At 65.3% G+C, this 110,673-nt stretch carries 110 protein-coding genes, 1 tRNA gene, 1 other RNA gene and 2 pseudogenes (2 of these 114 only partly in view); 47 read left to right on the forward strand and 67 right to left on the reverse strand.

The window, feature by feature from the left end:
- The 3 genes from QA639_RS03290 to QA639_RS03300 form a co-directional block, all read left to right on the forward strand.
- On the forward strand, positions 1–686 hold the 3' portion of the coding sequence (locus tag QA639_RS03290; protein WP_157343414.1) for a FecCD family ABC transporter permease. 358 nt of this gene lie to the left of the window's left edge; 686 of the gene's 1,044 nt are visible here — the last part of the coding sequence; the start codon falls outside the window, past its left edge; its stop codon occupies positions 684–686.
- On the forward strand, positions 683–1,456 hold the full coding sequence (locus QA639_RS03295) for an ABC transporter ATP-binding protein (protein ID WP_157343416.1): 774 nt from the start codon (positions 683–685) through the stop codon (positions 1,454–1,456). The genes QA639_RS03290 and QA639_RS03295 overlap by 4 nt, the downstream gene beginning before the upstream one ends.
- 101 nt (positions 1,457–1,557) lie before the next feature.
- Entirely contained in the window at positions 1,558–2,373 is an 816-nt protein-coding gene (locus tag QA639_RS03300; protein ID WP_283089160.1) for an ABC transporter substrate-binding protein, read from the forward strand.
- A 90-nt stretch (positions 2,374–2,463) separates the two neighbouring features.
- Here the strand turns inward: QA639_RS03300 and QA639_RS03305 are convergent, their stop codons facing one another.
- The 8 genes from QA639_RS03305 to soxX form a co-directional block, all read right to left on the reverse strand.
- Positions 2,464–3,504, reverse strand: a complete 1,041-nt coding sequence (locus tag QA639_RS03305) for an MBL fold metallo-hydrolase (RefSeq protein WP_028335322.1) — start codon at positions 3,502–3,504, stop codon at positions 2,464–2,466.
- Between the two features lie 361 nt (positions 3,505–3,865).
- A complete protein-coding gene (locus tag QA639_RS03310) occupies positions 3,866–4,321 on the reverse strand; it encodes a DsrE family protein (protein WP_050385063.1) in 456 nt (151 codons plus the stop codon).
- The gene (soxB, locus tag QA639_RS03315; RefSeq protein ID WP_283089162.1) at positions 4,318–6,066 is read right to left on the reverse strand and encodes a thiosulfohydrolase SoxB; all 1,749 of its coding nucleotides are present in this window, start codon (positions 6,064–6,066) and stop codon (positions 4,318–4,320) included. The genes QA639_RS03310 and soxB overlap by 4 nt, the downstream gene beginning before the upstream one ends.
- A gap of 34 nt (positions 6,067–6,100) precedes the next feature.
- Positions 6,101–6,415: a hypothetical protein gene (locus tag QA639_RS03320; protein WP_152977645.1), complete on the reverse strand. Its 315-nt coding sequence runs from the start codon at positions 6,413–6,415 to the stop codon at positions 6,101–6,103.
- On the reverse strand, positions 6,412–7,269 hold the full coding sequence (gene soxA / locus QA639_RS03325) for a sulfur oxidation c-type cytochrome SoxA (protein ID WP_157343423.1): 858 nt from the start codon (positions 7,267–7,269) through the stop codon (positions 6,412–6,414). The genes QA639_RS03320 and soxA overlap by 4 nt, the downstream gene beginning before the upstream one ends.
- The gene (gene soxZ, locus QA639_RS03330) at positions 7,266–7,577 is read right to left on the reverse strand and encodes a thiosulfate oxidation carrier complex protein SoxZ (RefSeq protein ID WP_028335327.1); all 312 of its coding nucleotides are present in this window, start codon (positions 7,575–7,577) and stop codon (positions 7,266–7,268) included. The genes soxA and soxZ overlap by 4 nt, the downstream gene beginning before the upstream one ends.
- A gap of 21 nt (positions 7,578–7,598) precedes the next feature.
- Complete coding sequence (gene soxY / locus QA639_RS03335) at positions 7,599–8,093, reverse strand: thiosulfate oxidation carrier protein SoxY (protein WP_283089163.1); 495 nt, start codon at positions 8,091–8,093, stop codon at positions 7,599–7,601.
- 33 nt (positions 8,094–8,126) lie between these two features.
- Complete coding sequence (gene soxX / locus QA639_RS03340; protein ID WP_051448082.1) at positions 8,127–8,417, reverse strand: sulfur oxidation c-type cytochrome SoxX; 291 nt, start codon at positions 8,415–8,417, stop codon at positions 8,127–8,129.
- A gap of 266 nt (positions 8,418–8,683) precedes the next feature.
- Here soxX and QA639_RS03345 point away from each other — a divergent pair, with 266 nt between their 5' ends.
- Complete coding sequence (locus QA639_RS03345) at positions 8,684–9,358, forward strand: DUF938 domain-containing protein (protein ID WP_283089164.1); 675 nt, start codon at positions 8,684–8,686, stop codon at positions 9,356–9,358.
- A gap of 6 nt (positions 9,359–9,364) precedes the next feature.
- On the opposite strand, the gene QA639_RS03350 is transcribed toward QA639_RS03345, so the two are convergent.
- Positions 9,365–10,237 carry a protein-L-isoaspartate O-methyltransferase family protein gene (locus QA639_RS03350; protein ID WP_283089165.1) on the reverse strand — a complete coding sequence of 291 codons (873 nt, stop codon included), beginning with the start codon at positions 10,235–10,237 and terminating at the stop codon, positions 9,365–9,367.
- Between the two features lie 86 nt (positions 10,238–10,323).
- Here QA639_RS03350 and QA639_RS03355 point away from each other — a divergent pair, with 86 nt between their 5' ends.
- The 4 genes and pseudogenes from QA639_RS03355 (at position 10,324) to QA639_RS03370 (ending at position 14,730) form a co-directional block, all read left to right on the forward strand.
- Entirely contained in the window at positions 10,324–10,821 is a 498-nt protein-coding gene (locus QA639_RS03355; protein ID WP_283089166.1) for a type II toxin-antitoxin system HicB family antitoxin, read from the forward strand.
- Between the two features lie 174 nt (positions 10,822–10,995).
- Positions 10,996–11,982 (forward strand): annotated as a pseudogene (locus QA639_RS03360) (IS30 family transposase); the annotation flags it as partial.
- 168 nt (positions 11,983–12,150) lie between these two features.
- A complete protein-coding gene (locus QA639_RS03365; RefSeq protein ID WP_283090540.1) occupies positions 12,151–13,395 on the forward strand; it encodes an MFS transporter in 1,245 nt (414 codons plus the stop codon).
- Positions 13,396–13,512: 117 nt separating this feature from the next.
- A complete protein-coding gene (locus QA639_RS03370) occupies positions 13,513–14,730 on the forward strand; it encodes an MFS transporter (RefSeq protein WP_283089167.1) in 1,218 nt (405 codons plus the stop codon).
- A gap of 285 nt (positions 14,731–15,015) precedes the next feature.
- Here the strand turns inward: QA639_RS03370 and QA639_RS03375 are convergent, their stop codons facing one another.
- Positions 15,016–15,456 (reverse strand): helix-turn-helix domain-containing protein, encoded by a 441-nt coding sequence (locus tag QA639_RS03375; protein WP_283089168.1) that lies wholly within the window; start codon positions 15,454–15,456, stop codon positions 15,016–15,018.
- A gap of 82 nt (positions 15,457–15,538) precedes the next feature.
- Here QA639_RS03375 and QA639_RS03380 point away from each other — a divergent pair, with 82 nt between their 5' ends.
- On the forward strand, positions 15,539–16,405 hold the full coding sequence (locus tag QA639_RS03380) for a class I SAM-dependent methyltransferase (protein ID WP_283089169.1): 867 nt from the start codon (positions 15,539–15,541) through the stop codon (positions 16,403–16,405).
- Positions 16,406–16,474: 69 nt separating this feature from the next.
- Positions 16,475–16,899: pseudogene (locus QA639_RS03385) on the forward strand (DUF2938 domain-containing protein).
- 137 nt (positions 16,900–17,036) lie between these two features.
- On the opposite strand, the gene QA639_RS03390 reads toward QA639_RS03385, so the two are convergent.
- Both QA639_RS03390 and QA639_RS03395 read right to left on the reverse strand, forming a co-directional pair.
- Positions 17,037–17,531, reverse strand: coding sequence for a VOC family protein (locus QA639_RS03390; protein WP_283089170.1), 495 nt, complete (start codon positions 17,529–17,531; stop codon positions 17,037–17,039).
- A gap of 135 nt (positions 17,532–17,666) precedes the next feature.
- Entirely contained in the window at positions 17,667–18,212 is a 546-nt protein-coding gene (locus tag QA639_RS03395) for a carboxymuconolactone decarboxylase family protein (protein WP_028335965.1), read from the reverse strand.
- A gap of 170 nt (positions 18,213–18,382) precedes the next feature.
- Here QA639_RS03395 and QA639_RS03400 point away from each other — a divergent pair, with 170 nt between their 5' ends.
- Together QA639_RS03400 and QA639_RS03405 are read left to right on the forward strand one after the other, a co-directional pair.
- Entirely contained in the window at positions 18,383–19,567 is a 1,185-nt protein-coding gene (locus tag QA639_RS03400) for an acyl-CoA dehydrogenase family protein (RefSeq protein ID WP_028335964.1), read from the forward strand.
- Between the two features lie 150 nt (positions 19,568–19,717).
- Entirely contained in the window at positions 19,718–20,857 is a 1,140-nt protein-coding gene (locus tag QA639_RS03405; protein ID WP_283089171.1) for an acyl-CoA dehydrogenase family protein, read from the forward strand.
- Positions 20,858–20,954: 97 nt separating this feature from the next.
- Here QA639_RS03405 and QA639_RS03410 read toward each other — a convergent pair whose 3' ends face one another.
- The 9 genes from QA639_RS03410 to QA639_RS03450 form a co-directional block, all read right to left on the reverse strand.
- Positions 20,955–21,992 (reverse strand): amino acid ABC transporter substrate-binding protein, encoded by a 1,038-nt coding sequence (locus tag QA639_RS03410; RefSeq protein ID WP_028335962.1) that lies wholly within the window; start codon positions 21,990–21,992, stop codon positions 20,955–20,957.
- Positions 21,993–22,051: 59 nt separating this feature from the next.
- A complete protein-coding gene (locus tag QA639_RS03415) occupies positions 22,052–22,645 on the reverse strand; it encodes a L,D-transpeptidase (protein ID WP_028335961.1) in 594 nt (197 codons plus the stop codon).
- A 269-nt stretch (positions 22,646–22,914) separates the two neighbouring features.
- Positions 22,915–23,043, reverse strand: a complete 129-nt coding sequence (locus tag QA639_RS03420) for a DUF2474 domain-containing protein (protein WP_283089172.1) — start codon at positions 23,041–23,043, stop codon at positions 22,915–22,917.
- Positions 23,044–23,144: 101 nt separating this feature from the next.
- Positions 23,145–24,146, reverse strand: a complete 1,002-nt coding sequence (cydB, locus tag QA639_RS03425; RefSeq protein ID WP_283089173.1) for a cytochrome d ubiquinol oxidase subunit II — start codon at positions 24,144–24,146, stop codon at positions 23,145–23,147.
- Entirely contained in the window at positions 24,143–25,549 is a 1,407-nt protein-coding gene (locus QA639_RS03430) for a cytochrome ubiquinol oxidase subunit I (RefSeq protein WP_157343447.1), read from the reverse strand. The genes cydB and QA639_RS03430 overlap by 4 nt, the downstream gene beginning before the upstream one ends.
- Before the next feature lie 190 nt (positions 25,550–25,739).
- Positions 25,740–26,318: a thioredoxin family protein gene (locus QA639_RS03435; RefSeq protein WP_212054287.1), complete on the reverse strand. Its 579-nt coding sequence runs from the start codon at positions 26,316–26,318 to the stop codon at positions 25,740–25,742.
- A gap of 17 nt (positions 26,319–26,335) precedes the next feature.
- Entirely contained in the window at positions 26,336–27,091 is a 756-nt protein-coding gene (locus QA639_RS03440; protein ID WP_346283738.1) for a cytochrome c biogenesis CcdA family protein, read from the reverse strand.
- A gap of 405 nt (positions 27,092–27,496) precedes the next feature.
- Positions 27,497–28,108 (reverse strand): sigma-70 family RNA polymerase sigma factor, encoded by a 612-nt coding sequence (locus QA639_RS03445; RefSeq protein ID WP_028335956.1) that lies wholly within the window; start codon positions 28,106–28,108, stop codon positions 27,497–27,499.
- Between the two features lie 246 nt (positions 28,109–28,354).
- The gene (locus QA639_RS03450; RefSeq protein ID WP_283089175.1) at positions 28,355–29,422 is read right to left on the reverse strand and encodes an acyltransferase family protein; all 1,068 of its coding nucleotides are present in this window, start codon (positions 29,420–29,422) and stop codon (positions 28,355–28,357) included.
- A gap of 214 nt (positions 29,423–29,636) precedes the next feature.
- Between QA639_RS03450 and hrpB the strand changes: the two genes are divergently transcribed.
- From hrpB to QA639_RS03465, 3 genes are all read left to right on the forward strand, one after another.
- The gene (hrpB, locus tag QA639_RS03455; protein ID WP_283089176.1) at positions 29,637–32,105 is read left to right on the forward strand and encodes an ATP-dependent helicase HrpB; all 2,469 of its coding nucleotides are present in this window, start codon (positions 29,637–29,639) and stop codon (positions 32,103–32,105) included.
- Positions 32,106–32,300: 195 nt separating this feature from the next.
- The gene (locus tag QA639_RS03460; protein WP_028335953.1) at positions 32,301–33,752 is read left to right on the forward strand and encodes an NCS1 family nucleobase:cation symporter-1; all 1,452 of its coding nucleotides are present in this window, start codon (positions 32,301–32,303) and stop codon (positions 33,750–33,752) included.
- A 201-nt stretch (positions 33,753–33,953) separates the two neighbouring features.
- Positions 33,954–34,466, forward strand: coding sequence for a TIGR02281 family clan AA aspartic protease (locus QA639_RS03465; RefSeq protein ID WP_028335952.1), 513 nt, complete (start codon positions 33,954–33,956; stop codon positions 34,464–34,466).
- Between the two features lie 30 nt (positions 34,467–34,496).
- On the opposite strand, the gene QA639_RS03470 is transcribed toward QA639_RS03465, so the two are convergent.
- The 3 genes from QA639_RS03470 to QA639_RS03480 form a co-directional block, all read right to left on the reverse strand.
- A complete protein-coding gene (locus tag QA639_RS03470) occupies positions 34,497–34,889 on the reverse strand; it encodes a hypothetical protein (RefSeq protein WP_028335951.1) in 393 nt (130 codons plus the stop codon).
- A 108-nt stretch (positions 34,890–34,997) separates the two neighbouring features.
- A complete protein-coding gene (locus QA639_RS03475; protein ID WP_283089177.1) occupies positions 34,998–35,483 on the reverse strand; it encodes a hypothetical protein in 486 nt (161 codons plus the stop codon).
- Positions 35,484–35,492: 9 nt separating this feature from the next.
- Positions 35,493–36,218: a hypothetical protein gene (locus tag QA639_RS03480; RefSeq protein WP_283089178.1), complete on the reverse strand. Its 726-nt coding sequence runs from the start codon at positions 36,216–36,218 to the stop codon at positions 35,493–35,495.
- A gap of 84 nt (positions 36,219–36,302) precedes the next feature.
- On the opposite strand from QA639_RS03480, the gene QA639_RS03485 reads away from it, so the two are divergent.
- Together QA639_RS03485 and QA639_RS03490 are read left to right on the forward strand one after the other, a co-directional pair.
- Complete coding sequence (locus QA639_RS03485) at positions 36,303–36,566, forward strand: hypothetical protein (protein ID WP_283089179.1); 264 nt, start codon at positions 36,303–36,305, stop codon at positions 36,564–36,566.
- 330 nt (positions 36,567–36,896) lie between these two features.
- Positions 36,897–38,396, forward strand: a complete 1,500-nt coding sequence (locus QA639_RS03490; protein WP_028335949.1) for a phosphomannomutase/phosphoglucomutase — start codon at positions 36,897–36,899, stop codon at positions 38,394–38,396.
- A 342-nt stretch (positions 38,397–38,738) separates the two neighbouring features.
- Here QA639_RS03490 and QA639_RS03495 read toward each other — a convergent pair whose 3' ends face one another.
- From QA639_RS03495 to QA639_RS03520, 6 genes are all read right to left on the reverse strand, one after another.
- On the reverse strand, positions 38,739–40,205 hold the full coding sequence (locus QA639_RS03495; RefSeq protein WP_283089180.1) for a methyl-accepting chemotaxis protein: 1,467 nt from the start codon (positions 40,203–40,205) through the stop codon (positions 38,739–38,741).
- Positions 40,186–40,497, reverse strand: a complete 312-nt coding sequence (locus QA639_RS03500; protein ID WP_283089181.1) for a hypothetical protein — start codon at positions 40,495–40,497, stop codon at positions 40,186–40,188. Before QA639_RS03500 ends, QA639_RS03495 begins: the two co-directional genes overlap by 20 nt.
- A gap of 153 nt (positions 40,498–40,650) precedes the next feature.
- Positions 40,651–41,151: an Lrp/AsnC family transcriptional regulator gene (locus tag QA639_RS03505; RefSeq protein ID WP_016848075.1), complete on the reverse strand. Its 501-nt coding sequence runs from the start codon at positions 41,149–41,151 to the stop codon at positions 40,651–40,653.
- A 76-nt stretch (positions 41,152–41,227) separates the two neighbouring features.
- The gene (locus QA639_RS03510; protein ID WP_038385636.1) at positions 41,228–42,175 is read right to left on the reverse strand and encodes a sugar kinase; all 948 of its coding nucleotides are present in this window, start codon (positions 42,173–42,175) and stop codon (positions 41,228–41,230) included.
- Between the two features lie 77 nt (positions 42,176–42,252).
- Positions 42,253–43,203, reverse strand: a complete 951-nt coding sequence (nudC, locus tag QA639_RS03515) for an NAD(+) diphosphatase (RefSeq protein WP_283089182.1) — start codon at positions 43,201–43,203, stop codon at positions 42,253–42,255.
- Between the two features lie 7 nt (positions 43,204–43,210).
- On the reverse strand, positions 43,211–43,630 hold the full coding sequence (locus tag QA639_RS03520; protein ID WP_050419929.1) for an HIT domain-containing protein: 420 nt from the start codon (positions 43,628–43,630) through the stop codon (positions 43,211–43,213).
- A 111-nt stretch (positions 43,631–43,741) separates the two neighbouring features.
- Here QA639_RS03520 and ffs point away from each other — a divergent pair.
- The 5 genes from ffs (at position 43,742) to QA639_RS03545 (ending at position 47,425) form a co-directional block, all read left to right on the forward strand.
- Positions 43,742–43,838, forward strand: an RNA gene (gene ffs / locus QA639_RS03525) — signal recognition particle sRNA small type.
- A 109-nt stretch (positions 43,839–43,947) separates the two neighbouring features.
- On the forward strand, positions 43,948–45,801 hold the full coding sequence (locus QA639_RS03530; protein WP_283089183.1) for a DNA polymerase III subunit gamma/tau: 1,854 nt from the start codon (positions 43,948–43,950) through the stop codon (positions 45,799–45,801).
- Positions 45,802–45,824: 23 nt separating this feature from the next.
- Positions 45,825–46,145: a YbaB/EbfC family nucleoid-associated protein gene (locus QA639_RS03535; protein WP_028335943.1), complete on the forward strand. Its 321-nt coding sequence runs from the start codon at positions 45,825–45,827 to the stop codon at positions 46,143–46,145.
- A gap of 97 nt (positions 46,146–46,242) precedes the next feature.
- Complete coding sequence (gene recR, locus QA639_RS03540; RefSeq protein ID WP_028335942.1) at positions 46,243–46,848, forward strand: recombination mediator RecR; 606 nt, start codon at positions 46,243–46,245, stop codon at positions 46,846–46,848.
- A 148-nt stretch (positions 46,849–46,996) separates the two neighbouring features.
- Positions 46,997–47,425 carry a hypothetical protein gene (locus tag QA639_RS03545; RefSeq protein WP_198400150.1) on the forward strand — a complete coding sequence of 143 codons (429 nt, stop codon included), beginning with the start codon at positions 46,997–46,999 and terminating at the stop codon, positions 47,423–47,425.
- Between the two features lie 292 nt (positions 47,426–47,717).
- Here the strand turns inward: QA639_RS03545 and QA639_RS03550 are convergent, their stop codons facing one another.
- From QA639_RS03550 to QA639_RS03560, 3 genes are all read right to left on the reverse strand, one after another.
- Positions 47,718–49,094: an AmpG family muropeptide MFS transporter gene (locus QA639_RS03550; protein ID WP_157343477.1), complete on the reverse strand. Its 1,377-nt coding sequence runs from the start codon at positions 49,092–49,094 to the stop codon at positions 47,718–47,720.
- A 78-nt stretch (positions 49,095–49,172) separates the two neighbouring features.
- Positions 49,173–49,478 carry a GIY-YIG nuclease family protein gene (locus tag QA639_RS03555; RefSeq protein WP_038385630.1) on the reverse strand — a complete coding sequence of 102 codons (306 nt, stop codon included), beginning with the start codon at positions 49,476–49,478 and terminating at the stop codon, positions 49,173–49,175.
- Positions 49,479–49,744: 266 nt separating this feature from the next.
- Positions 49,745–50,950 carry a DNA recombination protein RmuC gene (locus tag QA639_RS03560; RefSeq protein WP_283089184.1) on the reverse strand — a complete coding sequence of 402 codons (1,206 nt, stop codon included), beginning with the start codon at positions 50,948–50,950 and terminating at the stop codon, positions 49,745–49,747.
- 170 nt (positions 50,951–51,120) lie between these two features.
- Between QA639_RS03560 and def the strand changes: the two genes are divergently transcribed.
- From def to truA, 3 genes are all read left to right on the forward strand, one after another.
- Entirely contained in the window at positions 51,121–51,648 is a 528-nt protein-coding gene (gene def / locus QA639_RS03565; RefSeq protein WP_157343479.1) for a peptide deformylase, read from the forward strand.
- Positions 51,649–51,816: 168 nt separating this feature from the next.
- Positions 51,817–52,752: a methionyl-tRNA formyltransferase gene (fmt, locus tag QA639_RS03570; RefSeq protein ID WP_157343481.1), complete on the forward strand. Its 936-nt coding sequence runs from the start codon at positions 51,817–51,819 to the stop codon at positions 52,750–52,752.
- The gene (gene truA, locus QA639_RS03575; RefSeq protein ID WP_157343483.1) at positions 52,752–53,489 is read left to right on the forward strand and encodes a tRNA pseudouridine(38-40) synthase TruA; all 738 of its coding nucleotides are present in this window, start codon (positions 52,752–52,754) and stop codon (positions 53,487–53,489) included. The genes fmt and truA overlap by 1 nt, the downstream gene beginning before the upstream one ends.
- A gap of 135 nt (positions 53,490–53,624) precedes the next feature.
- Here truA and dapE read toward each other — a convergent pair whose 3' ends face one another.
- The 11 genes from dapE to rpmH all read right to left on the reverse strand — a co-directional run bounded on the left by dapE (position 53,625) and on the right by rpmH (position 63,257).
- Positions 53,625–54,779: a succinyl-diaminopimelate desuccinylase gene (dapE, locus tag QA639_RS03580; protein ID WP_157343485.1), complete on the reverse strand. Its 1,155-nt coding sequence runs from the start codon at positions 54,777–54,779 to the stop codon at positions 53,625–53,627.
- A gap of 17 nt (positions 54,780–54,796) precedes the next feature.
- The gene (locus tag QA639_RS03585) at positions 54,797–55,408 is read right to left on the reverse strand and encodes a DUF805 domain-containing protein (protein ID WP_283089185.1); all 612 of its coding nucleotides are present in this window, start codon (positions 55,406–55,408) and stop codon (positions 54,797–54,799) included.
- Positions 55,409–55,481: 73 nt separating this feature from the next.
- Complete coding sequence (dapD, locus tag QA639_RS03590; protein ID WP_050385037.1) at positions 55,482–56,327, reverse strand: 2,3,4,5-tetrahydropyridine-2,6-dicarboxylate N-succinyltransferase; 846 nt, start codon at positions 56,325–56,327, stop codon at positions 55,482–55,484.
- Between the two features lie 129 nt (positions 56,328–56,456).
- Entirely contained in the window at positions 56,457–57,146 is a 690-nt protein-coding gene (locus QA639_RS03595; RefSeq protein WP_157343489.1) for a pyrimidine 5'-nucleotidase, read from the reverse strand.
- A gap of 190 nt (positions 57,147–57,336) precedes the next feature.
- Positions 57,337–58,323, reverse strand: coding sequence for a DUF1036 domain-containing protein (locus QA639_RS03600; protein WP_028335930.1), 987 nt, complete (start codon positions 58,321–58,323; stop codon positions 57,337–57,339).
- Positions 58,324–58,481: 158 nt separating this feature from the next.
- Positions 58,482–59,375 carry an acetylglutamate kinase gene (gene argB, locus QA639_RS03605; protein WP_016848093.1) on the reverse strand — a complete coding sequence of 298 codons (894 nt, stop codon included), beginning with the start codon at positions 59,373–59,375 and terminating at the stop codon, positions 58,482–58,484.
- Between the two features lie 212 nt (positions 59,376–59,587).
- Positions 59,588–59,956 (reverse strand): DUF423 domain-containing protein, encoded by a 369-nt coding sequence (locus QA639_RS03610; protein ID WP_157343491.1) that lies wholly within the window; start codon positions 59,954–59,956, stop codon positions 59,588–59,590.
- Positions 59,953–60,606 carry a ribosome biogenesis GTP-binding protein YihA/YsxC gene (gene yihA / locus QA639_RS03615; RefSeq protein ID WP_157343492.1) on the reverse strand — a complete coding sequence of 218 codons (654 nt, stop codon included), beginning with the start codon at positions 60,604–60,606 and terminating at the stop codon, positions 59,953–59,955. Before yihA ends, QA639_RS03610 begins: the two co-directional genes overlap by 4 nt.
- A gap of 174 nt (positions 60,607–60,780) precedes the next feature.
- Positions 60,781–62,676: a membrane protein insertase YidC gene (yidC, locus tag QA639_RS03620; protein WP_283089186.1), complete on the reverse strand. Its 1,896-nt coding sequence runs from the start codon at positions 62,674–62,676 to the stop codon at positions 60,781–60,783.
- Between the two features lie 3 nt (positions 62,677–62,679).
- On the reverse strand, positions 62,680–63,090 hold the full coding sequence (rnpA, locus tag QA639_RS03625) for a ribonuclease P protein component (protein ID WP_028335926.1): 411 nt from the start codon (positions 63,088–63,090) through the stop codon (positions 62,680–62,682).
- Positions 63,091–63,122: 32 nt separating this feature from the next.
- A complete protein-coding gene (rpmH, locus tag QA639_RS03630) occupies positions 63,123–63,257 on the reverse strand; it encodes a 50S ribosomal protein L34 (RefSeq protein WP_008542748.1) in 135 nt (44 codons plus the stop codon).
- A gap of 365 nt (positions 63,258–63,622) precedes the next feature.
- On the opposite strand from rpmH, the gene QA639_RS03635 reads away from it, so the two are divergent.
- Together QA639_RS03635 and QA639_RS03640 are read left to right on the forward strand one after the other, a co-directional pair.
- The gene (locus QA639_RS03635; RefSeq protein ID WP_028335925.1) at positions 63,623–65,101 is read left to right on the forward strand and encodes a sensor histidine kinase; all 1,479 of its coding nucleotides are present in this window, start codon (positions 63,623–63,625) and stop codon (positions 65,099–65,101) included.
- Between the two features lie 152 nt (positions 65,102–65,253).
- Positions 65,254–65,330: transfer RNA gene (locus tag QA639_RS03640), tRNA-Arg, on the forward strand.
- Positions 65,331–65,484: 154 nt separating this feature from the next.
- Here the strand turns inward: QA639_RS03640 and QA639_RS03645 are convergent.
- Positions 65,485–65,859, reverse strand: a complete 375-nt coding sequence (locus tag QA639_RS03645) for a recombinase family protein (RefSeq protein WP_346283739.1) — start codon at positions 65,857–65,859, stop codon at positions 65,485–65,487.
- Between the two features lie 162 nt (positions 65,860–66,021).
- On the opposite strand from QA639_RS03645, the gene QA639_RS03650 reads away from it, so the two are divergent.
- From QA639_RS03650 to QA639_RS03660, 3 genes are all read left to right on the forward strand, one after another.
- Positions 66,022–66,831, forward strand: coding sequence for a sterol desaturase family protein (locus tag QA639_RS03650; RefSeq protein ID WP_028335924.1), 810 nt, complete (start codon positions 66,022–66,024; stop codon positions 66,829–66,831).
- Positions 66,818–67,105 (forward strand): DUF5658 family protein, encoded by a 288-nt coding sequence (locus QA639_RS03655; RefSeq protein WP_225161514.1) that lies wholly within the window; start codon positions 66,818–66,820, stop codon positions 67,103–67,105. The genes QA639_RS03650 and QA639_RS03655 overlap by 14 nt, the downstream gene beginning before the upstream one ends.
- A gap of 227 nt (positions 67,106–67,332) precedes the next feature.
- Positions 67,333–67,707, forward strand: coding sequence for a hypothetical protein (locus tag QA639_RS03660; protein WP_283089187.1), 375 nt, complete (start codon positions 67,333–67,335; stop codon positions 67,705–67,707).
- A gap of 133 nt (positions 67,708–67,840) precedes the next feature.
- Here the strand turns inward: QA639_RS03660 and QA639_RS03665 are convergent, their stop codons facing one another.
- The 6 genes from QA639_RS03665 to QA639_RS03690 all read right to left on the reverse strand — a co-directional run bounded on the left by QA639_RS03665 (position 67,841) and on the right by QA639_RS03690 (position 75,387).
- Positions 67,841–69,337 (reverse strand): sugar ABC transporter ATP-binding protein, encoded by a 1,497-nt coding sequence (locus tag QA639_RS03665; protein WP_028335922.1) that lies wholly within the window; start codon positions 69,335–69,337, stop codon positions 67,841–67,843.
- Positions 69,334–70,431, reverse strand: a complete 1,098-nt coding sequence (locus QA639_RS03670) for an SMP-30/gluconolactonase/LRE family protein (protein ID WP_028335921.1) — start codon at positions 70,429–70,431, stop codon at positions 69,334–69,336. The genes QA639_RS03665 and QA639_RS03670 overlap by 4 nt, the downstream gene beginning before the upstream one ends.
- The gene (locus tag QA639_RS03675; RefSeq protein WP_069279183.1) at positions 70,428–72,551 is read right to left on the reverse strand and encodes an ABC transporter permease; all 2,124 of its coding nucleotides are present in this window, start codon (positions 72,549–72,551) and stop codon (positions 70,428–70,430) included. Before QA639_RS03675 ends, QA639_RS03670 begins: the two co-directional genes overlap by 4 nt.
- A gap of 76 nt (positions 72,552–72,627) precedes the next feature.
- The gene (locus QA639_RS03680; protein ID WP_028335919.1) at positions 72,628–73,644 is read right to left on the reverse strand and encodes a sugar ABC transporter substrate-binding protein; all 1,017 of its coding nucleotides are present in this window, start codon (positions 73,642–73,644) and stop codon (positions 72,628–72,630) included.
- Between the two features lie 43 nt (positions 73,645–73,687).
- Positions 73,688–74,659: an ABC transporter permease gene (locus QA639_RS03685; protein WP_283089188.1), complete on the reverse strand. Its 972-nt coding sequence runs from the start codon at positions 74,657–74,659 to the stop codon at positions 73,688–73,690.
- 20 nt (positions 74,660–74,679) lie between these two features.
- Entirely contained in the window at positions 74,680–75,387 is a 708-nt protein-coding gene (locus QA639_RS03690; RefSeq protein WP_283090541.1) for a TetR/AcrR family transcriptional regulator, read from the reverse strand.
- A gap of 393 nt (positions 75,388–75,780) precedes the next feature.
- Here QA639_RS03690 and QA639_RS03695 point away from each other — a divergent pair, with 393 nt between their 5' ends.
- Positions 75,781–75,957, forward strand: a complete 177-nt coding sequence (locus tag QA639_RS03695; RefSeq protein ID WP_346283717.1) for a hypothetical protein — start codon at positions 75,781–75,783, stop codon at positions 75,955–75,957.
- A gap of 108 nt (positions 75,958–76,065) precedes the next feature.
- Here QA639_RS03695 and QA639_RS03700 read toward each other — a convergent pair whose 3' ends face one another.
- The 5 genes from QA639_RS03700 to QA639_RS03720 form a co-directional block, all read right to left on the reverse strand.
- A complete protein-coding gene (locus tag QA639_RS03700; RefSeq protein WP_157343499.1) occupies positions 76,066–77,328 on the reverse strand; it encodes an MFS transporter in 1,263 nt (420 codons plus the stop codon).
- On the reverse strand, positions 77,325–77,654 hold the full coding sequence (locus tag QA639_RS03705) for a hypothetical protein (protein ID WP_283089189.1): 330 nt from the start codon (positions 77,652–77,654) through the stop codon (positions 77,325–77,327). The genes QA639_RS03700 and QA639_RS03705 overlap by 4 nt, the downstream gene beginning before the upstream one ends.
- On the reverse strand, positions 77,641–78,231 hold the full coding sequence (locus QA639_RS03710; RefSeq protein WP_283089190.1) for an isochorismatase family protein: 591 nt from the start codon (positions 78,229–78,231) through the stop codon (positions 77,641–77,643). Before QA639_RS03710 ends, QA639_RS03705 begins: the two co-directional genes overlap by 14 nt.
- A gap of 41 nt (positions 78,232–78,272) precedes the next feature.
- Positions 78,273–78,725, reverse strand: coding sequence for a MarR family winged helix-turn-helix transcriptional regulator (locus QA639_RS03715; protein WP_157343505.1), 453 nt, complete (start codon positions 78,723–78,725; stop codon positions 78,273–78,275).
- A 220-nt stretch (positions 78,726–78,945) separates the two neighbouring features.
- The gene (locus QA639_RS03720; RefSeq protein ID WP_244978514.1) at positions 78,946–79,260 is read right to left on the reverse strand and encodes a hypothetical protein; all 315 of its coding nucleotides are present in this window, start codon (positions 79,258–79,260) and stop codon (positions 78,946–78,948) included.
- Positions 79,261–79,508: 248 nt separating this feature from the next.
- On the opposite strand from QA639_RS03720, the gene QA639_RS03725 reads away from it, so the two are divergent.
- The 9 genes from QA639_RS03725 (at position 79,509) to QA639_RS03765 (ending at position 86,014) form a co-directional block, all read left to right on the forward strand.
- Positions 79,509–80,579 (forward strand): sensor histidine kinase, encoded by a 1,071-nt coding sequence (locus tag QA639_RS03725; RefSeq protein WP_050384643.1) that lies wholly within the window; start codon positions 79,509–79,511, stop codon positions 80,577–80,579.
- Positions 80,580–80,628: 49 nt separating this feature from the next.
- Positions 80,629–81,285 carry a response regulator transcription factor gene (locus tag QA639_RS03730; protein WP_283089191.1) on the forward strand — a complete coding sequence of 219 codons (657 nt, stop codon included), beginning with the start codon at positions 80,629–80,631 and terminating at the stop codon, positions 81,283–81,285.
- 160 nt (positions 81,286–81,445) lie between these two features.
- Entirely contained in the window at positions 81,446–81,799 is a 354-nt protein-coding gene (locus tag QA639_RS03735) for a hypothetical protein (protein ID WP_244482029.1), read from the forward strand.
- Position 81,800: 1 nt separating this feature from the next.
- Positions 81,801–83,552, forward strand: coding sequence for an OmpA family protein (locus tag QA639_RS03740; protein WP_283089192.1), 1,752 nt, complete (start codon positions 81,801–81,803; stop codon positions 83,550–83,552).
- On the forward strand, positions 83,552–84,052 hold the full coding sequence (locus tag QA639_RS03745) for a Rab family GTPase (protein WP_157343509.1): 501 nt from the start codon (positions 83,552–83,554) through the stop codon (positions 84,050–84,052). Before QA639_RS03740 ends, QA639_RS03745 begins: the two co-directional genes overlap by 1 nt.
- A gap of 475 nt (positions 84,053–84,527) precedes the next feature.
- A complete protein-coding gene (locus QA639_RS03750; protein WP_198400151.1) occupies positions 84,528–84,932 on the forward strand; it encodes a DUF3597 domain-containing protein in 405 nt (134 codons plus the stop codon).
- Between the two features lie 77 nt (positions 84,933–85,009).
- Complete coding sequence (locus QA639_RS03755; protein ID WP_157343511.1) at positions 85,010–85,294, forward strand: hypothetical protein; 285 nt, start codon at positions 85,010–85,012, stop codon at positions 85,292–85,294.
- Positions 85,295–85,376: 82 nt separating this feature from the next.
- Complete coding sequence (gene mscL / locus QA639_RS03760) at positions 85,377–85,796, forward strand: large conductance mechanosensitive channel protein MscL (RefSeq protein ID WP_028335905.1); 420 nt, start codon at positions 85,377–85,379, stop codon at positions 85,794–85,796.
- A gap of 50 nt (positions 85,797–85,846) precedes the next feature.
- Positions 85,847–86,014 (forward strand): hypothetical protein, encoded by a 168-nt coding sequence (locus tag QA639_RS03765; protein WP_168857300.1) that lies wholly within the window; start codon positions 85,847–85,849, stop codon positions 86,012–86,014.
- Positions 86,015–86,054: 40 nt separating this feature from the next.
- Here the strand turns inward: QA639_RS03765 and QA639_RS03770 are convergent, their stop codons facing one another.
- Both QA639_RS03770 and QA639_RS03775 read right to left on the reverse strand, forming a co-directional pair.
- A complete protein-coding gene (locus tag QA639_RS03770; protein WP_057018929.1) occupies positions 86,055–86,873 on the reverse strand; it encodes a class I SAM-dependent methyltransferase in 819 nt (272 codons plus the stop codon).
- The gene (locus QA639_RS03775; RefSeq protein ID WP_157343513.1) at positions 86,860–87,324 is read right to left on the reverse strand and encodes an Rrf2 family transcriptional regulator; all 465 of its coding nucleotides are present in this window, start codon (positions 87,322–87,324) and stop codon (positions 86,860–86,862) included. The genes QA639_RS03770 and QA639_RS03775 overlap by 14 nt, the downstream gene beginning before the upstream one ends.
- Before the next feature lie 341 nt (positions 87,325–87,665).
- On the opposite strand from QA639_RS03775, the gene QA639_RS03780 reads away from it, so the two are divergent.
- Positions 87,666–89,756, forward strand: a complete 2,091-nt coding sequence (locus QA639_RS03780) for a tetratricopeptide repeat protein (protein ID WP_283090542.1) — start codon at positions 87,666–87,668, stop codon at positions 89,754–89,756.
- A 7-nt stretch (positions 89,757–89,763) separates the two neighbouring features.
- On the opposite strand, the gene QA639_RS03785 is transcribed toward QA639_RS03780, so the two are convergent.
- Positions 89,764–91,494, reverse strand: coding sequence for an ATP-dependent Clp protease adaptor ClpS (locus tag QA639_RS03785; RefSeq protein ID WP_283089193.1), 1,731 nt, complete (start codon positions 91,492–91,494; stop codon positions 89,764–89,766).
- A gap of 313 nt (positions 91,495–91,807) precedes the next feature.
- Here QA639_RS03785 and QA639_RS03790 point away from each other — a divergent pair, with 313 nt between their 5' ends.
- The 3 genes from QA639_RS03790 (at position 91,808) to QA639_RS03800 (ending at position 96,314) form a co-directional block, all read left to right on the forward strand.
- Positions 91,808–94,153, forward strand: a complete 2,346-nt coding sequence (locus QA639_RS03790; protein ID WP_283089194.1) for a mechanosensitive ion channel family protein — start codon at positions 91,808–91,810, stop codon at positions 94,151–94,153.
- A 349-nt stretch (positions 94,154–94,502) separates the two neighbouring features.
- Positions 94,503–95,603, forward strand: a complete 1,101-nt coding sequence (locus tag QA639_RS03795; RefSeq protein WP_018269514.1) for an LLM class flavin-dependent oxidoreductase — start codon at positions 94,503–94,505, stop codon at positions 95,601–95,603.
- A gap of 156 nt (positions 95,604–95,759) precedes the next feature.
- Positions 95,760–96,314 (forward strand): flavin reductase family protein, encoded by a 555-nt coding sequence (locus QA639_RS03800; RefSeq protein WP_016847112.1) that lies wholly within the window; start codon positions 95,760–95,762, stop codon positions 96,312–96,314.
- Positions 96,315–96,527: 213 nt separating this feature from the next.
- Here the strand turns inward: QA639_RS03800 and QA639_RS03805 are convergent, their stop codons facing one another.
- Positions 96,528–97,004 (reverse strand): hypothetical protein, encoded by a 477-nt coding sequence (locus QA639_RS03805; protein WP_028335900.1) that lies wholly within the window; start codon positions 97,002–97,004, stop codon positions 96,528–96,530.
- A 380-nt stretch (positions 97,005–97,384) separates the two neighbouring features.
- On the opposite strand from QA639_RS03805, the gene QA639_RS03810 reads away from it, so the two are divergent.
- Entirely contained in the window at positions 97,385–98,140 is a 756-nt protein-coding gene (locus tag QA639_RS03810; RefSeq protein ID WP_283089195.1) for an SDR family oxidoreductase, read from the forward strand.
- Between the two features lie 23 nt (positions 98,141–98,163).
- Here QA639_RS03810 and QA639_RS03815 read toward each other — a convergent pair whose 3' ends face one another.
- The 5 genes from QA639_RS03815 to radC all read right to left on the reverse strand — a co-directional run bounded on the left by QA639_RS03815 (position 98,164) and on the right by radC (position 105,542).
- Complete coding sequence (locus QA639_RS03815) at positions 98,164–98,568, reverse strand: hypothetical protein (RefSeq protein ID WP_028335898.1); 405 nt, start codon at positions 98,566–98,568, stop codon at positions 98,164–98,166.
- A complete protein-coding gene (locus tag QA639_RS03820) occupies positions 98,568–100,151 on the reverse strand; it encodes a tetratricopeptide repeat protein (protein WP_283089196.1) in 1,584 nt (527 codons plus the stop codon). Before QA639_RS03820 ends, QA639_RS03815 begins: the two co-directional genes overlap by 1 nt.
- 81 nt (positions 100,152–100,232) lie before the next feature.
- Positions 100,233–102,098 (reverse strand): sigma-54-dependent Fis family transcriptional regulator, encoded by a 1,866-nt coding sequence (locus QA639_RS03825; protein WP_283089197.1) that lies wholly within the window; start codon positions 102,096–102,098, stop codon positions 100,233–100,235.
- A gap of 245 nt (positions 102,099–102,343) precedes the next feature.
- Entirely contained in the window at positions 102,344–104,467 is a 2,124-nt protein-coding gene (glgX, locus tag QA639_RS03830; RefSeq protein WP_283089198.1) for a glycogen debranching protein GlgX, read from the reverse strand.
- 361 nt (positions 104,468–104,828) lie between these two features.
- The gene (gene radC / locus QA639_RS03835) at positions 104,829–105,542 is read right to left on the reverse strand and encodes a RadC family protein (RefSeq protein ID WP_283089199.1); all 714 of its coding nucleotides are present in this window, start codon (positions 105,540–105,542) and stop codon (positions 104,829–104,831) included.
- A gap of 124 nt (positions 105,543–105,666) precedes the next feature.
- Here radC and QA639_RS03840 point away from each other — a divergent pair, with 124 nt between their 5' ends.
- Positions 105,667–106,386 (forward strand): DNA-3-methyladenine glycosylase I, encoded by a 720-nt coding sequence (locus tag QA639_RS03840; protein ID WP_028335893.1) that lies wholly within the window; start codon positions 105,667–105,669, stop codon positions 106,384–106,386.
- Between the two features lie 26 nt (positions 106,387–106,412).
- On the opposite strand, the gene map is transcribed toward QA639_RS03840, so the two are convergent.
- Together map and QA639_RS03850 are read right to left on the reverse strand one after the other, a co-directional pair.
- The gene (gene map, locus QA639_RS03845; protein ID WP_016844429.1) at positions 106,413–107,237 is read right to left on the reverse strand and encodes a type I methionyl aminopeptidase; all 825 of its coding nucleotides are present in this window, start codon (positions 107,235–107,237) and stop codon (positions 106,413–106,415) included.
- 168 nt (positions 107,238–107,405) lie between these two features.
- Entirely contained in the window at positions 107,406–108,722 is a 1,317-nt protein-coding gene (locus tag QA639_RS03850; protein ID WP_028335892.1) for a mechanosensitive ion channel family protein, read from the reverse strand.
- Positions 108,723–108,943: 221 nt separating this feature from the next.
- On the opposite strand from QA639_RS03850, the gene QA639_RS03855 reads away from it, so the two are divergent.
- Positions 108,944–110,673 carry the 5' portion of a potassium/proton antiporter gene (locus tag QA639_RS03855; RefSeq protein WP_157343687.1) on the forward strand. The gene runs 64 nt beyond the window's last position, so 1,730 of the gene's 1,794 nt are visible here — the first part of the coding sequence; the start codon lies at positions 108,944–108,946; the stop codon falls past the right edge of the window.

The following is a 110,673-nucleotide window of genomic DNA, read 5'->3' on the forward strand; positions in this document are numbered from 1 at the left end:
GCCTCGCCGATGTGCGTTCCTACGCGCTGCCGGTGGTGGCGATCATCGCCGCGTTCGGCTCGGTGTTCGCGCTGCTTGCGATCGCCGGCCGCAACGCCGGACTGCTGATCCTGATCCTCGCCGGGCTCGCGATCTCGAGCTTTGCGGGAGCGGCGACGGCGCTGGTGATGAACCTCTCCAGCAATCCCTTCGTGGTGCTGGAGATCGCGTTCTGGCTGCTCGGCTCGCTGGAAGACCGGAGCTTCCAGCACGTCGCGCTGGCGCTGCCCTTCATCGTCGCAGGCGCCGCCATCCTGCTCAGCCAGGCGAGCGCGTTCCGCGCGCTGACGCTCGGCGAGGAGGCGGCGCAGAGCCTCGGCGTCGATGTCGGGCGGTTGCGGCTTTTCGTGATCACGGGCGTGGCGCTCGGCGTCGGCGGCGCAGTTGCCGTGACAGGCACGATCGGTTTCATCGGCCTCGTTGCGCCGCATCTGATGCGTCCCGTGATCGGTCACGATCCGGCGCGGCTCTTGGTGCCGAGCGCGCTCACCGGCTCGGCGTTGCTGCTCGCCGCCGACATCGCGGTGCGCATCATCCCTTCGACCTCGGACATCAAGGTCGGCGTGCTGACCTCGATCATCGGCGTGCCGTTCTTCCTCTATCTGATCATGCGCGAACGCCGCGCGCTCGGCGGAGGCGTGGCATGACGCTGCTCTCCGCTACCGCGCTCAATGCTTCGCTCGGCAGCCGCGAGGTGCTGCACGATGTCTCGCTGTCGCTGCCATCGGGCCATCTCGTCGCGCTGATCGGGCCGAACGGCGCTGGCAAGACCACGCTGCTGCGCGCGCTGGCCGGGCTGATTCCGTCGGGCGGCGAGATCCGGATCGGCGGCGATGCGCTGGCCTCGCTGCCGCTGCGCGAGCGCGCGAAACGTTTCGCCTATCTGCCGCAGGGGCACATGGTGCACTGGCCGCTGCCGGCGCGCGATATCGTCGCGCTCGGCCGCTATCCGCACGGCGCGACCGATCCGGCGCGGCTGTCGCAGACGGATATGGAGGCGGTGCTGCGCGCGATGCAGGCGGTCGACGTCACTGAATTCAGCGATCGCCGCGTCACCGAACTCTCCGGCGGCGAACGCAGCCGCGTCGCGCTGGCCCGGGTGCTCGCGGTGGAGGCGCCGGTGATCCTCGCCGACGAGCCGACCGCCTCGCTCGATCCGCGCCACCAGATCGACGTGATGCAGAAGCTGCGCAACGTCGCCGATACCGGTGTGCTGGTGATCGTGGTGACGCATGACCTGGGACTCGCCGCGCGCTTCGCCGATCATGTTCTGGTGCTGTCGGAGGGACGGCTGGCCGCGCAGGGCGCGCCTGTCGACGCATTGTCGGAGGCGGTCCTCGCCAGCGTGTTCCGGGTCAGCGCCTATCGCGCCGAATTTCAGCGCGAGGCGGTCATCGTGCCGTGGGCGGACGTGTGATGAGGATGCGGCGTCTCCACGAGTTCAGTTCACCTCTCCCGCTTGCGGGGGAGGGGGCGCTGTTTTCGCGCGGACGCTATCTTGCGTCGTGCCTTGCCCTGATGCTTTCGCTCCTCGTGTGGCTCGCGTCAGCCGCTCCCTCGTTCGCTGCTGGACCGCGCATCGTCTCGATGAATGTCTGCAGCGACCAGCTCGTGCTGTCGCTGGCCGACCCGGACCAGATTATCGGCCTCAGCCGCTTTTCGCGCGATGCCTGGCAATCCTGGGCCGCGGAGAAGGCACGAAACTTTCCGCGCCTGTCCGGCGAGGCCGAGGATGTGCTGCTGCTGGGGCCCGACCTCGTCGTGGTCAGCCTGTTCGACAAGCGCGCGACCCGCGATCTCTTGAAGGCCCACGGGCTGCACCTCGTCGAATTCACGGTGCCGCGGACGCTGGACGAGGTGAAGGACCAGATCCGCGCGATGGGCGATCTGGTGCAGCATCCCGATCGCGCAGAGGCCGAGATCGCGCGCCTCGATGCGGCGATCGCGCAAGCGCGGGCGGCGGCAAGCACGCATCATTACCGCGTGCTGCCGCTGGAGCGGCGCGGCTTTGTGGCTGGTGACGGCAGCCTCGTCAGCTCGCTGCTCGCCATAACCGGCCTCTCCAACGCCGCCGGCGAACTTGGCGTCGGAGCAGGCGGATTCGCCTCGCTGGAGGCGATCGTAAAGCTGCGGCCAGACTTCATCCTGGTGTCGGAGGCCGGCGACCGTGCCGAGGATGACGGTCGCGCCTTCCTGCTGCATCCGGCGCTGGAGCGCTTCTATCCGCAAAGCAAGCGCATCGTGCTGCCGGAGCGGCTCACCGTGTGCGGCGGCGTGATGCTGGCGGATGCGCTGGATCGGCTGACGGAGGAGTTGCAGCGCGTGATGCAGTGACTATGCCCGTCATTCCGGGATGGTCCAAAGGACCAGACCCGGAATCTCGAGGTTCCGGGTTCGATGCTTCGCATCGCCCCGGAACGACTATCATCCCATCACCACGGGTCCGCCGGCCTTCTTCCAGGCGTCGATGCCGCCTTCGATATGGGCGGTGTTCGCCAAGCCCGCCTTCTTCGCGGCGGCCACCGCCATCGCGGAACGCTCGCCGAAGGCGCAGAAGAACACGACGCGGCGGCCGGTTGCGGCGGCGACCTCGCGCAGCATGCCGCCGGGCTGCAGGGTGGCGCAAATCCCCGGATAGGGCGCGTGCAGCGCGCCCGCGAGCGTGCCGTGCTTGGCCCGCTCGCCGCTCTCGCGCAAATCGACCAGGAGGATATCGGGGCGGCCGAGGCTCGCGATGGCGTCGCCCGCGCTGAGGGAGAGGCCTTCCTTGGCGAGTTCGTCCTGGTGCAGGCCGACATGCATGTTGGCGGGCACCACGACGTCCATCAGCTTCGGGTTCGGCAAATTGAGGTTGTTCATCAGCTCGACATAGTCGTCGATCGATTTGACCTGCAGCCGCGGATTGTAGCGCTTCTCCTCGCCGATGGTGGAGACGGTGTCGCCCTTGTAGTCATGCGCGGGGAACACCATGGTCTCCTCGGGCAGCTTCAGCAGGCGGTTGAAGATCGAATCGTACTGCGCGCGCGCGCTGCCGTTCTGGAAGTCGGTGCGGCCGGTGCCGCGGATCAGCAGCGTGTCGCCGGTGAAGACACGGTCGCCCATCAGATAGCTGTAGGAATCGTCGGTGTGGCCGGGCGTGTACAGCGCCTCGAGGCAAAGGCCCTCGATCGTCACCTTGTCGCCGTCGGAGACGCGCATCGACACCACGTCGGCCTTGCTCTGCTCGCCCATGATGGTGATGCACTGGGTGCGGTCGCGCAGCTCGCCGAGGCCGGTGACGTGATCGGCGTGCAGGTGCGTATCGACGGCCTTGACCAGCCTGAGGTCGAGTTCCTGCAGCAGCTTGCAGTAGCGATCGGCCTTCTCCAGCACCGGATCGAGGATCAGTGCCTCGCCGCCGGCGCGGCTCGCGAGAAGATAGCTGTAGGTTCCGGATACGCTGTCGAAGAGCTGGCGAAAGATCATGACGGCTTCCCTATTCTCCGGGCCGAGTCACATGGAGGATATTATTCCATAGATGGGGTCTATTCAAAGCAAATCCATCCCCGCCCCAGCCGGATCCCGCCACCCTGAGGAGCGCGCTTCTGTGCGCGTCTCGAAGGGTGGAGGGCCCGGGTCTTTCCACGAATGGGACAAGGCATCTGGGCCGTGCATCCTTCGAGGCTCGCCCAGCAGCGCAAGTGCGCCGCAAGGCTCGCGCCTTGGGATGACGGGATATGCATCGAGGTCGTGGAAGAGACGAAGTTACGGCCGCACGTAACGCCAGCCCTGCTCCTGCGGGCGGCGCGTTCGCGCGACCCGTCGGCTCGCGATGATGACGGGGCCGTTACGGCCGGACCAGCGTGTATCCGTTCTCGGTGAGCAGCAAAATCTGTGCGACGCCGACCTGCACGGGGGTGGCGGCGGCGATGTAGTCCGGCCGCTTGCCGCTGTCGCGCTCGATCGTGTCGACGGTGTTGAGGCAGATGTCGACCCGCGCGCCCTGCGCGACCAGGCTCTCGACCAGCTTGCGATTCGGGTTGTCGGGCTTGAGCAGGCCGATGCCCGGGCCGAAGGCGACGATCTCGACCGCGACCTTGTCGGGATCGTAATGCTTCATCAGATTGTTGGCGACGCTGATGACGAGGCCCTGCTTCCTCGGATCGTTGTCGGAGAGCTGCAGCACGACCTTGTGCTCGGCGAACGGCTTGTCCTGCAACGGCGCCAGCTGCGCGCGGGCGAGCGGCGTCGCCAGCGCGATCGCCGCAAGGCCGAGCGCCGCGATCAGCGCGCGGCGCGTCATCCGTGCCTCGCGATGCCCGGGTTATCCTCGACGCCTTTCAGCGTCACCCCGGGTTCGTCACGGTTCGGCGGCCGGCCGGAGCGCAGATGCCTGGCGACGACATCCCAGATCGGCGCGCCGCTCTGCTGGTTGACCGAGGCCCAGCCCGCGACCTTGTAGTGCTTGCCGACTTCGAGATGCCTGCCGTTGCCAAGCTTCAGCTCGGAAATGCGCTTGCCGACGGTCTCGGCCGGCGTGCAGGTGTAGGCGAGGCCGCCGACGCGGACCATGTCGCCGCCCTGCTGATAATAGGGGTCGACGTTGAACAGATTGTCGCAGACGTCTTCCAGCACATCCTTGATCTGGCTGCCGGTCATTTTGGCGACGTAGGTCTCCGGATAGGTGATCGCGGTTTCCGACAGCACGTCTTCCATGGTCAGCGGCTGGCCGGCGAGCGTGGTGATGCCCCAGCGGAAGCCCGGCGACAGCGCGATCTCGGCGTCGAGCTCGTTCAGCAGCGCATCGCAGATCAACTGGTCGACGGTGCCGGAGAAATTGCCGCGGCGGTAGAGCAGCCGGTCGGCCGAGGCCAGCTTGTTGTTCCATTCGTCGACATGCGGATCGCGCATCTTGTCGATCAGCGTCTGCATCGCAGGATCGGGCTTCAGCAGTTCGGCGAACACCGGCAGCAGCCGGTAGCGGACATTGGCGACCTTGCCCTTGGCAAGATCGAGATCGAGCACGCCGATGAACTTGCCGTTGGAGCCGGCATTGGTCACCAGCGTGACGCCGCCGGCATTGGTCACCGTGATCGGGATCGGGATCGCGTCGTGGGTGTGCCCGCCGAGGATGACGTCGATGCCGGTGACGCGGCTGGCGAGCTTGAGGTCGACATCCATGCCGTTATGCGACAGCAGGATCACCGCCTCGACCTTGTCGTTGTTGCGATGGCCGTCGACGAGCTTCTGCAGCTCCTCGTCGCGGATGCCGAACTTCCAGTCCGGCGTGAAGCGCTTCGGATGCGCGATCGGCACGTAGGGGAAAGCCTGGCCGATGATCGCGACGCGATGGCCGCCGATCTCCTTGATGAAGGACGGCTTGAACACCCGCCCCGAAGCCGGGTCGAACGCCTTGGCGTCGTTGAACGCGGCTTCCTCGGTCAGGAACACGTTCTGCGCCAGGAACTCGCCCTTGAAGCGCGAGAGGTTGTCGCGCAGCACCTGCTCGCCATAGGTGAATTCCCAGTGCCCGGTCATCGCCTCGATGCCGAGCAGATTGGCGGCCTCCACCATGTCGGCGCCGTTCATGGCGTTGGCGAGCGCCGAGCCCTGCCAGAGGTCGCCGCCGTCGAGCAGGATCGAGCGCTTTTCGCCGACATCGGCGCGCAGCTTGTCGATCAGCGTCTTCAGGTGGGCGAAGCCGCCGAGCCGGCCGAAGCGGCCGGCGGCCTTCTCGAATTCGACGCAGGTGAAGGCGTAGGCGTCGGCGCTGTCGGGCCGGATGCCGAAGCGGTCGAGGAACGCCTTGCCGACGAGGTGCGGCGGCTGGCCGGCCATCGCGCCGACGCCGAGATTGACGCCGGGCTCGCGGAAGAACACCGGCTTCAGCTGCGCATGCGTGTCGGTCATGTGCAGGATGCGGGCGTTGCCGAACCGCTCGAGGTCGTAGACGCTGGCGGTGTCGGCGCTGCGCGCAAGGCGGGGCAGGCCGGCCGTCAGCGTTGCGGCGGCCGCAGCTTTCAGGAATTCCCGGCGGCGGATGATCATCATTCTCTCCGCGCGGCCCCTGGCCTGCGCGCTCTTAACGAACTTCCATGTCCTTCCAGCGTTCCTTTTCGCTGGTGGCCTGGAAGATCGAAGCCTTTGCCAGTGCCTCGGCCTCCTTGGCCTTGGCGACTGCGGCGTCGAAATCACCAGCCTCAGCGGCCTTTTTTGCGGCAGACAGTGTCGAGGCGGTGGTGGTCCACTGGTTGCGCAGGCTGCCTGCCTCCTTGTTGGCGGCTTCGGCGGCGGCGTAGGCGGCCTTGTAGTCGGCCTCGGAGGCGGCGAGGGCACAGGTCGCGGTCGCGATCAGCAGGGCTGATGCTGCGAGGACAGCTTTGATGGCCGCGCTCATGGCCGTGCTCCCGGACCCGAAATCGGCAGGCCGTTGCTGACATAGGACAAATAATATTCGAGGTTGCGGTACTCGTCGTCCTGCGGATTGAGCGGCACGCCGCGGATCTGACTGTTGCAGGTGGTGAAGCGGCGGCTGGTCGTGCCCATGCCGCTCCATTCCGAGCGGTAGATCGGCATCGCGTTCAGGATGCCGAGCGCCGGCGCCAGCACCTCGGCGCGGATCCGCTCGCCCGGGCTCTGGATGTGGCAGGTGGCGCAGGAGAAATTGAGCTGGCCGCGGCGGGTGTAGAAATATTCCTTGCCCTTCTGATAGGCCTCCAGCGCGCGCGGATCGTTCGGGATCTTGATGTCCATCGGCTTGCCGCGCGAGGTGAAGGCCATGTAGGCGGTGAGCGCCGCCATGTCGTCCTTCACATAGGAGAACGGCGCCTCGCCATTGGCTTCGCGGCAACGGTTGAGCGCGAGCTCGAGCGTAACGACCTTGCCTTCCTTCTCGTCGAAATAGGGATAGTTCTGGCGGATGCCGATGCCCTTGTTCGGGAAGCAGTCGGCGTAGGTCTTGCCGTTCTTGAACGGCGTTGCGAACATCTCCTTGCCGGCTTCGAGCGAGAACTCGTAGGGCGGAAACTGTTCCTTCTCCTCCCATTGCCTGTGCAGGTCCTCATTCATCGAATAGGGCCCGTTGACGAAGTCCTCGAGCTTCAGCTTGGGGAATTTGCCGGTGAAGAATTTCTGGAACGCCGCCTTGTCGGCGGCGGGATCGACGGTGTCGGCCGCCTGCGCTGGTGCGCACGCCAGCAAGCCGAGCGCGAGCGTGGCTATTGTTGCGCGGATTGCGAGGCACCGCGTCATTGAATCTTCGCCGTGGTGGTGTCGGTCGCGCCCTTGTTGTCGACCCAGCTGACCTTCAGATCGTCGCCCTTCTTGCCGCCCTTGAAGGCGAACTTGACATAGGGGTCCTTGGAGACGCCGCCGCCCCAGTCGGCGACGAACACCGGCTTGCCGTCATATTCGAAGCTGAGCTGCTGGATGAAATGCGGCGGAATGATCTCGCCCTTGGCGTCCTTGACGAAGCCGGAATCCATCGGATGCTGGATCAGCGCCTGCACCTCGGTGGTGTCGCCGTTTGACGTGGCGCGCACGCGAATGCTCGATGCCATCTGATTATCCCTTGATTGAACTCAGCCGCCGCAGCCGCCGACGGTGACCTTGATTTCCTTTTTGGCGCTGTAGAGCTTGCCGCCGGCCTCGACGATCACGGTGACGTTGCTGGTCTTGGCCATCTTGATGCGGTTGGAGACGGTCGGCAGCGTGCCCGCCGGAATCCTGTATGAGGCGACCAGCGAGATCGGATTCTCGCTCACCAGAAACGAGATCGAGGTGACGTCGGCCAGCGTCGTGGTGGCCGAGATCGGCACCACCGCACCGTTCTCGGCGATCTCCGGCGCATCCATCTTGACCTTGTCCGACGGCTCGGCGGTCTTGCCATAGAGCGCCTTGATCGCGTCGGCCTCGTTCTTCTGCTTGAATGCGTCTTCGGGATATTTGTCGTTGGCGGCGGCGAGCGCCTGCGGCACGTCGAACGGAATGACCCCGAGGCCGATCAGCGCGGCGACGCCGGCGCCCTTCAGCACCATGCGGCGCGCTTTGAAAAATTCGCTGGTCGTGATGTTCATCGAAAAAAATCTCCTCAAGCGACGGTCGCGGCGTCACAGCGTCTGCAGGAAGTCCACCACTGCGTCGATTTCCTTCTCGCTCAAAATCCGGTTTCGGCCGAACGGCGGCATCACCGTCTGCGGATTGCGCTTGGTTTCGTCGGTCACGATCGCGATCAGCTCGTCACGGCTGTATTTGGCCTTCAGGCCGCTCAGCTCGGGGCCGATCGTGCCGGGCAGGTCGCCGCCCTTGATGACGTGGCAGGTCAGGCAATTGCCCTTGCCGCGGTCGAAGGCGAGCTTCTGTCCCTCGGCGGCGGATTGGGCCTGCGCGGGCGCGGCCATGGCGGTGCCTGCCAGCAGCGCCAGAACGAAGGCTGGCTTGGAGAAAGTGGCGATCAAGGACGTTTCCCGGGCTTCAATCTCGATGATCCCATCGCAATATAATAGAGTGGAAAGCACAAAGGCCATCGGCTGGCAACACGGAGAATAGGCGCGTTGTGATGGGGTTAATGCCACAGGGGCAGTCCGGAACTGGAGCGCATGTCCTGCGCCTTCCGCCTGTCATGTTTGTGCGGTTGAGATGCGGTTGAGGCGTAGGGAGAAGCGCGGTGGCGGAATTCGTGGCGGAGTTCGGCAAGGATGGCCGGCCGGTCGAGGCGGACGGGCGGCTCGATGCGCCGGCGTTCCATCGCAACCATCAGCCGATCTGGACCGTCCTGAAAGACTACCTCACCGGCCAATCCGGCGACGTGCTGGAAGCCGGCAGCGGCACCGGCCAGCATGTCGTCTATTTCGCCGGTCAGACGCCCGACATCACCTGGTGGCCGAGCGATCTCCATGCGGCGCACCTGCGCAGCATCGAGGCCTGGCGCGCGCATGCCGCCCTTGCCAACATCCGGCCGCCGCAGCCGATCGATCTGTCCGACCCGGCCTGGTCGCCGGCGCTGCCGGACGGCAAAGGTCCGGACGAACTGCTCGCGATCTTCTGCGCCAATGTGATCCACATCGCGCCGTGGCGCGTCGCCGAGGGCCTGTTCGCCGGCGCCGCGCGGCACCTGCGCGCCGACGGCCGGCTATTGCTCTACGGCCCGTTCAAGCGCGGCGGCAAGCATACCGCGCTCAGCAATGCCGTGTTCGACACGTCGCTGCGCGAGCGCGACGCCGAGTGGGGGGTGCGCGATATCGCTGATCTCGAGACGCTTGCGGAGCGCGTCGGGCTCAAGCTCGCCGGCAACTCCGAGATGCCGGCCAACAACATGATTTTGGTCTTTGCCCGCAAGTAGCCGCGCTCAATCGTAAGCCAGGCACCAGCCTGGCCCACGCAGCCAGCAACGTTCATCGGGGATCCCGGCGTCGCGATAGAGCCGCGTCACCTTCTGCCAGCCGCCGCGGGCGAAGGCTTCGGCCAAGGCCTTTTCCGACGCCTCGTCGCGGCCGCCGTCGCAGGGAATGATCGCGACCGGCGATATCCAGTCCGCTTGGTACTCTGCGTCCTCGCGCCGGATCCGGAACACGGCGCCGGATCGCGCCACCTGCTCCGGCGCGCCACCCTTGAATCCGTCATCCGATGTCAGCGGCAGGATCAGGCGGCCGCCGGCGGCGAGCCCGTCGAGCCACCGCGCGGCAGGCCGGGTGCAGCCGGCGTTGACATAGATCACGTCGGCGGACGCGAACGCGACCTGTGTGCCGTCGCCCTGGATGATCTCGACATTTGCGTAAGCGGCGAGATTGGCGCGGGCATCTGCCGCAAGGTCCGGATCGTATTCGATGCCGGTCACGCGGCCGGACGGTCCGACCAGATGCGCGAGGATCGCGGTGTAGTACCCCGTGCCGGTGCCGATATGCACCACGTGCTCGCCGGCGTCGGGTGCGGCCTGGTGCATGAGATACGCATGCAGCGACGGCTGGCCGTTGTTGAGACGCCGCTCGGGGCGCAAGGCGACAAGATCGTTGGTGTAGAGATAGACCGGGTCGGCGTCGGGCGTCGGCGCATAGTCGCGGCTCCACCAGCGCAGCATCATCCATGGTCCTGGGCCGACGAAGTGCTCGCGGGGAATGGCGGCGAAGGCCTCCGTCAGCCGCGGATTGATGGTGTTGGCGGCGGCCAGGATCTGCTTGGCATAGCCCGCGCGGACGATGCGGAGTTCGGCTTGCGGGTCCATTGCCGCGCGCTCCCGTGATGTCGCGTTTTGTGTGATTTGACACACCGAGGTGTGTGAAATAGCATACTGCGACGACGGAGGCCAGAATGAAGAGACGGCTTTATCCGGCCGTGCTGGAGCGCGGTCCGCGCGGCGCGTTCGGCGCCTGGTTTCCGGATTTTCCCGGCTGCGTCGCCGGCGGCAAATCGCAGGAAGAGGCGATCGAGCGCGCCGAGCACGCGCTGGCGCAGACCGTCGACGGCTGGGTCGAGCACGGCAAGCCATTGCCGGAGCCGACCCCGATCGAGCGCATCGTGGCGCCGAAGGGCTCCGACGTCGCCGCCTTCTTCATGGTGGGCGTCGATCCGCCCGACCCGTCCGAGCGCGTCAACGTCTATTTGCCGAAAAGCCTCATCGCACGGATCGACAAGCGCGCCGCCGAGCTCGGCATGAGCCGTTCGAGCTTTTTCGGCTTTGCCAGCTCGCTCGCGCTCGAATGGCCGGGCGGCTATCCACGCGGCGCCCCGATCGCGCCGCGCTCCAGGGTCCACAAGACCGGCGCGCTGCGCGCCGAGAAGCGGCCGGGCAAGAAGCCTGCGCGGTAAGTGACACGCGACGTAATACATGTGGCGTCGTCCTGGCGAAAGCCAGGACCCATTACCCCAAATGCTGGTTGTTGCGCTTAGCTGGGGCCGCGATCCCTCTCACAAAAGACTCGGTGGTTATGGGTCCCCTGAGTTCACAAACGAAGTGCAACACTTCCTTGAGGAGGTGTTGCCATGGGGCGGAGTTACAAGCAGCTCTCTCTGGACGACCGATGCGAGATTGCCTGCCTATCGGCCAATGGCAGCTCGGTCCGGCAAATCGCGGCAGCTCTGGATCGCTCGCCATCAACGGTCTCTCGGGAATTAAGGCGCAATCGGGGGAGCCAGGTCGGCTACAAGCCAAACTATGCCCAGCACCAGATGCGAGCGCGGCGCTGGACGGGCGGACGCCTCGAACGGGAGCCCGGCCTGCGCCGCGCGGTGTTGCAACGCCTTCGCCGGGGCTGGTCGCCCGAGCAGGTCGCCGGCCGGCTGGCCCGCGAGTCCGGGCGCAAGGTGATCTCGCACGAGACCATCTACCGCTTCATCTATGCCCAACTCAGGCGCACCACGGATTTCAACTGGCGGCGCTATCTGCCGCGCGCCAAGAGCAAGCGCGGCCGCCGCGGCAAGAGGGGCGGCAGCCCCGCAAGCTTCATCGAAGGCCGTGTTTCCTTGGCAAATCGGCCGATCGAAGTGGCCGACCGCAGCGTGCCCGGACACTGGGAGGCCGACCTGATGATGTTCTCGAAATACGGTCAGGCCGTGCTGACCGTGCACGAGCGCACCTCGCGTCTGCTGCTCGGCATCCGCCTTGCCAGCAAGGTCGCGCGCGGTGTCGCCCGCCATCTCGTGGGCTTCTTCGCGACCCTGCCACAAGAGCTGCGCCAGACCGTGACCTTCGACAACGGCACCGAGTTCGCCGGTCACCTGGCGCTGCACCGCCTCTCGATCGAGACCTTCTTCTGCGATCCCCACGCCCCCTGGCAGAAGGGCGGCATCGAGAACGCCATCGGCAGGATGCGCCGCTTTATTCCCCGCAAGACCGATCTCGTAACCCTCTCGACCGCCAGATTCCGCCAGTTCATCGCCGCCTACAACAACACCCCGCGCAAATGCCTTGACTACCGCACGCCTGCCGAGGCTTTTGCTCAAGTGTTGCACTTCGAATGTGAATCCACCTCCTGGCTTTCGCCAGGACGACGCCGGAGTGTGAGTATTCGACCGGGCCAACCCGCGTGCGCCTCCTGCATGGCGTACGTCCGTTTGCGCCGGTTGATCGGCTTCGACCCGCTCTCCATAGTGCGCCCGATTGGGGGCTCCCGCCGGGGCTTCGGGGCGGGACTGCCGATGATCGACGTGACAGCTGCGGATGAGGCGAGCGACGACGCGCGGGCGCGCAGCAATGTGTGGCGGCTTGCGGCGGCGCAGGCGCTGACCGGCGCCAATTCGGCCGTGATCTTCGCCACCGGCTCGATCGTCGGCGCGACGCTGGCACCCGACGTTTCGCTCGCGACGGTGCCGCTCTCGATGTATGTGCTCGGGCTTGCCGCCGGCACGCTGCCGACCGGCGCGATCTCGCGCGCCTACGGACGACGCGTCGCCTTCATCATCGGCACCTTCTGCGGCACGCTCACCGGCGCGCTCGGCGCCTGGGCGATCCTGCACTCATCGTTCTGGCTGTTCTGCGGCGCGACCTTCCTCGGCGGGCTCTACGGCGCCGTCGCGCAGTCCTACCGATTTGCCGCCGCCGATGGCGCCAGTGTCGCGTTCCGGCCCAAGGCCGTGTCCTGGGTGATGGCCGGCGGCGTGTTCGCCGGCGTGCTCGGGCCGCAGCTCGTGCAATGGACCATGGACATCTGGCCGCCCTATCTGTTCGCGTTCTCCTTCGTGATGCAGGCGCTGGTCGCGCTGGTGGCGATGGCGGTGCTCTCGGGCGTCGACGCGCCGAAGCCTGCGGTTGCGGATTTGCATGGCGGCCGCCCGCTGCTCGAGATCGCAAAGCAGCCGCGCTTCATCGCCGCGGCGCTGTGCGGCGTGATCGCCTATCCGATGATGAATCTGGTGATGACCTCGGCGCCGCTCGCCATGAAGATGTGCGGGCTGTCGGTCAGCGATTCCAATTTCGGCATTCAGTGGCACATCGTGGCGATGTACGGCCCGAGCTTCTTCACGGGCTCCTTGATCGCGCGGTTCGGCGCGCCCGTCATCGTCGCGCTCGGGCTGGCGCTCGAGGCGGTCGCCGCGATGATCGGACTGTCCGGGATCACCGCGCCGCACTTCTGGGCGACGCTGTTCGTGCTGGGGATCGGCTGGAATTTTGCGTTTGTTGGCGCTTCCGCGCTGGTGCTGGAAACGCACCGGCCGCAGGAGCGCAACAAGGTGCAGGCGTTCAACGATTTCCTGGTGTTCGGCATGATGGCGATCGGCTCGTTCTCGTCGGGCCAGCTGCTCGCGCATTACGGATGGAATGCCGTCAACTGGGTGGTGTTCCCACCTGTTCTGCTCGGCCTTGCCGTGCTCTCGTTCGCTTCATTCGCCAAGCGGCGCGCGAAATTGCGCGCGGTGGAAGAAATCCCGGATCCCAGCATCTAATTCCTGCTGCCAATTGCTGACACTTCGATCAGCTTCGAAATGATCCGCTTGCAACGCTGTTCACATCATGGGATCGGATCAGTTCGGCCATGACGATGTGAGAAGCAAGAGCAAGAAATGGACACATCCTCAGCCACGCTGCCTGATGAATCCTCGCTTGGTTATGAGGGCTGGCGCATCGTCGTCGTCTGCTTTCTGCTTGCGACCTTCGGCTGGGGACTGGGTTTCTACGGCCAGAGCGTCTATGTCGCCGAGCTGCAGCGGCTGCACGGCTGGCCGGCGTCGCTGATCTCGTCGGGCACGACCTTCTTCTATCTGTTCGGCGCCGCGCTGGTTGCCTTCGTCAGCGAGGCGATCAAGGCGTTCGGCGCGCGCAGCTGCCTGATCGCCGGCACCTTCGCGATGGCGATCGCGGCCGTTGCGATCGGCGAGGTGCGCGAGCCCTGGCAGCTCTATCTTGCCGATGCGCTGCTGGCGTTCGGCTGGGCCGGCACCAGCCTCGGCATCATCACCAACACGCTCGGCCTGTGGTTCGACAAGAAGCGCGGCATGGCGATCAGCCTGGCGCTGAACGGCGCGAGCTTCGGCGGCATCGTCGGCGTGCCGCTGCTGGTGGCGGGGATCGGCACGTTCGGCTTCTCCGGCGCGATGATCGCGGCCGCGGTGCTGCTGATTGTGGTGATGGTGCCTGTGATCCTGATCTTTGTCGGGCGGCCGCCGGCGCATCTGCACGCGGTCACGGCCGCCGCTGCCGACGCGCCGTCGGCGACGCAGGTGCGCAGCCGGGCGCTGCGCGACATCCGCTTCCTCTCGGTCTCGATTGCCTTCGCGCTGGTGCTGTTCGCCCAGGTCGGCTTCATCGTGCATCTGATCGCCTATCTCGATCAGGTGATCGGCCGCGAGCGCGCGACGGTGGCGATGGCGCTGTTGACTGCGATGGCCGTGGTCGGCCGCGTCTCCTTCTCCTTCGTGATCGACCGGCTCAACCAGCGGCTGGCCTCGGCGCTGTCCTTTGTCAGCCAGGCGGTCGCGCTCGCCGTCATCATCAATGTGCACAATGACGTGGCGCAGATCGCCGCCTGCGCGCTGTTCGGCTTCTCGGTCGGCAATCTGATCACGCTGCCGGCGCTGATCGTGCAGCGCGAGTTCGATCCGCGTTCGTTCGGCGTGCTGGTCAGCCTGATCACCGCGATCAACCAGATCACCTACGCCTTCGGCCCCGGCGTGGTCGGGCTGCTGCACGACCTCTCCGGCAGCTATTCGCTGCCGTTCTACGGCTGCATTGGCCTGGAGCTGATCGCGGCGGCGACGATCATGATCGGCCGAAAAACGTAGCCCGGATGAGCGAAACGATATCCGATCTACCTTTCACCTCCCCTTGAAAAGGGGAGGTCGCTTTGCTCACAGAGCAAAGCGGGTGGGGATCTGCTCTCTCCACTTGGAGCGGAGCCTGCGGCCGACCCCCATCCCGACCTTCCCCCTTTCAGGGGGAAGGAGACGCACCCGTAGCCCGGATGGAGCGCAGCGCAATCCGGGGCCGGTATCCGCGGCGAAAGCGGCCCCGGATTTCGCGGAGCCTGTCATCGGGCGCGCGTTCGCGCGACCCGTGGCTCGTCCGGGCTACGATCTCTTTCGCTGTGCCTTCTTCGCCTTCCTCGGCTCGCTGATCTTGCCGGCCGCTGCGACCCGCAGCAGGCGGCGGAAGGTCGGGCATTCCATGTGGCTCGGCGCCGGGCAGACGGCGGCGTGGCGCAGGCCGTCGCGCATCGCATTGAGCCTGTGGATGGTGCGGTCGAGCTCGTCGGCCTTGGCAGAAAGCATTTTCCGGTCGATGCGCGGTCTTCCATCGGGCGCGAACATCCTCGCGATCTCGTCGAGCGAGAAGCCGGAGGCGCGCCCGAGCGCGATCAGCGCCAGCCGGTCGAGCACCGCCGGATCGAACAGGCGGCGCAGCCCGCGCCGGCCATGCGAGGCAATCAGCCCTTTTTCCTCGTAGAAGCGCAAGGTCGAGGCGCGCACGCCCGACAGTGCCGCCACCTCCGCGATATCGATGTCCCGCATGGCCCTTGACCTCAAGTTCACTTGAACTGGCAGTATTCAGCCTACCGCTTGCCCGAGGCAGGCATCAAGAAGGACGAGAATCATGGGTGTCGCACCGCAAGCCGACGACGAGCAGGTCAAACTCTGGAACGGCGCCGCCGGACGCGCCTGGGTCGAGACGCGCGAGGTGCTCGAAGGGATGTTCAGGCCGCTTGAAGAGCTGCTCGTTGAGGCGGTGTCCGATGCCGCGGCCAGCCGCGTGCTCGATATCGGTTGCGGCACCGGCGCCACGACTTTCGCTGTGGCCCACGTGCTCGGCGGCCGGCAAGTGCATTGCACCGGCATCGACATTTCCGAGCCGATGATCGCGGCGGCGCGCGCCCGCGCGGAGCGGGAAGGGCGGCCGGTCAGCTTCATCTGCGCCGACGCGCAGACCCATCCGTTCGCGCCCGCGAGCTTCGACATGATCATCTCGCGCCTCGGCGTGATGTTCTTTGCCGATCCGGTGCAGGCTTTCGCCAATCTGCGCCGCGCAGCGCGGCCGGGTGCTGCGCTCCGCTTCATCGCGTGGCGCGGCGCCGCCGAGAACCCGTTCATGACGACGGCGGAACAGGCAGCGAAGCCGTTGCTGCCGGATCTTCCGGCGCGGCGCCCCGATGCGCCGGGGCAGTTCGGCTTTGCCGACCGGAAGCGGGTCGGAAATATCCTGGAGGATAGCGGCTGGGACGCGATCGCGATCGAACCGGTCGATGTCGCCCTCGGCTTTCCGGCATCGGAGTTGGCCCGCTATGTGAGCTGGCTCGGCCCGGTCGGGACGATGCTGCAGGCGATGGAGGAGCCGCACCGCACGCAAGTGATCGAGACCGTGTGCGGTGCCTTCGATCGTTACATCCACGGCAACGACATTCGCTTCACCGCGGCGTGCTGGATGGTCGCGGCACGGGCGCCGGCGGCGGCCGCGCATGGTTGACGCCGTGGAGTTCGTGGCGAGCGCGGTGCTGATCGGGGCCGGCGCGACCGTCGTGATGGACATCTGGGGATGGTCCGCAAGCGCCTGCTTGGCGTTCCGTCGCTGGACTATGCTTTGGTCGGACGCTGGCTCGGCCATCTCGCATCCGGGCGCCTGCGCCACGACCGCATCACCGCGTCACCGCAGGTCGCGGGCGAACGGGTCATCGGATGGGCCGCGCATTATCTGATCGGGATCGGCTTTGCCGGCGTGCTGCTTGTGATGTTCGGCCTCGATTGGGCGCGGCAGCCACTATGGCTCCGGCTCTGACGGTCGGGATCGGCAGCATAGCCGCGCCGTTCCTGGTGATGCAGCCCGCGATGGGCGCCGGCATCGCCGCGAGCCGCACGCCCCATCCATGGGCGGCGCGGCTGCAGGGCCTCGTGACGCACACGGTGTTTGGGGGTGGGCTCTATGTGGTCGGCTGGCTCGCGCACCTGCTCCTGAACCCGTAGCCCGGATGAAGCGAAGCGCAATCCGGGAACAGTATCACCATGGAGCGAACCCGGACTTCGCGGAGCCTGTCATCGGGCGCGCGTTCGCGCGACCCGTTGGCTTCAGTCGGGCTACAAGCTCCTTCCGGGTTACGGAATTACCCCGCTCGCTGCTTCAGCAAATCCTCAACGTCCAGCCGTCGCGTGAACATCGCGAGCTCGCCGTCCGCGCTGCGCGGCCATTCGGCCTCGGGTCGATCCCAATAGAGCTCGACGCCGTTCTCGTCGGGATCGCGCAGGTACAGCGCCTGGCTGACGCCGTGGTCGCTGGCGCCGTCGAGCTGGATGCCGGCCGACAGTACCCGGTGCAGCGCATCGGCGAGCGCCGGGCGGGTGGGATAGAGGATGGCGGTGTGGAACAGGCCCGTGGTGCCCGGCGGCGGCGGATGGCCGCCCTTGCTTTCCCAGGTGTTGAGGCCGATGTGGTGGTGATAGCCGCCGGCCGAGATGAAGGCCGCGTCCGCGCCCAGCCGCTGCTGCAGCTCGAAGCCGAGCACGCCGCAATAGAAGCCGAGCGCGCGCTCGAGATCGGCCACCTTGAGATGGACATGCCCGATCCGCGTGCCGGCGATGATGGGGGGATTCTCTGGCATGAGCGGACTCCGTTGACGTCAATGCCCCCGCCATCAGGGGCGAGGTTTCGCCGCCTGATATAGTCCGGATTTGCCGACGCCGGAGCGATCGATCCGGAAACGCAGCGTTTCCGAAAGGCGCCACGGTCGGCCGGCCTAGCAGAGTTCCGACAACTCGCCGCCGGGCAGCTGGAACTCGAACGTGTTCAGCGTCATCGACACCATGGTGTAATAGCCGCAGAGGCCGATCACCTCGACCAGGCCGCGTTGGCTCAGCACCTCGACCGCCTCGTCATACAGTGCCTTCGGCAGGCCGTGACCTTCGTGCAGCGCCTTGGCGACGTCGTAGATCACCCTGGCCTTGGGCTCGTCGAAGGTCGGCGTCCGGCGCACGCGAATGTCCTCGATGATCTTCGGGTCGAGGCCGCCCTTCAGCGCCAGGCGCTTGTGGGCATACCACTCGTAATGCGCGGTCCAGTGCCGCGCAGTGACGAGGATCGCGATCTCCGACAGTTTTGGCGGGAAGATCGTGTCGAAGCGCAGCACCTCGCCGAGCCGCGTGGCATGGCGTGCCATCTCCGGGCTGTTCAGCCAGGCCATCATCGGCGCGGGTGGCGCACCGCGCTTGCCGGCAATCGACTCGTCGTAGGTTTCTTTCTGGGCGGCGTTCATTTCGCTAGGCGAAAGCAGCTTCAGCCGCATGTCCGTTTCCTCTTGTTTTTCAAGCGTTACCCCATCTCGGCGATACACCCGATCGCGCGCAGTGAGTAGCGACGCCAGAGCATGGCGCGGCCGCGAGGCATATTGAATTCGGCGGCTGCGTAGGTCTAAGGTCGAATCCAATTCGACGATTTTTTGACTGGAAACGCACCATGGCCGACCTCGAGAAATTCCGCGCGGAGACCCGCGCCTGGCTGGAGCAGAACTGCCCGACGGAGATGCGCAAACCGATGACCTCGGATGGCGACACCTTCTGGGGTGGCCGCAACACGAAATTCTCGTCCGAAGCGCAGCGCGTCTGGTTCGAGCGGATGCGCGACAAGGGCTGGACCGTGCCGCATTGGCCGAAGGAATATGGCGGCGGAGGCCTCGATGGCGAGGAGGCCAAGATCGTGCGCCAGGAGATGGCCGCGATCGGCGCGCGTCAGCCGCTCACCTCGTTCGGCATCTCGATGCTCGGACCGGCATTGCTGAAATACGGCACCGAGGAGCAGAAGAAGGAGCATTTGCCGAAGATCACGGCGGGCCTGATCCGCTGGTGCCAGGGTTATTCCGAGCCGAATGCCGGCTCCGACCTCGCCTCGCTGCAGACCCGCGCGGTCGGCGACGGCGACGACTACATCATCAACGGCCAGAAGATCTGGACGTCCTACGCCAACTACGCCGACTGGATCTTCTGCCTGGTGCGCACCGATCCGGCGGCGAAGAAGCATGATGGCATCAGTTTTATTCTCTTCGACATGACGTCGAAGGGCGTGTCCACAAAACCGATCCTCCTGATCTCGGGCTACTCGCCGTTCTGCGAAACCTTCTTCGACAATGTCCGCGTACCAAAGTCGCATGTCGTCGGCACCGTCAATCGCGGCTGGGATGTCGCGAAATATCTGCTGCAACACGAGCGCGCGATGATCTCCGGCATGGGCGAGCGCGGCGTCGGCCGTCCGCTCGGCCAGATCGCCGCCGACTCGGTCGGCGCGGACGCGCAAGGCAAGCTCGATGACGCGCAGCTGCGCAGCCAGATCGCGAGCTTCGAGGTCGACGAGGCCGCGCTCGCTGCCGCCGCCGAGCGCGCGGTCGATCTCGCCAAGGCCGGGCAATCGCATCCGGCGTTCTCCTCGGCGATGAAATATTACGGCACCGAGCTCAACAAGCGCCGCTACGAGATCCTGATGTCGGCCGGCGGCATCGACGCGCTGGAATGGGAGAGCGACCGCTCCAAAGGCGGCGCCCGCCCGCGCGCCTGGCTGCGCACCAAGGCCAATTCGATCGAGGGCGGTACCTCGGAGGTGATGCTCGGCATCGTCGCCAAGCGTATCCTCGATTTGCCGGGCGCGTGATTGTAATCCCTCATCCTGAGGAGCGCGGAACGCGCGTCTCGAAGGATGAGGCCACGACATCGGCCCCATGGTTCGAGACGGCGCTGGCGCGCCTCCTCACCATGAGGGTCAACAGTTAACTCGATGAGATAATGTAACGGAATCCATCCAATGGCCCTCGTCCTCACCGAAGAACAATCCATGCTGCGCGACAGTGCGCGCGGTCTCATCAGCGACAAGGCGCCGGTGGCGCATCTGCGCGGCCTGCGCGATGCCAAGGATGCCACCGGCTTCTCGCGCGATCTCTGGAAGACCTTTGCGGAGATGGGTTTCTCCGGCCTGCTGGTGCCGGACCAGTTCGGCGGCAGCGGGCTCGGCTGCGTCGAGGCCGGCATCGTCATGGAGGAAATCGGCCGCACCTTGATGCCGTCGCCGTTCCTCGCGACCTCGGTGCTCGCCGCCTCGGCGCTGTCGCGCGGCGGCAGCGGGGCGCAGAAGGCGCAGCATCTGCCGAAAATCGCCGACGGCTCGCTGCTGGCGGCGCTCGCGATCGATGAGGGCGCCAAGCATCGCCCGCTGCAGACGAAGTTGCAGGCCACGCGCTCCGGCAACGGCTTCAAGCTGTCGGGCGACAAGGCCTTCGTGGTCGACGGCCACACCGCCGATCTTCTGATCGTGGCGGCGCGCACGGCCGGCAGCGCCGGCGACAAGAACGGGCTGACGCTGTTCCTGGTCGATCCGAAGGCGAAGAGGCTCGCGGTCGAGCGGACCGCGATGGTCGATTCGCACAACGCGGCGCGCATCGTGTTCGACAATGTCGAGGTCAACGCCGACAGTGTGCTCGGCGAGGTCGATCAGGGCTTCGGGCTGCTCGAGGGCGTGCTCAATATCGGCCGCGGCGCGGTGGCGTCCGAAATGGTCGGCCTCTCCGACGAGGTGTTCGGCCGCACCGTGGCCTATCTGAAGGAGCGCAAGCAGTTCGGCAAGGCGATCGGCGAATTCCAGGCGCTGCAGCACCGTGCCGCCCAGCTCTACATCGATATCGAGATCACCCGCGCCGCTGTGTTGAAGGCGTTGCAGGCGATCGATACGGACATCGACAAGGCCGCAACCGCGGTCGCGGTGGCAAAAGCCCGCGCCGGCACCACTGCGACGCTGGCCGTGCAGGAGGGCGTGCAGATGCATGGCGGCATGGGCATGACCGACCAGTTCGACATCGGCTTCTTCATGAAGCGCGCGCGCGTCTGCCAGGAGCTGTTCGGCGACAGCAACTTCCACACCGACCAGCTGGCGAGCGGCAAGGGGTATTGATCTCAGTGCGTCATTCCGGGATGGTCCGAAAGGACCAGACCCGGAATCTCGAGATTCCGGGTTCGCTTCGCGCCCCTGAATGACGGTCTGATTGCCGTTACCGGATCGGCGGCGCGTACTGGACGCCACCGGCGTTCCAGAGCTGGTTCATGCCGCGCGGGATCTTCAGCTTGGAGTCGGCGCCGACGTTGCGGTCGTAGACCTCGCCGTAATTGCCGACATGGCGGATGATGCGCACCGCCCAGTCCTTGGTCAGGCCGAGATCCTCGCCATAGGTGCCCTCGGTGCCGACCAGCCGCATCACTTCCGGCTTCTTCGACTTCAGCGCCTCGTCGATGTTCTTCGAGGTGATGCCGAGTTCTTCGGCGTTGATCATGGCGTACAGCGTCCACTTCACGATCATCATCCAGTCGTCGTCGCGCAAGCGCACCACCGGCGCCAGCGGCTCCTTGGAGATGATGTCGGCGAGGATCGTGTGGTCGCTCGGCTTGGCGAGGTTGAGCCGCAGCGCATAGAGCTGCGAGGCGTCCGATGTCAGCGTGTCGCACTGGCCGGAGTTATAGGCCTTCACGACGTCGTCCAGCTTGTCGAACTTCATCTCCGTGTACTTCATGTTGTTGGCACGGAAATAGTCGGCGAGATTGAGCTGTGTCGTGGTGTTGGCCTGCACGCAGACCTTGCTGCCGTTCAGGTCGAGCGCGGAGTCGATGTTGCGCGAGCGCGGCAGCATGAAGCCCTGGCCGTCATAATAGGCGACCGCAGGGAAATAGAGGTCGTAATTGGTCTCGCGCGACATGCTCCAGGTGGAGTTGCGCGAGAGGATATCGACCTTGCGGTTCTGCAGCTCCTTGAAGCGTTCGCTGGCGTCGAGCGGCACGAACTTCGCCTTCGACGGATCGTCGAAGATCGCCGACGCGACCGCGCGGCAGAAGTCGACGTCGAAGCCGCTCCAGTTGCCCTTGTCGTCCGGGATCGAGAAGCCCGGCAAGCCCTTGTTGACACCGCACAGCACATCGCCGCGACGGACGGTGCGCTTCAGCGTGCGGGTGTCGTAACGCTCATAGGTGATGGCGGCGGCCGCAACCAGTGCGGCGATCGCGAGCCCGATCGTCAGGCCGCCTCGAAATGTACGCATGGGTTCTCTCTCGGGAAGGATCGGGGAAAATCAGGGCGGATATCGAAGGCGGGTAGAGATCAGAGTTCGGGCTTTTGCCGGATGATCACCTTGGTGCCGACCGGAACGCGGTTGTAGAGATCGGCGACGTCGTTGTTGACCAGGCGGAAGCAGCCGGAGGAAACGGCGGTGCCGATGGTGTCGGGCCGGTTGGTGCCGTGGATGCGGTAGACCGTGGTACCGAGATACATCGCGCGTGCGCCGAGCGGATTGCCCGGGCCGCCCGCCATGAAGCGCGGCAGATAGGGCTGGCGCGCGATCATTTCCGGCGGCGGCACCCAGTCCGGCCACTCGGCCTTGCGGGTGATGCTCACGAGGCCCTGCCATTGAAAGCCTTCGCGGCCGACGCCGATACCGTAGCGGAGCGCGCGGCCATTGCCCTGCACCAAATAAAGGTGGCGCTCGGCCGTCGCGACGATGATGGTGCCCGGCGCCTCATTGGTCCGGTAATACACGACCTGCTTCTGCCATTCCGGGTCGAGCTCGTAGCCGTCGTCGGCAACAAGGCCGGGCTCGTCGGCGTCCGGGCGGTTCTGGGCGAAGCCCTGCGACGTCGACAGCACGAGCGCGCCCGTCGCGATCAACATCCAGACCAGGTGACGAAACTTCGTCATTGAAAGCTCTCCTTGTTGGCACGCGGCCAAATGGTTGCTCCACCCAAAATGCGCATGATCCGCCAAAGTGTGTTTGGCGATCAGATCATGCGCCACCTTAACTTGAGCGAGATCGGACGCAAAACCGGTCCACGCTTTTGCTGATCTCGCTCGCGAACATCAAATCTCAGTGACAGCTTGATGGCAAGTTTAGGGCGAGCCTTGATCTAGATCACTGTAATGCTTCTGTTTTTTATCGCGATGAATAGTCGGCGGACGGGCCGGCCGCCTCATTTCGGCGCGATCCAGAGTCGCAAGGCGAACGAGATCAGCGTCACGGTGCCGACGCCGCCGAGCCAGAGCACCGCGAACCACAGCAGGCGCCGGCCGAGCGGCCGCTGATTCGGCACCAGAGCCATTTCCGTTCCGATGGAATCGGAACGGGGCTCTGGATTCTCGTTTTGACGCGTTTTCTTGACGCGAACCGGAATCCACTTCGCTGGAAAACGCTCTAGCGGCATCAGTGGTATCCGTGGCCGGGGCGCACCTTGCCGCGGAACACCCAATAGGCCCAGGCGGTGTAGCCGAGGATCAGCGGCACCAGGATCGAGACGCCGACCAGCATGAAGACCTGGCTGTTCGTCGGTGCCGCCGCCTGCCAGATGGTGATGCTCTGCGGCACGATGTACGGATACATGCTGATGCCGAGTCCGGCATAGGACAGCGCGAACAGCCCGAGCGTCAGGAAGAACGGCTGGTGGTCGTTCTTGTCGCTCAGCGCGCGCAGCAGCAGCGCGGTGACGGCGGCGACCGCGATCGGCACCGGCGCGGTGAGGATGATGTTTGGCCAGGCGAACCAGCGCTGGGTGTATTGCACGCTGAGGAACGGCGTCGCGATGCTGACGGCGCCGATCGCGCAGAGCATCGCGATCAACAACATCCAGCTCAGATGATAGGCGCGGTCGCGCAGCTCGCCCTCGGTCTTCATCACCAGCCAGGTCGCGCCGAGCAGCGCGTAGCCGATCACCAGCGCGACGCCGGTCAGGACGCTGAACGGCGTCAGCCAATCCCACCAGCCGCCGGCGTATTGGCGTCCCTCGACATGGATGCCCTGCAGGATGGCGCCGAGCGCGATCCCCTGCGCCAGTGTCGCAAGCAGCGAGCCGCCGGCGAAAGCGATATCCCATTTGTTGCGCGCCTTCTGGGTCCGCCAGCGGAATTCGAAGGCGACGCCGCGGAACACGAGGCCGAGCAGCATCGCGATCATCGGCGTGTAGAGCGCCGGCATCAGCACCGCGTAGGCGAGCGGAAACGCCGCCATCATGCCGCCGCCGCCGAGCACCAGCCAGGTCTCGTTGCCGTCCCACACCGGCGCCACCGTGTTCATGATGACGTCGCGGTCGGTCTTTTGCGGAAACAGCGGAAACAGGATGCCGAGGCCGAGATCGAAGCCGTCCATCACGACATAGACGAACACGGCAAAGGCGATGATGAAGGCCCAGATCGTGGCGAGATCGATCATCGCGCGCCCTCCACGGCAGTGCCGGCCGCCGGCGTGATGCCGGCGGCGCGGGCGGGAAGATCCTTCGTCGGGCCTTGCTCGCCGGGATGCGGCGGCTGCGCCATCAGCCGCAGGATGTAGATCACGCCCGCCGTGAACACGGCGAAATAGACGATGATGAAGGCAATCAGCGACGAGCCCACCGCTGGCGCTGCCAGCGGCGACGCCGAATCGACGGTGCGCAGCAGCCCGTAGACCGTGAACGGTTGCCGCCCGGTCTCCGTGGTGATCCAGCCCGCGAGCACCGCGATGAAGCCGGCGGGGCCCATGAGGACCGCGAAGCGATGCAGCAGCGGCGACTGGTACATCATCCCCCGCCAGCGCATCAAAAGGCTGAGCAGGCCGAGCCCCATGATCAGGAAGCCGAGTCCAACCATGATGCGGAACGACCAGAAGGTGATCGGCACCGGCGGCCAGTTCTCGCGCGGCACGGTGTCGAGGCCGGCCAGCGGCGCGTCGAGCGAATGCTTCAGGATCAGCGACGACAGTTTCGGCACCTCGATGGCATACTTGACCTTCGCTTCACGCTGGTCGGGCCAGCCGAACAGGATCAGCGGCGCGCCGTCCTTGTGGCTCTGGTAATGGCCTTCCATCGCCATCACCTTGGCGGGCTGGTGCTCCAGCGTGTTGAGGCCGTGCTGGTCGCCGGCGAGGATCTGGATCGGCGCCACCAGCGTCGCCATCCACATCGCCATCGAGAACATGACGCGCGCTCCGGCCAGATGCTGGTCGCGCAGCAGATGCCAGGCGCCGACCGCGCCGACCACGAGCGAGGTGGTGAGGTACGCCGCCAGCACCATGTGCACGAGGCGATAGGGGAACGACGGATTGAAGATCACCTTGAGCCAGTCGGCGGCGACGAACTGGCCGTCGGCGTTGACGGCGTGGCCGGTCGGTGTCTGCATCCAGGAATTGGCCGACAGAATCCAGAACGCCGAGATCAGCGTGCCGATCGCGACCATCAACGTCGCCACGAAGTGCAGCCTGGGGCCGACGCGTTCGAGCCCGAACAGCATCACGCCGAGGAAGCCGGCTTCCAGGAAGAATGCGGTCAGCACCTCATAGGCCATCATCGGGCCGATCACCGGCCCGGTCTTGTCGGCAAAGGACGACCAGTTGGTGCCGAACTGGTAGGACATCACGATGCCCGAGACCACGCCCATGCCGAACGCGACCGCGAAGATCTTCAGCCAGTAATTGAACAGGTTGATGTAGACCTCGCGCCTGGTGGCAAGCCACAGCGCTTCCAGCACCGCGAGATAGCTCGCAAGCCCGATCGAGAATGCGGGAAACACGATGTGGAACGACATCGTGAAAGCGAATTGCGCGCGGGCGAGTACGACCGCATCCCAGCCTTCGAACATCACGCACCATCCGTCGTCGACCTGGCGTGGACCTTAGCACGTCAGCTGTGACGACAAAGAGGGCGGATTGTCCGACTGAAGCGGGTTGAGTTTTGGCTGGATCGGCTTGGTGCGGTCCCGGTTCACCTCTCCCCGTCGGGGAGAGGTGAGGTTGCGACGCCGTTCCAGCTCAACCTGATCTCATCAGGTTTTAGCTGTTGGCGTTGAGCAGCCGCGCGACGGTGCGGTCGATCTCGTCGTATTGTCCCTCGCCGGCGTGCTGGAACACGATCTTGCCGTTCTGGTCGATCACGTATTGTGCCGGCCAATACTGGTTGCGGTAGGCGTTCCAGGTCTGCGAATTGTTGTCCTGCGCCACCGGATAGAGGATGCCGTGCCGCTTCAGCGCCGCCTGCACGTTGGAGGCCGAATGCTCGAACGGGAATTCCGGCGTGTGGACACCGATCACGACGAGGCCGCGATCCCGGTACTTGGAATAGAGCTGGGTGACGTGCGGCAGCGTGTTGACGCAGTTGACGCAGCCATAGGTCCAGAAATCCACCAGCACGACCTTGCCGCGCAGGTCGGCAAGCCTGAGCGGCTGCGAATTGAACCAGTTGCTGATGCCGACGAATTCGGGCGCGGTCTGGCTCTGTTCGGCGGTCATGGCGATCGCCCGCGGCACCGGCTGCGCCGGCGCATCTGACTCGGTGCAGAGGCCGGGAATGACGGCGCCGCCGAGGCCAAGGCCCGCAACCAGAGTGGATACGGCGATCAAGCGCAGGGACATCGATATCTCCTTTGGGCTTACAGGCCGATCTGGCCGTTGGGATAGAACTGGGTCAGCCACGCCACGATCAGCGTGTCGTATTGCAGGTAGGACAGCGCGGCGAATGCGACGATCACGACGCCGAAGCCTTGCTGCAGGCGCGGCGCGATCCGCGCCATGCTGCGCACGCGCGTGGTAACGGCCTGTCCGCCATAGGCAATCGCAAGCATCGGGATCGCGGCGCCGATCGCGTAAGTGACGAGCTGCAGACTCGCCCACGCGGTGTCCTTCGAGGTCGCGACGATGGTCAGGATCGAGCCGAGCACGGGGCCGGCGCACGGCGTCCACACCAGGCCGAGCGTAGAGCCGAGCACGAAGCCGCCGAACAGGCTTTGCGACGGCGCGGCCTGACCGAGGCTGCCCTCTTGTTTGGACGCGCTTTCTTGACGCGAACCGGCATCCGCTGCGCTCGAAAACGCTTTGGTAGCGCCGGTGAGCCGGATCGACAGCCATTCGAACGGCGCCGGCCAGATCATCAGGAGACCGAAGCCCGCGAGCAGGACGGCCGCGCCGGTCCGCAGCACGTTCGGATCGAAATCGAAGGCGCGGGTGATCGCGCTCAGCAGCAATGCCACCGCAGAAAATGACATCACGAAGCCGAGCGCGATCATCGCGGGCCGCGCCTTGCCGGTCTGGCCTATCGATACCCCGAGCAGGATCGGCAGCATCGGCAGGGTGCAAGGGGCGGCGACGGTGGCGACACCGGCAAGCAGGGCAAGGGCAAGGCTGAGCATCGTCATCCGTCCATCAGAGTCCCGGCGCGCCAGAGGGCCGTGCCGGGTACGCCTGATGTTCTTCGCGAGGACGGTTGGGCCGTTACGGCGGGCCGGTCGCGAGCCGCGTCACGTCTGTGTGAGGCGAGGCGCACTCGGCTTCACGACGTCGCGCCAAATACAGAGCGACCCGGCTGGGGGGCATCCCGGCCGGGTCGTTGGAGGCTACTTGGGAGGTTAGAACGAAGAGGTATCGAAACCGGTTCAGTGAATTGGGGTTGCGTCGTTGGATATGGGTATAGAGGTCGCGTTTTTCCGGGTGATGTCGTCGATTGTTTCAATTGTTTCGTCGCCTGAATTTTTCGGCTTCGTGGACAATTGCCCGGTTCGCGTGATCTCCCTTTAAGATATTGAATTTGCAATATTTTATGCGGCGACGCTATCCACGCCGGCACCCCGCAGGAGGTCGGCGAGCTGCTTGCGGGCATAGAACATGCGGGTCTTCACCGTGCTCTGCGGGATCCCGATGATCTGGCCGGCCTCCTCGACCGACTTCTCATGGTAGTAGACCAGATTGATGATCTCGCGGTGGGCCGGCGACAGCTTGGCCACGCAGGCGCGCAGGATCTCGCTGGTGGTGGCGCGATCGAGCGAGGTTTCCGGCGTGTCGGCGCCGTCGGCGATCTCCAGCACGTCGTCCTGGTCGATGTCCTCGTGCTTGCGCTGGCGCAGCGCGGTCAGCGCCTTGAAGCGGGCGATCGAGAGCAGCCAGGTCGAGACCTGCGAGCGGCCCTCGAATTGGGCCGCGGTGCGCCAGACGTCCAGGAACACCTGGCTCACCAGGTCCTCGGCCATGGTGGTGTCGCGCACCATGCGGAGCACGAAGCGGTAAACCCGGACGTTATGACGGGCATAGAGCGTGTGCATCGAGGTGCGGTTATTCTTGGCGATACGCGCGAGCAGCGTTTCATCCGAGGTCGCGCGAGCAGCGTCGATATGCTTCGCGGCTGCAGCGTTGATGGCGATGACGTTCGGCATGACAGGCTCCCAGTTCGCCGTTGGGCGGCGGTTCGTTGGGAGAATTGTTAGTTACGGCCCGTTTCCGGATGTCTGCGCGAAAAGGGGAAAATGGTTTCGTGAACGGGAGAATTGTTTCGTCGCCGGCCGGACGACGAAACATTCAGGACCAAAAAGCCAATAATTTCAATGTGTGGAAAATTCGAACGGCCGGATTCCAGCCGTCGGAACGAATCCGGCTGTTATGACTTCTGGCACTGTCGGCGCTTATTCGGCCGCCTGCAGCGAGGGCGCCGCCTTTTTCGGGGCAATCCAGAACGCATCGGGCCGCTCGAACAGGAAATTGGCCCGCGCCGCCAGTGCCAGCCGCCAGATCACGAGCGAGCCGGCGACGCCGACCGCGGTCACGATCAGCGAGATCAGGCCGATGTCGTGGATGACGCCGACGCGCAGCAGAAGGATGCGTGACGCAGCCATCGGCAGGAAGAAGGCGAGATAGATCACGATCGAATGCTCGCCACTGAAGCGCAGGAAGCCAAGCCAGTGCGCGCGCGCCAGCAGCGTGCCGGTCACGATGATCGCGCAGGCGCCGGCAAAGCCGAGCGCCAGCGAGACGACCGGCCATTCGCTCACCTCGAGCGCAACCAGGCCGCCATTGATCAGCGCCCAGAACCCAAGCCCGAGCAGGGCAAGCGCAGGCCGTGCCCGCGCGCGGTCCGACAGCGCAAACACGTAATTGGCGAGGACATAGCCGGTGTAGAAGTAGACGAAGCGGGAGCAGAATTCGTCGATCACGGTCCAGCCGGTCGCGACATGCGCGGTCTCCAGCGCTGCCGCGATCAGCCAGATCACGAGCGGGTGGACGTTGCGCGCGAGCTTGGTGACGACGAAGAAGATCGGCAGCAGATAGATGAACCACAGCGTGCCGAACGGCTCGATGAAGGACTCGAGATATTGCAGCCCAACCTGGGCCCAGCCGGTCTCGGCGGCCAGCGACGGCGCCTTGAAGCCGAACTGGATCGTCACCCAGAGCACGTAGAAATAGGCGAAGTGCATCACCTTGCGGTCGAGATAGGTGCGCCAGTCGCGATCGATCACGACCGACAGGAACAGGCCCGAGATCAGGAAGAAGTCCGGCATCCGGAACGGTTTGGCGAACATCACGACATAATGCATGAAGCCGGTCTGCTCGGCGGCCTTCTCGACCCCCAGCACCGAATGCATCATCACGACCATGATGATGCAGATGCCCTTGGCATAGTCGACCCAGTCGACGCGTCCGCTCGCGCCTGGGGCGGAACGATCTGTCGCAGCGGCTGTGCCGTTTGTGGTCATCTTTGTCCTGTTCCGGCGTGATCGTGCCTATCATCGGCCCGATCGGTTGCTTTCTCCTTTATCCATACAAATGGTGTGCCGGCGAACCCGGACCTTTTCAGCGGGTTTCCCGTAGCCGGCGAATGGTCTAAGAGGCCGAGGAATCCAAGAGAAGAGACCGTTTGTTAACCATAGGACGCACCGGCGCGAGCGCCGCTGCGGTGATGAAAAGTCCTTGCCGCGCCAATTCGATAGCCCGCTGCCGATCGACGCCGTGCTCGATGAGCTCGATCGCACGCTCGATGGTCACAACGCCGCGGTGCTGGTGGCGCCGCCGGGCGCCGGCAAGACCACGCGCGTGCCGCTCGCGTTGCTCGATGCGCCCTGGGCGAGGGGCAAGAAGATCATCGTGCTGGAGCCGCGCCGCATCGCTGCGCGCGCCAGCGCCGAGCGGATGGCGAAGACACTCGGCGAGCGTGCCGGCGAGACCATCGGCTATCGCGTGCGCTTCGGCTCGAAGGTGTCGCGCGCGACGCGGATCGAGGTCGTCACCGAAGGCATCTTCTCGCGCCAGATCCTCGACGATCCCGAGCTCAACGGCGTCGCCGCGGTGCTGTTCGACGAATTTCACGAGCGCTCGCTCGATGCCGATCTCGGGCTGGCGCTGGCGCGCGACGCGCAGACCGGCCTGCGCGAGGACCTGCGGATCCTCGTGATGTCGGCAACGCTCGACGGCGCACGCGTCGGAAAACTGCTCGGCGACGCGCCGGTGGTCGAAAGCGAGGGGCGCGCCTTTCCGGTCGAGACCCGCTATGTCGGCCGCAAGGTCGACGCGCCGCTGGAGCGGCAGATGGCCGAGACGATCGCGGCCGCGCTGCGTGCCGATGCCGGCTCGGTGCTTGCCTTCCTGCCGGGCGCCGCCGAGATCCGCCGCACCCAGACTTTTTTGGCCGAGCGCGTGCACGACGCCGCGGTCGAGATCGTGCCGCTGTTCGGCGCGCTCGATGCCGCCGTGCAGGATCGCGCCATCGCGCCGGCGCCGAAGGGCGCCCGCAAGGTGGTGCTGGCGACCTCGATCGCCGAGACCTCGCTGACCATCGAGGGCGTCCGCATTGTGGTGGACTCTGGCCTCGCGCGGGTGCCGCGCTACGAGCCTGATATTGCGCTGACCCGGCTCGAGACCGTGCGGGCCTCGCGTGCCGCGGTGGATCAGCGGCGCGGCCGTGCCGGCCGTATCGAGCCCGGCATCTGCTACCGGCTCTGGGACGAGCCGCAGACCGCGTCGCTGCCGGCTTACACTGCGCCCGAGATCCTGTCCGCCGATCTGTCCTCGCTGGTGCTCGACCTCGCGCAATGGGGCGTCAGCGATCCCGCGGGCCTTGCCTTCCTCGATCCACCGCCGGGACCGGCGCTGAAGGAGGCCCGATCGCTGCTGTCGGAGCTCGGTGCGCTCGACGGCGACGGCCGCATTACAGAGGAAGGGCAGAGCCTGCGCGCGCTGGCGCTGCCGCCGCGGCTGGCGCGCATGATCGTGGATTCCGCCCGCTTCGGTGCTGGCGAGGAAGCGGCCGAGATCGCCGCTGTTCTGACTGAACGCGGGCTCGGCGGCGACAGCGTCGATCTCGACGTCAGGCTCGACCAGTTCCGCCGCGATCGCTCGCAGCGCGCATCGAGCGCCCGCAGCATGGCGGCGCGCTGGGCCGCGCAGGCGAGGTCGGCGGTGGGCGAGCAGAAGGATCTCTCCACCGGCGTCATGCTGGCCTTCGCATTTCCGGATCGCGTCGCCAGGAACCGCGGCAATGGCAGCTTCGTGCTGGCTAACGGCCGCGGCGCCGCCGTCGAGCAGACCGCGGCGCTGGCGCGGCTGCCTTATATTGCGGTCGCCGAGCTGACCGGCACGGCGGCGAGCGGCCGCATCCTGCTGGCGGCGCCGATCACCCAGGAAGAGATCGAGCAGCGCTTCGCCGACCAGATCGAGAATGTGGAAGAGGTGACGTTCGACCGCGGCGCGATGGCGCTGCGCGCCCGCCGCAGGCGTTCGCTGCACGCGATCACGCTGTCGGAAGCACCGATGTCGCTGTCGCCCTCGGCCGAGACCGCGCGCATCTTCGCCGATGGCCTGATCGCGGCCGGGCTCGACCGGTTGCCGTGGTCGAAACACTCCAAGCAATGGCGCGACCGCGTCATGTTCCTGCGCAAGGCTGAGGACGAGAGTTGGCCCGATTTGTCGGACGCAGCGCTCGCCGCGCGTGCCGACGACTGGCTGGTGCCGGCGCTCTACGACAAGACCGCGCTGAGGGATCTGTCCGCCGGCGATCTGTCGGATGCGCTGATGGCGCTGCTGCCGTGGGAATTGCGCGCGCGGCTCGATCGCGAGGCGCCGACGCATTTCGAGGCGCCGACCGGAACGCAGCTCGCGATCGACTACGAGGCCGAGCAGGGCCCGACCATCGCGGTGCGGCTGCAGGAGCTGTTCGGGCTCAACACCCATCCCTCGATCGCCAAGGGCGCGGTGCCGCTGGTGCTGGAACTGCTGTCGCCGGCACAGCGGCCGGTACAGGTGACGCGCGATCTGCCAGGCTTCTGGCGCGGCAGTTACGCTGCCGTCCGGTCCGACCTGCGCGGCCGCTATCCGCGCCATCCCTGGCCGGAAGATCCCGCCAGCGCGATGCCGACCAGGCGCGTGAAACCGCGCGGGACTTAAGGTCGTTCTTCGTCATGGCCGGGCTTGTCCCGGCCATCCACGTCTTGCCTGCGTTGGTGGTCCAAAGACGTGGATGCCCGGCACAAGGCCGGGCATGACGAGAGGATTGAGTTCGGCGCTGGCGAGCGTCCGCAAACGGTGGTTAGATTTGCACGCTGGGATGGGATCACGGGCTCGCAGTTTGGGGAGGCCACCGTGGAGATCAAGAACGCATCGCCGTCGCTGTACAACGAAGACCTGGCGCCGGCCAAAGAACGCAACTGGGGCGCCTTCAGCATCTTCAACGTCTGGACCTCGGACGTGCACAGCCTCTGGGGCTATTATCTCGCCGCCAGCCTGTTCCTGCTCTGCGGCAGCTTCGTCAACTTCATCCTCGCGATCGGCGTCGGCTCGCTGGTGATCTTCGTGCTGATGAGCCTGATCGGCAATGCCGGCGTGAGGACCGGCGTGCCCTATCCGGTGCTGGCGCGCGCCTCGTTCGGGGTCTGGGGCGCCAACATTCCGGCGCTGGTCCGCGCCATCGTCGCCTGCTTCTGGTACGGCGCGCAGACCGCCGCGGCCTCGGGCGCGATCGTCGCGCTGCTGACCCGGATGGACAGCTTCAAGGCATTCCACCAATCCAGCCATATGCTCGGCCATTCCACGCTCGAGGTGATCTGCTTCGTCGTGATCTGGGCCTTGCAGCTCCTGATCATCCAGCGCGGCATGGAAACCGTCCGCCGCTTCCAGGACTGGGCGGGACCTGCGGTGTGGCTGATGATGCTGATCCTTGCGATCTATCTCTGCATCGCGGCCGGCGGCATCTCGCTCACCGCGCCGATCCCGCAGGACGTGCTGCTGGAGAAGACCAAGGAAGCCGGGGTGCCCGGCGTGCCCGGCTCTTTCCCGGCGCTCTGCGCCGTCGCCGCGACCTGGATCACCTATTTCGCCGCGCTCTATCTCAACTTCTGCGACTTCTCGCGTTATGCGCCTGACGTGCAGGCGCTGCGCAAGGGCAATATCTGGGGCCTGCCGGTCAATCTGGTCCTGTTTTCGCTGGTCGCCGGTGTCACCACGATCGCGGCGTTCAACGTCTACCACGAGGTGCTGCTGCATCCCGACCAGATCTCGGCCAAGTTCGACAGCTGGTTCCTGGCGCTGCTCGCCGCGGTCACCTTCGCGGTGGCGACGCTCGGCATCAACGTCGTCGCCAATTTCGTCTCGCCGGCGTTCGATTTCTCGAACGTGTTTCCGCGGCATATCGACTTCAAGAAGGGCGGCTACATCGCGGCGCTGATCGCGCTGGCGCTGTATCCGTTCGCGCCCTGGGAGGGCAGTGCCGCCTCGTTCGTCGGGCTGATCGGCGCGACCATGGGGCCGATCTTCGGCGTCATGATGGTCGACTATTATCTGATCGCCAAAGGCCGCGTGAACGTGCCGGCGCTGTATCAGGAGAACGGCGAATATCGCTTCCAGAACGGCTGGAACGTCAGCGCGCTGATCGCGGCCGGCGTCGGGGCGCTGTTCTCGTCGGTGCTGCCGAACTTCACCTCGATCCTGCCTGCGTGGTGGGCGGTCTATGGCTGGTTCTTCGGTGTCGGAATCGCGGGCGCGGTCTATTACGCGCTTCGCGTTGCGATGCCGAGCCCGGTCGCCAGAACGGCCTGAGAGACGGCCTTAGAATCCGCCCTGGGGCCGAAAAATTACGGCCCTCGCGGGCGACCGACGTCATTCGGCCGCCCCTCGGGGCTCGTATTAACTCTTCGCTCATCCTTTTCGCCAAAATGGCAGGCTCGTGCCGCCGCCCTCGCTCGCGGCGGGGCGGGCGGCGTGGTGAAATTGCGTGTTCGGTTTTCCGAGTATGGTGTCATGCGTAACCTGATGATTTTCGCGGCCATCCTGATCGGGCTGGGCACCTTCATGGCTCAGATGGCCAGCAAGATGTCGCCCGCCGCCGCGACCACCACAAAGCAGACCATGGCCCCAGCCGTCACGGTGGCGCAGGCCAGCGCCCGCACGGTCAGCATTGCGCCCGATCCTCGCGGTCATTTCGCGACCGACGGCCGGATCGACGGCCAGCGCATCAACTTCATGGTCGACACCGGCGCCTCCGTGGTGGCCCTGAACGAGACCTCGGCCGCGCGCTTCGGCCTGCGTCCGGTGCCGGGCGACTACACCTCGCGCGTCACCACCGCGAACGGCACCATCAAGGCGGCGCGCGCCCGCATCGCCATGATCGAGATCGGCGGCCTTACCGTACGCGACGTCGACGCGCTGGTGCTGCCGGACGAAGCGCTGTCGGAGAACCTGCTCGGGCTGTCCTTCCTGTCCAAGCTGAAGCGCTTTGAATACGCCAACGGCAAATTGTTGCTGGAGCAGTAAGGCCGATTGGCATCAAAGCCCTGTCCAAGTCTATTGCGGAGTTACCTCCACGCACTGAGCAGGGTCTGAAATACAGAACTCAGTTTTCCCGGTAGTCTGATCGATTTTCCAAGAGCCTAACACTGGCCATCCGCCAAAAATGTTTGAAATCCCTCCCTGTACGTTAAGTCCTTTGCCGATCGGTTTCTCCGGAAAGCCGGGCCTCTCGGCGCATTGACCGGTTAATTGCTTGGTCTCGGCGTCGAGGACTGCGGTGCAGTGATGAAGCTTCTCGTTCTTGTGGTCGAGGCGTTCGACAGCATAATGGTTTACCCCAGTCTCCACAGTCGCAAACTCAGCGAAAATTTCGTAATCCGCAGCCAGCCCAACGGTCGCCGTCACGGTTAGCGAAAGTGCGAGTATCCCGGTCCTCAGAAGCCTCATAAGACCTCTCCATGTCTTCCCCTGTGATGCGGACCAGGTCCCCATTTCGGCAGAAATTCGGGCCACTGAGGCGGTTTCGGAGAGTGTCGAGCCGGTCTCCCGGCGTGCTCACCGCAAATCCCTACTGCACTCTCTAATATAGTCGGGCGGATCGTCGAGATTCGAGCAGCGCACGACCTGAGAGCAAAAGACTTCGTCACCGTGTTTGAATATCGAGACTTTTAAACTCTCGTCTCTCTCCGTCGGTTTCCCAATAATAGCTATGCCTAGACCGCGATCGTCACCTGATAGCGACACCTCATCTACGCCAAAAGCAAAAACGGATAGACACTCTTTCGGCACATCGGTCCATTGTCCATTGTGTTCAATGCGCATCGACCGTTCGAGGCCTACCCCAAACCCTTTTTTTTCCGGGTTTCGGTCGCAAACTGCCTTGAGGGTGCGAAGTTCGATCCTCGCAAGATCCCCGCCTTGTTGATTTTTGAAAGTCAAAGTCACGACATCCGGCTTACACCAGGGGCCGGAGTTTGCCTTGCATACCGTTGAACTGGTGAGCAGAAGGCATAAGGCTCCCGCGAGCGCGAACATTTTCATCGGCATGACTCAATATTTGTATCGATTCCAATCAGGCATTCTCGACCCCGTCGGCTTGCCGTGAAGCCAATACAAATAGCTCCCATCCCAAGATCCAACCCACGCTCGATAATCCGGAGTTTTCTGGGAGTAGGCTTTCGCATTGTTTAGATCTCCATCACTCTCGTGCTGATTATCCCAGTGCATGTGCCCACGTGCCACCGCACCGCTATCGCCAAACCCCACACCACCGCCGAGCGCTCCGTCTTGGAATCCGCGCGCTATCTGATCGTAGTAATATAGTCCGTTGCGCTTATGAATTTCCACGCCCAACTCCGGGATGAAACCCCTGCTCTTGGTCTCTTCCGGGTAATGTTGGGTACCAAGGTCTATCATTTCCTTGCGGGCAGCGTCCCATGCGCGTTCCGCGCTCTCGAAACCGATCCCCGCATTGCGGCTCGGATAGTCACCACCTTCGTCGCCGCCGAAGCGCTTGATGCCGACGATGCCATCCGATCCGCTGGGGCTGTTGCCAGTCGCTGGCCCATTGACGCCAGGCTGACCGGCTCCTGTCGCGGGCTGTTGCCGCTGGGTTTGCGGCTGTGGCTGCGCTGGTTGAGTTGGTGTCGGCGGCTGTTGAATCTGCGCCTGTTGAGCAAGGCGATCCGCGGCGAACGGATCGTGGTCAACGGGAACGAGCGAGTAGTCATCGAAGTCCGGCTGATGATCCACCGGCACCAGAGAGTAATCAGGCATGATCATTACCTACAGATATTGCGGACAGTTTCGGGCGAGCCCGTGCGTGACCGCACCTCGCGGAGAGGGCTGGGTTGGCTTTAGATGTTTGAAGGCAAGTGCTTAAAGGATGGCTTGCGCAATGGCGCGGAAGTGTCGCTTCCGGTTCGGCTTGCCCATCGTCTTCGCCGGGGCGCCCGTCTGTCGGTGGGGGCGGCCCTGGCTATCAGCCAGTTCGGCTCGCTGCGGTGGCCAATTTCGGCGCGCTCGGCAGTGTACTGGCTGACAGCGGCCTGTCCGATTCAAAAAGCCCGCAGCGGATTTTCCGGTGCGGGCTTAATTGTTGCGACGATGAAAATATATCGGTGAGTTGCCCGACGTGTCAATTATTCGATGCGCAGATTGCAGAGCGCCGGGAGCGGCTGAAATAACAACCGCACGGCAATGCCTGTCCTTCCCTGCCCCCCCCCTGCAGAAACCATGCTGGGTCGGAGCGATTGGCGGTCAACCAACTCGTAGGGCGCGACAGCGTGCATATTGCGCTGCCGGGCAAGTTTGGGTGGATGACGACAGTATTTCGCCGACGCCAAATCTGCCGCAATTATTAGCCACAAGCCGTCAATCCTGCCTTCCGCTGCGGCGATGCATTCGCTAAAGGCTGCGACGAAGTTTTTCTGCATACGACCATAAGGCCGACCCATGTTTCCCAAGCCGAAATCCGTGCTGGTTCCGAACACCTATGCCTTCGAATCCGAGCCGATGGTGAAGCCGACCGGGTTTCGCGAGTACGACGCGCGCTGGCTGTTCAACAAGGAAATCAACTTGATGGGCGTGCAGGCGCTGGGCATGGGGCTCGGCGCGCTGATCGCGGAGCTCGGCGTCCGCCAGGAGATCGTCACCGGTCACGACTTCCGCGGCTATTCCGCCTCGATCAAATACGCGCTGATCTCGGGCCTGATGGCGGCGGGCTGCAAGGTGCATGACATCGGGCTCGCGGTGACGCCGATGGCTTACTTCGCGCAGTTCGATCTCGATGTGCCCTGCGTCGCCATGGTCACCGCCTCGCATAACGACAATGGCTGGACCGGCGTCAAGATGGGCGCCAACCGTCCGCTCACCTTCGGTCCCGACGAGATGTCGCGGCTGAAGGCAATCGTGCTCAACGCCGAATTCAACAACAAGGCCGGCGGCTCCTATCAATTCCACGAGAATTATCCGGCGCGCTACATCGCCGACCTCACCAGCCGGCCGAAGCTGAAGCGCAGGCTGAAGGTCGTCGCGGCCTGCGGCAACGGCACCGCGGGCGCGTTCGCGCCGCAGGTGCTGGAGGCGATCGGCTGCGATGTGATCCCGCTCGACACCGAGCTCGATCACACCTTCCCGAAATACAATCCGAATCCGGAAGACATGGAGATGCTGCACGCGATCCGCGATGCGGTGCTGGCGCACAAGGCCGATGTCGGCCTCGGATTCGACGGCGACGGCGACCGCTGCGGCGTGGTCGACAACACCGGCGAGGAGATCTTTGCCGACAAGGTCGGCGTCATGCTGGCGCGCGACATGTCGGCGATCAACGCCAACGCGCAGTTCGTCGTCGACGTGAAGTCGACCGGGCTGTTCGTGACCGACCCCGTCTTGCAGAAGCAGGGCGCGAAGACGGTCTACTGGAAGACCGGCCATTCCTACATGAAGCGGCGCACCAATGAGCTCGGCGCGCTCGCCGGCTTCGAGAAGTCCGGCCACTTCTTCTTCAACAAGCCGTTCGGCCGCGGCTATGACGACGGCCTGGTGTCGGCGATCGCGATCTGCGAGATGCTCGACCGCGCCCCCGGCAAGTCGATGGCCGACCTGAAGGACGCGCTGCCGAAGACCTGGTCGTCGCCGACCATGTCGCCGCATTGCGCCGACGAGGCGAAGTACGGCGTCGTCGATGCTGTCGTGAAGCACTTCGAAGCGTTGCAGCAGAACGGCGGGAAGGTCGCGGGCCAGAACATCCGCGACCTCGTCACCGTCAATGGCGTGCGCGTCACGGTCGCCGACGGCAGCTGGGGCCTGGTGCGCGCGTCCTCGAACAAGCCGGAGCTCGTGGTCGTGGTGGAAAGCCCGGTCAGCGAGCGGCGCATGCACGACATGTTCGAGGCGATGGATACCGTGCTGCGCACGCATCCCGAGGTCGGCGAGTACAATCAGAAGATTTGAGGCGGGCTTTCCGCGAATCAACTCGTCATCGCCCGCTTTCGCGGGCGACTACACCGCGTTGCTTGGCCGGCGATGCCAAATCAAATTCGATCTCGTCCCTGCGAAAGCAGGGACCCATAACCACCGAAGTTCATTGTTGCGCGACGCCGGAACGACGGGTCCCATCCATCGCATCCGCCGCGGCGTATGGGTCCCTGCTTTCGCAGGGACGACAAGCGGAAGGAGTCTTAGTCCCCCACACCTGTCATCACCCGGATTGCCGCCTCCGCTAAGCTTCGGCGCGCTGCGCACTCGTGGCGTCGTCGAAGTCTCGGCGTAGACGGGACCAGCCGATGACAGTCCTCACGCCGCCCGCAGCGAAGCCAGGAAGCGGTCCAGCTCGGTCTTCAGCCACTCCGACTGCGACGACAGGCCGTTCGCCGCATTTAGCAGTTGTGCGGTCGCGCTGCCGGCCTGTTCGGAGGCGCGGTTGACGTTGAGGATGCCCTTGTTGACGTCCCGCGTGCGATCGGCGGCCTGCTGCAAATTGCTGGAGATCTCGCGGGTCGCCGCGCCCTGCTGATCGACGGCAGCCGCGATCTCGCCGGAGACCTGGTCGATCTCCGCGATCGTGGTGCCGATGCTCCCGATCGCGCTGACGGCCGCGCCGGTCGCGCTCTGGATATCCTGGATCTGCGCCGAGATCTCCTCGGTCGCCTTGGCGGTCTGGTTGGCCAGTGCCTTGACCTCGCTCGCGACCACGGCGAATCCGCGGCCATGCTCGCCGGCGCGCGCCGCTTCGATGGTTGCGTTCAGGGCGAGCAGATTGGTCTGGCTGGCAATGCTCTGGATCAACGTCACCACCTCGCCGATCTTCTGCGTGCCGGCGGCAAGGCCTTCGACGACGCCGTTGGTGCGGCGTGCCTCGTCGGCGGCCTTGGCGGCGATCCGCGCCGAGCGCGTCACCTGCTCGGCGATGTTGTTGATCGAGGCCGTCAGCTCCTCGGTCGCGGACGCGACGGTTTCCACATTGCTGGAGGCCAGCGTCGATGCGGAGGCGGCGGCGGTGGCCTGGCGGATGGTTTCCGCGTTGCTGCCGTTCATCGTCGCCGACAGGTCCTGCATCGCGCCCGCCGCCACCGCGACGGCCTCGACGACTTCGCCGATCTTGCGCTCGAAGCCGGCGGCGAGCTCGCGCCGCGCGGCATCGCGATCGTGCTTGGCGCGTTCGGCCTCGATGCGCTCGGCATTGGCGCGCGCCTCGGCGGCACCGGCGGCCTCGGCCTCCGCCGCCTTCAGCGCCGACGTCCTGAACAGTTCGGCAAGCGTGTGCGCGAGCCAGATCAACACGCCGGCCTCGATCAGCAGGATCACGGCGTGGAGAACGACGCGACCGAAATCGGCGCCGCCGGGATAGATCGCAGCCGGCAGGATGAAATTCAGCGTCAGGTGGTGCAGGGCAACCGCCAAAGTGCCGGCGACAATCGGCCGATAGTCGCAATAGGCGACGAGGCACGCCAGCGCGGCGAAGAAATACATGTGCATGTCGACCTGCCAGCGGTGCCCGGCAAATTGGTAGACCAGCATCGACACGCCGGCCATCAGGGCCACGGCAACGATCAGGCGAGTTGAAACGCCGTTCCCCGAGACGCGCCACGACACCGTCGCGGCCAGCGCCATCGCGACCATGAAGCCGGCCGGCATCAGCCAGTCGGTGTGCAGCGTCATGCCGACGATGATCGCGATCGGAACGTGCAGCCACAGCACCACGAGCAGGATCTTGCTGGCCGTCTCGCGCAGGGCCGCCATTTCATCGCCTTCGAAGGTCATCCCCAACCCCCAGATCGTCATACGCCCTGAAGCAGCCGGCGATCGCCTGCGGATCCATGGTCAGCAAGGCGCCGGCCTCGTACAGCCGGCCCAGCCCGCCATTGCGGTCAGGCCGCACCACCAGCAGGGCCGGGATCGCGGTCATCCGAACGATCGACGCATCGGCGGATGCGGCGGCCTGCAGCACGCGCTCGGCGCGCCACCATGGCGGAAAGGCCACGGCCACCACATCGCTGCCCGCACGCACCTGCAACGACAGCGTTGCGACCGCGATCCAGCTCGCGATCAGCAATGCGGCCGCGCCCAGCCAGGCGGGCCGTCGTTTCGCTGGGATGATGTCCCCCGGCTCCATCGCAGCAGAATACCGCTGCGGCCGCTAACTTCAGGTAAATGCCGAACGGGTGAACTACCTGGGAGCGTATCGTGTGGGATTGTGCGGCGGCGCTTACGCCGCGGGCACCGGCAGCGCCGTCACCGACTTGATCTTCTCCATCGCGAAGCGCGAGGTGACGTTCTTCAGCGGCACGGCGCTGATCAGCTTCTTGTAGAACACGTCGTAGGCCTGCATGTCCGCGACCACGACGCGCAGCATGTAGTCGACGTCGCCGGCCATCCGGTAGAACTCCATCACCTCGGGCATGGCGCTGACGGCATCAGCGAATTTGCGCAGCCAGGCTTCCGAATGGTCGGCGCTCTCGACCGAGACGAACACCGAAATCCCGAGGCCGATCTTGTTCTGGTCGACCAGCGCCACGCGGCGCAGGATCACGCCGTCGGCCTCCAGCCGCTGGATGCGCTTCCAGCACGGCGTCGACGACAGGCCGACCCGGTCGCCGATCTCGGCGACGGAGAGCGACGCATCCTCCTGCAGCACGGTCAGAATCTTGCGATCGATCGCGTCGAGGCGGCGGCTGTTGTCATGAAGCTGAATGGCGACATCGGTCATAGAAGAAAGTTCCATATGAAGGTTCAATATCCCTCATATAGAGAAGAATCTTCCAAATCAAGCGATTCGTGGCGGCTCAGGCCGGCTTGGCGTCGGCGTGCTGACCCAAAAACTCTTCAACTTCAGTACGTTGCGGTGCGGCATAAGCACCCCCGAAGCGGGTGCATTTCAGCGCTGCAGCGGCCGAGGCGAAGCGGAGCGCGTCCCGCAACGGCTGCTTCTCCGTGATGGCGAGGGCGAATGCCCCGTGGAAGACGTCGCCGGCCCCGAGCGTGTCGACGGTATGGACCGGGAAGGCCGGGGTTTCCTCGAGCTCGCCGTTCTCGTTGAGCCAGATCGTGCCCATCGGCCCGCGGGTGCCGGCCAGGAAGGAGGGGGTGAGCTTGGCGAGCTTGTGCAGCGCCTGGCCATCGTCGGTGACGTCGGCGGTCTCCTGCAGCGGCTCGCTGGAGAACACCAGATGGGAGGAGGCGGTGAGCAGTCCCTCCCGCATCGACATCGCGCGGTCGACGTCGACCACCACGGGGATGCCGCGCTTGACCGCCTCGGCGCAAAGCTCGGTGCAGAACGGCGCGCAGCGGCTCTCGGTCAGGATCGCCGCGCAATCCTCCAGCAGCAGCTCGGTCGGCGGCAGCTTGACCTTCCAGAGCTCCGGATCGCGGAAGGTGACGATGGTGCGCTCGCCGCTGTCGTCGATCATGATCGCCGAGATCGGGGTGACCAGGTTCGGCATGTGGATCAGATGATTGGTCTCGATGCCTTCCTGGGCGAGCTTGTCGAAGATGTAGCGGCTCGAGGTCTCCTGCGAATCGCCCATCGGGCCGCAGATCGAAGCGCGCCCGCCCAGCCGGACGATGCCGATGGCGGCGTTCAGCGCATTGCCGCCGCAGATCTCGTCGAAATGCGTCGCGTTCTCCTTGGAGCCGCGCGCCGGAACGCTGACGCGAAAGGTCAGGTCGCGCACCGGCAGGCCGATGCAGAGGATGCGGGGCGGGACTTTCGGGGCGCCGTTCTGAAAATTCATGCGGGGATCCGTCGCAATGGTTCCGTTACTGCCAGAACTGTGTCCAGCTTAATCGGCAGAACGATGTCCGGTTCCCGCTATTTGTCCAACGGGTTCTGGTGGTGCACCCAGCGGCCGAGCAGATGATGGGCAATCGCGAACGGATGCGGGCCGGCGAGCCCGTCGGGGTGCTGGCGCTTCAGCATCAGCGCCGCCTCGGCATGGTCGAACCAGCGCGCATCTTCCAGCTCGGTGCGGTCGACCACGATGTTCTCGTTGGTCGCGCGCGCGGTGCAGCCGATCATCAGCGATGACGGATAGGGCCAGGGCTGCGTCATGTAGTAATTGACGTCGGTGCAGCGGATGCCGGACTCTTCGAAAATCTCGCGCCGCACGGCGTCCTCGATGGTCTCGGCGGCTTCCACGAACCCGGCGAGGCAGGAATACATGCCGGGCATGAACTGCTTCTGCCGTCCCAGCAGCACCTTGTCGCCATACGTGACCAGCATGATCACGACCGGATCGGTGCGCGGAAAGTGCTCGGCCTTGCAGCTCGGGCATTCGCGCTTCCAGCCGCCGTCCTTCATTGCGGTGCGGGTGCCGCAGTTCGGACAGAAGCCGTGGCGCTGATGCCAGGTCACCATCGATTTCGCCATCGCGATGGCCGAGAGCTGCTCGGGCGGCACCACGCCCTGCATCGCCATGCCGCGCAATTCGGTGATCGCGACGTCGCTGCGTCCGACCAGCTTCTCGGCCGCCTGCGGCGCGATCCCCATGCCGAAGATCGGCGCGGCATCGCGCAGCCCGAGAAAGATCGTGCCGGGATTGGCGCCGTAACTGCGGGCTTCCTCCAGCGAGAGCAGCGCGCGGGCGCCGCCGTCCTCCTGCTTCACGACCAGCGAGTCGCGATAGATCACGTAGGCTCTAGCTTCGCGGTGGCCTTCCAGCGCGAACAGTTTTTCGTCGTTGGTGCGCAGATGCGCGGCGCGGTCCAGCACGTGGGTGACAAAGGCCGGCTGGCCGAGCGGAAAGGAATCGAATGCAGACATTGAATGTTCAACCCAACCAGATCTTGCGGCGAAGCGCGCTGATGAAATTCTGCACTTCCTCGGCGTCATGCGCCAGCGGCGGCATCACGCCCCAAACGGGACGCGGCCATGCAGCGTCGCTGGTGCGGCGCGCGATGATGTGGACGTGGAGTTGCGGCACGAGGTTGCCGAGCGCGGCGACATTCAGCTTGTCGCACTTGGTGACCTCTTTCAGGGCCCGCGAGACGCGAGTGATTTCGGTCATCAGCTGCGCCTGCTCGACCTCGTCGAGGTCGATGATCTCGACCGCGCCGTCGCGCCGCGGCACCAGCAGCAGCCACGGATAATGCGCATCCTTGATGACGAGCACCTTGCACAGCGGCAGGTCGCCGATGTCGATGGTGTCTTTCTTGAGCTGCGAGTGCAGCGACCAATTGGAGGCGGGCATGGGAGGCAAATAATGCCTTTCCGTGTTCCCAGACAAGTCCCACAAAGCCAGCCTTACAAAGCCGGGTCAGGCCGCTTGCTTTCCGGCGGTTTTGGCCCCAAATAGGGACCGGGAGATTGGCGGTGGACGAGCCACTCGCCAACCGGGTCAGGTCCGGAAGGAAGCAGCCCTAACGAGGTCCGGATCGGGTCGCTCGTCAGTCTCCTACCTGTTTTTCCGAGCGAATCGCGCTGGAATGGCGGTCTCCGCGCCCGGCGCTCGATTTTGGCTCCTATCCGCACGCCGGCTGAAGAGACACCCAAGTTGCGGATCGACGCATGAATGACGCTGGCGACCCCTCACAACCGTCCGACGGCGCCGGCAAAGGAAGCTCTGACGGCGGTTTCGATCTCGGCGGCGCGCCGGGCGCCGCAAAACCCTACCGCGTTCTTGCCCGCAAATACCGCCCCTCCAGCTTCGAGGATTTGATCGGCCAGGAGGCCATGGTGCGCACCGTCTCGAACGCGTTCGAGACCGGGCGGATTCCGCAGGCCTGGATCCTCACCGGCGTCCGCGGGGTCGGCAAGACCACCACCGCACGCATCCTCGCCCGCGCCTTGAACTACGCCAAGGCGGACGGTTCGGTGCAGGGGCCGACCATCCACATGCCCGACCTCGGCGTGCACTGCCAGGCGATCATGGAAAGCCGGCACATGGACGTGCTGGAGATGGACGCCGCCTCCCACACCGGCGTCGACGATGTCCGCCAGATCAATGACAGCGTGCGCTACGCGCCGGCGAGCGCGCGCTACAAGGTCTACATCATCGACGAAGTCCACATGCTGTCGACGGCGGCGTTCAACGCCTTCCTGAAGACGCTGGAGGAGCCGCCGGAGCACGCCAAGTTCGTGTTCGCCACCACCGAAATCCGCAAGGTTCCGATCACGGTGCTGTCGCGCTGCCAGCGCTTCGATCTGCGCCGCGTCGAAGCCGACGTGCTGATGAAGCATCTCGGCAACATCGCGGCCAAGGAAGGCGTCGAGGTCGAGCCCGAGGCGCTCGGCATCATCGCGCGCGCGGCCGAGGGATCGGTGCGCGACTCGCTGTCGCTGTTCGACCAGGCGATCGCGCATGCCGCGGGCAACGTGAAGGCCGACGCGGTCAGGCAGATGCTCGGCCTCGCCGACCGCACCCGCGTGATCGATCTGTTCGAACAGCTGGCGCGCGGCGATATCGCCGCCGCCTTCGCCGAGTTCCGCGCGCAATATGACGTCGGCGCCGATCCGGTCGTGGTGCTGTCCGACCTTGCCGAGTTCGTCAATTTCGTCACCCGCGTGAAGTTCGTGCCGGGGACGGCCGACAATGTCGCGTTCGGCGAGACCGAGCGGGTGCGGGCGCGCGAGTTCGCCGCCAAGCTGTCGATGCGGGTGCTGTCGCGGATGTGGCAGATGCTGCTCAAGGGCATCGCCGAGGTGCAGACCGCGACGCGTCCGGCCGCTGCCGCCGAGATGGTGCTGGTGCGGATTGCCTATGTCGCCGATCTGCCGACGCCGGATGAGGCGATCCGGATGATCGAGCAGAACGGCGGCGGCGCGGCGCCCGCGACGTCGGGTTCCGCCACGTCGTCACCGTCACGCGGCGCACCGAGCTCGGCGATGTCGGCCATGCCGTCGGCGCCGGTGCGCGCGCCGCAGGCCGCGCCGCGCGCCGATCTCGCCGCGCGTCCGCAGATGGCCGCGCCGGTCGCCGATGCCGCGCCGGCGCTGCGGATATCAAGCTTTCCGCAATTGATCGCGCTCGCCGGCGAGAAGCGCGACATCATGATGAAGAGTGCGCTGGAGGCCGATGTGCGGCTGGTGCGCATCGAGGACGGCCAGCTCGAGATCGCCCTCGAGCCGAAGGCGCAGCGCGCGCTCGTCACCGATCTGTCGCGCAAGCTCGAACTGTGGACCGGGCGGCGCTGGACCGTGATCATCTCCAACGAGGCCGGCCAGCCTACGGTGCGCTCGCAGAACGAATTGGCGCGCAGCGAGCATCAGCGCGCCGCCGAGGCCGATCCGCGCGTGCAGGAGGTGCTGGCGCGCTTCCCCGGCACCAAGGTGGTCGAGGTCCGCCGCCTTGCCGCCGAGGTTCCGGTTTCGGATGCGACCGGCGAAGACCTGATTGAAACTTCCGACAGCGACGACGATTGATATTTGGCTACAGGGACGCACGCATGGCTGATTTTCTCGGCATGATGAAGCAGGCAGCGCAGCTGCAATCCAAGATGCAGGAGATGCAGGAACAGCTCGGCAATGTCGAGGTCGAAGGCATCTCCGGCGGCGGCCTGGTCACGGTGCGCATGACCGCCAAGATGGAAGTGAAGGGCATCAAGATCGATCCGTCGCTGATGAAGCCGGAGGAACGCGAGGTGCTCGAGGATCTCCTGGTCACCGCCCATGGCGATGCCCGCCGCAAGGCCGAGACCGCGATGCAGGAGAAGATGATGGCGCTGACCGGCGGGCTCGGCCTGCCGCCGGGATTTGGTCCGACTTAGAGCGCAGCGAGATCGAGATGAATCATCGTGCTTTGGCTCTTTGTTTGAGCATGGCCTTTTCGGAAAACCGCTTCGCACTTTTCCGGGTCATGCTCTAATGGCCGCGAGCGTTGCCGGCCCCGAGATTGAACGCCTGATCCAGTTGCTGGCGCGGCTGCCGGGCCTCGGGCCCCGTTCGGCGCGGCGCGCGGCGCTGCATCTGATCAAGAAGCGCGAAGCCCTGATGACGCCGCTGACCGCGGCGCTGCAGGTCGCGATCGACAAGATCCAGGTCTGCAAGACCTGCGGAAACATCGATACACAAAACCCCTGCACGGTGTGCACCGATCCGCGCCGCGATCCCTCGATCATCGTCGTGGTCGCGGACGTCGCCGACCTCTGGGCGCTGGAACGCGCCAATGCGACCAATGGCCGCTATCACGTGCTCGGCGCAACGCTGTCGCCGCTCGACGGCGTCGGTCCCCAGGATCTCACCATCGATCAGCTGGTGGCGCGTGCGCATGCGCCCGAGGTCAGCGAGATCATTTTGGCGCTCAATGCGACCGTCGATGGCCAGACCACGGCGCATTACATCACTGACCTCTTGTCGGAGGCCAATGTGCGGGTGACGCGGCTGGCGCATGGCGTGCCGGTCGGCGGAGAGCTTGATTACCTCGATGAAGGTACGCTATCTGCCGCCATGCGGCAGCGGACGCTGTTCTAGCGCGCGATGCCGGCGCCGAGCACGGCGTCAGGCGCCAAGCGATCGGTCACAATCCGAAAAGATCGCAGCGAAACAAAATGGTAGGGTGGATGCCGATTCGGGGACGGTCATTCACGCTCTGACGAATCAAGATACGGAACCACTGACAATGACGGCACACCGATTCGGCGTACGCTTGAGCTTTGCGCTTCTGGCGGCAACGTTCGCCGCGCCTTGCGCCATCGCGCAGCAGGCCGACGCGCCGCAGAAGCCCGGCAAGATGATCCACGCCGGCGACGTGCTGTCGGGCGAACTCAGCGCGATGAAGGTGCGCGACGCCAAGAACCGCGGCAAGCGAGTCGCGACCTACCAGATCACCAGCGAGCCGCGCCGTCTGCCGCCGCCGAACGGTCTGTGCAATCTCGAGACCGGGCCGGAAACCTTCCAGCTGATTCCGACCAACGATGCCCAGGCCGCGCAGCTCAAAAGCCTCTCCGGCAAGGAAATCTCGGTGAAGGTCGACGAAGTCGCCTGCGCCAAGGACGCCGGCGAGATGAGCGAAGCGATCGTCACCAAGTGGAGCGTGGTGGCGAAATAGGGTCGTGCTTTGTCGCCCGGATGGAGCGCAGCGACGTTTCTTCTTCCCCCTGCAAGGGGGAAGGTCGGGATGGGGGTCCGCCGCGCGCGACGCTGCGTGTGGAGAGACAAGATCCCGACCCGCTTTGCTCTGGCGAGCAAAGCGACCTCCCCTTTTCAAGGGGAGGTTTGAGAGACAGGAATCCTGCGGCCGATCCGTAGCCCGGATGGAGCGAAGCGAAATCCGGGACGGTCGTGCCGGTCGAGAGGTTTCCCGGATTGCGCTGCGCTCCATCCGGGCTACGGCGGCTGGGCTAAACCCGCACCGGCCCCAGCTCATCGAAATGCCCGCGCCGCTGCAGCCAGGCGAGCAGGATCAGGCTCGGGATCGCGACCAGCACACAGATCACGAAGAACATCTGCCAGCCGACGGCCTTGGCCACATAGCCCGCGCCCGACGACAGATAGGTGCGGCCGACCGCCGCGAGCGCCGTCAGCAGCGCGTACTGGGTTGCGGTGTGCAGCGGATTGCGGCACAGCGCCGACAAATAGGCGACGAAGATCACGGTGCCGATCGCGCTGGTGAAATTCTCCGCGGTGATCGCAAGCGCGAGCGCCCATTGATCGACGCCGACATGTGCCAGCCACGAGAACGAGAGGTTGGCGATCGCCTGCAGCACGCCGCCGATCCAGAGGCTGGTCGCGAGCGAATAGCGTCGCGCCACGAAGCCGCCGGCAAAGCCGCCGATCAGGGTCGCGGCAAGGCCGACGCCTTTCACGATCGCCGCGTAATCGACCTTGGAAAAGCCGATGTCGATCACGAACGGCGCGGTCATGGTGCCCGAAAACGCGTCGGTGAACTTGAACAGCACCACAAAGGCGAGCGCCGCGAAGGCGTCCTTGCGGCTGAGGAACTCCGAGAACGCGCCGAGCGCCGCGTGCAACACGCGTTCGGCCGCGTTCTGCGCATGCGTCGCCGCCTCCGCGCCTTTCGATTGCGCCGGCTCGGTCGCCGCAAGCGCGGTGATGATGCCGATCACGACCAGCGCGGCCATCACCACATAGCCCCACATCCAGGCCGACGGGCGCGCGAGGCCTGCGGACTCGAACCCGCTGACGATGAACAGCGCACCGGCGGTCGAAACCAGCATGCCGACGCGGTAGGCCGCGACATAGGACGCCATCCCGGCGGCCTGCTCGCTTTCGGGCAGGCTTTCGACGCGGAAGGCATCGACCACGATGTCCTGCGTCGATGAGGCCGTTGCGACCAGCAGCGCGGCAAAGGCCGCGAACCATGGCGATCGCGCCGGATCGGCCATCGCCAGCACCACGATCGCCGCGATCAGCAGCAGCTGCGAGAACAGCAGCCAGCCGCGGCGGCGGCCGAACATCTGCGTGAACAGCGGCACGTGCAGCGCGTCGACCAGCGGCGCCCAGAGGAACTTCAGCGTGTAGGGCGTGCCGATCAGCGCCAGCAGCCCGATGGTGCCGAGATCGACCCCGGCCTCCTTCATCCAGACCTGCAGCGTCGAGCCCGACAGCGCCAGCGGTAGCCCCGAGGAGAAGCCCAGCAGCAGCACGATCAGCACCCGCGGCTGCAGGTACACGGCAAAGCTGTCGCGCCAGGAGGTGGCGGCGGGCTTTGGCTCCGGCTTTGCAGACGCGTCTGACGTCGATTCAGGTGCTGTCATAGAGGAGTTGGTAGCAGATTCGGCCCCAAAAAGACTGTCATCGCCCGGCTTGACCGGGCGATCCAGTATCCCGGAAGCCTATCCGCCACCTGCGGCAATTTCCGGGTAAAGATCGATCCAGTCCGGATTGTCTTTTTCGATTAGGGAAATCTTCCAAGCGCGTCGCCATTTCTTCAGCCGCTTCTCGCGTCGGATCGCGTTCTCAGGATCATCGAACTGCTCGAAATAGACCAGCCTTACGACATCGTACTTTTCCGTGAAGCCTTCGACCAACTTCAACTTGTGCTGGCCGACGCGACGAATGAGGTCGTTTGTCACACCGATGTAGAGCGTGCCGCCGATATGGCTGGCGAGGATGTAGACGTAATAGCTGCGTGCCCCCATCTGCCGCCTCTGGAATACTGGATCGCCCGGTCAAGCCGGGCGATGACAGCTGATTATGTGGTGCGATCTTTGGTCAGCAACATCACTAGGTGCGGTCATAGAGAAGTTGTTACCAGAATCAGCCCCCAAAAGACTGTCATCGCCCGGCTTGACCGGGCGATCCAGTATCCCAGAGGCCTATCCGCCACCCACGGCTATTTCGGGATAAAGTCGGGCGATGACATCGATTGGGTGGCGCACGCCGGACAACGTCTAGAAAACAACGATCACTCCCCCGCCTGCAGCTTGCGCGGGGCGGGGAACAGGTCGGGGGCGGGCTTGACGAAGCGGGGGACCTCGATCGGGGTCTCGGACTTGCTGAAGTCGAGTTCCTCGATGCGGCCGGCGCGTTTCTCGATCTTGTCGGCGGAGATCAGGATCTGCCTGACGTCCTCGTTCACCTGGCCGAAATGGGTTTGCAGCTTGAGCACGCGATCGCGCAGGCGGCCAAGGTCGTCGCCGAGATGCATCACCTCGTTGCGGATCTGGTCGGCGGCGTCGCGGATGCGGGCGTCCTTCAGGATCTGCTGCATCACCTGGATCGCCAGCATCAGGAGCGACGGCGACACCAGCACGACGCGGGCGCGATAGGCCTTCTGGATCACGTCGTCGAAGCCGTCATGGATCTCGGCATAGACCGATTCCGACGGCACGAACATCAGCGCGGTGTCCTGGGTCTCGCCCGGGATCAGGTACTTCTCCGCGATGTCACTGACGTGCTTCAGCACGTCGGCGCGCAGCCGCTGGCTGGCGAATTTGCGCTCCTCGTCGCTGCGCGCATCGTGCAGCGCGGTCATGGCCTCGAGCGGAAATTTCGCGTCGATGCACAGCGGGCGCTGGTCGGGCAGGAACACCACGCAGTCCGGCCGCTTGCCGGACGTCAGCGTGTACTGGAACTCGAACGAGCCCTTCGGCATGCCGTCCTGGACGATCGCCTCCATCCGCGCCTGGCCGAACGCGCCGCGCGATTGCTTGTTGGCGAGCACGTCGCGCAGCGTCGTCACCTGGGTGGTGAGCTCGTTGAGGTTCTTGTGCGCGTGGTCGATGATGCCGAGCCGCTCGTGCAGCACGCGCAGCGAATCCATCGTGTTGCGGGTCGACTGCTCCATCGACTGGCCGACCCGGTGGGTCACCGAATCGAGCCGCTCGTTGACCGCGCGGGCCATCTCGGCCTGGCGGCCGGCCAGCGCCTGCGCCATGGCATCGACCCGCCCGGAGGATTCGCTCTGGGCCCGCAGCATGTCGGCGAGCCGCTCTTCCAGCTCGTCGGCGCGGATGGCCTGGGCCATCGCGAGTTCCGCGCCGCGCCGGCTGGCGCGCGCGATCACCACGGTGATGGCGAACAGCAGGATCAGCGCCAGCGCGCCAAGGCCGATCAAAGCGTCGGAGACACGGACCGGGAGGTCGCCAATCGTGAGCAGAATCTCGTTCATGTCGGCCCTTGTAGCCGATTCGCGGCCAGACGCGAACGAAGAGGGAACACTTATGGTAAATGCATTCCTGATTTTCCGGGTTAATGCGGGGTGAAGAAACGTGGTTAAGGTTGTCCTAACGGGTTCCTGAGCGCATTGACCCCATGAAGTCAGCAGCTTAAATCGCCGCCATGGCATTAAGAGAAATCATCATCCTGCCGGACAAGCAGTTGCGGCTGGTGTCGAGACCGATCGAGAAGGTGACGCCGGAGATCCGCAAGCTGGCCGACGACATGCTCGAGACCATGTATGACGCGCCCGGCATTGGGCTCGCGGCGATCCAGGTCGCGCAGCCGCTGCGGCTGATCACGATGGACCTCGCCAAGCGCGACGAGAACGGCGAGACCACGGCGAAGCCGCGCGTCTTCATCAATCCGGAGATCATTGCGCGTTCGGAAGAGCTGTCGGTGTACGAAGAGGGCTGCCTGTCGATCCCCGAATATTACGAGGAGGTCGAGCGGCCGGCGCGGGTACGCGTGCGATTCACCGATCTCGACGGCACGGTGCATGAAGAGGATGCGGACGGGCTCTACGCCACCTGCATCCAGCACGAAATCGATCATCTCAACGGCGTGCTGTTCGTGGATTATCTGTCGAAACTGAAGCGCGACCGCGTGTTCAAGAAATTCGAGAAGGCCGCCAAGCGCGCGGCGGAGTAGGCGCGCGCACTCCGCCGTCATGCCCGGGCTTGACCCGGGCATCCACGTCTTCCTTCTGGGAGACCAAAGACGTGGATGGCTGGGCATAGGCGAGCGAAAGCGACGCCATCCTTGACGGCTATGCCCGGCCGTGACGAAGATTGGATCCTCCCGGAAGAATCTGACCGTATGCCTCTCCGCCTGATCTTCATGGGCACGCCCGATTTCGCGGTGCCGACGCTGCTGGAGCTCGTGGCCCATGGCCATGAGGTCGTGGCGGTCTACACCCGCGCGCCGAAACCGGGCGGGCGGCGCGGCCTGCAATTGCAGCCGACGCCGGTCGAGCAGGAGGCGCGCCGCCTCGGCATTCCCGTGCTGACGCCGAAGACCCTCAAGACCTCGGAAGCGCTCGAGGAGTTTCGCGCCCATGACGCGGATGCCGCCGTCGTCGTCGCCTACGGCATGATCCTGCCGCAGGCCATTCTCGACGCGCCCAGGCTCGGCTGCTTCAACCTGCATGCCTCGCTGCTGCCGCGCTGGCGCGGCGCCGCGCCGATCAACCGCGCCATCATGGCGGGCGATGCCGAGAGCGGCGTGATGGTGATGAAGATGGATGTCGGCCTCGACACCGGCGACGTCGCGATGGCCGAGCGGCTGCCGATCACGGACGGCATGACGGCATCCGACCTGCACGACGCGCTGGCGCCGCTCGGTGCCGACCTGATGGTGCGCGCGATGGGCGCGCTGCAGCGCGGCGGCTTGCAGCTGACGAAGCAGAGCGAGGGCGGCGTCACCTATGCCGCCAAGATCGAGAAGGCCGAGGCGCGGATCGACTGGACACAGCCGGCGCATATGGTGCTGCGGCACATTCACGGGCTTTCGCCGTTTCCCGGCGCCTGGTGCGAGCTTGCGGGCGAAAGCGAGCCGGTGCGGCTGAAAATCCTGCGCTGCGAGCAGGCGAAAGGCTCGGGCGCACCTGGCGATATGCTCGACGACAATTTCGCGGTCGCCTGCGGCGACGGCGCGATCCGGATCCTCGAATTGCAGCGCGCCGGCAAGGCGCCGATGAAGGCGGCGGACTTTTTGCGCGGCACGCCGCTGAAGCCGCCTGCGCGGCTCGGCTGATGCCGCGCTACAAGCTCACCATCGAGTATGACGGCACGCCGTTCTCCGGCTGGCAGATCCAGGACACCGCGCCGACCGTGCAGGGCGCGCTGGAGGCGGCGGTCAAGGCGATCTGCGGCGAGGACGTGCGCGTCCATGGCGCAGGGCGTACCGATGCCGGCGTGCATGCGCGCGGCCAGGTCGCGCATTGCGACATCGCTAAGCATTTTCCGCCCGGCCGCTTCCGTGACGGGCTGAACGCGCATCTGCGGCCCAATCCGATCGGCGTGCTCGCGGCTGACATCGTGCCGGACGATTTCGAGGCGCGGTTCTCCGCGACCAGGCGGCACTACCTCTATCGCATCACCAACACGCGCGCGAACCTCGCGCTCGACATCGGGCGGGTCTGGCGCGTGCCGCGCGCGCTCGATGCTGACGCGATGCACGCCGCCGCGCAGCGCCTGCTCGGCAAGCACGATTTCACCACCTTCCGCGACACCGAGTGCCAGGCCAAGTCGCCGGAGAAGACGCTCGATCAGCTCGACGTCACCCGTGACGGCGCCGCCGTCAACATCGTGACCTCGGCGCGCTCGTTCCTGCACAGCCAGGTGCGCTCGATGGTGGGCTCGCTGGTCTGGGTCGGCGAGGGGCGCTGGAGCGCGGACGACCTCGCCGCCGCGCTCGCCGCCCGCAACCGCGCCGCCTGCGGCCCCGTGGCGCCGCCGGACGGGCTCTACCTGATGCGGGTGGATTACTAGGCGGTGTGAATGATCTCGTAGGTAGAGCCTACCCGAAATACCACGCTGTATCTGGTGCGGGTGGATGACAGGTAGCCCCAATCCCTACTGTGCATGGGGTTGTTTTCGATGTTTTTGTCCGGCCGGGCGGCTGGCCTACCCGAAATACCGCTCCAGCACGCCTCGATAGATCCGCGTCAGCTTCTCCAGATCAGCCACCGGCGTGCGCTCGTCGACCTGGTGCATGGTCTGGCCGACCAGGCCGAATTCGATCACCGGGCAATAGCTCGAGATGAAGCGCGCGTCCGAGGTGCCGCCGGAGGTCGATAGCTCCGGCCTGCGGCCGGTGATCTCCTCGATCGCGGCGACCGCGAGGTCGGTGAACGGCCCGGGCTGGGTGACGAACACGTTCGAGTTCGACGGTTGCCAATCGATATGGGCGCGGATCCGGTTGCCGCAGGCTTTCGCCAGCCGCGCATCGACCAGCTGCCGCAGGCTCTCCTGGGTGTGGTTGTCGTTGTAGCGGATGTTGAATTTCGCCCGCGCCTGGCCGGGGATCACGTTGCTCGCGGTGTTGCCGACATCGACGGTGGTGAATTCGAGATTGCTGGCCTGGAATTGCGCGCTGCCGTGATCGAGCGGCTCGTCGCTCAGCGCCACGATCAGCCGCGAGATATCCGGCACCGGGTTCGAGGCACGGTGCGGATAGGCGACGTGGCCCTGCACGCCCTCGACGACAAGCGTGCCGGATTGCGAGCCGCGTCGGCCGATCTTGATCATGTCGCCCAGCACTTCGACATTCGAGGGCTCGCCGAGCACGCAATGATCGAATGTCTCGCCACGCTCGGCGCACCATTTCAACAGCTTGACGGTGCCGTTGATCGAGACGTCTTCCTCATCGCCGGTGATCAGGAAGGAGATCGAGCCGTTCGGCTTGCCTCCATGGTCGCCGAGATATTGCAACACCGCGGCGACACTGCAGGCGATGCCGCCCTTCATGTCGACGGCGCCGCGGCCGTAGAGATAACCGTCCTTCACCTCGCCGGAGAACGCGCCGAGCGTCCACGCCGCTTCATCGCCGGGCGGCACCACGTCGGTGTGGCCGGCGAAGGTGATATGCGGCGCCGAAGAGCCGATGCGCGCATAGAGGTTGTCGACATCGGCGGTGCCGGGCTCGGAGAAGGTCACGCGGTGGACCTCGAAGCCTGCGGTTTTCAGCAGGTTCTCGAGAACGCCAAGCGCGCCGGCGTCGGCCGGGGTGACGGATGGGCAGCGAACGAGATCGCGGGTAATCGAGACGGCATCACTCATGCGCCTCGCTTAACACGTCACACGGCGGGTGGACCAGCTTTGTGCGGCACGATATCGAGCTCGCTCTGCTGATCCCAGCCGCGCGTGGAGCGCGACCCGCTGTCGCGGCCTTGCCGCGCATGGGTTTTCCCGAGCGGATTGGGGCCATAGCGATTGGGGTAGCTGGTGCTGCGCAAAAAGGCGAGCTCGATGAAGCCCCAGACATAGAGCACGAAGACGATCAGGCCCGCGGCCATCACCCAATAGGATTCATCGGGGAGCCGATCCGAGAACTGACCCATGAGACCCGGGATCGCGAAGAACGGGACCATCCACCAGCCGCTCTTGTCGCGGTCGTGCAGGCGCTTGATCGAGACAGCGACATAGACCCAAACGAACAAGAACGTTCCGCAGGCCTTGACCAGCAATGCCGGCAATCCGGCCCAGCTCAGCGATCTGTAGCTGTCGGGGTCGAAGGCCCGGAAGATGTCGTCGACATTGAAGCTGAACCCGTTCTTGCCGCCGAGGCCGGCCGAGACCGCCAGTAAGGCCAGGAACATCATCCAGCAGACGATGATCAGCCCTGCTAGCCAGAATTTGGCCCGGTTGACGCGGCCCTTGAAGCCGAACAGGTAGTTGGCCCAGTCCATGAAAATAAGCTCCGGGCTGCGGCAATTCTTCGCGGCCCGGAGATATGTCGGCGTCGGATCGAAATTGGTTCGATCAGTCCCGCAGCAGCTCGTTGATGCTGGTCTTGGCGCGGGTGCGCTCGTCGACCCGCTTGACGATCACGGCGCAGGCGGTGGCAGGTCCCGGCTGGCCGTTCTTCAGCGGCTTGGCCGGCAGGGTGCCGGGCACCACGACGGCATATTCCGGGACCTCGCCAATGAAGATTTCGCCGGTCTCGCGGTCGACGATCTTGGTCGAGGCGCCGAGGAATACGCCCATCGACAGCACCGCGCCCTTGCGCACGATCACGCCCTCGGCGACCTCCGAGCGCGCGCCGATGAAGCAGTCGTCCTCGACGATCACCGGCTCGGCCTGCAGCGGCTCGAGCACGCCGCCGATGCCGACGCCGCCGGAGATGTGCACGCGCTTGCCGATCTGGGCGCAGGAGCCGACCGTCGACCAGGTGTCGATCATGGTGGCTTCATCGACATAGGCGCCGAGATTGACGAAGGAGGGCATCAGCACGACGTTGCGGGCGATGAAGGCCGAGCGACGCACGATCGCGCCCGGCACGGCGCGGAAGCCGGCGTCGCGGAAACGGTTCTCGCCCCAGCCCTCGAATTTCGACGGCACCTTGTCCCACCACGATGCCTTGCCCGGGCCGCCCGCGATCTGGCCCATGTCGTTGAGGCGGAACGACAGCAGCACGGCCTTCTTCAGCCACTGATTGACCTTCCACTTGCCGCTCGTCTCGCGCTCGGCGACGCGGGCTTCGCCCTTGTCGAGCAGTTCCAGCGCGTGGTCGACCGCCTCGCGGACCTCGCCCTTGGTCGAGGTCGAAATGCCTTCGCGGGCGTCGAACGCGGTGTTGACGGTGGTTTCGAGGGCGGACAGCGACATCGGGACAATCCTTGGCGTATCGGGGATTATGACGGGATTTTGCGAGGCTTTTTCGGAATTTGGGGCCGCGGAGTCAAGGCAAACTCCTCCGTCGCCCCGGCGAAAGCCGGGACGACACCTGTTGAGAGGCTACGGCTTCAACCGCTGCAGGAAGCCGGTGAGATCATCCGTGACATGGTCGACATGGGCGGCGTCGCGGCCTTCGAGCTCCCACGTTTCGCGCACCACCTCCTGGCTGCCGTCGGGCACGACCAGCACGGTGGTCATGCCGAGCTCATACGGCACCACCAGATTGCGCGCGAGGTCCTCGAACATCGCGGCCTTCGCCGGATCGACATCGTGGAGCCTGAGGAACTTCTGGTAGGTCTGCGGCGCCGGTTTCGGCTCGAGATCGGCGGCGATGATGTCGAACACGCCGTCGAAATGGTTGCCGATGCCGAGCCGGCCCAGCACCGCATCGACATGGTCGACCGAGCCGTTGGTCAGGATCAACTTGCGCCCCGGCAGTTTTGCGATCGCGACTCCCATCGCGGGATTCGGTTGCAGCGGCGAGTGGTCGATCTTGTGAACATAAGCGAGATAGTCGTCGGCCTGCACGCCGTGCTCGGTCATCATGCCGCGCATCGTGGTGCCGTAGCGCAGGTAATAGTCCTTCTGCAGCCGCCGTGCTTCCTCGGAAGAGATCTTCAGCCAGTTGCTGACGAACTCGCCGATCCGCGCATCGACCTGCTGCCACAGATTGACGTGATGTGGGTACAGCGTGTTGTCGAGGTCGAACACCCAGGTCTCGACATGGCCGAAGCTGCGGGAAGTTTTCATTGTGGCTCTCCACCTGTCGGCGTGAACGTCGTTCCGCCCTCCGCCGTCGTCTTGGCGAAAGCCAGGACCCATACCGCGGAATCTATCAATGTGGCACGGTGCTCGTCGTTCTTCGCCAAACGCAGTCTTGTGGTAATGGGTCCCGGCGTTCGCCGGGACGACAGTGATGCTTGCGGCGCCATTGTCCTCATCACGGCATCGCAAAGCGCAGCGTCTTGCCGCCGCTGGTCATGTCGACGGTGGTGAAGCCGAGCGCGGCGAGGCCGCGGGTGGCGCAGTCGCCCTGTTCGTTGATCTCGAACTTGCTCTCGCGGGTGCAGAGCTGGACCCCGCCGCCCCAGTTCAGCGGCTTGTCCTTGATGCGGATGGCCCGGTTGTCGTTGTCGACCGCTTCGGCAAACGAATAGATCTGCTTCGGCGTGCCTGATACGTCGGGATGCAGGCACTTGCCGGGGTCGATGCGATACCAGCCGCGGCTGGTCACCACCTTGCCGTCGTCGGTTGCAACCGCGGCCATCACCTTGTGCGGCGTGTCGTTGCACCAGGTCAGTCCCGATGGCGATGGCTTCTGCACGGCATCGATCATGGTGGCGAAGAAATTCGGCGACTGCACGATGTCGCTGGCGAGCCCGCGGCTCTTCAGGAACGCCGACAGCGCACTCTGGGTCTTCGGCCCGTCGACGCCGTCGATCGGCGCGGCATCGTAGCCCGCGATCACCAGCAGGCGCTGGATACCGGCGAGGCGCGCCTGCTCGTCGTCATATTCGCTGTCTTCGGCGAGATAGGCGACCAGATGGCCGTCGTCGGTCTTCGTCGGCGTGATCTGGGTGAATTGCGCGGGCATCTGGCCGGAGCGGCATTGTCGCGCGGCGGCGATCACGAAATTGTCCTGCGCCACGCAGAGCGTGTCGGTGCCGTTCTGCGGGATCGGCGAAGCGCCATAGACGCCAAGCGCCCGCGCATTGAGCAGCACGCGGTCGGCGGTGAGCGCGCCCTGCACCACGACCCGGCAGGTCGCCGGATCGATACGGAACCAGCCGCGTGTCGCGGTCGCGGCCTTGTCGTCGATGCCGATCGCGGCCTCGATCACATAGCTCATGCGGTTGCAGAGCTTGAGGTCGGCATGCGCCGGCGCCGACGAGAACAGGAACGACATCAGCGCGGCGGGCAGCGACATCGCGAGCCGCGCCGGCAGCGACCGGCGAGGTCGCATCACATTCATGTCGTCATGCCCGGGCTTGTCCCGGGCATCCACGTCTTGCCCACGAGCTTGTTGCGGAAAAGACGTGGATAGCCGGGACAAGTCCGGCCATGACGATGAATGGCTGTGCCCGTTCACTTATGGATCAGCGTGCCGGTGCCCTGGTTCGTGAAGAGCTCGAGCAGCACCGCGTGCTGCGTCTTGCCGTCGATGATCACGACGCCCTGCACGCCCTGTTCGAGCGCGTAGATGCAGGTCTCGACCTTCGGGATCATGCCGCCGGAAATCGTGCCGTCGGCGATCAGCTTGCGGGCTTCCTTGATCGACAGGTCCGGAATCAGCTTCTTGGACTTGTCGAGCACGCCCGGCACGTCGGTCAGCAGCAGCAGGCGCTTGGCCTTCAGCGCGCCCGCGATCGCGCCGGCGAAGGTGTCGGCGTTGATGTTCAGGGTCTGGCCGTCCTGCGAGGTCGCGAGCGGCGCCAGCACCGGGATCAGCTCATAGCCGATCAGCTGATTGAGCAGCGTGAGGTCGACCTTTTCGGGGTCGCCGACGAAGCCGAGATCGATCGCCTTCTCGATGTTGGAATCCGGATCGACCATGGTGCGCGTCGTCTTCGACGCCTTCACCATGTTGCCGTCCTTGCCGGAGAGGCCCACGGCCTTGCCGCCGGCCTCGTTGATATAGCCGACGATCTGCTTGTTTACCGAGCCCGCCAGCACCATCTCGACGATCTCGATGGTCGCGGCGTCGGTGATGCGCAGGCCAGCGGCGAATTCCGACTGGATGCCGAGGCGCTTCAGCATGGTCGCGATCTGCGGCCCGCCGCCATGCACGACCACCGGATTGATCGCAGTCTGCTCGAGCAGCACGATGTCGCGCGCGAACGCCTTGGCGGTGTCCTCGGCGCCCATGGCATGGCCGCCATATTTAATGACGATGGTTTCCTCGTCATATTCCTGCATGTGCGGCAGCGCCTCGGACAGGATGCGGGCCTGATCGAGCGGGCTGATGTGCTGGTCGGTCATGGGGCTGGTCTCGTCGTCAGCGAAGGGGTGGCGCGGTTCTATCTGATTGCCGGGCAGGGCGCAAAGCGGGAGAGGTATTCGCTCGTATCTGTAGCCCGGATGGAGCCAACGGGTCGCGCGAACGCGCGCCCGATGACAGGCTTCGCGCAATCCGGGGTTTGCAGCCGCGGCACGATTCCCGGATTTCGCTTGCGCTCCATCCGGGCTACGGGTCACCGCCGTGGCCACACCGCCGCGACCGCCAGCACCAGCCAGCTCAGGATCAAGAGCGTTCCGCCGGTCGGCGCAGCCATCGGAAACAATCCATGGCCGGCATATTGGCGCAGCACGAGATCGCCGGCGAACAATGACGCCGCGATGACGAAGCCGGCCGCCGCCACGACTGCGAGCTTCGCATGGATGATCGCGCGATCCGCGACCGCGATGGTGGCGACCACGGCGGGTGCATGGAACAGCAGCATCGAGGACGCCGCCGCCAGCCGCGTGGCGTCAGGCAGATGGGCCGCGGCCGCCGCCAGCATCACGCCGCAGGCGCCCATGACGGCGGCAAGCCCGACCAGGAGGCGGGATGCGCCGCTCATCGGCGCCGTTCCTCGATCAGGCGCACCATGGCGGCGCGCAGCTCAGGCATGCCGCCGCCGGTGCGCGACGAGGTCACCAGCACCTCGGGGAAGGCGGCGGGATGCTTTGCGAGTGTTGCCGACGTGTCGGCGATGACGGTCTTGAGTTCGCCGGCCTTCACCTGGTCGGCCTTGGTCAGCACGACCTGGTAGCTGACCGCGGACTTGTCCAGCGTCTTCAGCACGTCGAGATCGACGTCCTTGATGCCGTGGCGCGCGTCGATCAGCACGTAGACCCGCGCCAGTGTCGCGCGCCCCAGCAGGAATTTGTGGATCAGCGCCGTCCATGACGCCACCTTGGTCTTGGGCGCCGAGGCGTAGCCGTAGCCGGGCATGTCGACCAGACGGAAGCCCGCCTTCTCCGGTCCCTCGAAGAAGATCAGCTCCTGGGTGCGGCCGGGCGTGTGCGAGGTGCGCGCCAGGTTGCTGCGGCCGGTCAGCGCGTTGATCAGGCTCGACTTGCCGACATTGGAGCGGCCGGCAAACGCGACCTCGAGGCCGGCCATCGGCGGCAACGTCTCGATCGAGGGCGAGGCCCAAATGAAGCGCCAGTCGCCGGCGAACAGTTTTCGGCCTTGCTCAATCAGCGCCGCATCGGGTTCGGTGCTCATGCGAAGGATTCCATCTCGTCGCGGCCAGGCAAAGGCCCAAGGCGGGTCCTTGGCGTAGGACGACCCGGCCATCCAGGTCAACGTCCAGAGCCTCGGTTCTGGGCGCCCTCCAATATGTCGATGCCCGGCACAGGGCCGGGCATGACGTGGTTGACGAAGCGCTGTTGCTGGAGGCTACGTCGCCTTCTTGGTCTCAGTCGTCACGCTTTTTTTTTGAAACGTCGCCTTCAGATTGTCGAACAGCTCTACCTTCACGCCGTTGCGCCGCATGATGTAGCTCTGCTGCAGCACCGACAGCAGGTTGTTCCAGGCCCAGTAGATCACGAGACCCGCCGGGAAGCCGGCCAGCATGAAGGTGAAGATCAGCGGCATCCAGTCGAAGATCATCTTCTGGGTCGGATCCGGCGGCGCCGGATTGAGCTTCATCTGGACCCACATCGTGATGCCCATGATGATCGGCCAGATGCCCATCACCAGATAGGAGCCGAAATGCGGTCCGAGCAGCGCGATCGGATCGAACGGAATCAGGCCGAACAGCGTGAACAGGTTGGTCGGATCGGGCGCCGAGAGGTCCTTGATCCAGCCGAAGAACGGCGCGTGCCGCATTTCGATGGTGATGAACAGCACCTTGTAGAGCGAGAAGAACACCGGGATCTGCAAGGCGACGGGAAGACAGCCCGCGATCGGGTTGATCTTCTCCTTCTTGTAGATCTCCATCATCTCCTGCTGCTGCTTCACGCGGTCGTCAGGATAGCGTTCCTTCAGCGCCTGCAGCTGCGGCTGCACCGACTTCATCTTCGCCATCGAGGCGTAGGACTTGTTGGCGAGCGGGAAGAACAGGAGCTTCACGATCACGGTCACCAAGAGGATCGCGATGCCGAAATTGCCGACCAGGCGATAGAACCAGTCGAGCGCCAGGAACATCGGCTTGGTGATGAAGTAGAAGTGGCCCCAGTCGATCAGGAGATCGAAATGGTTGAGGCCGAGCTGCTTGTTGTAGCCGCCGAAGCCGACCAGCGGGAAGTTGAGGCCGACCGTGGCGGCTTCCTTCGCGCCGGCAAACAGCCGCGCGTTGGCGACGCCGGTGCCGCCGATCGGAATGGTCTGCGCGCCGAGCATGTAGTCGGTCTGGTAGCGCTTGTCGCCGGTCGTGAAGCGGGCGCTTTCAAGCGTTGCGGTGGTTTCGGGCAGCAACGCCGCAGCCCAGTATTTGTCCGTGATGCCGAGCCAGCCGTCGGTGACCTTCGTGAACACGATGCCGCGCGAATTTCCGCCGGTCGAGGTCTTGGCCTCGTCGATGTTCTTGTAGCTGAATTCCTGCAGGCCGTGTTCGCCGAGATAGCCGATCGGGCCTTCGTGCAGAATCGCGTAGCCGGAGACCGGCGGCTTGCCGCCGCGCGAGATCAGGCCGAACGGATACAGCGTCACCGGCGCGCTGCCGAGATTGTTGACCTCGTCCTTGATGGAGAACAGGTAGCGATCGTCGATCGAGATGGTGCGGCGGAAGGTCAGGCCCTGGCCGTTCTCGTATTTCAGAATCACCGGGGTGCTCGGCGACAGGCTGTTCGATCCCTCCTGCTGCCAGACGGTTTCGGCGTTCGGCGTCTTCACCGATGAGCCGTTGGCGGTCAGCCACAGGAACTCGGCATAATAAGGCTCGGCCGTGCCGGACGGCGAAAGCAGCACGACGGCCGGCGATTTGGGATCGACCGTCTCGCGGAACTGGACCAGCGAGAGGTCGTCGATCCGGGCGCCCTTCAGCGCGATGCTGCCGGTGACGCGCGGGGTCTCGATCCTGATGCGCGGGCCGGAGGCAAGCACCGTCTCGCGGCTCGCGACCGGAGCGTCAGCAGCAGGCGCGCCGGGGGCCGGGGAGGGGGTCGCCGAGGTTCCCGGAGCGGTGCCGGGAGCAGCACCCGGCGTCGCCTGCGGCGCCGGCTTCTGCAACTCCGCCTGGCGCTGCGCCTCGCGCTGCTTCTCCATCTGCGGCACATTGTAGAAGTATTGCCAGGCGATCAGGACGAGGCCGGACAGAATGACGGCAAGGATCGTATTGCGGTTGTCGGACATCTCTTAGGGTCTCGTCATTCCATTCGGATTGGGCGCGCTCTTGTTACCCGCCTTGTTAGTACCCGTCTTGTTAGTGCCCGTCTTGGGCGCAGGCCGGTCGAGGCGGCGCAGCGCCGACCGCAGGTCGTCAAGCATGGTCGCAAAGTCGCGGGTCAGCGCGTCACGACGGCCCACTAGCACATAATCATGGTGCGGCCGCATGAATACGGCGTCGACCTGTCTCATCACTTCGCGAAGCCGGCGGCGGATGCGGTTGCGCTCGGTCGCGGTGCCGTTCTTCTTGGTGACGGTATAGCCGACGCGGATCGGGCCCTGATCGTCGCGGCGGCGGCCCTGCAGCACAAAAGCTGTGGTATTCGCCCGTGCGCCATTGGCAACGGCGAGGAAATCCGCCCGCTGCCTCAGCCGATCCATAATGGGTATCTCCGGAGAGGAGACGTCCGGGCTCAGGCGCTCAGGCGCTTGCGGCCACGCGCGCGGCGCGCAGCGAGGACCTTGCGGCCGCCGGCCGTGGCGAGACGGGCGCGGAAGCCGTGACGGCGCTTGCGCACCAGTTTGCTGGGTTGATAAGTCCGCTTCACGGGTAATTCTCCGCTGACCGGGCAATTTGCCGTTGTATTGAGATGGAGTCCGGTGATGCTGGCGGGCCCAAACGAGCCGTTGACGGCCCCAAAGAGCCGCCCCCGGGTCAAGAACCGGGCCATCGCGGACAGTTGGCGCGGCTTATAAGGGAGCGCCCTGTTTTCGTCAATGTCACAGGCCGTCGCAAAAAGGCTTCTTCGAAACGTCGCAATTGGGGCGAATATATCTGATTTCGCGGGGTATTTGACGGTATGGAGACGCTTTGGGGCGTTCGGGGAACCGCCCACATTAGCGATCCGTAATTTGACCGGCTTGGGGGCCGGGCTCCATCTTCCGACCCCTAAGCCAAACAAGGCCTTATCTTGTGGCTCTAACTGACGATCAGGCGACCGCGCAGAAGCAGCGGCCCAAGCCGTCCCCCCGGCTCGGGCTGTCGGGCAAGCTTTTGCTGCTGACGATTCCCCTGGTGATGATCGCCGGGCTCCTGATCTACGTCCCGGCCATCGCCAACTTCCGGATGAACCGGCTCAATGACCGCCTGGCCGCCGCCAATACCGCTGCGCTGGTGCTCGATGCCGCCCCGTCCGGCCTGGTGCCGGATTCGCTGGCGCGGCAGATCCTGACCAGCATCGGCGCCCGTGCCGTCGCCATCAAATTGGGACAGCAGCGCCGGCTGCTCGCCAGCGCCGACCTTCCGGCGGCGATCGACCATGACGTCGACATGCGGACCATGACGGTGTGGTCGGCGATCGTCGATGCCTTCGAGATCATGCTGGAGCATGGCGACCAGACCATCCGCGTGGTCGGACCCGCGCCGGGCCAGGCGCAATTCATCGAGGTCGTGATCGACGAGAAGCCGCTGCGGCAGGCGATGTACCGCTTCTCGCGCAACGTTTTGGTCGTTGCATTGCTGATCGCCGGCCTGACCGCCGGCCTGGTCTATCTGGCGCTGCATTATTTGTTCGTGCGCCCGATGCGGCGGCTGACCGCGAGCCTGGTCGGCTTCCACGAGAATCCGGAGAGTTCGGCGCGGATCATCGTGCCGAGCCAGCGCGGCGACGAGATCGGCGTTGCCGAGCGCGAGCTGTCGGACATGCAGCGCGACCTCGTCTCGATGCTGCATCAGAAGAGCCGGCTTGCCGCGCTCGGGCTCGCCGTCTCCAAGATCAACCACGATCTGCGCAATCTGCTGGCGTCCTCGCAACTGCTGTCGGACCAGCTCGCCAGCGTGCCCGACCCGCGGGTGCAGCGCTTTGCGCCGAAATTGTTGCGCTCGCTGGAGCGCGCCATCGCCTTCTGCCAGTCGACGCTCTCCTATGGCCGCGCGCAGGAGGCGGCGCCTGATCGCCGCGTGATCATGGTGGAGCCCGCGGTTGCCGAGGTGCGGGAGTCGGCGGGGCTTGCGACCGATGTCTCGATCACCTGGATCAGCGCGATCGAGCGCGGCCTGACCATCGACGCCGACCCGGACCAGCTGTTCCGCGTGCTGCTCAATCTGGTGCGCAACGCGGCACAGGCGCTGGAGAGCCGGCCCGCAGGCGACGGCGGCGCCCAGCAGATCCGCATCACCGGCCGCCGCGAGGGGACGGTCGCGATCATCGAGGTCTCCGACACCGGTCCGGGCGTCCCGACCAAGGCGCGCGAGCATCTGTTCGAGGCGTTCCAGACCTCCGGCCGCCCCGGCGGCAGCGGGCTCGGCCTTGCAATTGCCGCCGAGCTGATCCGGGCTCACGGCGGCCACATCCATCTGGTCGAGGGCACCATCGGCGCCACCTTCCGGATTTCGATCCCGGATCGTCCGGTGGAACTGCTGTCGATCCGCAGCGAGCGGGCGAGGGCCTAGCGGCCTCCCGGTATTCCGGGGCGGCCAAAGCCGCGGCCGAAATTGGCGTTTCCAGACCTTGCCAACCGGACCCGGAGCCTGTAGCTAGAGCGCTCTTTCGCGACGTTCCGGGGCTCCCGGGAACATGCGGGCTCAAGCCCACCCGCGAAAATGCGCCCGTAGCTCAGCTGGATAGAGCATCAGACTACGAATCTGAGGGTCGGACGTTCGAATCGTTCCGGGCGCGCCATTCACGCAAGTTCCCATTGGTTCGGGCAGCTGATGCGTGCTCGTCTTCAGTAGAATATTCCCAGGCACTTCTGGATCGATTGCCTTCCACTGCACTCACACAGTCCGTGGTCGCAGTTGGAGGGCGCCGTGTCATTGGCGTCCCTCCTCAGTCCTCAAGAGCCCGGCAAACCGACGCGGCCAATCCTGAGCGCCTTCGCGATAGCGGACGCCCCCATGCCTTCAGCTTTGAGCGCCTTCACTATGGCGGTGTCGATGGACGCTGTGCGTCCCTGGTAGACCCCGCGTGCCTTGGCCTCCGCGACACTCTCAAGCTGCCGCTCGCTGCGGAGGTTGGTCTCGAACTCGGCGAACACACCGAGCATGTCCAGGAAACACTTGCCCGCCGCTGTGCTGGTGTCGATGTGCTGCTCTGTATAGCCCCTCAGGGATGCGCCGCGCGCACGGTGCGCACGATGTCCTGCAGGCGGGCGCGGGGCTCGCTTCAGCTGGCTGTCGCCGCACCGGATCGGAGACCGGCCAGGAAAAATGCGCCCGCGGGGGTCAGAATCGGGCCGAAGGCGAGGGGCGCCCCGTAAAAACCCTGCTTGCCCCCGCCGGAGCGTTGAGAAAAAATAAGCTTTTTTAGCTTATAGGCACAGAAATGTTTTTATTCTTATTGTCTGTCCTTTTGAGCCGGCGAGTCATCCCTCATGCAGAGTGACATCGCAAACGCCGTATTTTATGCGGCCGTGTTTCTGGGCATCGTCTATACCAGTCGCATCCTGGAAAAAAGATGGCCGATTGCGGACGTTCCCTACGCCGAGTTTCGTGATGATTGGCTCGCGGTGATCGTGAGCCTCGGGTTGTCGTCCATGCTCGCTCCGATCGCGGCGATCAGCGCGGGCAAAATTGCGAGCTATACCGGTCTCGGTTGGATCAAGCTGCCGACCGACGGTTACTGGTGGTACGTCTCCCTCGCAATCATCGTGGTTGCATTCGATCTCTACAAGTACACATACCATCGCCTTCAACATGCGATCCCCTTTCTGTGGGCGATGCACTCCTTCCATCACAGCGCGAACGGCGTGACGTTCATTACCGGCGGTCGGCATTTCTGGCTGGAGAGGGTGTTGTCCGACGCCTTTCTTCCGATCATGGCGATCCTGTTCCGCATCCCGCCGGACATGGTGATAGCGGTGGGATTTATCTTCTTCATGCCCGATGCGTGTGCCCATCTCAACGTCCGCATTCCGCTCGGTCGGTATGTGACATGGATCAACAATCCGCAATGGCACCGGATCCATCATTCGGTCCTTCCCGAGCACAGGGACAAAAACTTCGCAGCCTGCTTTCCGTTTCTCGACATTCTGTTCGGCACGGCCTGGATACCGAAGCCGGACGAATATCCTGCAACGGGCCTCGTGCCTGCCGAGCGCGTGGACATCATCAATAGTGTGATCTGGCCAATCCGGCATCTTCGGCATTACTGGCATCGGGAGTCTCGGAATGAATTGGGTTAAGGGTCTTTTGGTGCTCCTCGCGCTGCTGCTGGGTTACGCCGACCTTGAGTCGACGAATGTGATCCTGAGTCTCGGATTGGGTGAGTTGAACCCGTTCATGCATCTGGCGCAGACATGGTTCGGCGTCTGGTGGCTGGTGCCCAAGCTTGGCTTGACGTTCGTGGTCACGTGGCTGCTTTGGCGGAGCAACAACGTTTACAACATCGCTCTCGTCGTCGCGTTCTGCTCCACGCCTGTCCTGAACAATCTCGTCATCATCGCGGGCACGAACTGAATCAATCCCTTCGCCGGTTGCCGTAACCGGCGAGGTGCTTGTGCTGCCCGGCGCATTCTTCCCGCAAGGACGATGAAATGAATGTCGCGGCGCGGACCATGCATCGCGGCGCAGTCTTTTTCCGGTACGCGAACTTTCGTCGTATCTCGCGGAACCTGCCCGCTCCATCCGGCGACAAACACCGCAGAATGATAGACGATCGCCTCCAGCGGTCAGGAGGATCAGTGATGTCGGACAGGTTCGTCGTCACCTGCATGGTCTGCTGTGCCCTGATCCTGGGGGCTCCGGGGGCGACCGTGCACGCGCAGACACCGTCGAACTGCAAGGAGCCGCACACCGGCACCAGCCGCGTCCCGATGCTGTCGCCGCCGCTGGCCAATGTGGTGACGGGCACGGGTCGGCTGCAATTCTACTCGGCGCCGAATCTGCATTGTCCGATCCGCGGCGTGTTCGTCATTCCAAATGACGCACTGATCGCGTATGCGCAAACCAGGGATGGCTGGTCGTCGGTGATGTACCTCAATCCGGGGACGGGCAACGACGTCTCGGGTTGGGTGAGGTCGGCGAGGCTGAAGGTGACCGGAACCGTCGGACCGAAGTAGCACGCGACCACGATCGCGGCAGGCGGCTTCCCGCACCGTACCTGCCTGGGCGATGGCCGATGATCATATCCGGGCGCGCGATCTGCTGCGGTATGGCGTGGCGGGCCCGCCGTGACGCAAGCCCGTTGCAGCATCAATGAATCGCCGCGTACATGATCTTCTCCTCGGTGGCTTCGAGCGCGGAGAATTCCTCCACCACCTTGCCCTGGCGCGAGACCAGGATGCGATCGGACAGCGCCATGATCTCGGGCAGATAGGACGAGATCACCACCACCGCCTTGCCCTCGTCGGCGAGCTGGTTGATCAGCTCGTGGATCTCGACGATGGCGCCGACGTCGACGCCGCGGGTCGGTTCGTCGAAGATGATCAGCTCGGGCTCCTGCACCAGCGATTTGGCGATCACCACCTTCTGCTGGTTGCCGCCTGACAGCTCGACCACCTTGGCCTCGTCGCCGATGGCGCGAACCTTCAAACGCTGGGTCCAGGTCTTGCCGACCGAATTGGTCTCGCGCCGCGACAGCATCATGCGCCCCCCGGGAAACTTCGAAAGCAGGCCGAGATAGATGTTGCGGGCGATCGAGGCGGTTTCGAAGAAGCCTTCGACCTTGCGATCCTCGGTCACATAGGCGATGCCGGCCTTGACCGCCGGGGCCGGAACCCGGTAGCGCACCGGCTTGTCGTGCAGCAGGATCTCGCCGCCGTGGAAGAAGTCGCGCTTCAACACGCCGGATACGATCTTGAAGGTCTCGGTGCGGCCGGCGCCGACCAGGCCGAACACGCCGGTGATCTGCCCTGCAAATACCGACAGCGAATTGTTCTTCACCATCGGCGCCATCTTGAGGTTCTGCACCGTGAGCACGCGCGCCCCTGCCGGCCGGACGCTGGTCTTCCGCGCGCCATACAGCGTGTTGGAGAGGTCGCGTCCGACCATCGCCTGTACGATCGCCGCGCGGTCGAATTTCGCCGCGTCGTCGGTGATGACATGCTTGCCGTCGCGCAACACGGTGATGCGGTCGGCGAGCAGCAGCGCCTCTTCCAGCGCGTGCGAGATGAAGACGATCGAGACGCCGCGCTTCTTGAGGTCACGGACCAGGTCGAAGAAGTATTTCTTCTCTTCCGGCGTCAGCGACGCGGTCGGCTCGTCGAAGATGATGACCTTGGCCTTGTGCAGAACCGCACGCGCGATTTCCACCATCTGCTTCTTGGCCGCGCCGAGCCCGCTCACGGTCGCGGTCGGCGTCACGTCGAAATTCAGCGATTGCAGGAATTGCTGGGCGGCGATGTAGATGCCGCGCAGCCGGTTGTAGAATTTCTCCTGCCCGAGGAACAGGTTTTGCGCGACCGTCATGGTCGGCACCAGGCTGTTCTCCTGGAACACCATGGCGATGCCGAGATTGCGCGCCTCGAGCGGCGTGCGCGGCGCGACCTCCGCGCCATCGACACTCATGCCGCCCGAGGTCAAGGTCACGACACCGGCCATCACCTTGGTCAGCGTCGACTTGCCGGCGCCATTCTCGCCGACCAGCGCGTGAATCTCGCCGCGGCGCAGATCGAAGTCGACGCCCTCAATGGCGGGGACGCCCGCGTAAAGCTTGGTGGCCTTGCGCAGGGAAAGCACGGTGTCGCTCATGAGCCTGTCTCCTCGGCGAGCCCGGCGAGGGGCAGTTTCAGCACGCGGCCCGGTCCCTTGGCGATCAGCACAAGGTCGCCGCCCAGCTCGAGCGCCGCGACGACACCGTGATTGACGCCGTCGACCCGGCTGTGCAGCGAATACAGCGGCTTGCCGGCCTCGCTCAGCCGGATGACGAGGCCGTAGGAGCGCGGCGGCGCCCACGGCTTGATCACGCCCATCGTCTTGATGTGCGCGCCCTGCATCGGCTCCTTGAAGGAAAAGCCCGAGCGCAGCCGCGGCGCCACCCAATAGGCCGGGTCGATCTCGGCCATCATGCGGCGCCGGTAGGCCGGCTCGCGCAGCACGAACTCGATCAACTGGGTGCGTGCGGTGAATGCGGTGAGCCAATAGCCGCCGCCCGCGGCCTTCGACAGCCGCGACGGATAGACGGGGAGGTGACCGAGCACGACCTGCGGCGGCCGTCCATTGGAGACGAGGACGAGGCGATGCCGCCAGCTCTCGCTGACCAGCACGCCGTCGCCCCGCGCGCAGGCGCCGAAGGCGTAGCCGAGCTTCGATGCCAGCGGCTGCACCGATCTGGTCCCGGGGTCGAGCCGGAACACGCGGCCGCTCCGGTTGAGCTCCATCAGGTCGCGCGCCCAATCATCGATGCCGCAGGTCGCCGAGCCGTCGGTTGCGATCAGGGTGCCATCGCCGGCCTGCGTCAGCGCGTTGATCGCGTTGAAGGCGGCGTCGCTGAACGTCACGCTCGGCTCGCCCGACGAGGGATCGGCGTAGAGCCGCACCTCGCGGCCGCCGAGCGCGACCGCGATGCCGCCGCCGGCGATCGCGCAGAGCGCCGAGATCGGCTGCTCGAAGCTGCGCAGCTCGGCCGCTCCGCCGCCGTCGAGGCGCAGTAGACGCCGGCCGTCGGCGACATAGAGGTTGCGGCCGTCGGTTGCGAGATCCTCGGGCGCCTCGCATTCCAGCAGGGTGGTCGCAGATTCCAGTTTCTGGTTCGGCTTGAGTGCGCCGTCGAACGACGGCACGGTGATGGTGGCCTCACCACGGCCGAGAAAGCGGTTGGCGAAATCCCTGACGGCCGCGATCACGACAGCTTCCCCCAGCGCTTGTCATACTGCACGAAGTTCGGGTCGGCGTTCTCCAGCTTGTAGCGGCCGATCCGGTTGTTCATGATGCCGCCGAGATAGAGATAGCCGCGATGCTCGCGCATCGAGGTGATCATCGGATGGTTCTCGCCGCGCAGGTCCCAGAACGATTCGAGGATCTTGCCCTGCTCGTTGAACTTGACCACGCAACCGGTGTTGATGTTCGGGAACAGCCATTCGTCGACCGGGACGCGCTTGGCCATGCGGCGGCGGAAGCCCGGCATCTTCCAGGCAAGGTCGAGCGAGGGACTGCGCATGCCGACCAGCGCCAGCCAGTAATTGCCGTCGGAGGCGAGATTGATGTTGTCGGGATAGCCCGGCAGATTGTCCATCACCACCTCGACCTGGCCCTTCTTCGGCCCCGCGAACCACAGCCGCTTGATCGAGCAGCCGAAGGTCTCGGCGAACAGGATCGACACCCCGTCGCTGGCGACACAGATGCCGTTGGGAAATTTGAGGCCGCGCAGCGCCGTATGCGTCGCGCCGGTCTTGGTGTCGTAGCAGATGATGCGACCGTTGCCGCGCGCCTCGAGGCCGTCGATCGGCCATTCGTCCATCTCGTAGCGCACGGTGGCTTCCGAGAAGAAGATCAGGCCGTCGTCGGTGATGTCGAGGTCGTCGGCCAGCCGCAGGCGGCTGTCGTCGTTCACCGAATGCATGCTGCGGTTGGTCTCGTCGGTCGCCTTCTCCACGGTGCCGTCGGGCGTGATGCGGTAGAGACCCATGCCGCCGATGCAGACATAGAGATTGTCCTGCCGGTCGAACGCCATGCCGAGCGGCTGACCGCCGATATGGGCGAACACCTCCATCCGCTGATAATCGGGCGCATGGAAGCGGATGATGTCGCCATGGCGCGAGCCGGCGTAGAGATTGTTGTTGCGATCGAGGATCACGTCCTCGGGCGCCTCGATGCGGCCGAGGCCGATCAATTCGACGTCGCGCAGCTTGTCGTTCTGCTCGAACGGGCCGCCCTGGCCGATCTCGGTGGCCGGCGGCGGCGGCAGCGCGTGATAGGTCGGCGCGACATAGACCTTGCTGATGATGCGGGTGCGGTTCTTCTGCCAGCGGATGTCGACCATCGCCGCGACCAGCAGGATGCCCGCCAGTGCCATGCGGTTGATGCCGCCCCTTGCATTGAGCGTGGTGAGGCCATTGGTGATCAAAAGCACGATCAGCACGCCGACCAGCGATTTGGCGACCGAGCCCTTGCCGCCGCCGAGCGTGATGCCGCCGAGCACGGTCGCGGTCAGCACGATCACCTCGAGGCCGACGCCGATGTCGCCCCCGACGGTGCCGAGCCGGGCCGCGAAGAAAAGCGCGGCGATGCTGGTCAGCACGCCGCTTGCAACATAGCAGAGCGCGATGGTGCGGCGGACCGGAATGCCGGAATTGTAGGCCGAACGGCGCGAGCCGCCGATCGCGGTGATGTGCCAGCCCGGGCGCAGCCGCGTCATGAAGATATGGCCGAAGATCGCGATCGCGATGTAGACCAAGGCGACGCTCGGAATGCCGAACACGTCGCCGCCGCCGATGAAATTCCAGGACGGGATGTCGGGGAAGGCCGCGGCGATTGAATTGGAATAGCGCTGGATCAACAGATCGAACGCCGAGCGGTAGATGATCAGGGTGATCAGCGTGGTGATAAAGGCGCGTAGCCGCAGATATCCGATCAAGACGCCGTTGACGGCGCCGAGCAGTGCACCGCAGACGAGGGTGGCGACCACCACCGCGGGAACCGGCCAGTTCAGCACGTCGAGCAGATAGAGCGCGCAGAAATCCGTCAGCGCGAAGATCGAGCCGACCGACAGATCGATGCCGCCGACGATGACGACCAGCGCCATGCCGAGGCCGATGAAGCCGATCTCGCCGGCCTGCCGCGCGGTGTCGGCAAGGCTCGACGGCGACAGGAAGTGATCGATGGAACGGCTGAGCGCGAAGCCGACGATCAAAAGCAGGATCACCGGTATCGCGGTCTCGGTCCAACGCTTGGACAGGATCTCGCCGAGGAGATGATCCGGCCAGTAGCGGTAACGCAGGCTCGTCAGGGTGTCGCGCATCGGCATTCCAGCAAGGCGTTCGATTTGGGGAGATCGACGTCCCGGGCGAGGCCGCCCGGGACGTCGAGCGGGAATGGCCGGACTATTTCTTCAGGTCACTCAGATTCCAGCACGCGGTCTGGCTGTCCGCGTTCTCCTTGGTGATCGGAATCAGCGTCGTGTATTCCGAACCCTTGACCGAGCCGGCCTTGGCGCCCGACGACAGCAGCCATTTGATCGTGCCGGCCATCTGCGCGGCCTGGGTCGGAACGTCGTAGCTCATGTTGAGATCGAACGCGCCGGACTTCACCAGCTCGCAAGCGCCCTTGCGCTCGCCGCCGCCGGAGGTCGCGACGAACACCTTGCCGGTCAGGCCGGCTTCCTTCACCGCAGCGGCGGTGCCGATGTCCATGCCGTCCCAGAAGCCGACGATGCCGCAGAGATCAGGATTCTGCTTCAGCACGGTCTGGGTGATCGCCTTGGCCTTCGCGGCATCCCAGTCGGCCGCCTGGCTCGAGACCACCTTGATCTCCGGATGCTTGGCGAGCACGTTCTCGACGCCCTTGAGCGTGTAGGCACTGGCGGCCGCCGAGAGCGCGCCCTGCACGATGGCGATCTTGTTCGATTTGCCCTGGCAGGCCTTCACAACCGCTTCGGTATCCCGCTCGCCGATCTCGATCCAGTTGGCGCCGACAAAGGCCGACGAGCGATACGCCGACCCCATGTTGATCTGGATCACGTAGATGCCTTCGTTCTCGGCGCGCTGCAGCAACTTGGCGTAGGTCTGCACGTCCGGATTGTGGATCACCATCACGGCCGGCTTCTCCGAGATCAGCGAGGTCACCGCCTGCGCGCCGGCATTGGTGTTCCAGTTGGGGTCGCGGATCTCGAACTTCACGCCGAAGGGCTCGAGCTCCTTCTTCATGCCGGCGTACCAGCCTTCGGTGAGGTCGAAGTTCATGGCGACCGGAACGTAGGCCACCGTCTTGCCGGCGAGAGCTTCCCTGAACGGCTTCTGGAACGGCTCGTCCAGGCCCTGCTGGGCCAGAGCCGGGGCGGCGATGGCGGCAAGACCGAGCGCTGCGGCAATCACCTTTGCAGTCCTGACAGCGTATTTCATTGCTTCCTCCTTGGTCGTGATTGAAATGTTCTTGTGGCTTGGTTCAGATGTCGCCCTGCTGTGCCGTTTCTTCGTTGCGCGGATTCAGGAATGAATCCGTGATGACGGCGAGCAGCAGGACGACACCCTTGACGAGATTCTGTCCGGCGTAGGAAATGTCCATGATGGTCATGCCGTTCAGCATGGTGCCGATCAGCAGCGTGCCGATGATGACGTTGAGCACGCCGCCGCGGCCGCCCGACAGGCCGATGCCGCCGAGCACGACGACAAGGATGACGTCGTAGATCAGGGTCGAATTGAAGATGCGGGTCGGCATCGAGTTGACCGATGCCGCCATCACCAGGCCCGCGAAGCAGCCGATCAGCGCCGCGACGACGTATTGCAGCACGATGATCGAGCGCGAGGGGATGCCGGTGACGCGGGCGGCGTAGGGATTATCGCCGATCGCGTAGATATAGGCGCCCCAGCGCGTCTGGCGCAGCAGGAACGCGACCACGACGCAGGCGATCGCGAACATCACGATCGAGGTCGGAATGCCAAGGATGGTGCCTTGTCCGAGCCGCTCGAAGCCCTTCATGCCGTCACTCCACTGCACGACGTCGAGCTGAAACAGCGCGGCCTGCCCGAGGCCGGCGAGCAGCAGGCCGGTCGCCAGCGTCGCAAACAGCGAAGGGACCTCGGCGTAGGCGATCAGCCAGCCATTGACCAGACCGAACGCGATCGTGAGCAGCACGGCCGTAGCGAGCGCGGCCGGCAGCGAGTGGCCGTTCTGCACCATCTGCAGCACGAGCCCCGGCGGCACCGCGAGGGCTGCGATCAGCGAGATGTCGATGCCGCGCCCGATCACGACGATCGCCATCGCAAGGCCGAGGATGCCGAGCACCGCGACGTTCTGCAGCAGCGTTAGCATGTTCTCCGGCGTCAGGAAGCCGCGCAGGAAGATCGAGAACGCCAGGAACAGCACGGCAAAGACGGCGAAGACGATCTCCTGTTGATTGAACCGCAATCGCTTCATTGCCTCGTCCTTCCTTGCGTCTATAGGTGCGCCGTCTGCCTGGATCTCGTGCGGGAGCCGGTCGCGACGCGGCCGGGCCGCGGCTTGCCCGCGACCGCAGCGTCGGCAAACGTGTTGACGGCGTTGATGTAGGTCTCGATCGAGGTGCCGCGTCTGCGGTATTTCCATCGCTTGACGTACCAGTCCTGCAGCAGCGGCTTGATCAGCGAGGCCGTCAGCGTGACCTGGTCGATCGCGAAGACGCCGCTGGCGACGCCCTGCTTGAGGACGCCGGCGATGATCTTCTCGGTCATCACCTCCATCTCGATGGCGCGCTGGCGCTCTGCCGGCGGAAACGACTTCGCTTCCATGAAGCAGAACACGAACCAGGGCTGCATCGCCTCGCTCATGCGGACATGGGTCGCGATGATCCAGTGCAGATGCTTGCGCGCATCCTGCTTCACGTCGGCGGGCGGCGAGTTGAGGACCTCCGCCACCGTCTCGGCGACTTCGCCGAGGATCATCGACAGCAGCGTCGGCTTGCTGTCGAAATAGGTATAGAGGCCGCCCATGCTGAGGCCGGAGGCCTCCGCGAGCTGGCGCAGCGTGGTGGCGTGAAAGCCGTGCTTGTTGGAAAGCGTCAGCGTGGCGCCGATGATGCGCGTGAGATTCGGAACGGCGAGATGGGTTTTCTGGACCCGGATGGAATCCCGATGACGTTCGAGGATGCGCGCACAAAGCACGTCCATCGCGAACGCATTCGCCGTCCCCGGTCGCTGACGCGCGAGACCCACGTTGCCTCCCTGGCTATGCTCCCGGACCATTTCATTTTGTTGCTGGTCCGGGCTGGGCTTTACGCCCTTGCGTAATTCCTAGCCCACGAAACGGCGCCCGGAAAAGGGGGATAATGAAATTTTCTGAGAGAGCGCTCGCTCGTTTTTTGGTCCGTGGCCGTGTTGCCGAGCCTGGGCGCGGCGGCGTTCCGGCCATCGTCGGGAACTTTTCGCGCTGAAAGCGCAGCACAAATTCCCGGTGCTCTGGTCGACCAGCACGCCAGGTTAGACGGCCGTCACATTTCCGATCACGGGCGTGTGGGAAACTGGAGAGAGCAACGGTTTGCTGATTCGATGCGAAAGTCCGACGTGACGTGCCCCCATTGCCAGGCCGGCTATCGCCGGATCGAATTGACGTCGAAGGGCGGCGTCGCGGGTGAGTTTCGATGCCTGGTGTGCGACAACATTATCGAGCTGATGGACGGCTCGACCGATGTCGCCTTTCGGCTGACCGTGCAGCCGGGCAAGACGTCCTACGTTTACTAGACCAGCGATTCCATAAAGCCAGCTCATGGAGGCGCTCGTCCGGTATCGTCATTCCGGGGCGATGCGCGCCCCGGAATGACGACATCAGACGGTTCGCGTCAGCGATGATCAACGTTGCTGCGGCAGGTTGACCTCGCTCCTTCGCGCCTCCTGGCTGCGGCGCTCGGCCTCGCCGCCCGATCGGGACAGCATGCCGATCGCGACGATCGCCGCGGCAAAGCCGGCGGCGGCGCCGACGCCGAGTGCCCAGCGCGGGCCGAGGTGATCGGCGACCCAGCCGACGATCGGTGCGCCGATCGGCGTGCCGCCGAGTGCAACGCCGAGCCGCAGCGCCATCACACGTCCGCGCATCGCGGGCTCGGTCGAGAGCTGCATCAGCGCGTTCGAGGTGTTGGTGACGGTCAGTGCGGCGACGCCGATCACGACCAGCGCCGCGGCGAACAGCCAATAGCTCGGCGCCAATGCGGCGAGCGTGCAGCCCAGCCCGAAGATCGCGGCGCCCAGCATCAGCGAGCCGAAGCGCGGCTCCTCGCGGCTCGCGGCAAGCAGCGCGCCCGACATCGTTCCGAGCGCCATCATCGACGACAGCAGGCCGAAGCCGCGCGCGTCGGTGTGGAACACGCCGACCGCCATGGTGGAAATGAAGATCGGAAAGTTCAGTCCGAAGGTCCCGATCAGGAACAGCATGATCAGCGTCGCCCTGAGATCGGGGCGGGACCAGACATAGTGGAAACCCTGCATCACGCTGCCCTTGGTGCGATGGGCCCGCGCGTTCGGACGCAGCTCGGAGGTGCGCAGCAGGGTCAGCGACGTCAGCACCGCCAGGAACGAGGTGCCGTTGAACAGGAACGCCCAGCCTGTGCCGACGGAGGCGATGATGAGACCGGCGACGGCCGGGCCGATCATGCGCGCGGCGTTGAACGAGGTCGAGTTCAGCGCGATCGCATTCGACAGATTGGTATCGCTGACCAGCTCGGCGACGAAGGTCTGCCGCACCGGGGCATCGAGCGCCGCCGCGCAGCCGAACAGGAACGCGAAGGTGTAGACGTGCCAGAGCTGCACCAGCCCGGTGACGGTGAGAATGCCGAGGATGAGTGCCAGCGCGCCCATCGTCGCCTGGGTCGCCATCAGCAGCTTGCGCTGGTTGAAATGATCGGCGGCAAAGCCGGTCCACGGCATCAATAATAGTTGTGGCCCGAATTGCAGCGCCATCACGATGCCGACGGCGGACGCGCTGTGATTGGTCAGCTGGGTGAGAACCAGCCAGTCCTGCGCCGCGCGCTGCATCCAGGTGCCGATGTTGGACACCAGCGCGCCGGCCGCCCAGACCCGGTAGTTGAAGCTCGCGAGCGATCGAAAGATGCGTCTCATGTTCTCTGAGGTTGATTCCCGCCGTGAAACCGCCCGAACCGCCGCGCCAGGAACAGGCCGATCAGAAGACCGCCGAGACCGAGCGCTACGACGTCGCTGGTGGTTCGCAAGCCGAAGTCGCCGACGCGGCAAACCAGCAGATATCCGAGCGCGAGGTTGAAGAAGCCCCACACGATGTTGACGGTCGACGAGGACAGGCCTTCGCCGGGCGGCTTGGCGAACGGGCTCTGGAACGCTTCGCCCATCATGCCGGCGACGACGTGGGGGATCGCATTGGTGAGAAAGGCGCCGCCGAAGAAATAGGCGACGAGGTCAAGCCAGTTCATGCGCGTTGGTCCTTTCAACGAGATCGATGATCGCCTGCGTCGAGCCGGTCTCGCCGAGCCGCGGGAACACGTGTTCGATGCTGTAGGCATGCGCGTGCGGCCGCGCGTCGGTCATGGCGTCGGTCGCGAGCGTGACGTTGAAGCCCGCTTCATAGGCCTGTCTCGCCGTCGATTCGACGCCGCCGGCGGTGGCGACGCCGGCGATCACGACTTGCCTGACGCCGCGCGCTCTCAGCAGGCCTTCGAGGTCGGTGCTGGCAAATGCGCCTCGCGTTCGCTTGGTCACGACGATGTCGCTGGGCTGTGGGTCGAGTTCCGGAATGAGATCTGTCCATCCGTCGGGAAGCGGGCCGCCAAATGGATTTCCTTGGCGCGGCGCTTGCTCGGTTCGTCCCGGCGAGCTGCCGTCGACATTGACCAGCGCGACCGGCAGACCGCGCCGTCGGAACGCAGCGCCAAGCGCGGTGGCGCGAGCCACGATGTCGCCGATCGGATGGGCGAAGGGCCAGCCCATGAGGCCGCTTTGTAGATCGATGACGATCAATGCGGTGATCGGATCGAGCGTCGTCAGGGCCATGGTCGTTACCTTTCTCGCAAGCTGTCGCGGTGTAGCCCGCCTCAATCCTCGACCAGCCGCTTCAGTAAGCCGACGGCGACGGCGAGTTCGTCCTGTTCCCGCGCCGACAGCCGTGCGGCGATGGTGCGCGACAGCCAGTCCTGCCGCGCGGCGCGGCCGGTGCGCAGCCGCTCGCGGCAGCTATCGGTGAGCGACATGATGGTCTGCCGGCCGTCGTCCGGATCCGGCGCGCCGCGGACCAGGCCCGCGGCCTCGAGCGCCGATATCGCCGAGCTCATCGACTGCGGACGCATGCCCTCCGATCGCGCCAGGCTGGACACGGTCGCGGGGCCGTCCTTTTCGAGGCGAAGCAGCACCGCGACCTGGGAAGGCGGGAGGTCCTCGCGCTGACCCTGCTCGCGAAGCCGCCGCTTCAGCGTTCCAATCAACAGGCGAAGATCTTCGGCCAGCGCGGATGTGCGCGCCGAGCCGGGGCGGACCGGTACATTGCTCATGCCGGATCGGATAGCATATATGAAGGTAAACTGTAAAGATTATCTTCGCAGTTTATCTGCATACGTGTCCCGCTGCAGCGAGCTGGCTGGTCTGACGCTCTTCGCAGCCGGATCGGCGCGGCCGTGACAGCGTCCGCGCGCGCGTGACTCCGGCCAAGCCTCGGCGGGGAAATGAAATGGATGGTGAGGGCTTCGAGCGCCTCAGCGCAATGGCGCGCGCTCACTCGGGCGCAGCGTCGCTGCTTGCCGCGGCTTCATACATCTCGCGCGCGCGCCTGGTCACGGCCGCATAGCGCGCCGTTGCGCTGAGGCTCATCAGGCCGGCGCGCACCAGTCCGAGAATGGCGCGTCGGGAGTGGAACGGTCCGGTTTTGCTCGCGGCATATCCGCGCGGATAGAGCTGCAGGCGGCCGGCGAGCGCTTCCTGCAATGCCATCTTCTGGGTTGCGCTCAGGCGCCGGCGCCGCGCAGGCTTGTTTGCTTCCGCCAGCATGCGCAGCTCGATGCCTGACGGTTTGCGTGGTGCGCCCTTCATTGTCAGCTCACATTCCGGCCGACTGGCGCGACCTTCCGCGAGGCCCGGCGCCCGGCCGGCATCGCCATGGACGCCGGCATTTGGCACATCATGGCTTGCGCTGTTGCTCATTCCTGAGACAGAACCGCATTTCGAGCAGCCACGGCATCTGACGAAGGTCAGGACCGGTTGTGACGAAAGTCATATTCGTTTGCGACCGCTGCCGGCTTACGCCAGAGTGGGCTGCTCGCTGAGCTGATGGGCAACGCATGATCGATCTGAGCGCGGATTTGCTTGCGGCCGCAGAAGCCGACGTCATCGGTCTCGCCGTCATCGGCGCCGATCGAAGCATGCAGCGGAAGATCGGCCGGCTGGTCGAGTGGCTTCCCGCAACCGGCGTCGACTGCTGCGAGTGCGTGTTGCTGGTCGGCATGGAAGCCGAGTTGGCGGCGCTTGCCAGCGGCCAGCGGGACATGATCGCGCTGGCCGGTGTGCGCGGCGCGTCGCCTGACATCACGCAGCCGATGACGGCGGTCGTGCTGTGGAACGGCGCGCGGTCGCATTACTTCGTCATCGCCATGCCGGATTTTGCCGGCCGCCAGGTCGAAACGCTGCTCGGCAGTGAGCGCCGCGCCCGGCGCCTGATGGAGCAGCAGCTCGAGGCGGCGAGCGCGGAGGTGCGCTTTGCCTCGCTGGCGCGAACGCGGCTGCGGCTGGCGCGCGATCTGCACGATACGCTGGTGCACTCGATCGTGGCGCTGCTGACCCAGATACGGCTGATCCGGCATTATTTGTCGGCCGATCCCGCTCGTGTGGCGGACAGCCTTGCGACAGCTGAAGATGCGGCCGCGAGCGGCCTTTCGCGTGCCCGCGAAGCCATCGATCGCCTGCGCACGCCCGACGACCTGAAGCTCGATCCCGATGTCGAGGGGCTGCTGAGCGACTTTGCCGCACGCAGCGGCGTCAGGGTGTCGATCCAGATCGACGAAGCGGCGCGCCCCGGCCTGCGCGATTGCGGCTTGACGGTTCAGCGCATTCTCAGCGAGGCACTGCGCAATGTTCAGACGCACGCGCAGGCGCGCCGCGTCTCCTTTCACGCCTTCGACGAACCGGCCGCGGTCGGCCGCAAGCTGATTGTCGAGATCCGCGATGACGGCCGCGGCTTCGATCCCGCGGTCCCGACGCCAGGACATTTCGGATTGATTGGAATGGCCGAATTTGCTGAACTTGTCGGCGGCAGCTGCGCGGTGGAGAGCGCGCCCGGGCAGGGAACGCTGGTCCGGATCTCGCTCCCCGTGGCGGTGCCGCCGGCGGTATCCGCCGGCGTGCTGGCCGATTGAATTCGTTGCCGCGCATGCAACGCGTTTTCGAGAGGATGACGGAAAGCCCGTGAGCAGAATTGAGAAGATACGGGTGCTGATCGCCGAGGATCAGACGCTGATCAGGGAGGGTATCGCGACGCTGCTCGCCCAGCAGAACGACGATTTCGAGATCCTTCCCGGTGCGGCCGATGGCGAGCAGGCCATCGAATTCGCGCGGCGCTATCGGCCGGACGTCATCCTGATGGATCTGCAGATGCCGCGGGTCGACGGCATCGCCGCGACCCAGCGGATTCTCCGCGAATTGCCGCAGACCCATATCGTGGTGCTGACGACGTTCGAGACCAACGACCTGATCTTCGAGGCAGTGAGCGCAGGCGCCAAGGCGTATCTCTTGAAGGACGCCAGGATGGAGGAGATCGCCTCGACGATCCGCGCGGTCATCAACGGCCAGTCCGGGCTTTCGCCCGGCGTCGCCGCTCGCATCCTCGACGAGTTCAAGCGGCTGCGCGGCCCGCGCATCTCGGCGAAGCTGCCGGTTCGCGACGGGCTGACGGCGCGGGAGAATGAAATTCTTACGCTGATCGTCGAGGGCAAGAGCAACACCGAGATCGGCGAGCAGCTGCATTTGGCGGAAGGAACCGTGAAGAACTATGTCAGCACGATTCTGGAGAAATGCCAGGTCAAGAACCGTACAGAACTCGCAATAAAGGCAATAACTTACTAGAAATAATTGGCCGCGATCGCACAACCACGCGGTTGATCCGGCTGAGATTGCTCGCCTTTCTCTGGGCCGCGCCCGCAAAATTGGCTATAGGGTTGTTTCGGATTTGCTTTTTGACAGGGCAGGTCCGGATTGCGCAGCTATGAGTAAGCGGGAAATGACCATGAAGGGTATCGAGCGCCAGACCAAGGATACGGATGTTCCGGCAGCCGGCAACGGCGCGGACGCCGCGGCGCATGGCATGGCGGCGATCGATCAGGTCCGCGACCTGCTGTTCGGCGGCGCGCAACGTTCGCTCGAGACCAACCTCTCGGGTCTGCGCGAGGAGATGCAGGCATCGCTCAAGCAGATGCAGGCGGACTTCACCAACGAACTCACCGCGCTTTCTGCGCGGCTCTCCGACCTCGAGCGGGATACCGAGCAGAAGCGGCTCGACTCGCTGAAGGATGTCGGCGCGGCGATCACCCAGCTCGGCTCGGTCATCAGCGGATTGGGATCCGGCCGCACGGGCAAATAGCATGGCAGCTGCTGCCGGCCAGAACCGCGAGATCGAGCAGCTCAAGACATTGCTGTTTCAGCCCGAGGCGACGCGCCTGACGTCGCTGGAGGCCGACCTCGACTCGCTGCAGCGCTATGTCGGCAACGCCGACCGCCTGGAGACGGCAACCGCGGGCATCCTGGTCGAGGCGCTGGAGCGCGCCGAGGTCAACCGGCCGCGCGAGCTCGCCAGCGCGATTGCGCCGGTCGTGGTCTCGGCGATCCGCAGCGAGATCAAGAACTCGCGCGAGCAGATGATCGAGGCGCTCTATCCGATCGTCGGCCGGCTGGTCAGCGCCGCGGTGGCGAATTCGTTCAGGGAGCTGGTTGCCTCGCTCGAGCAGCGCATCAATGCGTTGACCTCGGCGCAATTGTGGGTCGGCCGCGTCAAGTCGCTGGTGACGGGACGCCCGATCAGCGAATTCGTGCTCGCCGATCAGCCGCCGCAGATCAACCGGCTCCTGATCATCGAACGCGGCAATGGCCGCCTGATCGCGGACTGGAAGCGCGATGCGACCGCCGACGAACGCGCCGACCTGCTCAGCGCGATGGTCGCGGCGATCCTGGAGTTCTCGGTGCAGGCGCTCGCCGGCGAAGGCAATCTGCAGACGCTCGATTTCGGCGGACGGCAGCTCGCGCTGCGCGCCTCGCCCCGCTTCATCCTGGCGGCGGAGTGCCTGGGACCGCTGCGCCCCGCCGACAATGCCAGGATCAATTCGCTGTTCTTCGATGCGATCGAGCGCATCGACCGCGGCGCGGATTGCGACGGGCCGATGCTGGCGTCGCTGGCAGCCGCGATCGAGACCGACGATACGCCACGGCGGATCGCGAGCCGGCGCGGCAAGGTGATCCTGTTCGCCTTGCTCGCGGCAGTGGCCGCGCTGTTGCTCTGGCTTGCCGCGACATCGGTGACGCGCGGCCTGTTGGAGCGGCGGACCCATGCGGCGCTGGAACAGCTCGCCGCAAAGCAGCCGTTGCTGGCCTCGTTCCCGCTGCGGCTCGACTTCGATCACGGCAGCCGAAGCGTGGCCGTTTCAGGCATCGAGCCGAGCCAGCTGGAGACCGCGCCCTTGATCGATGCGCTCGCCGCGGCCGCGGCACCTTACAAGATCGTCAACCACATCGGTCTGGTGTCCGCACCGGAGCAAATGGCGGCATCGCAGGCCGGCATCGCGAGCCTGCAGCAGAGCCTGACGCGCCTGCAGGCGAGCCTCGACCAGATGCGCGAGGCGATCGGTGCGCAGGCGAAGTCGGGCGAGGAGAAATATGCCGCCCTGAGCGAGCAATATGACAAGCTCGGCGAGCAGTACGCCAAATTGGGCGAGCAGTATTCGAAGCTGCAATCCGTCGCCGATGGCCCGGCGGCGCGGCTCGACCGCTTCATCGCCACGACCGCGATCTTCTTCGTCAACAATGCCGACGAGTTCCTCGACAACGACCAGGCCGAGCAGCAGCTGCGCGAGCTCGCCGGACTAATGGCGAACAACGATCTCCGGGTGCGGATCGTCGGCTATGCCGATCAGAGCGGCACGGAAGGCACCAACCGGACGCTGGCGCGCAAGCGGGCCGAGCAGGTCCAGCGTAGGCTGACCGCGCTGGGGGTCGATCCGTCGCGGCTGATTTTGGTTTCGCGCGCGGCGACGATGCCGATCACCGACCGGCTCGACGCCACCGTCGGCGGCAACCGCCGCGTGGCGTTCGAGACGGTCTATCGAGGCGAAGTGGCCCGCTGATGCTCACCGCGAAAGTCATGCTGCTCGGCGATATGGGGGTCGGCAAGACGTCGATCCTCTATCGGCTGATCTACAACCGGTTCGAGGGCCAGTACAAATCGACGCTGGGCGTCGAGATCCTGAGCCACGACGTGGCGCCGGCGGATGGCGGCGATCCGATGCGCCTCGTGCTGTGGGACACCGACGGCGATTTCGGCACGCAGATCTTCGACACGGTCTATGTCACCGGCGCATCCGCCGCCATCATCGTGTCCGACGTCACGCGGCCGCAGACGGTGACCCGCATGGTCGAATTGGTCCGCGGCTTCGAGGAGCGCTTCCCCGGCCGGCCCTACCGGGCGCTGCTGAACAAGATCGACCTGCCGGAAGCCGCAGGCAGCGCGGGCGCGATTGCCGGACTTGCGAAGTCGAGCATCAAGTCGGTCAGCGCCAAGACCGGCGTCGGCATTGCCGAGAGCTTTGTCGAACTCGCCCAGACCATCCGCCGCCGCCAGCTCTAGCTCGAATAGCGATCGCGATGACGCTGCCCCCCTCTCCCCGTTTTTACGGGGAGAGGGTTGGGGTGAGGGGCGGTCTCCACAAATACGGTGATAGCGGCGTTTGCGGAGACTCCCCCTCACCCGCAACGCATCTAACGATGCGTTGCGACCTCTCCCCGCACGCGGGGCGAGGTGATCCTGAGCGCTAGGCTAGCTCGCGACACCGAACGCATGTCTGTGTCAGCCGTCCCGACTTCTCGGGGCTGGCGAATCGGGCCGGGACGGCTGACTTCATCGCACGTGGGGCGTACGATGAAAGGCTCTCGCGCGGCCGCAGAAAGCCGCACGCTTTCCTCGCCGACAGCACCACGCCGTCCCACACTCCGATAGTGACGATGGTCATCTTCCGCTCGGCCAATGGCCTGCCTATCGTCCGCCCCGTCACTGGAAAAAGCCACGGGACGAACGGTGTCTCGGGCGCACGGAGCGAGAGATCATGAGCATTTTTGGAAGCATCATGGGTGCAATCTTCGGCCACGGCGCCCAGGCCAAAACCGCTGAGAGCACGACGACGGCCGCGCCCGGCGCAGCGCCATCGGCGTCGACATCTGCATCCGCCGCGCCCGGCACGGCGGCGGCACAAACCGTCGACGTCGCCGCGATCGTCGACAAGGCCGCTGCGGCGACCGGCGAGAAGCTCGACTGGCGCAGCTCGATCGTCGACCTGATGAAGGCGCTCGGTCTCGACAGCAGCCTTGCGGCGCGCAAGGAGCTCGCGAAGGAGCTGCACTACGCCGGCGACACCAGCAACACCGCCACGATGAATGTCTGGCTGCATCAGCAGGTGATGGCCAAGCTCGCCGCCAATGGCGGCAAGCTGCCAGACGACATCAAGACCTGACGAGCCACCTCGAGCCGTGCGCGGCGCTCGCGCCCGCGCGGCTCCGAACGATGTGTATTGCGTGAGGAGCAGTTGCGATGACCTCATCTCATCCTGCCATCCTGAACAGGCCGCGCGCTGGTGTGGTGCGGTCCGCCGCATTGGTCGGCGCGGCACTCGGATTCGTCGCGCTGGCGCTCGGCATCCATGTCGCCATCGCCCGCGCGGATAATTCCGGCGACGAGCCGCGGCCGGAAAATGCGAATGTGCAGCGCGCCGCGCAGAACCCGCCGCCGGCCCGGGTCATCCTGCCGGCGCCATGGCAGCAGGCCGCGCCTGCGCAGCCGGTCGCGGCACCCGCGAAGCCGGCCGATCGCAAATAATCCTTCGCCCCCCCCTTTGGAGCGGCCGGCGATCCAGTCGCCGCGCCGTGCCACCGCATTGATTTGGAAAACAGGAGATCACATGCTGAAGGAATTCAGGGAATTCGCCATGAAGGGCAACGTCGTCGATCTCGCCGTCGGCGTGATCATCGGCGCGGCGTTCGGCGCGATCGTCTCGTCGATGGTGGCCGATATCATCATGCCGATCATCGGTGCGGTCAGCGGCGGGCTCGACTTCTCCAATTATTTCACCGCGCTGTCGAAGTCGGTGACGGCGACCAACCTGGCCGATGCCAAGAAGCAGGGCGCGGTGCTGGCCTGGGGCAACTTCCTGACCCTGACGCTCAACTTCCTGATCGTCGCCTTCGTGCTGTTCATCGTGGTCCGCCTCATGAACCAGCTCAAGCGCGAAGCGCCCGCGGCGCCGGCCGAGCCGCCGAAGCCGACCAAGGATCAGGAGCTGCTCACCGAGATCCGCGATCTCCTCAAGTCGCGCGCGTAGCAATCGCTGCGAATGCCACTGCGTACAGCCCCCAGCTCTGGAGCCTCACCATGCCAGATCAGGTCAAGCTGCCCCGAAAATTGTCGCAAGAGCCCGGCGGTGCAGAGCCGTTACGGCCGAGCCACCGGCGGGTCATCGAGGAACTCGATCGCTGGGCCAACAGTCCCGGCCTGCAGCCGCCGAGCGATGAAGAAAAGCCGGACGACGACAAGCGCTAGGCGGCCATGACCTCGCATGGCCGGATCGCGGCTGTTTCGGTCAAGCCCGCCGGGCCGTCGCGATCAGCGCGGTCGACGGAATCGCGAAACTGTCGCCGACCCGCCTGCGCTCGATCTCGGCGCGGAAGGCGCGCGCGACTGCGGCGCTCTGGTCTGCATCGAGCCCGCTCCAATGCGGCATGAACTCGAACAATTTGTCGACGTCGGCAGGATTGGCGACATTGAGTTTGAAGTCGTGGGTGATCTCGGCAATCGCCGGATCGGAGAAGCCGGCGGCGATGAGCGCAGCGGCGAGGCGGCCAGGGTCGGCGAGCTCGGCGAGACCCGTGCACGGCATCGGCGTGACATTGTCGGGGTAGAGCCGCCGGATGATCTGCGAGAGCAAGAGATGCACGGCGGCGCCATCGGCGCTTTTCCAGACCGCAATCGCCGCCGATCCGCCCGGTCGCGTCACCCGCGCCATCTCGCAGAGGCCGGCGCGCCAGTCCGGAAACAGCATCACGCCGAACACCGACACTGCCGCGTCGAACGCGGCATCCGGCAGATCGAGCGCCTGGCCGTCCATCTGTCGCGCCTCGATATTCGCCACACCATGCGCCCGGACCCGCGCCACCATGCCGGCGGAGAAATCGATCGCGGTGACCTCGGCTCCGGTGCGGGCGGCGGCCAGCGCCGCGGCGCCCGTGCCGGTGGCGACGTCGATCACCCTGGATGACGGGTCGATCGGAAGCGTTGCGACTGCAGCGTCGGCGAACAATGTCGTGAACGGCTGCGACTGCGCCTCATAGGCGGCGACCATTTTGTCCCAATGCGCGGGATCGTTGTACGGCAGAGGTTTCGCCTGCTCACTTGACTGCATGAATCTGGTCCTCGAGATTTTGCTTGTGTTTAGCGAGCCGGCGCTTGAAATCCTTCGCGAGCGCTTCGAGCGTCACCGCGCCGAGCCGCTTCAGGAACAGCGCCTCGACCTCGCGAAACGTGTCTCCGAGCGCGTCGTTGACGGCCTGTTCGACCAGGCAGCCGGGATTTTCCGAGCGATGGCCCATCGCAACGATCGTCGGCGCGCCGACCGCGCGATAGATGTCTGCGAGCGTGATGTGGGCGGGATCGCGCGCCAGCGTCCAGCCGCCGCCATGGCCCTTCTCCGAATGCACCAGACCCTGCTCGCGCAGCCCCGCCATCACACGGCGCACCACCACCGGGTTGGTGGCCATCGCCTGCGCAAGTTGCTCCGACGTCACGGGTTCGCCGGCTCCGATCATGTGGAGCAGGCCGTGCAGGACGTTGGACAGGCGGCTATCGCGGATCATGTAACTTCATATGTTACATGATGCGGCAAACGTCAAGAGGGGCGATGGCGGACAATACCGCTCCTGGTCGCCCTCTTACCTCTCCTTGAAAAGGGGAGGTCGCTTTGCTCGACAGAGCAAAGCGGGTGGGGATCAGCTCTCTCCACTTGCAGCGTCGTCCGCGGCTGACCCCCATCCCGACCTTCCCCCTTTCAGGGGGAAGGAGAAGAGATCAAGGCCAGCGCCTGAGCCGTGATTCCTCAATCGGAACTTCGCGTGCCGGATTTCGCGGCGGCGCCCGTTTAATCCGCATCGGGGACTTTGGCAGGGGCGGTATCGTGGGCAGCGTGGCGGTCGATCGGATGTTGCGGGATGCGGTGGCGCATTACGGCGCGGGCCGCGCAGTGGAGGCCGGCACGCTGTGCGGCGACATCCTCACCGCCCATCCCGACCATGTTCCGGCGCTGCATCTGTCCGCCGTCATCGCCTTCGTGACCGATCGTGCCGCGGAAGGTGCGCTGCTGCTGAACCGGGTGTTCAATCTCGATCCGGATCATGCACCGGCCTTCGCCACGCTCGGCGATGCGCTCGCCGTGAAGGGCGAGCACGAAGGCGCGGTGGCGGCGTTCGAGCGCGGCGTGACGCTGCGGCCGCAGGATGCCGGCCTGCACATCAAGCTCGGCGTTGCGCTGTGTGATCTGTCGCGCTTCGACGAGGCCGAGACCGCGTTCCGCCGTGCGATCGCACTCGATGGCGGCCTGACGCGGGCGCGGTTCAACCTCGCCGTCGCGCTGGCCGGGCAGCAGCGGCCGGTCGAGGCGGAACAGGCCTATCGCGAGGTGATCGCGCGCGATCCGGTCTACCGCGGCGTTTGGCTCAACCTCGGCAATGTGCTGACCGATCAGAAGAGGCACGAGGCGGCCGCCACGGCCTATCGCCTCGGACTTGCCGCGGATCCCGACAACGCCGGACTTCATTGCGGCCTTGGCGCGGCGCTCTATCGCCAGGGCTTGCTGGCGGACGCAACCCAGCATTATCGCCGCGCGATCGCGCTCGATCCCGGCAACATCGCGCCCCAGCGCCTGCTGGCGATGGTGCTGCACGAGGCGGGCGAGCGCGAGGAGGCCGTCCGCATCTATCGCCAGGTCTCGGCCCGCGACCCGTCCGATCACGTCATCCTCAACAATCTCGGCGCCTGCCTGTTCGAGCTCGGACAGGTCGACGACGCCATCGCCTGCGCCGAGCTCGCGCTGGCGCTGAAGCCGGACTACGCCGCCGCGCACACCAATCTCGGGATCATCTTCGAGGCGCGGAACCTGGTTGAGGCCGCGGTCGCCGCGCATCGGCGCGCCATCGAGCTCGAGCCGCTCTATGCCAAGGGCCACGCCAACCTCGCGGTCGCGCTGCGCAATGCCGGCGAGATCGATGCGGCGCTGATGGCCTCGCGCCGGGCGATTGCACTCGATCCCGAGCAGCCGCTCGCGCACTACAACCACGCGCATTTCCTGCTGATGAACGGCGAGTTCGAGGAGGGTTTTGAGGAGTATCGGTGGCGCCGCAAGACCAAGATGCTCAGCGACGGCGATCCCGTGTTCGACGAGCCGGAATGGCAGGGCGAGCCGCTTGCCGGACGTACGCTGCTGCTGTTTGCCGAATATGGACTCGGCGACGCCATCAATTTCGTCCGCTACGTGCCGATGCTGGCGGGCAGAGGCGGCCGGATCATTCTGCAGGTGCAGCCGGCGCTGGTCGCGCTGCTGCGGCCGATGCTGCCCGATGTCGCGGTGTTCGCGCGCGGCGAGCCGCTGCCGCCGTTCGATCGGCAACTGCCGCTGCTGAGCCTGCCGCGGATCTTCCGCACCACCGTCGAGACCATTCCTGCGGCGATACCCTATCTGCGGGCGGATGCCGGCAAGCTCGCGCGCTGGCGCGAGGCGCTCGCCGGCGTGACCGCGCTGAAGGTCGGCGTGGTCTGGGCCGGCAATCCCAGACACAAGGGCGACCGCCAGCGCTCGCTGCCGGCGGACGCCGTGCTGCCGTGGCTGGTCACATCGGGCGTGCAGCTCTACAGCCTGCAGAAGGAGCCGCGGCCTGACGATGCTCCGGTGCTGCGGGGCCTTGGCGCCGACATCATCGACCTCGCGCCGACGCTCGGCGATTTCGCCGACACCGCGGCAGCCTGCTGCGCGCTCGACCTCGTCATCGCCGTCGACACCTCGGTGGCGCATCTTGCCGGCGCGCTTGGCCGCCCGGTCTGGATGCTGTGTCCCTATGCGCTCGACTGGCGCTGGCTGCGCGACCGCTCCGACACGCCGTGGTATCCGACCATGCGACTGTTCCGCCAGGACAAGCCGCAGGCCTGGGACCGCGTGCTCGCGCGCGCGTCGGAAGAGCTTGCCCGCGTCGTTGCTGGCGAGCGGGAGTTGCTGCTGCCGGCTGCTCTTGCGGGTTGATCGGCGATCACCCCGCACTCATCCCCTGCGCGCCGCCGAGCAGCTTGGCGTTGAGCCGGCCGCCGTCGAACAGCATTTCGTTCACCGCGCCGTCGACGTCGGAGGAGGTGACCTCGCGGCCACCGTCCCTGACGATGCTGGCCTGGGCGAGACGGCGCATCAGCTCCTTGATGAAGGCAGCGCTGACGCCTTCGGTGCGTCGCACGGCGTCGTCGATGACGGGCTGCGCGAGCGGCAGGCCCTTGCCGTAAAGCCGGATCAGCTTGCCGCGTCCGGTCTCGTCGGGTAGCGGCACCTCGATCGCCTGGTCGATGCGGCCGGGCCGGCCGGCCAGCGCGCTCTCCAACTCTTCGGGACGGTTGGAGGTCAGCACGAACAGGATGTCGCAATCCTCCTTCAGGCCGTCCATCTCGTTGAGCAGCTTGTTGAGCAGTGATTCCTCGCACGGTCCGCCCATGTCCTCGCGGTCGCGTGCGATCAGATCGACGTCCTCGATCACGACCATGGTGGGCTGCAGCAGCCGCGCGAGGTTCATATAGGCGCCGAGCAGCCCGACCTGCTCGGCGGTGATGATCAGCGTGGTGTGATCCGACAGGTTGGTGGCGAGATAGCGAATGGTGTGGGTCTTGCCGGTGCCGGGCGGGCCATAGAGCAGGATGCCCTTGCGGGTCGACTGGCCGAGCTTGCGCAGCAGATCGCGGCTTTCGACAAAGCCGAGCACGTTGCGGTCGAGCAGCCGCAGCGTTCGGTCCGGCAGGATCACGTCATCGCGAGCGACCGTCGGCAGGCGATGCACGGTCAAGCCACGCGAACGTCCGCGATAATTGGCGTCATCCTCCAGTGACAGGATCTTGCCGCGATAGGATCGCGCCGCATGTACGGCGGCTTCCAGTTCGGCGAAAGTGCGCTGCACGAAAGCATTGCCGGTCGCCCCGGCGGGCAACGCAAGCTCGATTCGCAGCGACGGCTCGTGATTATATTCGCGATGGAAGGTCAGCAGCACGGCGTAGCGCAGTTCGCCGGTTCGGCACAGCCATAGTCCATTGGCGAGGCATTTCACCGGCTCGGCCTCGCCGATATCGACGTCGCGATATTGCGGCGGCGCGATCGCCGGTGCATTCCGGCCAGCCTTCATCAGCGCCGCGAAGTCCAGCGTCTCGTAGCGATATTCTTCATGGATGCCGAAGAAGTGGATCGGATCGGTGAACAGCTTGTCGATCGCGACCTGAACGTCGGCGCGCATGTGGCCCGGAAACTGTCGCGCCCGTGTCACGATCAGGTTGCGTGGCACGCCGGCGAAATGCCAGTCGAGCGCAACGTAAGCGGACCGAAACGTCTCGCCCGGCAATTCTTCCGAGCTGCGGCGTGCAGCGAGCAGGCAGTCGCTGCACAGCGACGCAGTCGTACCGGAGATCAGAATCTCCGTCACGGCCCTCGGGGCTTCGCAGAGATCGCAGGGGCGGCTGGCGTCGGCGGACTCCGTGGTGATCATCAACGGCTGGCCGTTGGAGCGGATCAGCCACTTCGCCGAGTTGAAGATTGCCCGAGCCACCGGTCCCGGATAGGGACCGCACGGAATGGCGCCCTTGGCCTCGATCAAGGCAGCGGAGGCAATGGCTTCCTGCTCGGATTTCCCGAACACCGTACGCAACAAATCCTGCACGAATTCCAGCGGGGTCTCATCGTCGTCGTGAATGAAGAGCCGTACCGGACCGTCGTCGCTAAACACGTCGTGCATGAGACCCCCGAAACGCAATTGGGAACAAAGAACAAAATAAGAACATCACGGCGGCTCCCGCGCGTCAAGCGAAAGATTCTGCCGCTTCATCCCTGACGTGTAGCGGGCCGATCGGCCGGGAACGCGCACTGGAAGTGTAAACGCGGCTCAACGCCTGTGACGATTGTGTTGCGGCAAATGCCAAGAGATGGCCGTCACAGCGGCAAACTTCCGACACACCATCGGGGCGAAAAGGAGTATCCGACATGGCGCGAGCGCGAGAGCAGATTCCTCCTAAGGGTTTGCGGTCGCGCAGTTATTTTATGAGGCCCTCGTGTCGCACAAACTTCGCCTTGCGCTGCTTCTCGTCTTCACTTTGTTCGTCTCTCCCGCGCTTGCGCAGCCGGCCGCCAAGCCGGCGCCGCCGCAACCCGCTACCGGCGACGCGCTGACGCCCGAGCAGGCGAAACGTGCGCTCGACACGTTGCAGGACGACAAGAAGCGCGGCGAGATCATCAACACCCTGCGCGCCATCGCCAATGCCTCGCCGCAGGCGGCGGCGCAGCCGGCGCCTGCGCCCGAGCAGCATTCGCCGATCCCGCTCACCGCCGACAGCCTCGGCGCACAGCTGTTGCTGATGGTGTCGGAACAGGTCGGCGAGATGTCGCGCGAGGTCACCGACGTCGCGCGCACGCTGACGCATTTCCCGGCGTTCTATTACTGGTTCGTGCGCACCGCCAACGATCCGGCCGCCTATGGCCTCTTGATCGACATCGCCTGGAAGCTGGCGCTGGTGTTCGGCTGCGCGCTCGCCGCCGAATGGGTGGTGTTCCGCCTGATCAAGCGGCCGGTCGCGTTCCTGGAAGCGCGGCTGCCGCAGACCGCGCGCGTGCCGGTGCAGACGCTCGCCAGCGTCGATCCGCCGTCGTCGGTTGCCGACGTCACGCCGGCGCCCGAGTTGCAGCGGCGCCGGCTCAGCCTGGCGCGGGCCTGGCAGTCGCTGGTCCGGCTGCCCTTCGTGCTCGGCCGCCTGCTGCTCGAATTGCTGCCGGTTGTCGTGTTCGGCGGCATCGCCACCGCGCTGCTCGGCACCGATATCGGCGATCAGTCGACCACGCGGCTCGTGATCCTCGCCGTCGTCAACGCCTATGTGTTCTCGCGCGTCCTGATCTGCGCGGTGCGCGCGCTGGCAGGGCCCTTCGGCCTGTTCCGCGTCCGTGCCGAGACCGCGGCCTATATCGAGATCTGGGCCCGGCGCATCGTTGCCGTCGGCGTCTCGGGCATCGCCTTCGCCAATGTCGCGCTGCTGCTCGGGTTGCATCGCGCCGGCTATGCCGCGCTGATCCGGCTCGTGATGCTGGTCGTGCATCTGTTCGTCGTCGTCATCATCCTGCAGTGCCGCCGGCAGGTCGCCGACGTCATCCGCGCCCCGGCCGATCGCATCGGGTTTGCGGCGCGGGCGCGCAACCGGCTCGCGGCGCTCTGGCATGTGCTGGCGATCGCGCTTGACCTCGCGCTGTGGGCGGTGTGGGCGCTCAACATCCGCAACGGCTACTCGCTGCTGCTGCAATATTTCGTCGGCACCATCGCGGTGCTCTTGGTCACCCGCCTCGTCACCATGGTGGTGCTGAGCCTGATCGATCGCGGCTTCCGCATCAGCCCGGAGCTGATCCAGCGCTTCCCGGGGCTCGAGACCCGCGCCAACCGCTATCTGCCGTTGCTGCGCAAGGTGGTCACGGCGGTGATCGCCTTCATTGGCTTCGTCGCGCTGCTCGAGGTGTGGGGCGTCGACGCCATCGTCTGGTTCTATGGCGGCCAGATCGGAAGCCGCCTGATCTCGGCGCTGGTGACGATCGGCATTGCCGCGCTGGCCGCGGCCGTGATCTGGGAAGTCGCCAATGCGCTGATGGACCGGCAGATCGACACCCTGTCGCGCGAGGGGCATTACGCCCGCGCCGCGCGCCTGCGCACCTTCCAGCCGATGCTGCGCACCGCGCTGTTCTGCATGATCGTCGCGGTGGTCGGGCTCACGGCGCTCAGCGAGATCGGCGTCAATGTCGCGCCGCTGCTCGCCGGCGCCGGCATCGTCGGCATCGCGATCGGCTTCGGTTCGCAGAAGCTGGTGCAGGACCTCATCACCGGGCTGTTCCTCTTGATCGAGAACACGGTGCAGGTCGGCGACAACGTCACGGTGTCGGGCCTCTCGGGCGTGGTCGAGAACGTCTCGATCCGTACCATGCGGCTGCGCGCCGGCGACGGTTCGGTGCACGTGGTGCCGTTCAGCGCGGTGACCACGATCACCAATGCCAGCCGCGGCGCCGGCAATGCCGCGGTCAGCGTCAACGTTTCCTACAAGGAGGACACCGACCGCGCCGGCGAGGTGCTGAAGGACATCGTCGCCCAGATGCGCGAGGAGACGGCGTATCGCGCGCTGATCCGCGGCGATCTCGAATTGTGGGGCGTCGACAAGGTCGACGGCTCCGTGGTGACCATCGTCGGCCAGATCCGCTGCACCGACGGCGGCCGCTGGTCGGTGCAACGCGAGTTCAACCGCCGCATGAAGCGGCGCTTCCAGGAAGAGGGCATCGAGATCGCCTCGATGGGCCAGACCATCCTGATGCAGCTTCCTCCACCCTCCGAGCCCGATACCAACGCTCAGCCGCGCCGCGCGGCGGGGTAATTTGTGCGCTTCACCTCGCCCCGCTTGCGGGGAGAGGTCGAATTCGAGCGAAGCTCGAATTCGGGTGAGGGGGAGTCTCCGCGAGAGTATCTGCTTCCGTGTGTGCGGAGGCAGCCCGAGTAAACAGCGGGAATGCTTGCCGGCGCGTCTCACCGTTGCGACACGTCTCGCGACGATGAGACGTCGTCAGCCTTCTCGCACCCGCCGACCGGCCGCAGCCGGCCGAAATCCGGCCGTTCCCACCCATTCCCTGCGACTTCCTCCGCTGGCACAGCGCTTGCTGATCGTCGTGCAATGCGCGGCAAGACGCATTGCATGACTGAACCCAACGCGAAGGAAGGAAACGCACATGGAGCTTGGCTATTTCACGATGCCCTCGCACCCGCCGGAGTGCGGATTGAAGGAGGGCCACGACTGGGACCTGCAGACGCTGCGCTGGCTCGACGAGCTCGGCTACCAGGAGGCCTGGATCGGCGAGCATCACACCGCTCCTTGGGAGCCGCATCCGTCGCCTGACCTGCTGGTGGCGCAGGCGCTGTTGCAGACCAAGAATCTGCGCATCGGGCCCGGCGGCTTCCTGCTGCCGTATCATCATCCCGCCGAGCTCGCGAACCGCGTTGCGATGCTCGATCATCTCTCGAACGGGCGCCTCAACTTCGGCGTCGCGGCCTCGGGCCTGCCGAGCGACTGGGCGATGTTCAATGTCGACGGCATGTCGGGCCAGAACCGCGACATGACCCGCGAGGCGCTCGAGATCATCCTGAAGATGTGGTCCGAGCCGGGACCCTGGACGCACAAGGGCAAGTATTGGACGGTGAGCAAGCCCGACACGATGTTCGACTTCCTCAAGCCGCACATCAAGCCGTTGCAGGGCCCGCACCCGCCGATCGGCGTCGCCGGCCTGTCGAAGAATTCGGACACCTTGAAGCTCGCCGGCGAGCGCGGCTTCATCCCGATGAGCCTCAACCTCAACCCGGCCTATGTCGGCAGCCACTGGGATTCGGTCGAGGCAGGTGCCGCCAAGACCGGCCGCAAGCCGAGCCGCAAGGACTGGCGGCTGGTGCGCGAGGTGTTCGTGGCGGATACCGATGAGGAGGCGTGGAAGCTGTCGACCGGCGACATGATGGGCCGGATGATGAGCGAGTACTTCCTGCCGCTGCTCGGCCATTTCGGCTTCAAGGACTATCTGAAGCACGCGCCCGACGTGCCCGACAGCGACGTCACTGTCGAATATTGCGCGCGCCGGAATTGGATCGTCGGCTCGCCCGCGACGGTCACCGAGAAGATCGAGAAGATCTACCGGGAGGTCGGCGGCTTCGGTGTCCTCTGTGTGTTCGGCTTCGACTACAAGCACAAGCCCGAAGCCTGGCGGCACTCGCTGGACCTGCTCAAGAACGAGGTGATGCCGCGGCTCAAGCATCTCGGCGCCGAGTTCGAGAAGGCTGCATGACAGCTGCGCGGGGTGCGGGGCTTGCCTCGCACCCCGCCTCGCATATCTTGAACGGAGTGTTTTTCACCGAAGCATGATCCGGACCCGGAGGGCCGCGTTGGCGCAAAGTGCGAAGCGGCTTTCCGAGCAGGATCATGCTCAAACAGGGTTTGCGGCATGACGGTCGACGCACAGAGTTTCAAGCAGGCGATGCGCCATTGCGCGGGCGCCGTCGCGCTGGTGACGGTCGGCTCCGAGACCGGGCAGCGCACCGGCCTGACCGTGACCTCGGCCTGCTCGCTGTCGGACAATCCGCCCTCGGTCCTGGTCTGCGTTAACCGTAACGCCAGCGCGCATCAGCGCATCCGTGAGGAGCGCCATTTCGTCATCAACTTCCTGAACGAGGACCACGCGCTGCTGGCGCTGACCTTCTCCGGGCAGAAGGGCGTCAACGGCGACGACCGTTTTGCGTTTGGGCGCTGGACCACCGGCGCCACCGGCGCCCCGGTGCTGGAGGATGCCGTCGCGGCGTTCGACTGCGTGCTGGCGCAGGAGCTCGAGACCAAGACCCATTCGATCTTCATCGGCGAGGTCCAGCACGTCCGCGCCGCGACCACGGTCGACCCGCTGATCTATCTGCGCTCCGGCTTCCAGAGCGTGCGCAACATCCACGATCCGGTCGAACTCGGCGACCTCGACGCGCGCCGCGTGAGCTGGAACGAGTTTTCCTGAAACGTACGGACATCTGCAAGGCGGACGGGTCCAGGCGACCGATCCTCTCTCGATCGTTTGAGGGCTGTCGGGCTGCGTCGCCTTGGAGGCGCAATGCTGACGACCCGTCTTGCGCCGCGCTTGATGGCTTCGGCCCGGCCATGCGACAGGTGGCCGGGCCAACGCCATGCGAGGCGTCGCTGTCCTTGCTGTGATCCTGCGGACGCTGCGCTGCTATGACCCCGGCGTTCTCACGACCAGTTTGATGTTCAGAAGATTGACCCCCTTGAACGGGTTCGGCGCGCTTTCGATCGTTCCTGTGCCCGTCGCATTCGCATAGGCGCCCGTGCCCGAGAGGATCGTATATTCGCCGTTTGACTTTCCGTCTTTGACCGCGCCGGTGTAGCGCGCCGTGATCGCGCCTTCTTCGAACGTGTAGGTGCTGTAACCGTAATAGGAGCCCGAGCCCTTCAGCATGTCTCCTGAATGGACGAACTCCTTCACCCCGATATGGCCATCACTGAAGACGGCGACACCAAAGAACTTGCCGGAAACGACCGTCTGCCCTTCGACGTTTGCTGCCTCGATGACCTTGACGTCGACAGGCTTGGTGACGAGCTTGAACTCGAGCACTTTCTCACCCGCTACGGCGGTCGACGCCGCAACGACGATTGCCACGCTGGAAACGAAAAAGGTGATAAAATTCCGCATCGACTCCTCCTGCGTTTGCTGAAATCAAATCAAGGAGTGCACAGCGGGCTATACGTCATGCCCAGCATTTGCGTTGCAGCACGAAAGAGAGCCCGCGGTGATATCCCGGCAGCGGCCGAAGCTTTCGGTACCCCAGCACGCTGGCTGGAACGCACGCGTTAGTCTACGCGACGGTAGAAGGTTCAGCAAGCGTAGCCACCAACGGCTCGCGCGCATCAGACGACAGACTCCGCGACATCAGAACTGCCGTGGCGTACTATAGCGTGGTTGCGTGTGAGAGAGCGACCGAAGAGGTAGCGCGACGTATCCATGACGATTGCCGCCGGCAAATCCGGCAAGCACGTCTCAAGAGATCTCGTCACCGACAAAGGAGTATCACCATGAAGATCGTTGTGATCGGCGGTACCGGACTGATCGGCTCCAGGACCACAGCCATCCTGCGCCAGCGCGGCCATGACGTCGTCGCGGCCTCGCCGAAGAACGGCATCAATGCGATCACCGGCGAGGGGCTGAAAGAGGCGCTGGCCGGCGCGGCGGTCGTGATCGACCTCGCCAATTCGCCCTCGTTCGAGAACAAGGCGGTGATGGAGTTCTTCGAGACCTCCGGCCGCAACCTGCTGGCGGCGGAGAAGCCGGCCGGCGTCAAGCACCATGTCGCGCTGTCGATCGTCGGCACCGACCGCACGCCCGAGAACGGCTACTTCCGCGCCAAGGTCGCACAGGAGAAGCTGATCGAGGCGTCCGGGATTGCCTACACCATCATCCGCGCGACGCAGTTCATGGAATTCGTCGGCGCGATCGCCGATGCGGGCGTGGTTGGCAACACCATCAGGCTCTCGCCCGGCCTGTTCCAGCCGATCGCGGCGGAGGACGTGTCCGCGCTCGTCGCCGATATCGCGCTCGAGCCGCCGCGCAACGGCATCGTCGAGATCGCAGGTCCGGACCGCGCGCCGTTCAACGAGATCGTGGCGCGCTATCTGAAGGCAAAAGGCGACCCGCGCGAGGTGGTGAAAGACCCTGACGCGCTTTACTGGGGCGGCCGGGTCGAGCAGCACTCGCTGGTGCCGCTCGGCGAGGCGCGCCTCGGCCGGATCGATCTGAACGAATGGCTGCGCCGCGCGCGGCCGGCGGCGTGACGGCCGAAGCCTAACTACAGCGCCTATTTGAGCCACACCAGCAACGGAACGGGCGCGCGTCCTTCGCAGGACAGCGTGCCCTCGTAATTGCGCGTCTTGCGGGCGCTGAAGGTGCAGGGCGCGCCGTCCAGCACCAGTTCGGCCGTGACCTGCGAATCCGCACCCGTGATTTGCAGCCTGATTTCTCCGGCGCGTTCGTCCGGCCCGTCCTGCGTGCAGATGCCCACATGCTTCATCTTGAGCGGTCCGGAGAACTGCCTCGGCGCGCCTGGCGCGGTTTCGGTGAGATGTCCGGTCAGCTCCCATTCGCCGAGCACGCCGGCCTGGCCGAGGATCTCCATCGCGCCGAGCGGCAGGGTATAGCAAAGCGATAGCGCAACGGCGCCGAGCAGCGCCGCTCCACCGTTGCGCCATGTCATCAGTGGCATCACAGCTTGCTTCCGGTCGTCTGGCGCAATTCGATCAGCTCCGGCCGCGACAGGTCGGCATCCGCGGTAAGCCGGGCAATCTGATCAGCGCATTCCCGGATCTTGGCCTGATCGCCGGCTGCCTTGGCGCTCTTGATCATGCCGAGATAAGTCGCCAGCCGGTTCGGCTCCTTCTTGAGCACGGCTTCATAGGCGGCGAGCGCCTCCCTGGCCATGCCGCGATCGAGCAGCATCGCCGCGTAGAGCTCGCGCGCCGGCGCCAGCGGTCCCGGGGTGACGGGATGCTTCTCGGTCTTGGCTTCCGCCTCCGCGGCGGCATTCATCGCGCTGAGCGCATCGTCGTATTTGCCTTCCGCGTACAGCACCCAGGCGCTCGCGATCTGCTGCTGGATGTCGACGATGTTGGACCAGTAGGCGTCCTTGGCGTCCTTCAACTTGTCGCGCAGCTCGACCAGCTTCGCGACATCGGCCTTGGCGGCGGCGGGGTCACCGGAGCGCGCGGCGCCGACCGCGCGGGCGAAATAGGTGATGGCATCCGCATAGGCGTATTTGGTCGGATGCACTTCAAGCGCGGCGGCTCCCTTCCAGTCGCCGCGTTCGAAGACATAGCGGGCCTGGCTTGCCGCCACCGCGAAGGGGCCGGCGAACCGGTCGAGCTTGAACTGAAGCTTGCCGAGCTCGTCGATCACCGCACGCGCTTCCTTGTCCTGGCCGAGCTGGAGATAGGCATAGACCAGATAGTCCATCGCGTGCGCCTGGTCCTGCTGTTCGCCGTCTTCCCTGGCGATGCGCGCGGATTCCTTGTTCGAGGCGATCGACTCCTTCCAGTAGCCGACGCGCGTGAAGATGTGCGACGGCATGTGCTGGGCATGCGGCGCGTGTTCGGCGATCTTGGCATAGCGCATCGCCGCGGGGAGGCCCTTCTCCGCGAGCGCCGGGTAGTCGTAGAGATGGATCAGATAGTGGGCGATGCCGGGGTGTTCGGGCTGGCGCTTGAAGATCGGTTCGAGCAGCGCCGCGCCCTTCAGCTGGTTGGCATAGGTCTTGTCGGCCGGGGACGCCGCGACGTTGAGCGTGATCGCATAGGCGATCTGCGCCTCGTCATCGTCGGCATAGTGCGTCGCGACCTGCTCTTCGGCCGCGAGGAAACGCTGCACGCGGGTGCGGTGATCGACCTTGTCGTAGTCGACATACATCGCCGCGATCGCATCGATGTATTCGCGCTCGCGCGGGGTGCCGGCATTCAGCGCCTGACCTTTTTTCGCGGCTTCAAGGCCGAGCGGAAGGTTTTCCGGTGGCGGCGGCGCGTGCGGATTGTAGAGATAGCTGAGCGCGATGCCCCAATAGGCGATGGCGCATTGCGGGTCGGCCTCCAGCACCTCCTCGAAGGTGCGCCGCGACGCGCTGTACCAGAACGAATGCTGATACAGCATGGCGCGATCGAACAGCTCCTGCGCTTCAGGCTTGCAGGATGTCACAAAATGCACTTTGCCCAATCGTTGCTCAGTGGAATCCGAGGCGGCAGGCTGCGAAATGGTCGCGGCAATGAGGCCAACGACCACAGCGAGGGGAAACCGTGTCATGGGACCCGCTCCGTGGCGTTGAATGAAAGGTGTATGATAGCACCCTTCAGGCGCCGCCGGAACAGCAGGGGCGGTTCTGGTCTAGCTGTCCAGCGCGATCCCCAACGCCTTGATCTTCCGGTACAACGTCGCGCGGCTGAGCCCGAGCGCCTTGGCCGCGTCCGTCACTCTTCCGTCATTGGCACGCAATGCATCGACGATCGCGGCGCGCTCGCTCGCGGTGTGATCGGCCTCCGCACCGCGTGCGCTGAACGGCGGCAGATCGAGATCCGCCTCGCTGATGACGCCGTCCTCCGCGGTGGCGCCGGCGAGCCGCAGCACGTGGCGAAGCTGGCGCATGTTGCCGGGGAACGGATAGGCCATCAGCTGCGCCCAGGCGTCGGTTGCGATGCGGCAGTGCGGCGCTTCCTCGTCGGCGATCTGTGCGATGACGTCTTTGCGGTCGGCGCGCTCGCGCAACGCGGGCAGGCGGATCTCCATGCCGCGCAGCCGGTAATATAGATCGGAGCGGAAGCTGCCGTCCTCCGCCATCCGCGCCAGATCGCGGTGCGTGGCGCTGATCAGGCGGATGTCGACGGCGACGGGCTTCAGCGCGCCGAGTGGCCAGACCTCGCGGTTTTCCAGCACGCGCAGCAGCCGGGTTTGCAGCGAAAGCGGCATGTCGCCGATCTCGTCGAGGAACAGCGTGCCGCCAGAGGCCTGCACGATCAGCCCCTTCGATCCCTCGCGCCGCGCGCCGGTGAAGGCGCCGGCCTCGTAGCCGAACAGCTCGGCGTCGATCAGGCTCTCCGGCATCGCCGCGCAGTTCAGCGCGACATAGTTGCGGCCGGCGCGGTTGCTCGCGGTATGGATGGCGCGCGCGAACACGTCCTTGCCGGCGCCGGTCTCGCCATGCAGCAGGATCGGCAGATCGAGATTGCCGACCGTCATCAGCCGCTTCACGCCCTTGATCAGCACGGGATCGCGGCCCGCCAGCCGGTGCAGGCCGGAAAACTGTCCGGCCGGCTTTTCGCGCGGCGGTGTGGATGGTGGACGCGGCGAACGCGCCCGCACCGGCGGCGCCAGATGGCCGCGTCCCCACGGCGTGCCGTCGGCGCGGCGCAGCGCGATCTGCTCGTCCGAGGCGCGTGTCGCGCGATCGTCCAGTTGAATGAGATGCGACAGGTCGATGCCGTCCTCGATCATCGCATCGGTCAGGCCGAACGCGGCGCGCGCGGTGCGGCACGCGCCGACGACACGGCGGTCGTCGTCATAGGCCAGCATGCCGTGCCCGTCGCCGGGCAGCATCGCGATCCAGGAGGCGCGGTAGCGCCGGCGGAAGAACGACTGCTCGATCCGCCGCGTTGCCTCCGTGGTGACGGCGAGCGCCAGTTCATGCGCGCTGCGGCCGAGATCGCTGCGGCACGAGGTGATGTTGACGGCGCCGGCGAGCCTCCCGGCATGATCGAACAGCGGTGACACCGCGCAGGTGAACATGTGCCACTGCTCGCGGAAATGCTCGTCGCCATGCACCAGGATCGGCCGCTGCTCGGCGAGCGCGGTGCCGAGCCCGTTGGTGCCCTCGAACGTCTCGGCGAAGTTCGAGCCGGTGTAGATCTTCCATTCCAGGAACATCCGCGCGTAGTCGCCGTCAGGCAGCCTGCTCACCAGCATGGTGGCGTTGGGATCGGCGAGATTGACGCAGTAGCCGGAGTCGTGAAGCACGCGGGCGAGGTCTTCCAGTTCCGGGATCGCGACCTGGATCAAATCCTCCATCGGCTCGGCGATGTGCCGGACCTCGGCCTCGGTCAGCGTCTGCGGCGGCCCGCGCCGGGCCGGGTCGAGGTTGTGATTGACCAGGCAGCGCCGCCAGGACGCGGCGATCCGCGTCTCGGTGTCGACGCCGGCCACCTGGTTGGCCGCCGACAAAACACGGGCGACGTGATTTGAGGCCGAAAGATTGGCCATCCAGAGGTCTCCACCCCTAATTTTCTGCGAAGTCTGGCAGCCCGCGGCCGAATGTCAATTGGCCGACGGGGTCGCGGGACGGCAACCTCCCCTTGAAAAGGGGAGGTCGCCTTGCTCGGCAGAGCTAAGCGGGCGGGGATTTGCTCTCTCCGTAAACAGCATCGCCTGCGGCTGACCCCCATCCCGACCTTCCCCCTTTCAGGGGGAAGTAGAAGGCGGACCGCAGCCCGAGTGGAGCCAACGGGCTACGGGGATGACTTCACCTCGCCGGCGGTGAAGAGCACGAACGAACGCCCCACCGCCTTGTACGTGCCGTCGAACGCAAAATGCGCGCCTGCCGGCTGTTCCGGCGCGTTGGTATCCAGCAGCAACGACCAGCGCGGTCCGGCTGACGTCCGCGGTAGCTTGAAGCCGACCTCGCCCTCGTAGCTGTTGAGGATGACAAGCACAGTGTCGTCCTCGCCCTCACGCGCGATCGCGGTCTTGCGGGCGCGGCCGTCGAGCACGACGCCGAAGCATTTGATCCAGCCGGTGCTCCAGTCGGTCTGCGTCATCTCGGCGCCTGTCGTGCCGATCCAGACCACGTCGCGGATCTCGAGCTGCGGATCGCGATCGCCGGAGAGGAAGCGGCTGCGACGCAGGATCGGGTAGTCGCGCCGCAGCTTGATCATCCGCTTGGTGAAAGCGAGCAGCTTCTCGGCGTCGTCGGAAAAATTCCAGTCGAACCAGGAGATGTCGTTGTCCTGGCAGTACGCATTGTTGTTGCCGCGCTGGGTGCGGCCGAACTCGTCGCCGCCGAGCAGCATCGGCGTGCCCTGCGATGCCAGCAGCGTCGCCAGCATGTTGCGCTTCTGCCGTTCGCGCAAAGTGCGGATATCCGGATTGTCGGTCGGGCCCTCGGCGCCGCAATTCCAGGAGTGGTTGTCCGACGAGCCGTCATTGTTGTGCTCGCCGTTGGCCTCGTTGTGCTTGTTGTTGTAGCTCGCCCAGTCGTTCAGCGTGAACCCGTCATGTGCAGTGACGAAGTTGACGCTGGCCCAGGTACGGCGGCCCTCGCGGTTGAACACATCGTGCGAGCCGAGCAGCCGCGGCGCCAGGCTGCCTGGCGCCGCCTCGCCGCGCCAGAAATCGCGCACGACGTTGCGGTATTTGTCGTTCCACTCCGCCCAGCCCGCCGGAAAGCCGCCGACCTGGTAGCCGCCGGGGCCGCAGTCCCAGGGCTCGGCGATCAGCTTGACGGTCGCGAGCAACGGGTCCTGGTTCATCGCCTTGAGGAAGCCGGACTGCTCGTCGAAACCGTAGACTTCCCGCGCCAGGATGGTGCCGAGATCGAAGCGGAAGCCGTCGACATGCATGTGGCCGGCCCAGTAGCGCAGGCTGTCCATCACCATCTGGATCACCCGCGGATGTGACAGGTTCACCGTGGTGCCGGTGCCGGTGTCGTTGATGTAGTAGCGCCGCTTGTCCGGCAGCAGCCGGTAATAGCTCGCATTGTCGATACCCTTGAACGACAGCGTCGGGCCGCGCTCATTACCTTCGGCGGTGTGGTTGTAGACGACATCGAGAATGACTTCGAGGCCGGCGCCATGCAGCCGCGACACCATCTCCTTGAATTCGCGCAGGCTGTTCGGCACGTCGGCGGCGTAGCGCGGATCCGGCGCGAAGAAGCCGATGGTGTTGTAGCCCCAGTAATTGGTGAGGTGCTTGTCCAGCAGGTTGCTGTCGTTGATGAAGGAATGCACCGGCAGCAGCTCGACCGAGGTGATGCCGAGCGCCTTGAGATGATCGATCGCGGCGTTCGAGCCGAAGGCCGCATATGTGCCGCGCAAATGTTCGTCGATGCCTAGGTGCTGTTTGGTGAACCCCTTGACGTGGGTCTCGTAGACCACGGTCTCGTCCCAGTGAACGTCCTGCCGTTGCGCCTCCTGGACCCAGTTGAAATTGGGATCGACCACCACGCATTTCGGCATAAACGGCGCGCTGTCGCGCTCGTCGAAGGTGAGGTCGTCGCCGCTCTCCATCTTGTAGCCGAACACCGCCGGATTCCAGGTCAGGCTGCCGGCATGGGCGCAGGCGTAGGGATCGAGCAGCAGCTTGTTCGGATTGAAGCGGTGGCCGCCGTCCGGCTGGTAGGGACCGTAGACGCGATAGCCGTAGAACGTCCCCGGCTGCACGCCATTGATGAAGCCGTGAAACACCTGGTCGGTGTATTCGGGCAGCTCGAAGCGATGCGTCTCGCGCCCGCCGTCGAACAGGCACACCTCGACCTTGGTGGCGTTGGCGGAAAACACCGCGAAATTGGTGCCGTGACCACTCCAATGGGCGCCCAGCGGATAGGGCAGCCCTTCCTCGATGACGAAATCGGACATCGGTCCCCCAAGGCCCCTGTCAGGCCGCCAGATCAATCTGCAACAAACGCCGCCGTGCGGAAAACGTTGCATGGGCTTGTTTAGCGGCAGTTACGCTTGGTTCGTATGACGCGGGCGGAACGAGATGCAAGGCTCGGCAAGAGATGTCGCGAGAATTCGGACGCATGACTCTCTGCCACAATCTCGATGTCGTCCCGGGCAAGCGCAGCGCGACCCGGACCCATAACCACGAAAGCAAATTGGCTTGCAAAGCTGGAGCCACAGCGTGCTTCGACAACGCATCCCTGGTTATGGGTCCCGGCCCCCGTGCGCAATTGCGCACTACGCCGGGACGACGGTGAGGGCGTTGCGAACACCTCCCTTAAATCAGCCGCATGCCCTTGAAGCTGGTATGGCCGTTCTTGCCGACGATGATGTGATCGTGCACGGCGATCCCGAGCGGCTTTGCGATGTCGACGATGGCTTTCGTCATCTGGATGTCGGCCTGCGACGGCGTCGGGTCGCCGGACGGATGGTTGTGCACCAGGATCAGCGCGGTGGCGGACAATTCCAGCGCGCGCTTGATCACCTCGCGCGGATAGACCGGGGTGTGATCGACGGTGCCGGTCTGCTGCACCTCGTCGGCGATCAGCTGGTTGCGCTTGTCGAGGAACAACAGGCGGAACTGCTCCTTGTCTGCGAACGCCATGCCGGTGCGGCAATAGTCGATGACGTCGTTCCAGGACGACAGCGCGATGTTGCGCCTGATCTCGCCCTTGGCGATCCGGCCGGCGGCGGCGGCGAGCAGCTTGAGCTGGTTGATCGAGGCATCCTTGACGCCCTCGACCTCGCGCAGCCGCGCCACCGGCGCGTGCACCACCTCGGCGAACGAGCCAAACTTCTTCAACAGCGCCTTGGCCAACGGCTTGGTGTCGCGGCGCGGGATCGCGGCGAACAGCGCCATTTCCAAGAGTTCATAGTCGGTCAGCGCGTCCGGTCCGGCCGCATAGAAGCGCTCGCGCAGCCGTTCGCGATGGCCGTGATAATGCGGCGTCTCGCTGGCTTCGTCGTCGCTGGTATCGTGCTTGGCGGGCATCGGCCACAACCATGCCGTGCTCGCGGCGATTTGCAAGAGCCGATGCAACTGCCCGGTTTGCCACGATGCTTCGGACGAATTACCGTCGGCTGCAACGGTTCGAGAGCAAGAGGGGGAGGGCGGCGTGACTTCATTCAAGGTGATCCGCTCGCGCGCCGAGAAGCGCAAGGGCGGGCCGAAGGCGCTGGAGAAGCTGCTGCGGCCGCCGGCGGGCGCCAAGGCGCTGGCCAAGCTCGGCGACGACCGCGTGCTGGCCGAGATGACCAGGCGCGTGTTCTGCGCGGGCTTTGCCTGGAGCGTGATTGACGCCAAATGGCCGGGCTTCGAGGAGGCGTTTCTCGGCTTTCAGCCCGCCAAGCTCGCCTTCAAGCCCGACGAATTCTGGGAGAAGCTGGTCAGCGACGCCAGGATCGTGCGCAACGGCGCCAAGATCATGTCGGTGCGCGACAACGGCCGCTTCGTGCAGGAGATCGCGCGCGAGCACGGCAGCTTCGGAAAATTCCTTAGCGCCTGGCCGTCATCGGATGAGGTCGGACTGCTGGAACTATTGGCGAAGCGCGGCAGCCGGCTCGGCGGCAACACCGGACAGATGCTGCTGCGCTTCCTCGGTTGGGACGGCTTCGTCACCTCGCGCGACGTGGTCGCCTGCTTGCGCGATGCCGGCCTCGATATCGCCGAGGAGGTCAAGTCGAAGCGCGATCTCGCCAAGGTGCAGGCGCAGTTCAATGCCTGGGCGGAGGAGACCGGACTGTCCTATCTGCATCTGTCGCGGATCTGCGCGATGTCGATCGGAGAGAACCATACGCCCGAGGAGATCATCGAGCGCACGCGCAGCGACTTCTGACGAGGACGGTTACAGCTGAAACCCGATTAGACCTGGACCCACGGCTTCTCGCCATGGCGCTCGGACAGCGTGAAGATCTCGACGCCGTCGGCGGTGACGCCGACCGAGTGCTCGAACTGCGCCGACAGCGAACGGTCGCGGGTCACCGCGGTCCAGCCGTCGGACAGGATCTTCACATGCGGCTTGCCGAGATTGATCATCGGCTCGATCGTGAAGAACATGCCGGGCTTCAGCGGCGCGCCTTCGCCGGGGCGGCCGATGTGGATGATGTTCGGCTCGTCGTGGAACAGGCGGCCGAGGCCGTGGCCGCAGAAGTCGCGCACCACGCTCATGCCTTGCGGTTCGACATAGCTCTGGATGGCGTGGCCGATATCGCCGGTGGTGGCGCCGGGCTTCACCGCGGCGATGCCGCGCATCATCGCCTCATAGGTCACCTCGATCAGCCGCTCGGCCTTCCGCGCGATGGCGCCGATCGCATACATGCGGCTGGAGTCGCCGTACCAGCCATCGACGATGAAGGTGACGTCGACATTGACGATGTCGCCTTCCTTCAGCGGGCGGTCGCCCGGCATGCCGTGGCAGACCACGTGATTGATCGAGGTGCAGGTCGAGTAGCGATAGCCGCGATACATCAGCGTCGCCGGATAGGCGCCGTGGTCGAAGGCGAACTTGCGAACGAACTCGTCGATGACCGAAGTCGGGATGCCCGGCTTGACGATGTCGGTGAGCGCGTCGAGGCATTTCGACACCAAGGCGCCCGCCTTGCGCATGCCGGCAAAGCCGCTCGGTCCGTGCAGCTTGATCTGACCGGTCTTGCGAAGCGAGGTGTCGGTGGCGTCGATATAGCTCATGGGCGGGCTGTTTCTGCGGGCAAGGGGCTGATTTCAGGCCCTAATTTAATGATCGGCGCGCCCGGCGCAAGCCAAGCTTGGGCATGGGGACATGTCCAAACGGCTTGATTTTTCAGGCCATATCCGGAACAGCGGCCGCCGCTCCTGAGAAAAAACGGTGCGCAAGCGCTAATTGGAGACCTCGACCACGCTCTCGACCGGCAGCGCGCCGCCGCGGATGCGGAGTTCCCGCACCGGGTAGGGCACCCTGATGCCCTCCTGCTTGAAGGCGTCCCACAGCGACAGCATGACGTCGCTCTTCACATTGTCCATGCCGTCGGGGTCGGCGATCCAGAAGGTCAGGGAGAATTTCATCCCGGCCTCGGCGAACTCGGTCAGGATGCAGTTCGGGGTCCGCCCCTTGGTGGCGCGCGGATGGGCCGCCGCGGTCGTGATCGCGAGCTTGCAGACCTGCCGCGGATTGGCGTCGTAATTGGTGGAGAAGGCGATCTTCACCAGCGTGTTCTTGTCGGTATAGGTCCAGTTGGTGACCTTCTGCGTCACCAGGTCCTCGTTCGGGATCAGGAACTCGCGGCCGTCGCCGGCGGCGACCGAGATGTAGCGGGTCTTCATCGCGCTGATCCGGCCCGAATTGTCGCCGATCGTGACGAGATCGCCGGGCTTGACCGATTTGTCGACCAACAGGATCAGGCCGCTGATGAAATTGGCGACGATCTTCTGCAGGCCGAGACCGATGCCGACGCCGGCCGCGCCGGTGAACACTGCGAGCGCGGAGAGGTTGATGCCGACCGCGCCAAGCGCGATCACGATCGCCGTCACCATCAATCCGATACGGATGATCTTGACCAGCAGCACCTGGATCGACGGCGTCAGATCGGTGGCGCGGTTGATGCGGCTCTCGGCGAAATTGCCGGCGAGGTTGGTCAGCCACAGCGCCACGATCAGGAGCGCGCCGGCCTTGATCAGCAGCAGCGGGGAAAGCCGCAGGCCGCCGACCACGACCGCATACGCATCCAGCGTGTCGGCCGCCCAATCGAGTTGGCCGATGATGCTGAGCGCGGCGACCAGCCAGGCCGCGATCGAGACTGTTTTCACGATGAAGGCGTTGTCGATCACCGAGGTGACGAGGCGGATCACCAGCCAGGCCAGCGCCAGCTTGGCGGAGACCGCGATCAGATAGCTGCGGCTCGGCCAGGTCGCGTGCCACATCACGATGCGGGAGATGATCATCAGGACCGCGAACACGGCGGTGGAAGCGCTCTTCACCATCACGCGGGCGAAGTGCCGGAGCGGCAGCGGCCAGCGCATCGCCAGCGACGACATGTCGACCCGCGCATGAATGGCGGTGTCGGCGGCGTAGGCGAGGCCCGCGGCGGCGAGGATGATGCCGAATTGCAGATAGAACCAGGGCGAGGCGACCTCGGCGCCGACCGAGCGCGCCGCCATTTGGATCGATTCGAGGACGTCCTTCCAGTTCATGTCCATCGGCAAAATCTCAACTCGAAGCGCGGGTCAGCCAAATGTGATTCGAAAGCCCAGCGAGAATCCCACAAAGGCGCGCACGCGACCATCGATACAACACAGTGTCGGGGCGACCTAGGGCTGATGAGACCGGGCACATTGCCGCTTATGTCAGAAATCGGTTGGCGTCCCAGTGTGGCGACGATAAGGATGCAATTGCAAGTATTTGAGACCTCCGAAGGCGCATGGCATCCCTCGACTCCGTCAGTATAGCGATCCTGCTCGGTGCGGTGCTGGTGATGGCCGGCATCCTGTCGAGCCTGCTGGCCTTGCGGTTCGGCGCTCCCTTGCTGCTGGTGTTCTTGCTGGTCGGCATGCTGGCGGGCGATTCGGGCCCCGGCCGGCTGCAGTTCGACGACGTCCGCACCACCTATCTGGTCGGCTCGGTGGCGCTGGCGCTGATCCTGTTCGACGGCGGATTGAAGACGCGGTTCGCCAGCATCCGCACCGTGCTGGCGCCCTCGATGATGCTGGCGACCGCCGGCGTGCTGTTGACCGCGCTGATCACGGCGCCGGTCGCCCGTTTTGTGCTCGACCTCAACTGGACCGAGTCGCTGTTGGTCGGCGCCGTCGTGGCCTCGACCGACGCGGCTGCCGTGTTCCTGCTGGTACACACCCAGGGCCTGCGCCTGCGCCCGCGCGTCGGCGCGACGCTGGAGGCGGAATCCGGCACCAACGATCCGTTCGCGATCTTCCTCACCTTGATGCTGGTCGAGTTCATCTCGATCGGCCAGAGCTCGGCCTCGCACATCGCGCTGGAGTTCATCCAGGAGGCCGTGTTCGGCGCCATTATCGGGGTGATCGGCGGCCGGCTGGTGGTGATCGCGCTGAACTATGTGGCGCTGCCGCAGGGCCTGCATGCGCCGTTCGTGACCACAGCGGCACTGGTGATCTTCGGCGGCTCGCAGATCGTGCACGCCTCGGGATTCCTCGCGGTCTATCTCGCCGGTATCATCATCGGCAACCGGCCGACCCGCGCGCATAATTCGGTGGTGACGTTCCTCGACGCCGCGACCTGGCTGGCGCAGATCGTGATGTTCGTGCTGCTCGGCCTCTTGGTCTCGCCGCATCGCCTGCTCTCCAGCGCCGGCGGCGCCGTGCTGGTGGCGTTCGCGCTGATGCTGGTGGCGCGGCCGCTGGCGGTGCTGATCTGCCTCGCACCGTTCAAGTTCAACTGGCGGGAGAAGGTCTTCATCGCCTGGACCGGCCTGCGCGGCGCGGTCGCGATCTTCCTCGCCTCGATCCCGATGCTGGTCGGTCTGTCGAAGGCCTATCTCTATTTCGATGTCGCCTTCGTCGTCGTCATCATCTCGCTGCTGTTGCAGGGCTGGACGCTGGCGCCGGCGGCGCGGCGGCTGCATGTCGCGCTGCCGCGCGCCGAACGCGGCCCGCGCCGCGTCGAGCTCGATTTGCCTGGCCAACTCGAGCAGCAGCTGGTCGGTTATCCGGTGCGGCCGAAGAGCCTGTACTTCCGCCGCGGGCTGATCCCGTCCTGGTCGAAGCCGACGCTGGTGATCCGCGACGAGCGGATCCTGACGCCGACCGAGGCCGATCCGGTCGCGCCCGGCGACTACATCTATCTGCTGGCGCCGCCGGAGCGCGCCGAGGCGCTCGACCGCTTCTTCGTCGACATGGCGCCGTCGAGCGCGCCCGATCCGCATCTGCTCGGCGACTTTATGGTGTCGGCGGAGCATACGATCGGCGAGCTCGCCGAGATCTACGGCGTCAAGGTCGACGAACACCAGGCCAAGCTGACGCTCGCCGACTATTTCGACATCAATCTCGACCGCGCGCCGAAGGAAGGGGCCGAACTGGCGCTCGACGAGATCGTGCTGGTGGCGCGCAGCATCAGCGGCGGCCGCGTCAACGTCGTCGGCCTGCGCCTGCCGGAGGAAGAGGAGAAGGTCGCGCCGCA

This window comes from Bradyrhizobium pachyrhizi (genome assembly GCF_029714545.1).
In the GTDB taxonomy this organism is placed as follows: domain Bacteria; phylum Pseudomonadota; class Alphaproteobacteria; order Rhizobiales; family Xanthobacteraceae; genus Bradyrhizobium; species Bradyrhizobium pachyrhizi.

Excerpts from the sequence above, each read along its gene's own strand:
- def (WP_157343479.1), top strand. The coding sequence starts at position 51,121 with ATGGCATTAAGAGAAATCATCATCCTGCCGGACAAGCAGTTGCGGCTG.
- yidC (WP_283089186.1), bottom strand. The coding sequence starts at position 62,676 with ATGTCCGACAACCGCAATACGATCCTTGCCGTCATTCTGTCCGGCCTC.
- QA639_RS03490 (WP_028335949.1), top strand. The coding sequence starts at position 36,897 with ATGTTTCCCAAGCCGAAATCCGTGCTGGTTCCGAACACCTATGCCTTC.
- QA639_RS03775 (WP_157343513.1), bottom strand. The coding sequence starts at position 87,324 with ATGATCCGCGATAGCCGCCTGTCCAACGTCCTGCACGGCCTGCTCCAC.
- soxA (WP_157343423.1), bottom strand. The coding sequence starts at position 7,269 with ATGACGCGGTGCCTCGCAATCCGCGCAACAATAGCCACGCTCGCGCTC.
- QA639_RS03530 (WP_283089183.1), top strand. The coding sequence starts at position 43,948 with ATGAATGACGCTGGCGACCCCTCACAACCGTCCGACGGCGCCGGCAAA.
- QA639_RS03305 (WP_028335322.1), bottom strand. The coding sequence starts at position 3,504 with ATGATCTTTCGCCAGCTCTTCGACAGCGTATCCGGAACCTACAGCTAT.
- yihA (WP_157343492.1), bottom strand. The coding sequence starts at position 60,606 with ATGAGCACCGAACCCGATGCGGCGCTGATTGAGCAAGGCCGAAAACTG.
- QA639_RS03825 (WP_283089197.1), bottom strand. The coding sequence starts at position 102,098 with ATGGCCAATCTTTCGGCCTCAAATCACGTCGCCCGTGTTTTGTCGGCG.
- recR (WP_028335942.1), top strand. The coding sequence starts at position 46,243 with ATGGCCGCGAGCGTTGCCGGCCCCGAGATTGAACGCCTGATCCAGTTG.
- QA639_RS03595 (WP_157343489.1), bottom strand. The coding sequence starts at position 57,146 with ATGAAAACTTCCCGCAGCTTCGGCCATGTCGAGACCTGGGTGTTCGAC.
- soxB (WP_283089162.1), bottom strand. The coding sequence starts at position 6,066 with ATGATCATCCGCCGCCGGGAATTCCTGAAAGCTGCGGCCGCCGCAACG.
- QA639_RS03535 (WP_028335943.1), top strand. The coding sequence starts at position 45,825 with ATGGCTGATTTTCTCGGCATGATGAAGCAGGCAGCGCAGCTGCAATCC.
- QA639_RS03820 (WP_283089196.1), bottom strand. The coding sequence starts at position 100,151 with ATGACACGGTTTCCCCTCGCTGTGGTCGTTGGCCTCATTGCCGCGACC.
- QA639_RS03495 (WP_283089180.1), bottom strand. The coding sequence starts at position 40,205 with ATGACCTTCGAAGGCGATGAAATGGCGGCCCTGCGCGAGACGGCCAGC.
- QA639_RS03445 (WP_028335956.1), bottom strand. The coding sequence starts at position 28,108 with ATGCCGAACGTCATCGCCATCAACGCTGCAGCCGCGAAGCATATCGAC.
- mscL (WP_028335905.1), top strand. The coding sequence starts at position 85,377 with ATGCTGAAGGAATTCAGGGAATTCGCCATGAAGGGCAACGTCGTCGAT.
- QA639_RS03310 (WP_050385063.1), bottom strand. The coding sequence starts at position 4,321 with ATGACGCGCCGCGCGCTGATCGCGGCGCTCGGCCTTGCGGCGATCGCG.
- truA (WP_157343483.1), top strand. The coding sequence starts at position 52,752 with ATGCCGCGCTACAAGCTCACCATCGAGTATGACGGCACGCCGTTCTCC.
- QA639_RS03320 (WP_152977645.1), bottom strand. The coding sequence starts at position 6,415 with ATGAGCGCGGCCATCAAAGCTGTCCTCGCAGCATCAGCCCTGCTGATC.
- QA639_RS03585 (WP_283089185.1), bottom strand. The coding sequence starts at position 55,408 with ATGGACTGGGCCAACTACCTGTTCGGCTTCAAGGGCCGCGTCAACCGG.
- QA639_RS03675 (WP_069279183.1), bottom strand. The coding sequence starts at position 72,551 with ATGCCGATGCGCGACACCCTGACGAGCCTGCGTTACCGCTACTGGCCG.
- QA639_RS03780 (WP_283090542.1), top strand. The coding sequence starts at position 87,666 with ATGTTGCGGGATGCGGTGGCGCATTACGGCGCGGGCCGCGCAGTGGAG.
- QA639_RS03365 (WP_283090540.1), top strand. The coding sequence starts at position 12,151 with ATGATCGACGTGACAGCTGCGGATGAGGCGAGCGACGACGCGCGGGCG.
- QA639_RS03370 (WP_283089167.1), top strand. The coding sequence starts at position 13,513 with ATGGACACATCCTCAGCCACGCTGCCTGATGAATCCTCGCTTGGTTAT.
- QA639_RS03795 (WP_018269514.1), top strand. The coding sequence starts at position 94,503 with ATGGAGCTTGGCTATTTCACGATGCCCTCGCACCCGCCGGAGTGCGGA.
- QA639_RS03410 (WP_028335962.1), bottom strand. The coding sequence starts at position 21,992 with ATGCGTACATTTCGAGGCGGCCTGACGATCGGGCTCGCGATCGCCGCA.
- QA639_RS03700 (WP_157343499.1), bottom strand. The coding sequence starts at position 77,328 with ATGAGACGCATCTTTCGATCGCTCGCGAGCTTCAACTACCGGGTCTGG.
- QA639_RS03510 (WP_038385636.1), bottom strand. The coding sequence starts at position 42,175 with ATGAATTTTCAGAACGGCGCCCCGAAAGTCCCGCCCCGCATCCTCTGC.
- QA639_RS03395 (WP_028335965.1), bottom strand. The coding sequence starts at position 18,212 with ATGCGGCTGAAGCTGCTTTCGCCTAGCGAAATGAACGCCGCCCAGAAA.
- QA639_RS03755 (WP_157343511.1), top strand. The coding sequence starts at position 85,010 with ATGACCTCATCTCATCCTGCCATCCTGAACAGGCCGCGCGCTGGTGTG.
- QA639_RS03440 (WP_346283738.1), bottom strand. The coding sequence starts at position 27,091 with ATGCTCAGCCTTGCCCTTGCCCTGCTTGCCGGTGTCGCCACCGTCGCC.
- QA639_RS03435 (WP_212054287.1), bottom strand. The coding sequence starts at position 26,318 with ATGTCCCTGCGCTTGATCGCCGTATCCACTCTGGTTGCGGGCCTTGGC.
- QA639_RS03600 (WP_028335930.1), bottom strand. The coding sequence starts at position 58,323 with ATGTCGCTGCCCGCCGCGCTGATGTCGTTCCTGTTCTCGTCGGCGCCG.
- QA639_RS03735 (WP_244482029.1), top strand. The coding sequence starts at position 81,446 with ATGAAGGGTATCGAGCGCCAGACCAAGGATACGGATGTTCCGGCAGCC.
- QA639_RS03810 (WP_283089195.1), top strand. The coding sequence starts at position 97,385 with ATGAAGATCGTTGTGATCGGCGGTACCGGACTGATCGGCTCCAGGACC.
- soxY (WP_283089163.1), bottom strand. The coding sequence starts at position 8,093 with ATGAACATCACGACCAGCGAATTTTTCAAAGCGCGCCGCATGGTGCTG.
- QA639_RS03770 (WP_057018929.1), bottom strand. The coding sequence starts at position 86,873 with ATGCAGTCAAGTGAGCAGGCGAAACCTCTGCCGTACAACGATCCCGCG.
- QA639_RS03375 (WP_283089168.1), bottom strand. The coding sequence starts at position 15,456 with ATGCGGGACATCGATATCGCGGAGGTGGCGGCACTGTCGGGCGTGCGC.
- QA639_RS03300 (WP_283089160.1), top strand. The coding sequence starts at position 1,558 with ATGCTTTCGCTCCTCGTGTGGCTCGCGTCAGCCGCTCCCTCGTTCGCT.
- QA639_RS03655 (WP_225161514.1), top strand. The coding sequence starts at position 66,818 with ATGAATTGGGTTAAGGGTCTTTTGGTGCTCCTCGCGCTGCTGCTGGGT.
- QA639_RS03415 (WP_028335961.1), bottom strand. The coding sequence starts at position 22,645 with ATGACGAAGTTTCGTCACCTGGTCTGGATGTTGATCGCGACGGGCGCG.
- QA639_RS03450 (WP_283089175.1), bottom strand. The coding sequence starts at position 29,422 with ATGACCACAAACGGCACAGCCGCTGCGACAGATCGTTCCGCCCCAGGC.
- QA639_RS03815 (WP_028335898.1), bottom strand. The coding sequence starts at position 98,568 with ATGCCACTGATGACATGGCGCAACGGTGGAGCGGCGCTGCTCGGCGCC.
- rnpA (WP_028335926.1), bottom strand. The coding sequence starts at position 63,090 with ATGGATCGGCTGAGGCAGCGGGCGGATTTCCTCGCCGTTGCCAATGGC.
- QA639_RS03805 (WP_028335900.1), bottom strand. The coding sequence starts at position 97,004 with ATGCGGAATTTTATCACCTTTTTCGTTTCCAGCGTGGCAATCGTCGTT.
- QA639_RS03715 (WP_157343505.1), bottom strand. The coding sequence starts at position 78,725 with ATGAGCAATGTACCGGTCCGCCCCGGCTCGGCGCGCACATCCGCGCTG.
- map (WP_016844429.1), bottom strand. The coding sequence starts at position 107,237 with ATGAGCTATATCGACGCCACCGACACCTCGCTTCGCAAGACCGGTCAG.
- QA639_RS03480 (WP_283089178.1), bottom strand. The coding sequence starts at position 36,218 with ATGCCTGATTACTCTCTGGTGCCGGTGGATCATCAGCCGGACTTCGAT.
- QA639_RS03475 (WP_283089177.1), bottom strand. The coding sequence starts at position 35,483 with ATGAAAATGTTCGCGCTCGCGGGAGCCTTATGCCTTCTGCTCACCAGT.
- QA639_RS03470 (WP_028335951.1), bottom strand. The coding sequence starts at position 34,889 with ATGAGGCTTCTGAGGACCGGGATACTCGCACTTTCGCTAACCGTGACG.
- QA639_RS03295 (WP_157343416.1), top strand. The coding sequence starts at position 683 with ATGACGCTGCTCTCCGCTACCGCGCTCAATGCTTCGCTCGGCAGCCGC.
- QA639_RS03405 (WP_283089171.1), top strand. The coding sequence starts at position 19,718 with ATGGCCCTCGTCCTCACCGAAGAACAATCCATGCTGCGCGACAGTGCG.
- QA639_RS03390 (WP_283089170.1), bottom strand. The coding sequence starts at position 17,531 with ATGCCAGAGAATCCCCCCATCATCGCCGGCACGCGGATCGGGCATGTC.
- QA639_RS03750 (WP_198400151.1), top strand. The coding sequence starts at position 84,528 with ATGAGCATTTTTGGAAGCATCATGGGTGCAATCTTCGGCCACGGCGCC.
- QA639_RS03355 (WP_283089166.1), top strand. The coding sequence starts at position 10,324 with ATGAAGAGACGGCTTTATCCGGCCGTGCTGGAGCGCGGTCCGCGCGGC.
- QA639_RS03560 (WP_283089184.1), bottom strand. The coding sequence starts at position 50,950 with ATGAACGAGATTCTGCTCACGATTGGCGACCTCCCGGTCCGTGTCTCC.
- QA639_RS03550 (WP_157343477.1), bottom strand. The coding sequence starts at position 49,094 with ATGACAGCACCTGAATCGACGTCAGACGCGTCTGCAAAGCCGGAGCCA.
- QA639_RS03725 (WP_050384643.1), top strand. The coding sequence starts at position 79,509 with ATGATCGATCTGAGCGCGGATTTGCTTGCGGCCGCAGAAGCCGACGTC.
- soxZ (WP_028335327.1), bottom strand. The coding sequence starts at position 7,577 with ATGGCATCGAGCATTCGCGTGCGCGCCACGTCAAACGGCGACACCACC.
- QA639_RS03785 (WP_283089193.1), bottom strand. The coding sequence starts at position 91,494 with ATGCACGACGTGTTTAGCGACGACGGTCCGGTACGGCTCTTCATTCAC.
- QA639_RS03400 (WP_028335964.1), top strand. The coding sequence starts at position 18,383 with ATGGCCGACCTCGAGAAATTCCGCGCGGAGACCCGCGCCTGGCTGGAG.
- dapE (WP_157343485.1), bottom strand. The coding sequence starts at position 54,779 with ATGAGTGATGCCGTCTCGATTACCCGCGATCTCGTTCGCTGCCCATCC.
- cydB (WP_283089173.1), bottom strand. The coding sequence starts at position 24,146 with ATGATCGATCTCGCCACGATCTGGGCCTTCATCATCGCCTTTGCCGTG.
- QA639_RS03380 (WP_283089169.1), top strand. The coding sequence starts at position 15,539 with ATGGGTGTCGCACCGCAAGCCGACGACGAGCAGGTCAAACTCTGGAAC.
- QA639_RS03545 (WP_198400150.1), top strand. The coding sequence starts at position 46,997 with ATGACGGCACACCGATTCGGCGTACGCTTGAGCTTTGCGCTTCTGGCG.
- glgX (WP_283089198.1), bottom strand. The coding sequence starts at position 104,467 with ATGTCCGATTTCGTCATCGAGGAAGGGCTGCCCTATCCGCTGGGCGCC.
- QA639_RS03680 (WP_028335919.1), bottom strand. The coding sequence starts at position 73,644 with ATGAAATACGCTGTCAGGACTGCAAAGGTGATTGCCGCAGCGCTCGGT.
- QA639_RS03850 (WP_028335892.1), bottom strand. The coding sequence starts at position 108,722 with ATGGACATGAACTGGAAGGACGTCCTCGAATCGATCCAAATGGCGGCG.
- QA639_RS03665 (WP_028335922.1), bottom strand. The coding sequence starts at position 69,337 with ATGAGCGACACCGTGCTTTCCCTGCGCAAGGCCACCAAGCTTTACGCG.
- dapD (WP_050385037.1), bottom strand. The coding sequence starts at position 56,327 with ATGTCGCTGTCCGCCCTCGAAACCACCGTCAACACCGCGTTCGACGCC.
- QA639_RS03465 (WP_028335952.1), top strand. The coding sequence starts at position 33,954 with ATGCGTAACCTGATGATTTTCGCGGCCATCCTGATCGGGCTGGGCACC.
- QA639_RS03705 (WP_283089189.1), bottom strand. The coding sequence starts at position 77,654 with ATGAACTGGCTTGACCTCGTCGCCTATTTCTTCGGCGGCGCCTTTCTC.
- QA639_RS03650 (WP_028335924.1), top strand. The coding sequence starts at position 66,022 with ATGCAGAGTGACATCGCAAACGCCGTATTTTATGCGGCCGTGTTTCTG.
- QA639_RS03690 (WP_283090541.1), bottom strand. The coding sequence starts at position 75,387 with ATGGACGTGCTTTGTGCGCGCATCCTCGAACGTCATCGGGATTCCATC.
- QA639_RS03485 (WP_283089179.1), top strand. The coding sequence starts at position 36,303 with ATGTTTGAAGGCAAGTGCTTAAAGGATGGCTTGCGCAATGGCGCGGAA.
- QA639_RS03800 (WP_016847112.1), top strand. The coding sequence starts at position 95,760 with ATGACGGTCGACGCACAGAGTTTCAAGCAGGCGATGCGCCATTGCGCG.
- QA639_RS03420 (WP_283089172.1), bottom strand. The coding sequence starts at position 23,043 with ATGGCTCTGGTGCCGAATCAGCGGCCGCTCGGCCGGCGCCTGCTGTGG.
- QA639_RS03685 (WP_283089188.1), bottom strand. The coding sequence starts at position 74,659 with ATGAAGCGATTGCGGTTCAATCAACAGGAGATCGTCTTCGCCGTCTTT.
- argB (WP_016848093.1), bottom strand. The coding sequence starts at position 59,375 with ATGACCGACCAGCACATCAGCCCGCTCGATCAGGCCCGCATCCTGTCC.
- QA639_RS03610 (WP_157343491.1), bottom strand. The coding sequence starts at position 59,956 with ATGAGCGGCGCATCCCGCCTCCTGGTCGGGCTTGCCGCCGTCATGGGC.
- QA639_RS03745 (WP_157343509.1), top strand. The coding sequence starts at position 83,552 with ATGCTCACCGCGAAAGTCATGCTGCTCGGCGATATGGGGGTCGGCAAG.
- radC (WP_283089199.1), bottom strand. The coding sequence starts at position 105,542 with ATGCCCGCCAAGCACGATACCAGCGACGACGAAGCCAGCGAGACGCCG.
- QA639_RS03720 (WP_244978514.1), bottom strand. The coding sequence starts at position 79,260 with ATGAAGGGCGCACCACGCAAACCGTCAGGCATCGAGCTGCGCATGCTG.
- QA639_RS03350 (WP_283089165.1), bottom strand. The coding sequence starts at position 10,237 with ATGGACCCGCAAGCCGAACTCCGCATCGTCCGCGCGGGCTATGCCAAG.
- QA639_RS03505 (WP_016848075.1), bottom strand. The coding sequence starts at position 41,151 with ATGACCGATGTCGCCATTCAGCTTCATGACAACAGCCGCCGCCTCGAC.
- soxX (WP_051448082.1), bottom strand. The coding sequence starts at position 8,417 with ATGGCCGCGCCCGCGCAGGCCCAATCCGCCGCCGAGGGACAGAAGCTC.
- QA639_RS03520 (WP_050419929.1), bottom strand. The coding sequence starts at position 43,630 with ATGCCCGCCTCCAATTGGTCGCTGCACTCGCAGCTCAAGAAAGACACC.
- QA639_RS03740 (WP_283089192.1), top strand. The coding sequence starts at position 81,801 with ATGGCAGCTGCTGCCGGCCAGAACCGCGAGATCGAGCAGCTCAAGACA.
- QA639_RS03765 (WP_168857300.1), top strand. The coding sequence starts at position 85,847 with ATGCCAGATCAGGTCAAGCTGCCCCGAAAATTGTCGCAAGAGCCCGGC.
- QA639_RS03555 (WP_038385630.1), bottom strand. The coding sequence starts at position 49,478 with ATGGGGGCACGCAGCTATTACGTCTACATCCTCGCCAGCCATATCGGC.
- fmt (WP_157343481.1), top strand. The coding sequence starts at position 51,817 with ATGCCTCTCCGCCTGATCTTCATGGGCACGCCCGATTTCGCGGTGCCG.
- QA639_RS03710 (WP_283089190.1), bottom strand. The coding sequence starts at position 78,231 with ATGGCCCTGACGACGCTCGATCCGATCACCGCATTGATCGTCATCGAT.
- nudC (WP_283089182.1), bottom strand. The coding sequence starts at position 43,203 with ATGTCTGCATTCGATTCCTTTCCGCTCGGCCAGCCGGCCTTTGTCACC.
- QA639_RS03430 (WP_157343447.1), bottom strand. The coding sequence starts at position 25,549 with ATGTTCGAAGGCTGGGATGCGGTCGTACTCGCCCGCGCGCAATTCGCT.
- QA639_RS03660 (WP_283089187.1), top strand. The coding sequence starts at position 67,333 with ATGTCGGACAGGTTCGTCGTCACCTGCATGGTCTGCTGTGCCCTGATC.